This is a genomic window from Streptomyces sp. NPDC002896, assembly GCF_040295225.1.
In the GTDB taxonomy this organism is placed as follows: Bacteria; Actinomycetota; Actinomycetes; order Streptomycetales; family Streptomycetaceae; genus Streptomyces.
Genome location: NZ_JBEOVA010000015.1, coordinates 1 through 115343, shown reverse-complemented (window position 1 = coordinate 115343; position 115343 = coordinate 1). Strand labels below are relative to the sequence as shown.

General features: G+C 70.0%; 90 protein-coding genes, 1 tRNA gene and 1 rRNA gene (1 of these 92 running past the window's edge). 31 read left to right on the top strand and 61 right to left on the bottom strand.

Annotated features, from left to right (window positions below):
• On the top strand, positions 1 to 2140 hold the 3' portion of the coding sequence (locus ABT009_RS27070; RefSeq protein WP_351300122.1) for a DNA gyrase/topoisomerase IV subunit A. Its footprint begins 314 nt before the window's first position; the window shows 2140 of its 2454 coding nt (coding positions 315-2454); its start codon lies beyond the left edge, outside the window; it ends in the stop codon at positions 2138 to 2140.
• A gap of 9 nt (positions 2141 to 2149) precedes the next feature.
• Here ABT009_RS27070 and ABT009_RS27065 read toward each other — a convergent pair whose 3' ends face one another.
• Positions 2150 to 3289, bottom strand: a complete 1140-nt coding sequence (locus tag ABT009_RS27065) for a CobW family GTP-binding protein (protein ID WP_351300119.1) — start codon at positions 3287 to 3289, stop codon at positions 2150 to 2152.
• 312 nt (positions 3290 to 3601) lie between these two features.
• Between ABT009_RS27065 and ABT009_RS27060 the strand changes: the two genes are divergently transcribed.
• From ABT009_RS27060 to ABT009_RS27040, 5 genes are all read left to right on the top strand, one after another.
• Positions 3602 to 4102: a DUF6082 family protein gene (locus ABT009_RS27060; RefSeq protein WP_351300116.1), complete on the top strand. Its 501-nt coding sequence runs from the start codon at positions 3602 to 3604 to the stop codon at positions 4100 to 4102.
• 127 nt (positions 4103 to 4229) lie between these two features.
• Positions 4230 to 4466 carry a hypothetical protein gene (locus ABT009_RS27055; protein WP_351300113.1) on the top strand — a complete coding sequence of 79 codons (237 nt, stop codon included), beginning with the start codon at positions 4230 to 4232 and terminating at the stop codon, positions 4464 to 4466.
• A 116-nt stretch (positions 4467 to 4582) separates the two neighbouring features.
• Positions 4583 to 5533 (top strand): ferredoxin family protein, encoded by a 951-nt coding sequence (locus ABT009_RS27050; protein WP_351300110.1) that lies wholly within the window; start codon positions 4583 to 4585, stop codon positions 5531 to 5533.
• Positions 5534 to 5588: 55 nt separating this feature from the next.
• The gene (locus ABT009_RS27045; protein ID WP_351300107.1) at positions 5589 to 7337 is read left to right on the top strand and encodes an ATP-binding protein; all 1749 of its coding nucleotides are present in this window, start codon (positions 5589 to 5591) and stop codon (positions 7335 to 7337) included.
• Positions 7334 to 8014, top strand: a complete 681-nt coding sequence (locus tag ABT009_RS27040; RefSeq protein WP_351300104.1) for a response regulator — start codon at positions 7334 to 7336, stop codon at positions 8012 to 8014. The genes ABT009_RS27045 and ABT009_RS27040 overlap by 4 nt, the downstream gene beginning before the upstream one ends.
• Positions 8015 to 8093: 79 nt before the next feature.
• On the opposite strand, the gene ABT009_RS27035 is transcribed toward ABT009_RS27040, so the two are convergent.
• The 3 genes from ABT009_RS27035 to ABT009_RS27025 form a co-directional block, all read right to left on the bottom strand.
• Entirely contained in the window at positions 8094 to 9152 is a 1059-nt protein-coding gene (locus tag ABT009_RS27035) for an ABC transporter substrate-binding protein (protein WP_351300101.1), read from the bottom strand.
• A 61-nt stretch (positions 9153 to 9213) separates the two neighbouring features.
• The gene (locus ABT009_RS27030; RefSeq protein WP_351300098.1) at positions 9214 to 10086 is read right to left on the bottom strand and encodes an ABC transporter permease; all 873 of its coding nucleotides are present in this window, start codon (positions 10084 to 10086) and stop codon (positions 9214 to 9216) included.
• Positions 10076 to 10891, bottom strand: a complete 816-nt coding sequence (locus tag ABT009_RS27025; protein ID WP_351300095.1) for an ABC transporter ATP-binding protein — start codon at positions 10889 to 10891, stop codon at positions 10076 to 10078. Before ABT009_RS27025 ends, ABT009_RS27030 begins: the two co-directional genes overlap by 11 nt.
• A 160-nt stretch (positions 10892 to 11051) precedes the next feature.
• Here ABT009_RS27025 and ABT009_RS27020 point away from each other — a divergent pair, with 160 nt between their 5' ends.
• Positions 11052 to 11747 (top strand): response regulator, encoded by a 696-nt coding sequence (locus tag ABT009_RS27020; protein ID WP_351300092.1) that lies wholly within the window; start codon positions 11052 to 11054, stop codon positions 11745 to 11747.
• 79 nt (positions 11748 to 11826) lie between these two features.
• On the opposite strand, the gene ABT009_RS27015 is transcribed toward ABT009_RS27020, so the two are convergent.
• From ABT009_RS27015 to ABT009_RS26990, 6 genes are all read right to left on the bottom strand, one after another.
• Positions 11827 to 13419, bottom strand: coding sequence for a monocarboxylic acid transporter (locus ABT009_RS27015; RefSeq protein ID WP_351300089.1), 1593 nt, complete (start codon positions 13417 to 13419; stop codon positions 11827 to 11829).
• The gene (locus ABT009_RS27010; RefSeq protein WP_351300086.1) at positions 13416 to 13895 is read right to left on the bottom strand and encodes a DUF485 domain-containing protein; all 480 of its coding nucleotides are present in this window, start codon (positions 13893 to 13895) and stop codon (positions 13416 to 13418) included. The genes ABT009_RS27015 and ABT009_RS27010 overlap by 4 nt, the downstream gene beginning before the upstream one ends.
• A 95-nt stretch (positions 13896 to 13990) precedes the next feature.
• Positions 13991 to 14680: a response regulator transcription factor gene (locus ABT009_RS27005; RefSeq protein WP_351300084.1), complete on the bottom strand. Its 690-nt coding sequence runs from the start codon at positions 14678 to 14680 to the stop codon at positions 13991 to 13993.
• Complete coding sequence (locus ABT009_RS27000; protein ID WP_351300081.1) at positions 14677 to 15831, bottom strand: histidine kinase; 1155 nt, start codon at positions 15829 to 15831, stop codon at positions 14677 to 14679. Before ABT009_RS27000 ends, ABT009_RS27005 begins: the two co-directional genes overlap by 4 nt.
• A complete protein-coding gene (locus ABT009_RS26995) occupies positions 15828 to 16358 on the bottom strand; it encodes a DUF1453 domain-containing protein (RefSeq protein ID WP_351300078.1) in 531 nt (176 codons plus the stop codon). The genes ABT009_RS27000 and ABT009_RS26995 overlap by 4 nt, the downstream gene beginning before the upstream one ends.
• Before the next feature lie 239 nt (positions 16359 to 16597).
• Positions 16598 to 18721 carry a DNA gyrase/topoisomerase IV subunit B gene (locus ABT009_RS26990; protein ID WP_351300075.1) on the bottom strand — a complete coding sequence of 708 codons (2124 nt, stop codon included), beginning with the start codon at positions 18719 to 18721 and terminating at the stop codon, positions 16598 to 16600.
• Positions 18722 to 19160: 439 nt separating this feature from the next.
• On the opposite strand from ABT009_RS26990, the gene ABT009_RS26985 reads away from it, so the two are divergent.
• Entirely contained in the window at positions 19161 to 19391 is a 231-nt protein-coding gene (locus ABT009_RS26985) for a DUF7455 domain-containing protein (RefSeq protein ID WP_067274679.1), read from the top strand.
• A gap of 109 nt (positions 19392 to 19500) precedes the next feature.
• On the opposite strand, the gene ABT009_RS26980 is transcribed toward ABT009_RS26985, so the two are convergent.
• From ABT009_RS26980 to ABT009_RS26955, 6 genes are all read right to left on the bottom strand, one after another.
• Positions 19501 to 20331: a S1 family serine peptidase gene (locus tag ABT009_RS26980; RefSeq protein WP_351300071.1), complete on the bottom strand. Its 831-nt coding sequence runs from the start codon at positions 20329 to 20331 to the stop codon at positions 19501 to 19503.
• 175 nt (positions 20332 to 20506) lie between these two features.
• Positions 20507 to 22045, bottom strand: coding sequence for an RNA polymerase sigma factor (locus ABT009_RS26975; RefSeq protein ID WP_351300068.1), 1539 nt, complete (start codon positions 22043 to 22045; stop codon positions 20507 to 20509).
• 381 nt (positions 22046 to 22426) lie between these two features.
• Positions 22427 to 23314: a FadR/GntR family transcriptional regulator gene (locus ABT009_RS26970; protein ID WP_351300065.1), complete on the bottom strand. Its 888-nt coding sequence runs from the start codon at positions 23312 to 23314 to the stop codon at positions 22427 to 22429.
• A gap of 162 nt (positions 23315 to 23476) precedes the next feature.
• Entirely contained in the window at positions 23477 to 25414 is a 1938-nt protein-coding gene (locus ABT009_RS26965) for an ATP-binding cassette domain-containing protein (protein ID WP_351300062.1), read from the bottom strand.
• A gap of 373 nt (positions 25415 to 25787) precedes the next feature.
• Positions 25788 to 26546: an NUDIX hydrolase gene (locus ABT009_RS26960; protein ID WP_351300059.1), complete on the bottom strand. Its 759-nt coding sequence runs from the start codon at positions 26544 to 26546 to the stop codon at positions 25788 to 25790.
• A 327-nt stretch (positions 26547 to 26873) separates the two neighbouring features.
• A complete protein-coding gene (locus ABT009_RS26955; RefSeq protein ID WP_351300056.1) occupies positions 26874 to 28418 on the bottom strand; it encodes a DUF4192 domain-containing protein in 1545 nt (514 codons plus the stop codon).
• Positions 28419 to 28550: 132 nt separating this feature from the next.
• Between ABT009_RS26955 and ABT009_RS26950 the strand changes: the two genes are divergently transcribed.
• Complete coding sequence (locus tag ABT009_RS26950) at positions 28551 to 30713, top strand: RecQ family ATP-dependent DNA helicase (RefSeq protein WP_351300053.1); 2163 nt, start codon at positions 28551 to 28553, stop codon at positions 30711 to 30713.
• A 218-nt stretch (positions 30714 to 30931) separates the two neighbouring features.
• Positions 30932 to 31552, top strand: coding sequence for a hypothetical protein (locus ABT009_RS26945; protein ID WP_351300050.1), 621 nt, complete (start codon positions 30932 to 30934; stop codon positions 31550 to 31552).
• Between the two features lie 354 nt (positions 31553 to 31906).
• Here the strand turns inward: ABT009_RS26945 and ABT009_RS26940 are convergent, their stop codons facing one another.
• From ABT009_RS26940 to ABT009_RS26930, 3 genes are all read right to left on the bottom strand, one after another.
• Positions 31907 to 32566 carry a hypothetical protein gene (locus tag ABT009_RS26940; protein WP_351300047.1) on the bottom strand — a complete coding sequence of 220 codons (660 nt, stop codon included), beginning with the start codon at positions 32564 to 32566 and terminating at the stop codon, positions 31907 to 31909.
• A 68-nt stretch (positions 32567 to 32634) separates the two neighbouring features.
• Entirely contained in the window at positions 32635 to 33336 is a 702-nt protein-coding gene (gene rnhB, locus ABT009_RS26935; RefSeq protein WP_351300044.1) for a ribonuclease HII, read from the bottom strand.
• Positions 33337 to 33556: 220 nt separating this feature from the next.
• Positions 33557 to 34192 (bottom strand): TetR/AcrR family transcriptional regulator, encoded by a 636-nt coding sequence (locus ABT009_RS26930; RefSeq protein ID WP_351300041.1) that lies wholly within the window; start codon positions 34190 to 34192, stop codon positions 33557 to 33559.
• Positions 34193 to 34343: 151 nt separating this feature from the next.
• Between ABT009_RS26930 and ABT009_RS26925 the strand changes: the two genes are divergently transcribed.
• On the top strand, positions 34344 to 35900 hold the full coding sequence (locus ABT009_RS26925) for an MFS transporter (protein ID WP_351300038.1): 1557 nt from the start codon (positions 34344 to 34346) through the stop codon (positions 35898 to 35900).
• 165 nt (positions 35901 to 36065) lie between these two features.
• Here ABT009_RS26925 and ABT009_RS26920 read toward each other — a convergent pair whose 3' ends face one another.
• The 4 genes from ABT009_RS26920 to ABT009_RS26905 form a co-directional block, all read right to left on the bottom strand.
• Positions 36066 to 37523, bottom strand: coding sequence for a DUF4153 domain-containing protein (locus tag ABT009_RS26920; protein WP_351300356.1), 1458 nt, complete (start codon positions 37521 to 37523; stop codon positions 36066 to 36068).
• 456 nt (positions 37524 to 37979) lie between these two features.
• Positions 37980 to 38888, bottom strand: coding sequence for an ADP-ribosylglycohydrolase family protein (locus tag ABT009_RS26915; protein WP_351300035.1), 909 nt, complete (start codon positions 38886 to 38888; stop codon positions 37980 to 37982).
• Positions 38889 to 38900: 12 nt separating this feature from the next.
• Positions 38901 to 39560 (bottom strand): histidine phosphatase family protein, encoded by a 660-nt coding sequence (locus tag ABT009_RS26910; RefSeq protein ID WP_351300032.1) that lies wholly within the window; start codon positions 39558 to 39560, stop codon positions 38901 to 38903.
• Between the two features lie 111 nt (positions 39561 to 39671).
• Positions 39672 to 40277 (bottom strand): YdbC family protein, encoded by a 606-nt coding sequence (locus ABT009_RS26905; RefSeq protein WP_351300029.1) that lies wholly within the window; start codon positions 40275 to 40277, stop codon positions 39672 to 39674.
• A gap of 181 nt (positions 40278 to 40458) precedes the next feature.
• On the opposite strand from ABT009_RS26905, the gene ABT009_RS26900 reads away from it, so the two are divergent.
• Entirely contained in the window at positions 40459 to 40986 is a 528-nt protein-coding gene (locus tag ABT009_RS26900) for a TerD family protein (RefSeq protein WP_351300027.1), read from the top strand.
• A gap of 69 nt (positions 40987 to 41055) precedes the next feature.
• Here the strand turns inward: ABT009_RS26900 and ABT009_RS26895 are convergent, their stop codons facing one another.
• Positions 41056 to 43950, bottom strand: coding sequence for a vitamin B12-dependent ribonucleotide reductase (locus tag ABT009_RS26895; protein ID WP_351300024.1), 2895 nt, complete (start codon positions 43948 to 43950; stop codon positions 41056 to 41058).
• 161 nt (positions 43951 to 44111) lie between these two features.
• Positions 44112 to 44666 carry a transcriptional regulator NrdR gene (gene nrdR, locus ABT009_RS26890; RefSeq protein WP_351300021.1) on the bottom strand — a complete coding sequence of 185 codons (555 nt, stop codon included), beginning with the start codon at positions 44664 to 44666 and terminating at the stop codon, positions 44112 to 44114.
• 504 nt (positions 44667 to 45170) lie between these two features.
• Between nrdR and lexA the strand changes: the two genes are divergently transcribed.
• The gene (lexA, locus tag ABT009_RS26885; RefSeq protein ID WP_067274726.1) at positions 45171 to 45956 is read left to right on the top strand and encodes a transcriptional repressor LexA; all 786 of its coding nucleotides are present in this window, start codon (positions 45171 to 45173) and stop codon (positions 45954 to 45956) included.
• 98 nt (positions 45957 to 46054) lie between these two features.
• Here lexA and ABT009_RS26880 read toward each other — a convergent pair whose 3' ends face one another.
• The 4 genes from ABT009_RS26880 to ABT009_RS26865 form a co-directional block, all read right to left on the bottom strand.
• On the bottom strand, positions 46055 to 48064 hold the full coding sequence (locus ABT009_RS26880) for an ATP-dependent DNA helicase (RefSeq protein ID WP_351300017.1): 2010 nt from the start codon (positions 48062 to 48064) through the stop codon (positions 46055 to 46057).
• Between the two features lie 201 nt (positions 48065 to 48265).
• Positions 48266 to 49291 carry a GNAT family N-acetyltransferase gene (locus tag ABT009_RS26875; RefSeq protein ID WP_502989964.1) on the bottom strand — a complete coding sequence of 342 codons (1026 nt, stop codon included), beginning with the start codon at positions 49289 to 49291 and terminating at the stop codon, positions 48266 to 48268.
• 109 nt (positions 49292 to 49400) lie between these two features.
• Positions 49401 to 51461 (bottom strand): IucA/IucC family protein, encoded by a 2061-nt coding sequence (locus ABT009_RS26870; RefSeq protein WP_502989961.1) that lies wholly within the window; start codon positions 51459 to 51461, stop codon positions 49401 to 49403.
• A gap of 124 nt (positions 51462 to 51585) precedes the next feature.
• Positions 51586 to 52944, bottom strand: coding sequence for a diaminobutyrate--2-oxoglutarate transaminase family protein (locus ABT009_RS26865; protein WP_351300014.1), 1359 nt, complete (start codon positions 52942 to 52944; stop codon positions 51586 to 51588).
• 300 nt (positions 52945 to 53244) lie between these two features.
• On the opposite strand from ABT009_RS26865, the gene ABT009_RS26860 reads away from it, so the two are divergent.
• Positions 53245 to 54465, top strand: a complete 1221-nt coding sequence (locus ABT009_RS26860) for a trypsin-like serine peptidase (RefSeq protein WP_351300011.1) — start codon at positions 53245 to 53247, stop codon at positions 54463 to 54465.
• Between the two features lie 216 nt (positions 54466 to 54681).
• Positions 54682 to 55887, top strand: coding sequence for a trypsin-like serine peptidase (locus ABT009_RS26855; RefSeq protein ID WP_351300008.1), 1206 nt, complete (start codon positions 54682 to 54684; stop codon positions 55885 to 55887).
• Positions 55888 to 56026: 139 nt separating this feature from the next.
• Here ABT009_RS26855 and hflX read toward each other — a convergent pair whose 3' ends face one another.
• The 6 genes from hflX to miaA all read right to left on the bottom strand — a co-directional run bounded on the left by hflX (position 56027) and on the right by miaA (position 64384).
• Positions 56027 to 57550, bottom strand: coding sequence for a GTPase HflX (hflX, locus tag ABT009_RS26850; protein ID WP_351300005.1), 1524 nt, complete (start codon positions 57548 to 57550; stop codon positions 56027 to 56029).
• A 226-nt stretch (positions 57551 to 57776) separates the two neighbouring features.
• Entirely contained in the window at positions 57777 to 59324 is a 1548-nt protein-coding gene (locus ABT009_RS26845; protein ID WP_351300002.1) for a M1 family metallopeptidase, read from the bottom strand.
• Between the two features lie 86 nt (positions 59325 to 59410).
• Entirely contained in the window at positions 59411 to 61657 is a 2247-nt protein-coding gene (locus ABT009_RS26840) for a RelA/SpoT family protein (protein WP_351299999.1), read from the bottom strand.
• A 193-nt stretch (positions 61658 to 61850) separates the two neighbouring features.
• On the bottom strand, positions 61851 to 62765 hold the full coding sequence (dapF, locus tag ABT009_RS26835; protein ID WP_351299997.1) for a diaminopimelate epimerase: 915 nt from the start codon (positions 62763 to 62765) through the stop codon (positions 61851 to 61853).
• A gap of 66 nt (positions 62766 to 62831) precedes the next feature.
• Entirely contained in the window at positions 62832 to 63338 is a 507-nt protein-coding gene (locus tag ABT009_RS26830; RefSeq protein WP_351300347.1) for a hypothetical protein, read from the bottom strand.
• Positions 63339 to 63445: 107 nt separating this feature from the next.
• Positions 63446 to 64384 carry a tRNA (adenosine(37)-N6)-dimethylallyltransferase MiaA gene (gene miaA / locus ABT009_RS26825; RefSeq protein ID WP_351299994.1) on the bottom strand — a complete coding sequence of 313 codons (939 nt, stop codon included), beginning with the start codon at positions 64382 to 64384 and terminating at the stop codon, positions 63446 to 63448.
• 183 nt (positions 64385 to 64567) lie between these two features.
• Between miaA and ABT009_RS26820 the strand changes: the two genes are divergently transcribed.
• Together ABT009_RS26820 and ABT009_RS26815 are read left to right on the top strand one after the other, a co-directional pair.
• Positions 64568 to 64822: a hypothetical protein gene (locus tag ABT009_RS26820; RefSeq protein ID WP_351299991.1), complete on the top strand. Its 255-nt coding sequence runs from the start codon at positions 64568 to 64570 to the stop codon at positions 64820 to 64822.
• A gap of 24 nt (positions 64823 to 64846) precedes the next feature.
• Entirely contained in the window at positions 64847 to 65161 is a 315-nt protein-coding gene (locus tag ABT009_RS26815) for an antitoxin (RefSeq protein ID WP_351299988.1), read from the top strand.
• Between the two features lie 96 nt (positions 65162 to 65257).
• Here the strand turns inward: ABT009_RS26815 and ABT009_RS26810 are convergent, their stop codons facing one another.
• Positions 65258 to 65971, bottom strand: a complete 714-nt coding sequence (locus tag ABT009_RS26810; RefSeq protein WP_351299985.1) for a class III extradiol dioxygenase subunit B-like domain-containing protein — start codon at positions 65969 to 65971, stop codon at positions 65258 to 65260.
• A 25-nt stretch (positions 65972 to 65996) separates the two neighbouring features.
• Entirely contained in the window at positions 65997 to 67523 is a 1527-nt protein-coding gene (gene miaB / locus ABT009_RS26805; protein ID WP_351299982.1) for a tRNA (N6-isopentenyl adenosine(37)-C2)-methylthiotransferase MiaB, read from the bottom strand.
• Between the two features lie 144 nt (positions 67524 to 67667).
• Between miaB and ABT009_RS26800 the strand changes: the two genes are divergently transcribed.
• Positions 67668 to 68657 carry a TAXI family TRAP transporter solute-binding subunit gene (locus tag ABT009_RS26800; protein WP_351299979.1) on the top strand — a complete coding sequence of 330 codons (990 nt, stop codon included), beginning with the start codon at positions 67668 to 67670 and terminating at the stop codon, positions 68655 to 68657.
• A gap of 88 nt (positions 68658 to 68745) precedes the next feature.
• On the opposite strand, the gene ABT009_RS26795 is transcribed toward ABT009_RS26800, so the two are convergent.
• Complete coding sequence (locus ABT009_RS26795; protein ID WP_351299976.1) at positions 68746 to 70155, bottom strand: sensor histidine kinase; 1410 nt, start codon at positions 70153 to 70155, stop codon at positions 68746 to 68748.
• 9 nt (positions 70156 to 70164) lie between these two features.
• Positions 70165 to 70854 (bottom strand): response regulator transcription factor, encoded by a 690-nt coding sequence (locus ABT009_RS26790; protein ID WP_351299973.1) that lies wholly within the window; start codon positions 70852 to 70854, stop codon positions 70165 to 70167.
• Positions 70855 to 71126: 272 nt separating this feature from the next.
• Between ABT009_RS26790 and ABT009_RS26785 the strand changes: the two genes are divergently transcribed.
• From ABT009_RS26785 to ABT009_RS26750, 8 genes are all read left to right on the top strand, one after another.
• The gene (locus ABT009_RS26785) at positions 71127 to 71903 is read left to right on the top strand and encodes an amino acid ABC transporter ATP-binding protein (RefSeq protein WP_351299970.1); all 777 of its coding nucleotides are present in this window, start codon (positions 71127 to 71129) and stop codon (positions 71901 to 71903) included.
• A 53-nt stretch (positions 71904 to 71956) separates the two neighbouring features.
• Positions 71957 to 72874 carry a glutamate ABC transporter substrate-binding protein gene (locus tag ABT009_RS26780; protein WP_351299967.1) on the top strand — a complete coding sequence of 306 codons (918 nt, stop codon included), beginning with the start codon at positions 71957 to 71959 and terminating at the stop codon, positions 72872 to 72874.
• Positions 72875 to 73087: 213 nt separating this feature from the next.
• Entirely contained in the window at positions 73088 to 73735 is a 648-nt protein-coding gene (locus ABT009_RS26775; protein WP_351299964.1) for an amino acid ABC transporter permease, read from the top strand.
• Entirely contained in the window at positions 73732 to 74769 is a 1038-nt protein-coding gene (locus ABT009_RS26770; protein WP_351299961.1) for an amino acid ABC transporter permease, read from the top strand. Before ABT009_RS26775 ends, ABT009_RS26770 begins: the two co-directional genes overlap by 4 nt.
• A gap of 236 nt (positions 74770 to 75005) precedes the next feature.
• Positions 75006 to 76610, top strand: a complete 1605-nt coding sequence (locus tag ABT009_RS26765; RefSeq protein ID WP_351299958.1) for an FAD-dependent monooxygenase — start codon at positions 75006 to 75008, stop codon at positions 76608 to 76610.
• A gap of 21 nt (positions 76611 to 76631) precedes the next feature.
• On the top strand, positions 76632 to 76769 hold the full coding sequence (locus tag ABT009_RS26760; RefSeq protein ID WP_351299955.1) for a putative leader peptide: 138 nt from the start codon (positions 76632 to 76634) through the stop codon (positions 76767 to 76769).
• A 79-nt stretch (positions 76770 to 76848) separates the two neighbouring features.
• Positions 76849 to 77427 (top strand): cupin domain-containing protein, encoded by a 579-nt coding sequence (locus tag ABT009_RS26755; protein WP_351299952.1) that lies wholly within the window; start codon positions 76849 to 76851, stop codon positions 77425 to 77427.
• Positions 77424 to 77837: a rhodanese-like domain-containing protein gene (locus tag ABT009_RS26750; RefSeq protein WP_351299949.1), complete on the top strand. Its 414-nt coding sequence runs from the start codon at positions 77424 to 77426 to the stop codon at positions 77835 to 77837. Before ABT009_RS26755 ends, ABT009_RS26750 begins: the two co-directional genes overlap by 4 nt.
• A 71-nt stretch (positions 77838 to 77908) precedes the next feature.
• Here the strand turns inward: ABT009_RS26750 and ABT009_RS26745 are convergent, their stop codons facing one another.
• From ABT009_RS26745 to ABT009_RS26720, 6 genes are all read right to left on the bottom strand, one after another.
• Positions 77909 to 80440: an FtsX-like permease family protein gene (locus tag ABT009_RS26745; protein WP_351299946.1), complete on the bottom strand. Its 2532-nt coding sequence runs from the start codon at positions 80438 to 80440 to the stop codon at positions 77909 to 77911.
• Complete coding sequence (locus ABT009_RS26740) at positions 80437 to 81156, bottom strand: ArsR/SmtB family transcription factor (RefSeq protein WP_351299943.1); 720 nt, start codon at positions 81154 to 81156, stop codon at positions 80437 to 80439. The genes ABT009_RS26745 and ABT009_RS26740 overlap by 4 nt, the downstream gene beginning before the upstream one ends.
• Positions 81157 to 81758: 602 nt before the next feature.
• On the bottom strand, positions 81759 to 82508 hold the full coding sequence (recX, locus tag ABT009_RS26735) for a recombination regulator RecX (RefSeq protein WP_351299940.1): 750 nt from the start codon (positions 82506 to 82508) through the stop codon (positions 81759 to 81761).
• A gap of 3 nt (positions 82509 to 82511) precedes the next feature.
• Positions 82512 to 83636, bottom strand: coding sequence for a recombinase RecA (gene recA, locus ABT009_RS26730; RefSeq protein WP_351299937.1), 1125 nt, complete (start codon positions 83634 to 83636; stop codon positions 82512 to 82514).
• Positions 83637 to 84624: 988 nt separating this feature from the next.
• On the bottom strand, positions 84625 to 85944 hold the full coding sequence (locus ABT009_RS26725) for an AI-2E family transporter (protein ID WP_502989960.1): 1320 nt from the start codon (positions 85942 to 85944) through the stop codon (positions 84625 to 84627).
• Positions 85945 to 86045: 101 nt separating this feature from the next.
• The gene (locus tag ABT009_RS26720; protein ID WP_351299935.1) at positions 86046 to 86240 is read right to left on the bottom strand and encodes a DUF3046 domain-containing protein; all 195 of its coding nucleotides are present in this window, start codon (positions 86238 to 86240) and stop codon (positions 86046 to 86048) included.
• Positions 86241 to 86319: 79 nt separating this feature from the next.
• Between ABT009_RS26720 and ABT009_RS26715 the strand changes: the two genes are divergently transcribed.
• On the top strand, positions 86320 to 87282 hold the full coding sequence (locus tag ABT009_RS26715; protein WP_351299932.1) for a hypothetical protein: 963 nt from the start codon (positions 86320 to 86322) through the stop codon (positions 87280 to 87282).
• Positions 87283 to 87418: 136 nt separating this feature from the next.
• Here the strand turns inward: ABT009_RS26715 and ABT009_RS26710 are convergent, their stop codons facing one another.
• The 3 genes from ABT009_RS26710 to ABT009_RS26700 are packed head-to-tail and all read right to left on the bottom strand — an operon-like array spanning position 87419 to position 89417.
• On the bottom strand, positions 87419 to 87727 hold the full coding sequence (locus ABT009_RS26710; RefSeq protein WP_351299928.1) for an AzlD domain-containing protein: 309 nt from the start codon (positions 87725 to 87727) through the stop codon (positions 87419 to 87421).
• Positions 87724 to 88554: an AzlC family ABC transporter permease gene (locus ABT009_RS26705; RefSeq protein ID WP_502989959.1), complete on the bottom strand. Its 831-nt coding sequence runs from the start codon at positions 88552 to 88554 to the stop codon at positions 87724 to 87726. Before ABT009_RS26705 ends, ABT009_RS26710 begins: the two co-directional genes overlap by 4 nt.
• Entirely contained in the window at positions 88518 to 89417 is a 900-nt protein-coding gene (locus tag ABT009_RS26700; protein ID WP_351299925.1) for an AraC family transcriptional regulator, read from the bottom strand. Before ABT009_RS26700 ends, ABT009_RS26705 begins: the two co-directional genes overlap by 37 nt.
• Positions 89418 to 89564: 147 nt before the next feature.
• On the opposite strand from ABT009_RS26700, the gene ABT009_RS26695 reads away from it, so the two are divergent.
• From ABT009_RS26695 to ABT009_RS26685, 3 genes are all read left to right on the top strand, one after another.
• A complete protein-coding gene (locus tag ABT009_RS26695; protein ID WP_351299922.1) occupies positions 89565 to 94307 on the top strand; it encodes an ATP-dependent helicase in 4743 nt (1580 codons plus the stop codon).
• A 203-nt stretch (positions 94308 to 94510) separates the two neighbouring features.
• Positions 94511 to 95308: a DNA-formamidopyrimidine glycosylase family protein gene (locus ABT009_RS26690; protein ID WP_351299920.1), complete on the top strand. Its 798-nt coding sequence runs from the start codon at positions 94511 to 94513 to the stop codon at positions 95306 to 95308.
• A gap of 118 nt (positions 95309 to 95426) precedes the next feature.
• On the top strand, positions 95427 to 96191 hold the full coding sequence (locus ABT009_RS26685; RefSeq protein ID WP_351299917.1) for an SDR family NAD(P)-dependent oxidoreductase: 765 nt from the start codon (positions 95427 to 95429) through the stop codon (positions 96189 to 96191).
• Positions 96192 to 96395: 204 nt separating this feature from the next.
• Here ABT009_RS26685 and ABT009_RS26680 read toward each other — a convergent pair whose 3' ends face one another.
• From ABT009_RS26680 to ABT009_RS26635, 10 genes are all read right to left on the bottom strand, one after another.
• Entirely contained in the window at positions 96396 to 96680 is a 285-nt protein-coding gene (locus ABT009_RS26680; protein WP_351299914.1) for a hypothetical protein, read from the bottom strand.
• Positions 96681 to 96775: 95 nt separating this feature from the next.
• A complete protein-coding gene (locus tag ABT009_RS26675; protein WP_351299911.1) occupies positions 96776 to 97264 on the bottom strand; it encodes a Dps family protein in 489 nt (162 codons plus the stop codon).
• 220 nt (positions 97265 to 97484) lie between these two features.
• On the bottom strand, positions 97485 to 97859 hold the full coding sequence (locus ABT009_RS26670) for a helix-turn-helix domain-containing protein (RefSeq protein WP_351299908.1): 375 nt from the start codon (positions 97857 to 97859) through the stop codon (positions 97485 to 97487).
• A gap of 109 nt (positions 97860 to 97968) precedes the next feature.
• Positions 97969 to 98493 carry a CinA family protein gene (locus ABT009_RS26665; RefSeq protein WP_351299905.1) on the bottom strand — a complete coding sequence of 175 codons (525 nt, stop codon included), beginning with the start codon at positions 98491 to 98493 and terminating at the stop codon, positions 97969 to 97971.
• Positions 98490 to 99362, bottom strand: a complete 873-nt coding sequence (gene pgsA, locus ABT009_RS26660; RefSeq protein WP_351299902.1) for a CDP-diacylglycerol--glycerol-3-phosphate 3-phosphatidyltransferase — start codon at positions 99360 to 99362, stop codon at positions 98490 to 98492. The genes ABT009_RS26665 and pgsA overlap by 4 nt, the downstream gene beginning before the upstream one ends.
• A complete protein-coding gene (gene rimO, locus ABT009_RS26655) occupies positions 99359 to 100843 on the bottom strand; it encodes a 30S ribosomal protein S12 methylthiotransferase RimO (RefSeq protein ID WP_351299899.1) in 1485 nt (494 codons plus the stop codon). The genes pgsA and rimO overlap by 4 nt, the downstream gene beginning before the upstream one ends.
• 106 nt (positions 100844 to 100949) lie before the next feature.
• Positions 100950 to 101792: a helix-turn-helix domain-containing protein gene (locus ABT009_RS26650; RefSeq protein WP_351299896.1), complete on the bottom strand. Its 843-nt coding sequence runs from the start codon at positions 101790 to 101792 to the stop codon at positions 100950 to 100952.
• 212 nt (positions 101793 to 102004) lie between these two features.
• The gene (locus ABT009_RS26645; protein WP_351299893.1) at positions 102005 to 104788 is read right to left on the bottom strand and encodes a DNA translocase FtsK; all 2784 of its coding nucleotides are present in this window, start codon (positions 104786 to 104788) and stop codon (positions 102005 to 102007) included.
• Between the two features lie 125 nt (positions 104789 to 104913).
• Entirely contained in the window at positions 104914 to 105597 is a 684-nt protein-coding gene (locus tag ABT009_RS26640; protein WP_067274821.1) for a response regulator, read from the bottom strand.
• 244 nt (positions 105598 to 105841) lie between these two features.
• Positions 105842 to 111325: a HAMP domain-containing protein gene (locus ABT009_RS26635; RefSeq protein WP_351299890.1), complete on the bottom strand. Its 5484-nt coding sequence runs from the start codon at positions 111323 to 111325 to the stop codon at positions 105842 to 105844.
• A gap of 261 nt (positions 111326 to 111586) precedes the next feature.
• On the opposite strand from ABT009_RS26635, the gene ABT009_RS26630 reads away from it, so the two are divergent.
• Positions 111587 to 114256, top strand: a complete 2670-nt coding sequence (locus ABT009_RS26630) for a SpoIIE family protein phosphatase (RefSeq protein WP_351299887.1) — start codon at positions 111587 to 111589, stop codon at positions 114254 to 114256.
• Positions 114257 to 114311: 55 nt separating this feature from the next.
• Here ABT009_RS26630 and ABT009_RS26625 read toward each other — a convergent pair.
• The 3 genes from ABT009_RS26625 to rrf form a co-directional block, all read right to left on the bottom strand.
• Positions 114312 to 114387: transfer RNA gene (locus tag ABT009_RS26625), tRNA-Thr, on the bottom strand.
• 84 nt (positions 114388 to 114471) lie between these two features.
• A complete protein-coding gene (locus tag ABT009_RS26620) occupies positions 114472 to 115152 on the bottom strand; it encodes a DegT/DnrJ/EryC1/StrS family aminotransferase (protein ID WP_351299884.1) in 681 nt (226 codons plus the stop codon).
• A 98-nt stretch (positions 115153 to 115250) separates the two neighbouring features.
• Positions 115251 to 115343: ribosomal RNA gene (rrf, locus tag ABT009_RS26615) — 5S ribosomal RNA — on the bottom strand; the annotation flags it as partial.

The following is a 115343-nucleotide window of genomic DNA, read 5'->3' as shown; positions in this document are numbered from 1 at the left end:
CTTCTCGATGCGCGTGCCGCTGGTCGACGGCCACGGCAACTTCGGCTCGCTGGGCAACGACGACCCGCCGGCCGCCATGCGGTACACGGAGTGCCGGATGGCCGACGCCACGTCGCTGATGACGGAGTCCATCGACGAGGACACGGTCGACTTCCAGCCGAACTACGACGGCCAGGAGCAGGAGCCGGTCGCCCTGCCCGCCGCGTATCCGAACCTGCTGGTGAACGGCTCGTCCGGAATCGCGGTCGGCATGGCGACGAACATGCCGCCGCACAACCTCGGCGAGGTCATCGCCGCCGCCCGCCATCTGATCAGGTATCCGGGCGCCGACCTCGACACGCTCATGAAGTACGTCCCGGGCCCCGACCTGCCCACGGGCGGCCGCATCGTCGGCATCTCCGGGATCAGGGACGCGTACGAGACGGGCCGCGGCACGTTCAAGATCCGCGCCACGGTGTCCGTGGAGACCGTGACTGCGCGCCGCAAGGGCCTCGTCGTGACCGAGCTGCCGTTCACCGTCGGCCCGGAGAAGGTGATCGCCAAGATCAAGGACCTGGTCGGCTCGAAGAGGCTGCAGGGCATCGCCGACGTCAAGGACCTCACGGACCGTGCGCACGGCCTGCGCCTGGTGATCGAGATCAAGAACGGCTTCGTGCCGGAGGCGGTCCTGGAGCAGCTGTACAAGCTGACGCCGATGGAGGAGTCCTTCGGCATCAACAACGTCGCGCTGGTCGACGGCCAGCCGCTCACGCTGGGCCTGAAGGAGCTGCTCGAGGTCTATCTCGACCACCGCTTCAACGTCGTGCGCCGCCGCAGCGAGTTCCGCCGCGGCAAGAAGCGCGACCGGCTGCACCTGGTCGACGGCCTGCTGGTCGCACTGATTGACATCGACGAGGTCATCCAGCTCATCCGCTCCAGCGAGAACTCCGCGCAGGCCAAGGAGCGCCTGATGAGGCGGTTCGCGCTGAGCGACGTCCAGACGCAGTACATCCTCGACACGCCGCTGCGCCGCCTCACCAAGTTCGACCGTATCGAGCTCGAGGCGGAGCGGGACCGGCTGAACGCGGAGATCGAGGAGCTGACCCGCATCCTCGAGTCGGACGCCGAGCTGCGCAAGCTCGTGTCGAACGAACTGGCCGCGGTGGCCAAGAAGTTCGGCACCGAACGGCGCACGGTGCTGCTGGAGTCGGCGGACGCCCCCGCGGCCGCGGTGCCGCTGCAGGTCGCCGACGACCCGTGCCGGGTTCTGCTGTCGTCGACGGGTCTCCTGGCGCGTACGCCCAACGGCAACCCCTTCGAGGACGGCGGCGGCAAGCGCGTCAAGCACGACGTGGTCGTGTCGTGCGTGCCGGCGACGGCACGCGGCGAGGTGGGCGCGGTCACGTCGTCCGGCCGGCTGCTGCGGGTGGCGGTGGTCGACCTGCCGCAGCTCCCGGAGTCGACCCCGTCGCCCAACCTCTCGGGCGGCGCCCCGCTGTCGGAGTTCCTGTCCCTGGAGGCCGACGAGCGGGTCGTGTGCCTGACGACCCTCGACGAGTCGTCTCCCGGCCTGGCTCTCGGCACCGAGCAGGGCGTCGTCAAGCGTGTCGTCCCGGACTACCCGTCGAACAAGGACGAGCTGGAGGTCATCACCCTCAAGGAGGGCGACCGGATCGTCGGCGCGGTCGAGCTGCATACGGGCGAGGAGGACCTGGTCTTCATCACGGACGACGCCCAGCTGCTGCGCTTCCAGGCATCGCAGGTCCGCCCGCAGGGCCGCCCGGCCGGCGGCATGGCGGGCATCAAGCTCGCCGAGGGCGCGAAGGTCATCTCGTTCACCGCGGTCGACCCCTCGGTGGACGCGGTGGTGTTCACGGTCGCGGGCTCGCGCGGCACGCTGGACGACTCGGTCCAGACAACGGCCAAGCTGACCCCCTTCGACCAGTACCCGCGCAAGGGCCGCGCGACGGCCGGCGTGCGCTGCCAGCGCTTCCTGAAGGGCGAGGACTGCCTGAGCTTCGCCTGGGCCGGCGCGACACCCGCCCGCGCGGCGCAGAAGAACGGCACGCCGACGGAACTGCCGGAGATCGACCCGCGCCGGGACGGCTCGGGTGTGTCGCTCGGCAAGCCGGTGGCGGTGGTGGCGGGCCCGCCGGCGTAAGGCGCGAGGTCAGCCGGCCTCTGCCTGCTCGGATTCCTGCAGGTAGTCGAGTTCCCGCAGGATCTCGGCTCCCTGCGGGGCCTCGGCTTCCTCTGGTTTCTGTACGTAGCGGAGGACGCCCCACATGCTGCGCTCGTCGGCGTGGGGGGCGTCCGGGCTGCCGAGGCAGTCGTCACGGATGGCGTCGAGCTCCTTGTGAAGAGCGGCGATGTCGATGCCGGAACCGATGAGGACAAGCTGGGTGAGCCGCGCCTCGCCGACCGCCCAGGGCTCCGGGTAGAACCGCAGAAACGGGCCGACGGCGTGCACGACGTACCGGTTGCGCACGTCTGCCGCGCCGAAGTCGACGTGGCCCTTGATGCGGTAGAGCCCTTCGGGCCGGCGTTCGAGGAACTCCATCAGCCGACGCGGGCTCAGCGGCACGTCGGAGGTGAAGGAGAGACTGTCGTAGGCGGCGTGCAGATGGCCGCTGTGATGGTGCCCGTCGTCCTGCGCACCGTCATGGTCATGCAGGTCATCGAAGGAGAGCTGCCCGATACGCTCCTCGGCGGGCTTGCGGTCGAAGAGCAGCTCCGGATCGATCCGCCCGTACGACGCGGGGACGACGGCCGCACGACCGGCGAGCCCGCGGACCAGCTCGATGGTCCGCTCCCGCTGCTCCTCCGGCACACGGTCGGCCTTGTTGACCACGACGAGGTCGGCGATGGCCAGATGCCGCTCGATCTCCGGATGCCGCTCCCGGGTGTTGCCGAACTCGGCGGCATCGACGACCTCGACCAGCCCGCCGTACACGACGCGCGGATTCTCGCTGGCGAGAAGCATGCGGACGAGTTCCTGCGGCTCGGCGAGGCCGCTCGCCTCGATGACGACGACATCGATACGGGCGGAGGGCCGGGTCAACTTGTCCAGGTACTGGTCGAGGTCGCTCGCATCCACGGCGCAGCACAGACAGCCGTTGCCGAGCGAGACGGTGGAGTCGCCGAGCGCTCCCGCCACAGCCATCGCGTCGATCTCGATCGCCCCGAAGTCATTGACGATCGCACCGATCCGACTGCCTCCGCTGCTGTGCAGGAGGTGGTTGAGCAGCGTGGTCTTCCCGGATCCCAGGAACCCCGCGAGTACGACGACCGGGACCTGCCGCTCACTCAACTGGCGACCTTTCTTGTGAAACGGGTGTTGTACGGCGGTTCTTGTTCGACGACAGAGACCGACCCAGAATATGTGCGCCCAGAACGGCGGCAAAGTGAACGATTGTTAGCAGTGCTTGCTGGGCACACACCAAGCACGGCGCCGGTTACGCACGACAAAACCTTACTTCCGTGCGCCTCCTCTACCGCCTCCCGCCGATCAGAGCCGCTCGGCACCCTGGGAGACGGCAAGCGCGACACCATCGCTCGCCGGTCCAATCCCGTCGACCCGCACCCGACGCCCGGCGGACGGTCGCCTGAATCGGGGGTTGACATGGCCACACAGAAGCTTGGGATACGGGGGTTGGGCCCCGCGGCAGCAGTGCTGGCACTCGCGGCTGCGGGGACTCTGGCGCGGCTGGCGGCGCAGCAGCGCAGATACGACGCCCTCAACCAGCAGCACCGGCTCAACTTCGAACTGCTCTGCAAGGCCATGAGCGATCCGGCTCTGGCTACCGTCCTGGACACGTATGACAGCGAGGTACCGGCAGACGTTCAACGCCAGTACCTGTTCGCCAACGCGATGTACATCAATTCCATCCACTCTCACCGGATCGGAGCCTTGAGCCGAGCGGAACTCTATGGACACCTTCGAGTGATGTGTCAGAACCGGGTGTTCCGCGACTACTGGGAGGCCACCCGCCACCATCGGGCGAGCCTCCCCGGATTCTCGGATGAGGCGGAGCTTGGCCAGATGATGGACAAGCTGATCCGGGACCAGGAGGACGCTGATACAGAGCAATGGTGGGTGGTGGGCGAACTCCCCAACGAGTAGGGCCATTTGGCCTAGTGCGTCACGCGTACCAGGCCAAGATCCGAGGGGTACTCTTTCCCCGTCCTTTCGGGCCTCAGCTGTCCCTGCCCGCACACCACTACAACTATTGCCAAGGACCGGGATCCTCTTGAAGATCGTGCGCCGCATCGGCGCTTCGCCCCGCGAGCGGGGTAGCGCGACTGGCCAGACGTGCCCTGACCTCTTCGAATTGAGCGACGGGAACTTCGCAGTCATCGGGACAGAGGCCACCGCCGCGCTCGAGAAGGAGCTGCCTCCGGACGCGTCTCGCGCCGAATACGAGCGCATCGTGATCGTGAGCCGCGAGACCCTGGTCCGTGCGAAGGCGGACATCCCCGACGCCTAGCCACCCTCAGACTTCCCGGGTCCGGCACCGACACGCGTTGGTGCCGGACCCGCAACGTTTTCGATCTCGGATGCCCCAAGATTCGCAGACCGGTGATTCAGGTTAGGCTCACCTACGTGAGTACCTGCGCGACCGCCTCCCAGGCCCTCGACGAGCCCCTCGTCGGGACCGCCGCCACGGCGCGGACATGGCTGCTGGTGGAGCAGCCGGGCCCCTGGGGTGCCAAGGCGCTCACATCCAGCCACCTAGACCCGGTGCTCGGCCGCGCCTTGGAGGCGGCGGCCCAAGGGACGGGCGTACGAGTAGCCCTCATCCGGCGCCCAGGACGCCACGCCGACTGCCACACGCCCACCCGCCGGCAGGTGTACGCAGCCCACACCGCCCCCGGCAACACCTGGCTGCGCAGCGCCACTACAGAATCCCCCGAGCAGTTGCTCCAGCTCGACTTCCAGGCCCTCGGCATGGGCGATCACCGCACCTTCGACCGCGTCCTCCAGGGCGGCGCCCACACCGGTTCCCCGCTCACCCTCGTCTGCACCAACGGCAAGCGCGACCGCTGCTGCGCCCTCCTTGGGCGGCCCCTCGCCGCCGAGCTTGAGGCGTCCGGGGTCGACGGCGTCTGGGAGGTCACCCACCTCGGCGGCCACCGGTTCTCCCCGACGCTCCTGGTGCTGCCGTACGGATACGCGTACGGCCGCGTCGCGGCTCACCATGTGAAGGAGATCCTCGAAGGGGTCCGGACGGGTCGCATCGTCACCCAAAGGTGTCGTGGGAACTCCGCTTGGGAGCGGCCGGGGCAGGCCGCCGAGCTGGCGGTGCGTACGTCGACGGGCGAAGACCGCGCCGACATGCTCACCGTCGAACGGACAGAGGGCACCGCTCCGCGCTGGGACGTGACCGTCGCTCACACGGACGGGCGCCAGTGGCGGGTCACCGTCGCGCAGGGGGCCTCCCTGCCGCCCCGCCCCGAGAGCTGCGGCTCTCCCCTGGGCTCACCGGCGAGGATGGACGTCGTTGCGGTGCGGGAGTTCCGTCCGGCGGCCCGCACGGCCTGCCTCACCCGCTGAGATAGGCGCCACAGGGGCTTAGGCGTAGCCCGCCCGCCCCCGTACCTTCGTACCCATGAGCCCGACCCCCGCCGCCCGACGACTGCGCCTCGGTCTGCCCCGGCGCGTCTTCTCCCAGGTGCTGCTGATGCAGCTGGCGATAGCCGCTGGTGTCGCCGTGCTCGCCACCGGGCTCTTCCTCGCCCCGCTCAGCGAGCAACTCGACGACCAGGCGATGCGGCGTGCGCTCGCCATCGCGCAGACCACGGCGGCGCAGCCGCAGATCGCCGAGGATCTGCAGTCGTCGCGGCCCACGCGCGACGGGCCCGTGCAGGTCGAGGCGGAGCGGATACGGCGGGCCAGCGGCGCCGAATACGTCGTGATCATGAACAAGCAAGGGATCCGCTGGTCGCACACCGATCTCGAGGAGATAGGAAAGCGGGTCTCGACCGACCCCAGTGCGGCGCTGGCCGGCCACGAGGTCATGCAGATCGACAGCGGCACGCTCGGCCGCTCGGCCCGCGGCAAAGTCCCCCTGCGCGACGCCGACGGCACGATCATCGGCGCGGTCTCCGTCGGCATCGAGTACGACAGCGTCCGGGCCCGGTTGATCAACGCCATACCGGGGCTGTTCGCGTACGCGGGCGGGGCCCTGGCCGTCGGTGCGCTCGCCGCGTACGTGATCTCCCGGCGGGTGCAGCGGCAGACCCGCGACCTGGCCTTCTCGGACATCTCCGCGCTGCTCGCCGAGCGCGAGGCGATGCTGCACGGCATACGCGAGGGCGTGGTCGCCCTGGACCGCGGTGGCCGGATCCGGCTGCTCAACGACGAGGCCCAGCGGCTCCTGGCGCTCGACGCGGAGGCGATCGGGCAGCCCCTGGACACGGCGCTCGGACCGGGGCGTACGACGGATGTGCTGGCCGGGCGCGTCACCGGCACCGATCTGCTGACGGTGCGCGGCCAGCGCGTACTCGTCGCGAACCGTATGCCCACCGATGACGGCGGCGCCGTCGCCACCCTGCGCGACCGCACCGAGCTCGAGCAGCTCGGTCGCGAGCTCGACTCCACCCGCGGCCTGATCGACGCCCTGCGCGCGCAGGACCACGAGCACGCCAACCGCATGCACACGCTCCTCGGGCTGCTGGAGCTGGAGATGTACGACGACGCGGTGGAGTTCGTCGGCGAGGTGGTCGGCGATCACCGCGCCACGGCCGAACAGGTCACCGAGAAGATCCACGATCCCCTGCTCGCTGCCCTGCTGGTTGGGAAGGCCACGGTCGCGGCGGAGCGCGGCGTGGCCTTGTGGATCTCGGACGACACCCTGCTCCCCGACCGGCTGATCGACCCCCGGGGACTGGTCACTGTCGTCGGCAATCTCGTCGACAACGCACTGGACGCCGTCGCAGGGACTCCGCACGCGCGCGTGGAGGTCACGTTGCGCGCCGAGGGGCGCACGGCGATCCTCCGCATCCGGGACACGGGGCCCGGGATTCCGGCGGAACAGCGCGAATTGATCTTCACCGAGGGATGGTCCACGAAGAAGCCCCCGGCCCACGGCAAACGGGGCATCGGCCTCGCCCTGGTACGCCGGCTCGCCGAACGGCAGGGCGGCAGGGCGGAGGTCGGCGAGGCGGTCGGCGGAGGCGCGGAGTTCACCGTGGTCCTTCCGGAGGCGCTCACGGAGCCCGGCATGGCACCGGAGGCGCTCACGGAGCCCGGCATCGCACCGGAATCCGCCACCGGCGCCAACGGCGCAACGGGCGCACCGGACGCCACGAGCAGTGCGGATGCCGCCCGTACGACCACGATGGAGGAGTCGCGATGATCGAGGTACTGGTCGTGGACGACGACACCCGGGTCGCGCGGGTCAATGCCGCGTACGTGGAGAAGGTCGCGGGCTTCCACGTCGCGGGCGAGGCGCACACCGGGGCCGAGGCGCTGCGGCTGGTGGACAGCCTCCCCCGGCTCGACCTGGTGCTTCTCGACCACTATCTGCCGGACGAGACAGGCCTGGCGGTGGTGCGCGAGATGCGGCGCCGCGGCCACCAGACCGACGTGATCATGGTGACCGCGGCCCGTGACGTCTCCACCGTCCAGGCCGCGATGCGGCTCGGCGCACTCCAGTACCTGGTCAAGCCCTTCGCCTTCGCGGGACTGCGCGCCAAGCTCGAGGCGTACGCCGAGCTGCGCCGCACTCTCGACTCCGGCGGCCAGGCCGAGCAGGCCGAGGTCGACCGGATCTTCGGCGCCCTGTCGGCCGGTTCGCAGGCGGAGCTGCCCAAGGGCCACTCCCGCAACACCGCGGAGCTCGTACGCCGGGCGCTGGAGAGCGCCGAGGCCCCGCTGTCGGCACAGGAGATCGCGGACCGGACGGGGCTGAGCCGGCAGACGGCCCAGCGCTATCTGAAGCTGCTGGAGCGCACCGGCCAGGCCAGGCTGACGCTGAAATACGGCGACGCGGGCCGCCCGCAGCACTGCTACGTCTGGGCGGCCCGCGTCTGAGGGTGCGGTGGCCGAGGGCGTGGGGGCCGCTGGGCGACCGCACGCACGGCTGTCGGAGGGGTCGGCCGTAGACCAGGGATCAGCCGGCGGCCTTCTCCACGAACTCGGTGGTGAACGTCTTGCTCAAATCGACCTTGGCGTTCTTGATGTTGGGGTTGAACGCCTTGAGGACACGCTCGACGGTCTCGGGACCGTTCTCGGGCATGACGCCATCGGTCGTGAACATCGGCAGTGTGCTCTTGATCGACTGGGCGTAGAGGTCCTTGTCCCCCTGCGCGTAGTCGGCCGGCATCTTGGCGGCGATCTCGTCGGCGCTGTGCGTGGACATCCACTTGAGGGTCTTCACGAAGGCGTTGGCGAGCTTCTGGACGGTGTCCTTGTGGCTGTTCACCCAGTCCGTCTGCATGTAGAGGCTGGACGACGGGTACGGTCCGCCGAGCGCCTCCTGCGAACCCTCCGGGGTGCGCATGTCGACGAGGATCTTGCCGAGCTTCTGGTCAAGGACCGTCGCCACGGTCGGGTCCGTGGTCATGCCGCCGTCGATGGAACCCTTCTTCAGCGGGGCGATGAAGGTCGGTCCGGCACCGACGGCGACCGGCGTGAACTCGCTGACCTGCACGCCGTTCTTCACCGCGAGGTACTTGGTGAGGAAGTCCGTCGAGGAGCCGAGGCTGGTGATGCCGAGCTTCTTGCCCTTGAAGTCCTTGGGGGACTTGATGTCAGCCGCGGCCTTGTTGGAGACGATCTCCACCTCGCCGGGGGCCCGCGAGAACTGCACGACGGACTCGACGGCCTTGCCCTTGGTCTGCAGGTCGAGGGTGTGGTCGTAGAAGCCGACGGCGCCCTGGACCTGGCCGCTGACCAGCGCGGTCTCGGCCTGGACACCGGCCGGCTCGCTCAGCATCTCCACGTCGAGGCCCTCGTCCTTGAAGTAGCCGAGCCGCTGGGTGAGCATCGCGGGCAGGTAGATGACCTTGTCCAGGCCACCGACCATGATCTTGACGTGCTCACCCTTGCCGTCCCCCTTGCTACCGGAGTCGGCGGCCGAACCGGCCGCGTCGTCGGCGCAGGCGGTGAGCGAGGAGAGTGCGAGCAGGCCGGCCGCTGCCAACGCCGGGATTCTGACGGTCTTACGCATGTTCGGTCACGTCCTTGTGAGATGGCGGTACGAGAGAGGGGTGCGTACGGGGGACTGGCGTTCAGCTGTCGGAACTCGCGGGCTTCCACCGGAAGATGCGGCGCTCGGCGAAGGTCAGCAGCCCCTCGGCGAAGAGCGCCACGACCGCGAGGATCACCATCGCGGCGTAGACGCCGGCGGCGTTGAAGGTGCCCTGCGACTGCGCGACGAGCAGGCCGATGCCCTTGGTCGCCCCGATGTACTCGCCGACGATGGCGCCGATGAGGGCGAAGCCGAAGCTGACGTGGAGGCTGGTGAAGATCCACGACGTGGCGGACGGGACGACCACCTGAAGCGTCACCCGGCGATCGCTCGCCCCGAGGATGCGGGCGTTGGCGACCAGGTTCCGGTCGACCTCGCGGGCGCCCTGGAAGGCGTTGAAGAAGACCGGGAAGAACACCAGGACCACGGCGGAGGCGACCTTGGAGGCCGGGCCGAGCCCGAACCAGATCACGAAGATCGGTGCCAGCACGATGCGCGGGATGGAGTTGAGGACCTTGATGTAGGGGCCCAGCACATCGGCGAGGAACGTGATGCGTCCCAGCGTGATACCGAGCACCACACCGGCGATCACACCGATGACCCAGCCGAGCAGCGCCTCGTAGAGCGTGTACCAGATCTGCTCCCCCAGGGAGCCGAGGGCGGTGCCGTGCGTGACCCATTCCTGGATCTGGTCCCAGATCTTCGAGGGCATGGAGAAGTTGAACGGGTCGATGACCTTGGCGCGTGCGAGGACCTCCCACAGGCCGAGCACGGCGACCAGGAGCAGCACGCGGGCGACGGAGACGACCACCTTGCGTCTGCGGGCGGCGCGTGCCCGGGAGAGGCCGCCGGCCGTCTTGGCGGTCTCGGCGGACAGTGCGACGACGGCCTCGGGCATGATCTCAGGCGACATGGGCGGCACCCCTCTCACGGGTGATGCGGACCTCTTCGCCGAGCGACTCCCAGATCTCGCGGTAGATCTCGATGAAGTGCGGCTCCAGTCGGACCGACTCGACCTTGCGCGGCCTCGGCAGGTCGATATCGAAAACCTGCTTCACGGTGGCGGGGCCCGCCGTCATCACGACGACCTTGTCGGCGAGCGCGATGGACTCCTCCAGGTCGTGGGTGACGAAGACGACCGAGGCGCCCGTGCCCTCCCACAGTTCGAGGAGCTCGTCCGACATCAGGGCCCTGGTCTGCACGTCGAGCGCCGAGAACGGCTCGTCCATCAGCAGGATCTCGGGGTCGTTGACGAAGGTCGCGGCGAGTGCGACGCGCTTGCGCTGACCGCCGGAGAGCTGGTGCGGGTAGCGGTCCTCGAAGGCCGCGAGTCCGACCCGGGCCAGCCACTCGCGGGCCTTCTGCTTCGCCTCCGCCTTCGGTACGCCGCGGAAGCGCGGGCCTGCCATGACGTTCGACAGCACCGTGCGCCAAGGGAAGGTCGCGTCCTGCTGGAAGACGAATCCGACCTTGTCGCCGACGCCGCGGACCGGCTCGCCGGCCACCAGGACCTCGCCCTCACTGGGCACTTCAAGGCCGCTGACGAGGGTCAGGGTGGTCGACTTGCCACAGCCGGTGGGCCCCACGACGGCGACGAACTCGCCGCGACCGACGGTCAGATCCAGCTCCCTGACCGCGGTGTGCAGTCCTCCTGACGGAGTCCTGAAGACTTTGCTCGCGCCCCGCAGTTCGATCGCGGGGCTGGTGTCTGTGCTCATGGCCGGGACCGTAGAGACGCACCGGACACAGCATCAGTCTTCTGGGCGCAACCCCATCTTCTGCTTGCAAAGGACTGTTGTGCTCGTTTTGCTCGCGCTACAACAGCTGAGCCGAAACACGGGCTTAACAGCTCGCCTGGGCTTGAGGGAAAGAGGCCCGATGATCGACGTTCTGGTCGTGGACGACGACTTCCGTGTCGCCGAGATCAACGCCAAGTACGTGGGAAGGGTTCCCGGCTTCCGGGTCATGGCACGCGCCCACAGCGCCGCCCAGGCGCTGGCCACGGTGGAGCGCGAGCAGATCGACCTGATGCTGCTCGACCACTACCTGCCCGACCAGACGGGGCTCGAACTGGTCCACCGGATCCACGAACGCGGTTACGGCACCGACGTCATCATGATCACGGCGGCGAGCGACGTCGTCACCGTGCAGTCCGCGATGCGCCTCGGCGCGCTGCACTATCTGGTCAAGCCGTTCACCTTCGCCGCGCTGCGCGCCCGGCTCGACTCCTATGCCGCGCTTCGCCGCACCGTCGATCGGGTGGGCGGCCGGGGCGGCGTGGGCGGACAGGAGCAGATCGACCGGATCTTCGGCGCGCTGCGAACCGTGCCCGCCCCTTCGTCGCCTGGTCTGCCACGCGGTCACTCGGAGCCGACCACCGATCTGATCTGCAGTGTGCTGCACCGCGCCGACCATCCGCTGTCGGCCCACGAGGTGGCCGCCGAGACCGGGCTCAGCCGGGCCACCGCCCAGCGCTATCTGCGCCACCTCGAGCAGGCTGGGAGGCTGCGGCTTTCACTCAAGTACGGGGACACGGGGCGGCCCGAGCACCGGTACGCCTGGGTGACGCCCTGAGGCCTCCGACGCCCTGAGGCCTCCGCGGTACACCCGTAGGGCTCCGATACGACCGGGCGCCAGGGGTGGGCGAGCGCCGTCACACCGCCCCCGCTCCGGTGAGCGAGCGAACCTCCGTCTCCGCGTGCTTCGCCTCGTCCGGCAGCTCCGGCGACGTGACCGTGCCGAACCATCCTGCGAGGAAGCCGAGCGGGATTGACACCAGGCCGGGATTCTCCAGCGGGAAGTACTGCACGTCCACACCCGGGAAGATCGAGTCCGGGCTCCCCGAGACCACAGGGGACAGCGCCACAAGCACGAGTGCCGGCACCAGACCCCCGTAGACCGACCACACCGCACCACGCGTGGTGAAGCTCCGCCAGAACAACGAGTACAGCAGTACAGGCAGATTGGCGGAGGCCGCGACAGCGAAGGCCAGGCCCACCAGGAACGCCACATTGAGGTCGCGGGCGAGCAGGCTCAGGGCGATCGCAACGGCACCGATCCCGACCGCGGCAACGCGCGCCACCACCACCTCGCTGCGCCGCTTCCCGCCGGGACGGCGCAGTGACGCGTACAGGTCGTGGGCCACGGAAGCCGATGAGGCAAGCGTGGCACCGGCGACGACGGCGAGGATCGTGGCGAAGGCGACCGCAGTGACGACCGCGAACAGAACCGTTCCACCCGTGGAGTCCGCGCCGCCGCCGAGATCAAGCGCCAACAGCGGCACCGCGGTGTTCCCGGACGCGTTGGACGCGCGCACCGCATCGGATCCCACCAGCGCCGCCGCGCCGAAGCCGAGCACGATCGTCATCAGGTAGAAGCTGCCGATGAGGCCGATGGACCAGACGGCCGAGCGGCGTGCGGCCCGCGCGGTCGGCACGGTGTAGAAGCGGGACAGGATGTGCGGCAGCCCGGCCGTCCCCAGCACCAGTGCGAGCCCGAGGCTGATGAAGTCGAACCGCGCGGTCCAGTCGGCGCCGTACGTCAGCCCGGGCGCCAGGTAGGCATCGCCGTGCCCACTGCGCTCAGCCGCAGTGCGCAGCAGCGCGTTGAAGTCGCCGTGGAACCGCACCAGGACGAGCGTGGTCAACGCGATCGCGCCGCTCAGCAGCAGGACCGCCTTGACGATCTGGATCCAGGTGGTGGCTCGCATCCCTCCCATCGACACATAGATGACCATGAGTGCGCCGACGCCGATCACGGTCCAGGTCCGCGCCGCCCCGCTTGTACCCCCGAGCAGCAGCCCGACCAGGCTGCCCGCCCCCACCATCTGCGCCACCAGATACAGAACGCACACGGTCACCGAGGAGGTTCCCGCCGCGATACGGACCGGCCGCTCGCTCATCCGTGCGGCCACGACGTCCGCGAGTGTGAACCGCCCGCAGTTGCGGACCAGTTCGGCCACCAGGTAGAGCACCACGAGCCAGGCGACGAGAAAGCCCACCGAGTACAGCAGGCCGTCGTAGCCGAACAGCGCGATGAGGCCGGTGACTCCGAGGAACGAGGCCGCCGACATGTAGTCGCCCGCGATGGCGAAGCCGTTCTCCATCGGGCTGAACAGACGTCCGCCTGCGTAGAACTCCTCCGCCGAGCCCTGCCGGCTGCGGCTCACCCAGGTGGTGATCGCCAGTGTGACCGCCACGAACGCGCTGAAGAGCAACAGCGCCAGAGTCTGATGATCGTCCGTCAACGCTCGGTCTCCCGGGTCAGCTCCTGTGTGTTCCATCTGAGTTCGAGAGCCGCCCGGTCCCTGCGCAACCGGGCGTGCCGGGCGTATGCCCACGTGAGCAGGAACGTGGAGAGAAACTGGCCGAGGCCCGCGAGCATCGCGACGTTCACCGCGCCCGCGACGGGCCGCGCCATCAGGTCGGGCGCCGTCGTTGCGGCCACGAGGTACGCGACGTACCAGGTGAAGAAGACGGCGACCCCGGGGAAAACGAATCTCCGGTACCGGCTGCGCACCTCCTGGAAGGCCGGGCTGCGCTGCACCTCCAGGTAGATCTCGGCGGCGGTACCCGTCCGTCCCTCCGGCTGCCGGCGCGCGTGCGGAACAGCGGAAGCGCGCGCCCCCGCACCGTCCAACTCGTCCCAGCCGGAGGCGAGCGCGTCGTACCAGGGATCATCGGGCCGGACCCGCGCCGCCTCGCCGCCGTCGTACTTCTCCACCGAACTCTCCTTGTCCGCAGGCCTTTTCGGCCACGTGCCCAAGGATGGACAGAACGGGAAGTTCTCGAACTCTTCAATCCCGTCTCTTCACCCCATCAGGTGATTCGGAGCGCCGGCGACTCAGCGAGACCGTGCCGATAGGCATATCGCACGGCCTGAGCGCGATCCTTGAGTCCCGTCTTGGCGAACAGGTTGTTGATGTGTGTCTTCACCGTGGCGGTGGAGACATGCAGCTTGCGGGCGATCTGCTGGTTGGTCAGGCCATCGGCGATCAGTACGAGAACCTCGGTCTCACGGGCGGTGAGGCCGTCTGGAGACTCCGCCACAGAGATGGTGGCCTCGGGCTGGGACAATCGCTCCAGCAACCGCCGTTGGATCCTCGGCGAGAGTCCCGCGTGCCCCGAGCGCACGCTCTCCACGGCCCGCACGATCTCGTCGCCACCGGCGTCCTTGGTGAGATAGCCTCGCGCGCCCGCCTCGAGGGCCGGGAAGAGCGAATCGTCGTCCGCGAAGGTGGTGAGCACGACGACCTGGGTGCCGGGGTGTTCCGTACGAATGCGCCGGGTCGCCTCGACGCCGTCGCAGCGGGGCATGCGCAGATCCATCAGGACGACGTCCGGGGCCAGTTCGGCCACGAGGCGTACGGCTTCCTCGCCGTCACCGGCAGCCCCGACGACCTCGACGCCGGGCAGCAGCCCGAGCAGCATCACGATGCCTTCACGCACGATGGTCTGATCGTCGGCGACCACCACACGGGCGGGCGGCCTGCCGTCCTCCTGCGTCATATGGGCACCTTCAACGTCACCGCGAACCCCTCCTCGTACGGCCCGGCCTCCAGAGAGCCGCCGAGCAGCTCGGCACGCTCCCGCATGCCCAGCAGACCGTACCCGGCTCCGGTGTGTGCCAGTTCACCTGGACGTCCGCCCGAGTCCCTTACGTCCAGGGTCACTTCGTGCTTGCCGTAGTCGAGTCGTATGCGGATCTTGGCGCCTGGTGCGTGCTTGCGTGCGTTCGTCATGGCCTCCTGCGCGACTCGGCGGACCGCCTGCGAGGCCTCGGCCGGGAGGGGCCGACGTTCACCCGTCACAGTGACATCAGCACCGGTCTCAGCGCTGCCCACCAGCTCTCTCAGGGCCTCTTCCAAGGGGGACATCTCGCCACGCAGCGCGGAAAGCGCCTGTCGCGTCTCCGCAAGGCCGTCGCGAGCCATGCCCCGTGCCGCCACCACCCGTTCGAGTATCTGCTTCGGGTCCGCGCCACGTTCGATGAGCAGCCGAGCGGCCTCCAGGTGGACAAGCTGCGCCGAGAGGCTGTGCGCCAGGACATCGTGGATCTCCCTGGCGATGCGGGTGCGTTCCGCCAGCGCCGCGGACTCCGCCTCGGCCTCCCGGGCCGCCCGCTCCTGGGCGAGCAGCTGCTGGGCGTTGCCACGTGCCTCGGCGTCGAGACGCAGTACGTACCCGGCGAGGGCGATGCCCGTGGCGGTGGCCGCCGTGGTCAGCCAGACGTCGTTGTTGACCACGGCGTACGCGCCCAGCGCGACTGAAGTGACCGGCACCGCGGCCGCCAGGGGCAGCCGCTCCATGGCGCTGACGGCGCAGGCACACCACAGCACGAGCGCCGCAACCCGGAAGCCGGTGCTCTGGGCCAGAGTCGCGATGCCCAACAGGACAGTGAGCAGGCCCAGCGAGGGCAGCAGGCGATGCTGGAACGTGGTGCGGAAGAAAGCCCAGCCGGCCAGCCCGCAGAGAACGACGAGCACCACGGCGCCCGCCGCACCCCAGCCGTTGGCATGGCCGCTGTTGAAGGTCGTCCACAGCAGCAAGCCGAGGGCCAACGTGCGCGTGGTCCAGGCGATCAGCCGCCGTGCCCGCGAGACGCCGACACGGGAGAGGGCTTCCCGCGAGGGCCAGCGCGTCCACGCGTTGTACGTCACACGCGCTCCTTCCACTTCCACGACCGTGGGGACACGCCCTCACCGTGCGACGGGACCCCGACGACAGCTGTGCTCAGAGACTGAGAGCGCCAGACCAGGATTCCGGAGCGGACCAACAGAGTCACCGCGAGCGCAAGCATCAGTGCAGCAGTGCCCTGATGAACTCCGAGCAGGGCACCGGTGCCGAAGAGTCCCAGTCGAAGGCCTATGCCGGCCAGCCAGACGAGGACGCTGGCCTTGGTGCTCTTGCTCCACACGGCACCGTCCGGCGCCATCCACACGCGCGTGGTCCAGGCCCATCCTGCACCGGTGGCAAGACCGATCAGCAACTCGGCAGCGAGCAGGGCGGCCGACTCCGCCGGATGGTGAGCGTCGAACAGACCGGGCTCACGCAGCGATATGAAGATCAGTACGCCGGGCACGACCCACCAGCGCCTGTCCGCCGATATCTGCCGTGCCCGGAACTGACGCACGACCACGAGGATGACGACAGCAAGGATCACCAGGACATCGAACAGCCCGGACATCACGGCCTCCGTAGACGGGGAAGAGCGAGGATGAACGACGCCTTCGACGCTACGGAGAACGCGAGGTCAGAAGATCGGAGCCGAGGTGGATCCCGGGTGGAGTCTCGGGAAGGCGGTGGCTCCACCCCAGGGTGGAGTCACGCTGAAAAGACCCCTCCGGTGGCGCGCTTTGGGGCGCGCGTGCCCTTCAACGTGGGCACGGTGCCGTACACCCGCACGTCACCGTGCCCTGCACTGTCCTACGCGTCGATCCGTGACCGGTCCAGCGTCGCTGCCGAACCGGTGATGAACTCCTTGCGCGGCGCGACCTCGTTGCCCATCAGCAGATCGAAGACCTGCTCCGCCGACTCCAGATCGGAGAGGTTGATCCGGCGCAGCGTGCGGTGGCGCGGATCCATCGTCGTCTCGGCCAGCTGGTCTGCGTCCATCTCGCCGAGACCCTTGTACCGCTGGATCGAGTCCTTGTACCGGACGCCCTTGCTCTGGAACTCCAGGAGCTTGTCGCGAAGTTCGCGGTCCGAGTACGTGTAGACGTACTTGTCCTGGCCCTTCTTCGGCTGGATGAGCTCGATGCGGTGCAGCGGCGGCACCGCGGCGAACACCCGGCCCGATTCGACCATGGGCCGCATGTAGCGGTGGAACAGCGTCAGAAGCAGGGTCCGGATGTGCGAGCCGTCCACATCGGCGTCGGTCATCATGATGATCTTGCCGTAGCGTGCTGCGTCGATGTCGAAGGTCCGGCCCGATCCCGCCCCTATGACCTGGATGATCGCACCGCACTCTGCGTTCTTCAGCATGTCCGAGATCGAGGACTTCTGAACGTTGAGGATCTTGCCGCGGATCGGCAGCAGCGCCTGGAACTCGGAGTTCCGCGCGAGCTTGGCCGTGCCGAGCGCGGAGTCACCCTCGACGATGAAGAGCTCGCTCCGCTCCACGTCGTCGCTGCGACAGTCGGCGAGCTTGGCGGGCAGCGACGAGGACTCCAGCGCCGTCTTCCGGCGCTGCGCCTCCTTGTGCTGGCGCGCCGCGATGCGCGTACGGGCCGCCGCGACGGCCTTCTCCAGGACCGCGCGGGCCTGCGCCTTCGCGTCCCGCTTGGTGGACGTCAGGAACTCCTTGAGCTCCTTGGCCACGACGTTCGCGACGATACGGTTGGCAGCCGAGGTGCCCAGGACCTCCTTGGTCTGACCCTCGAACTGGGGTTCCGCGAGGCGCACGGTCACGACGGCGGTGAGCCCTTCGAGGGCGTCGTCCTTGACGATGTCGTCCTCGGCCACGCGCAGCAGCTTCTGGGCCCGCAGCACCTCGTTCACGGTCTTGGTCACAGAGCGTTCGAAGCCGGTGAGGTGGGTGCCGCCCTTGGGGGTGGCGATGATGTTGACGAAGGACCTGACCGTGGTCTCGTACCCGGTGCCCCACCGCAGCGCGACGTCCACGCCGAGCTCACGGGTGACCTCGGTGGGCGTCATGTGGCCCCGGTCGTCAAGGACCGGCACGGTCTCCTTGAACGTGCCCTGCCCGGAGAGCCGGAGGACGTCGCAGACCGGCTTGTCCGGCGCCAGGAACTCGCAGAACTCGCTGATTCCGCCGTCGAAGCGGAAGGACTCCTCGCCCTTGCTGCCGTCCTCCCCCAGGCCGTACTCGTCGCGGACCACGATCGTCAGGCCCGGGACCAGGAAAGCGGTCTGCCGGGCGCGCTGGTGCAGCGTCTCCAGGGAGAGCTTGGCGTCCTTGAGGAAGATCTGGCGGTCGGCCCAGTAACGCACGCGCGTGCCGGTCCGGGCCCTCGGGATCTTCTTGACCTTGCGCAGGCGCGCCGCCGTGTCGAAGGACGCGTTCGGGCCCTCGCCCTTGAACGCACCCGGAACGCCGCGCCGGAAGCTGATGGCATGCGTGCTTCCGGCCCGGTCCACCTCCACGTCCAGTCGAGAGGACAGCGCGTTCACCACGGAGGCACCCACGCCGTGCAGACCGCCCGAGGCGGCGTACGAGCCGCCGCCGAACTTGCCGCCCGCGTGGAGCTTGGTCATCACGACCTCGACGCCGGAGAGACCCGTCTTGGGCTCCACGTCGACGGGGATGCCCCGGCCGTTGTCCCGCACCTCCACGGACGCGTCGTCGTGGAGGATCACCTCGATGTGGTCGCAGTACCCGCCCAGGGCCTCGTCGACGGAGTTGTCGATGATCTCCCAGAGGCAGTGCATGAGGCCGCGGCTGTCGGTCGAGCCGATGTACATGCCAGGGCGCTTGCGGACGGCTTCGAGCCCCTCGAGGACGAGAAGGTGCCGCGCGGTGTAGTTGGAACCGTCCCGGTCTGCTCCGGTCAGCAGCGCTGTGGACGGCACGGACGTCTCGGCGGTCACGCGGTTCGCTCCTCGCTGAATTTCTGGTGGGCCCCTTGTGGGGGAGGGGCCGGCTTCGGTCGCCGGTCAGAGGGTACCGAGGCCTGATAGAGCCGTTGTAACGCCACCCTAGACCGAGTTCAGGGTAGTCCAGAGTCGCATGCCTGTTCGATCCTTCGATGGAGTGAAGCGCACATCACGTTCCCTTCGAGGCATGAACCATTTAGCCTCGGGGCACGTCCTCATGAACAACCGGCAACCCAGCCGGGAGGGCGGACCTGAAAAGACAGCGCGAAACCGTACGACGCAAATACATGCAATACGGCACATTCGCCGCCAACCGGCAGCAGACAGCCGCCTCGCAAAGATTTTTCGAGGAAAAGCCACGAGCGGGAACGTTTTGGGGCTGGTTGGATGTTGACCCTGGTACGACAGCTCGTCGAGCTAGAGAAGAGGCGACGTGACTACTGTTCTGACCCCCGCGAGCCCACTGACGGCCGCTGATCGCTGCGACCGCTGCGGCGCCCAGGCATACCTGCGCGTCGTCCTGCTCAGCGGCGGTGAGCTGCTCTTCTGTGCCCACCACGGGCGCAAGTTCGAGCCGGAACTCAAGAAGATCGCCGCTGAGATACAGGACGAGACCGAGCGGCTGACGACCGCTCCGGCGTCCGCCACCGAAGAGGAACGCTGACACCTCGCATCCACGACGAGCCAGTTCCGGCATCAGGCCGGTGACCGGGCGGCTGCCTGCGCATTCAGGGCAGCCGCCCGGTCTGGTACGTGGACGGAGGCACTCGCGGTCAGCCACCCAGGCCGAGCGGCCTGATCACGGCTGACACCCGCGTGTAGACCCCAGGGCTGCCCGCCCATCCGCAGCCGCTCCCCCAGGAGACGAGGCCGACCAGCCGCCCTTTGGCGACCAGCGGACCGCCGCTGTCCCCCTGGCAGGCGTCCCGGCCGCCTGCGCGCTCCCCCGCGCACAGCATGGATGCGGCGACATAGGTCCCTTCCCTCGTTCCCGGGTACGCCTTCTTGCAGAGCGCGTCCGGCAGCACCCTCACCTGCGCGGCGCGCAGCGTGCGTGAGTACTGGCCGGCGCCCGTGGTGTCACCCCAGCCGTAGACAGTGGCCCTGGTTTCCGGTGCGTACGCCGGGTCCCCCTGCCGTGCCATGGGGATCACGTAGCTCTGGGGAAGCGGGGTGGCCAGCGTGAGGAGCGCCGCGTCTCCGGCGTTCGTGACGCTGCTGTGCTCGGGGTTGATCGAGACGCGACGTACCGGGATCTCCCGGCCGTTCTTGGCGCGGAGATCGTTGCGTCCCGCGATGACCTTCAGATCGTCCATGCGGCTCGCCGGCCCGCCGAGGACTTCCTCGCTCATGCAGTGGGCCGCGGTGAGCACGGTCGACCGCCCGACGAGTACTCCCCCGCAGAACTGCCCCGCGCGCGTACCCCCGAATCGGTCACGGCTGGACAGCGCCACCACCCACGGGCTGTCGGCCACATCGACCGGGGTACCTCCGACGACTATGCCGTCAGCCGCGGCGGGTGTCGGCGCAGCCAGCGGCAGTACGGCCGCCGCGGCTGCCATGGCCAGCCCGCCCCTCAGGGCCTTGGCAAGGGGAGAACGCATACACGCTCCTTACTCTGAGTTGCAACGGCACACCCAGGGTGATCCAGGACCGCATGGCTCGCACGTGCGCGCAGCATCGCGCCATGGCGCAGCAGGAGGTCACACAAGGACGCAATGAAAAGGCCCGGACGCCTCACAGGGGAGGCGTCCGGGCCTTTCTGGGTCGACGTGGCGACTAGTCGAGGTAGTCGCGCAGCACCTGGGAGCGCGAGGGGTGGCGCAGCTTCGACATCGTCTTGGACTCGATCTGGCGGATGCGCTCACGCGTGACGCCGTAGACCTTGCCGATCTCGTCGAGGGTCTTCGGCTGACCGTCGGTGAGGCCGAAACGCATGGACACGACGCCCGCCTCACGCTCGGAGAGCGTGTCCAGCACGGAGTGCAGCTGCTCCTGGAGGAGCGTGAAGCTGACCGCGTCCGCCGGGACGACCGCCTCGGAGTCCTCAATGAGGTCACCGAACTCGCTGTCGCCGTCCTCGCCCAGGGGGGTGTGCAGGGAGATGGGCTCGCGGCCGTACTTCTGGACCTCGATGACCTTCTCGGGGGTCATGTCGAGCTCCTTGGCCAGCTCCTCCGGGGTGGGCTCGCGGCCCAGGTCCTGGAGCATCTGGCGCTGCACGCGCGCGAGCTTGTTGATGACCTCGACCATGTGCACCGGGATACGGATGGTGCGGGCCTGGTCGGCCATGGCGCGGGTGATCGCCTGACGGATCCACCAGGTGGCGTACGTGGAGAACTTGTAGCCCTTGGTGTAGTCGAACTTCTCGACCGCGCGGATCAGACCGAGGTTGCCCTCCTGGATGAGGTCCAGGAAGAGCATGCCGCGACCCGTGTACCGCTTGGCGAGCGAGACGACCAGGCGGAGGTTGGCCTCCAGCAGGTGGTTCTTGGCGCGGCGGCCGTCCTCGGCGATGATCTCCAGCTCGCGCTTGAGCTTCGGCGCCAGCTTGTCGGCGTTGGCCAGCTTGTCCTCGGCGAACAGACCGGCCTCGATGCGCTTGGCGAGCTCCACCTCCTGCTCGGCGTTGAGGAGGGGGACCTTGCCGATCTGCTTCAGGTAGTCCTTGACGGGGTCGGCGGTGGCGCCGGCGGCCGCCACCTGCTGCGCGGGAGCGTCGTCCTCGTCCTCGTCGGACAGGACGAAGCCCTGTGCGCCGTCCTCGGCGGGCTCATCGGCGCCGGGCTTGGCCGCGCCTGCGGTCTCCTCGACGAGCTCGTCGTCCAGGATCTCCTCGTCATCGCCCTTGGTGGTCTTCTTGGCCGTCGTCTTCTTCGCGACGGTCTTCTTGGCAACCGCCTTCTTGGCCGTGGCCTTCTTGACCGTGGGCTTCTGGGCGGTCGCAGCCTCTTCAGCGGTGGCGTCGGCGGCCGGCGCCTCCGGGGCGGCGGCGGTGGCCTTCTTGACCGTGGCCGTCTTGGCCGCCACCGTCTTGGTTGCGGTGCGCTTGGCCGGACTCTTCGCTGCGACGCTCTTGCGGGTGCGCTTGGGCTCGGCGGCACTGACCATCAGCGTCACACCCTCTTCCTCGAGGATCTGGTTGAGGCTGCGCAGTACGTTCTTCCACTGAGTGGCCGGAATCTGGTCAGCTTCGAAGGCCCGACGCACGTCATCGCCGGCGATCTGCCCATCAGCCTTTCCCCGCTCGATGAGCGCCATGACAGAGACGGACTCGGTGATCTCCGGCGGGAGCGTACGGGATGTGCTGGCCGACACGAACAACCTCTCGGAACGTTGGAAAACGGCTTACGGCCCCGTCCCGTGTGGACCGGAGCCGACGACCGCCGACTTGGGGATGAGCCGACGGGCGCGGGCGGGGGCCGGGGAGATGAACAGCGCCGTCAACGGCGGCTGTATTCCCTCCTCGACTGTCACCTCTTAGGTCATCGCGTTGTTCCCAGGAGCGTTACGCCCAATCTGCGTGGCCCGAGTCACACCACGTAAGCACTCAAAAGCACCTAGATACGGTCAAATACGATCACGTCTCGGGGCCGGCTCGATCACCTTTGCCTTGCATGTGCCCACAAACGGGCCCGGCGGCGCCTCCACCCTCGCGTCGCCGGGCCAGGCACTGGCCTGCGGTCGCCAGTCCTGCTGTCAGTGCTCGCGAGGGGCCGGCACCACGCGCTCGACCTCTGGATGGACGGTGAGCAGTTGGCGCATGGCCGCCTCGGCGCCCGCTCCGTCGCCGGCGGGGAGCGTCTCGACGATGCGGGAGTGGAGCGCGAGGGACGCCTCGTTCGGGCGGTCACAGGCCGTGACCGGGCCCCCGGAGACCTGGAGGGCCGCCGAGACGATGCCGGACAGGTGCTCCAGCATGCGGTTGCCAGCGACCTGGATGAGCAGCGAGTGGAACTCCGCGTCGGCGCGGGAGAACGTGACGGCGTCCCCCTGCCCCAGGGCGTGCCCCATGATCTCGACCATGTCGGACAGGCGCTGCTGGACGTCCTCACGTCCGTGCCCGGCGGCGAGACGGGCGGCGAGCGGCTCGATCGTCCAGCGCAGTTCGCTCAGCTCACGCCGCTGGTCGTCCCGCTGCGGCCCGAAGGCCCGCCACTCGATGATGTCCGGGTCCAGGAGATTCCAGTCGCTGACCGGGCGCACGCGCGTCCCCACGTTGGGCCGGGCGCTGACGAGGCCCTTGGCCTCGAGTACGCGCAGCGACTCGCGGACGACGGTGCGGGAGACCTCGAACCGCTGGCCGATCTCCTCGGGGACCAGCGGGCGGTCCGCGCCCAGGTCGCCGGAGACGATCATCTGACCCAGCTGTTGTACGAGTTGGCCGTGCAGCCCGCGGCCGCGACTGCCGGCGGCGCGCCGGCCCACACGGCCCAGCTCCGAGTCGCCGCCTTCCCAGGCGGGGGCGCCGACGCGGTTGGCGGCAGGGGCCTCGGCGTAGGGGTAGCGGTCGAGTTCGCCCGGGCCGGCGAGGCCGGAGTCGGCGGGACGGGCGGCGGTCATCATGGTGTGCGCAAGGGTACTCACGGATCTTTTGTCGGCGCGGTCCCCAACTCCCTTGAGGGCTTTGGTGAAAAGCACACGAAAGGGTGATCGCTTACCCTGCCGCAATTGACGCCTTATCGGACAGAAATGAGCGTTCTACGGGAAGTTGCGGGCACCACGGAAACGAGATCGCGCCGACGATGGTCAGCGGACCCGGCTGCGCAGCGCCGTGAGCCCATAAGCACACAGCAGGGCGGTCAAACACAACGTCAGCGCACCGCCCACCGGTTGAATGATCATCCGCACGCCCGCGGCCAGGTATCTCTCGGCCCCGAACGGCCACTGACCGAAGGCGAGATCACGCAGCCGTCCCGGGAATCCGGCCGCGGAGCGCGCGGAGGGCCTTTCCAGGGCCTTCTGTACGAGCGGTACGACAACAACCGGCACGGAGACGACTGCCGCGAGTCCGGCGGTCGTGGAACGGAAGATTCCAGCGGCCAGCACACCGGCCCAGGCGCATCCCGCGACGACACCGAACCAACTGGCGCTCAGCGACAGCCAGTCCACAGGAACCCTGGTCAGTTCCGGTCCGTATACGAGTTGCAGCAGGGCGGCGTCACAGCCGACGGTCAGAAACGCCAGCAGCAGTGCGGTGGCCGCTGCCACGCCCAGCTTGGCGCAGAGAAGCCCCAGGCGCCGGGGGACGGTGCCGCGGTCCGTGGCGAGGGCGGGATGGCGGAACTCGTCGCCGAAGGCGAAAGCGCCCAGGAGTCCGGCGCCGAGGGCGGTCGGCGGCAGCGGGAGCTCCTGGGGCCACGCTGCGAGCACGCGTGACTGCGATGTGTGTCCTGATCTGGCGAGGAACAGGGAGACGAACGCCGAGACGGCGAGTACGACGGCAGCCGTGACATAGCCCGTGCCGACTCCGGCCGCTCGGTACAGCTCGTAGCGCAGGGGCCGGAGCGGGCCGCGGGCAGGGCGGACGGTGATGGGAGGCGGGAGCTGCGGCGGCGGATCAGACTCTGTACGTGTGGCGGGATGGCGGCGGTTGTCCAGGCGTGGGGCCGGGGTCTCGTGCCGTTGGGCCGGAGTGTCCTGCCGTTGAGCAGGGGCGTCCTGCGGTTGACACGGCGCCTCATGCCGTTGAGCCGAGGCCTCCTGTCGTGGGTCTGGAGCAGGTGGGGCTTCGGGGAGGTCGGACTCGGATTCCAAGGGAGGAGCGTGGTGGGGGCGAGCGGTGTGCTCAGGCGACGTGGTGATGGGCTTCGGCCCCATGTCGCCGACTTCGTCGGCGAGTTGGTGGACAAGAATGCCGTGACGGTAGGCGATCTCGCCGACGTCCGCGCAAGTGCTTCCGTACACGGAAAGCCGGTTGCCGTCCTCCTTGATCACCTCGATGGAACGCTGCCCGGCCCGTGCCTCCTTGGTGAGCAACAGGCCGAGCCTGGCCGCGTAGGGTGTACGGACGGCGACGCGCGGCCGAAGCCGGGTGCGGGCGAACTCCGCAACCCCCTGGTCGGCGACGACTCTGCCCGCATCCAGGGTCACTACGCGGTCGGACGTCTGCGCGGCCCCCTTGGGATCGTCCGTACTGAACAGGACGGTGCCCCCCTTGGCCGCGTGCGCGCGCAGAGTCCCGTGCAGCCAACGGCCCTCACGGGCGGACAGACCCTCGGCCGGGACGTCCAGAACCAGGGTGTGCGGGTCCGCCAGCAGGGCACAGGCCAGACCGAGGCGGCGGTCCAGTCCCCGGGAGAGTGTGTCGAGCCGCTCGCCGCGGAGGCTTACCAACCCCACCGCCTCGAGCACTTCGTCGGCGCGCTGCGCGGGCACCCCTGCGGCCGCGCAGAGCATCCGCAGATGACCGCGGACCGTACGCGCCGGATGGCCCAGGACCTCGCCCAGAAGGACGCCCACTTCTCGGGAGGGATGGGGCATGCAGTGCAGGCGGCGGTTTCTGAAGTAAGTGACTCCGCGGCCCGGTTGGAGTTCGAGCATCAGCCTCAGCGTTGTCGTCTTGCCCGAGGCCGGGCCACCGAGGAGCGCCGTGACATGGCCGGGGAGCGCCTCGAAGGTCACGTCGTCGACTGCAGGCGGCAGCTTCTTTCGCGGATTGCTGGTCAGTCCGATGGCCTGGATCATCGCTTCCCTCACCGGAGGTGCGACCGCTCGGCGGCCGGAGCTCGGCGGCCTGGACTCGTCCGCCGGTTCAGGACGGACGGGACCGCGGATACGGCAGCAAGATAGCGCGACATTCCCGTCTTTTCGGGCAGGGGTCTACGCGGGTGTCAGCCGTGGTTGCTCGGCAGTCCGGCGCACTGGCCACCGTGCACTCCTTATCGGAATGTCCGATGACCCGCCGGATCGAGGGCCGTTGGCGTGGCGGTGCGGAGAGACACGGGGTAGCCGGGAAGCAGTCCGGTCCAACCCGTTGGCCGCCCGTGACGGACACGCCCCGCTCGGCGATGACACGCGACGACCCCAACCGACCCGGCGGTACCGGATGGTGGTGCGGTCAGACTTCCGGGCGCAGCATCGGCGGGTTCAGCAGCGTCGCTCCACCCGCGCGGAACAACTGCGCCGGGCGACCGCCCTGGCGGGTCGTGGTACCGCCGGTGGGCACCAGAAAGCCGACGGTGCCGGTCACCTTGCGATGGAAGTTGCGAGGGTCGAGGGCGACTCCCCACACCGCCTCGTACACCCGGCGCAGCTCGCCTACGGTGAACTCCGCCGGACAGAAGGCGGTGGCGAGTGACGAGTACTCGATCTTCGACCTGGCACGCTCCACACCGTCCGCCAGGATCTGTGCGTGATCGAAGGCGAGCGGGGCCGCCTGCTCACCCTCGCGACCGTAGCCACCTTGGTTGAGCAGCGCCTCGACGGGTGCCCAACGCGCGCTGTACGCGTCCCCACCGGCCCGGGGAGCAGGCAGGTCCGGGGCGAGCACAAGGTGGGCGACACTGACCACACGCATCCGCGGATCACGCTTCGGGTCACCGTAAGTGGCGAGCTGCTCGAGATGGGCGCCGTTGCTCTGCGCCGGGGCGGCAGGGTCGTGCGCGCACAGCCCCGTCTCCTCAGCCAGCTCCCGAGCCGCCGCCGCCGCGAGGTCTTCGTCCGCCCTCACGAATCCACCGGGTAGCGCCCACCGCCCCTGGAACGGGGGTTCACCCCGCCGCACCACCAGCGCGCACAGCGAGTGACGGCGCACGGTCAGTACGACCAGGTCGACAGTGACGGCGAAAGGCGGAAAGGCTGACGGGTCGTAGGGCATGCCGCGATCATAGTCGTCTCACTGACGATAAACACTCCCTTCTACGGTGCTTCCAGGACTGATCCACTGCGCTCCGATGACGCTCCATGACGTGTTGTCCGTGCTGGTCCGGCGGACCCGGCCTGAGCCGCTGAGCGCTGCCGGGGGGCACACAGCGTCACCGGTCCCGGCGGAGCCTCGGATCGCCGCCCAGGCCTTGGCGGCGGGCGCAGGGATCATGCGCTTTCGTGATCACTCGGTTCTGTGATCACTCGGTTCCGTCACGGACCCCGCGCCGGGCGCGCCGGTTCCGTGTCGACGCAGTTTGTGATCACGCGGATGCGTTGCTCATTGGTCGGTGCGCGCCGTACGCCGGCCGACGCGTCGCCGGGCAGCGGGGCGGGTGCTCGACTGGCCGGCGCGTTTGCCCTTCGCTCCGGGGCCGCCTCCTTGACCTGACCTGCGGCGCCGCTGGTCCGGGCCAACGGGCACAGCGGGACGGCCCATGCCCGAGGGCTGCGCGCGGAGCGTTGCGAGCGGCGCGTGGGCGGCGGGCGTGCAGGACGACGGGACCTGGTCCGGGTCCGGGTCCGGTGCCGCAGCCTCCCGCTCGGCTCGCTCGCTGCGCAGGCAGCGGCGGATGGACTCCGGGTCCAGGCCTTCGTTGCAGGCCCGGTGCAGCAGGACGGCGAACGTATAACCCGGGTCTGCGCCGAGGGCCATGGCCAGCGCCTCCCTGCCTTCCAGCTCGTCCCCGAGCGACCAGGCGACCCAGCCTGCGAGCGTCAGTGGGGCCGCGGCGTGCTCGCCGTAGGCACCGACGCAGCGGCGCGCCAGCGCCCTCCAGAGACGCAGAGCCGCAGGGGCCTCGTCGCCCTCCATCCACTCGGCTGCCTGATCACGCGTCGTCCGGTCCTGCAGCCCGAGGATCAGCGCCGCCGCCTCGTCGTGTGCGATCAGCTCGTCATCCCTGAGATCGGCTCGGTGCGTGCCGCCGGCCGGCGGGGTGTCGGCGAGTCGCCCGATGATCCGGCGGGCGAGCTCGAGGGTCTCCGCCGCGACGCTCGCACCCTCCGCTTCGTCCAGCATCCGCGGGACGAGCGTCATGACTGCCGCGTCGAGGGCCTGCTCCTGTTCGTCAACTGTTGCTTGGGTTCCCCAGGGAATGAGCCTGGCCCTCAGCTCACGCAGCGTGCCGCGGACCTGCATGCCCGCGTAGGTGGCGGCAGCCGCCAGGACCGAGGTGCCGGGAAGCCCGAGCGAGACGCCTTCCGGAGGACAGCAGCGATCTCCCGGGCAGCAGTAGGACCATGAGCGACCGCCGGAGATGCACAGCGCCTCGACCACGGGGACGTCGAGACCGCCGCAGGCCGTGCGCAGCAACTGCGCGAGCGGCCGCAGACGTTCCATGATCTGCTGCCCGGATTCGACCCCTGCGGGGTCCCGACAGAGGAAGACGACCATGCCCTCGGGTCGGGCGCCGCGCCGCTCGCTGCCCGTCACGAGACACTGGGCCAACTGCTGTGCGACGGACGGCCAGTCCTCCTCGCGCTCGGGGATACCGAGCCGCGCACGGGCGCCGAAACGCCCGCGCCCGTTCCGGTCGTGCACCGTGACGAGCACGATGCTGTCCTCCGGCCGGTATCCGAGCAAGTACGGCAGGGCATCGGCCAGTTCCGACGCGGTGCGCAGAGTGATCTGCTGGTCAGCGGCCAGATCCGGGGAATCGCCGCGTCCGGAAGGAGCGGACCGGCCATGCCCGGAAGGTGCAGGTCCGCCGCGTCCGGAAGGAACCGACCCGCCGTGCCCGGAAGGAGTCGCCATGGCGTTTCCGGAAGGGGTCGTGATGTCGCCAGGTTCGGCGGCGTCTGTGGAGTCGTGGTGATTCGTCATGCGCCGACCTTCCCGCGGATTTCAATCTTCCGGTTCCCTTGTGGATAACTCCAGTCAGGAACACGACAGAGGTTGTCCACAGCCCCGCGGACCCATTCGCGCGATGTCCGACCCATCGGGTTGCATGGGGGCATGAGCAACGAAGAACTGCGTACGGCGGCTGATGCCGTTCTCGCCCGTCTCGTCGGTGACCGGACGGGAGACGCCCGGCTGCGCGAGGATCAGTGGCGGGCGATCGAGGCCCTCGTCGCCGACAAACGCAGGGCTCTGGTCGTGCAGCGCACCGGCTGGGGCAAGTCCGCCGTGTACTTCGTCGCGACCGCCCTGCTGCGTCGGCAGGGCAGCGGCCCCACCGTCATCGTTTCCCCGCTGCTGGCTCTCATGCGCAACCAGGTCGAGGCGGCCGGGCGCGCAGGCATCCACGCTCGCACCATCAACTCGTCGAACCCGGAGGAGTGGGACGCCATCCAGGCCGAAGTGGCCTCGGGCGAGGTCGACGTTCTGCTCGTGAGTCCGGAGCGCCTCAACAACCCCGATTTCCGCGATCATGTCCTGCCCAAGCTGTCGGCGGCCACCGGCCTGCTGGTGGTCGACGAGGCGCACTGCATCTCCGACTGGGGACACGACTTCCGGCCCGACTACCGACGGCTGCGCACCATGCTCAGCGATCTTCCGACGGGAGTCCCCGTGCTGGCCACCACCGCGACGGCCAACGCGCGCGTGACGGCCGATGTCGCCGAACAGCTCGGCACCGGCGGCAGTGGGGACGCGCTGGTGCTGCGCGGACCGCTCGACCGGGAGAGCCTGAGCCTGAGTGTGCTGAGACTGCCCGACGCCGCGCACCGGCTGGCCTGGCTCGCCGAGCATCTCAGCGACCTGCCGGGTTCGGGGATCATCTACACACTGACCGTCGCGGCGGCCGAGGAGGTCACGGCCTTCCTGCGCCAGAGCGGTCACACGGTTGCGTCGTACACCGGGAAGACGGAGAACGCCGACCGGCAGCAGGCGGAGGACGATCTTCTCGCCAACCGCGTGAAGGCGCTGGTGGCCACGTCCGCGCTGGGCATGGGCTTCGACAAACCCGACCTCGGATTCGTGGTCCACCTGGGTTCGCCCTCCTCCCCCATCGCCTACTACCAGCAGGTCGGGCGCGCCGGCCGCGGCGTCGAGCATGCAGAGGTGCTGCTGCTTCCGGGCAAGGAGGACGAGGCCATCTGGAAGTACTTCGCGTCGGTCGCGTTCCCGCCCGAGGAGCAGGTGCGGCGCACGCTCGACGCCCTGTCGCACGCGGGCCGGCCGCTGTCGCTTCCCGCTCTCGAACCGCTCGTGGAGCTGCGCCGGTCCCGTCTTGAAACGATGCTCAAGGTCCTCGACGTGGACGGTGCGGTACGGCGGGTCAAGGGCGGCTGGATCACAACCGGAGCGCCCTGGACGTATGACGCCGAGCGCTATGCGTGGGTCGCCAAGCAGCGGGAGGCCGAGCAGCAGGCGATGCGCGAGTACGCCACGACGACCGGGTGCCGGATGGAGTTCCTGAGAAGGCAGCTGGACGACGAGGAAGCAGCTCCGTGCGGCCGCTGCGACACCTGCGCCGGCGCTCGGTTCAGCGACGTCGCGTCTCCGGCAGCGCTGGCCGCGGCGCGCGGTGAACTCGGGCGAGCGGGCGCCGAGGTGGAGCCCAGGAAGATGTGGCCGACCGGTCTCGAAGCAGTGGGCATCAGTCTCAAGGGACGCATCCCAGCAAGCGAACAGGCCGCCGTCGGCCGGGCTCTGGGGCGGCTTTCGGACATCGGCTGGGGCAATCGGCTGCGACCCATGCTCGCTCCCCGCGCTCAGGACGGACCGGTGCCGGACGATGTGGCGAACGCCGTGGTGGGCGTGCTGGCGGACTGGGCGAAGGGGCCCGGCGGTTGGGCGTCCGGTGCGCCCGACGCCCAGGCCCGTCCGGTCGGCCTCGTCACCATGGCGTCGCGCACGCGGCCGCAGTTGATCCAGTCGCTCGCCGTACGGATCGCGGAGGTCGGCCGCCTTCCCCTGCTGGGTTCCGTGGACTACTCGCCCGCGGCCGACACCCTGCACGCGTCGCGCAGCAACAGCGCGCAGCGGCTGAAGGCGCTGAACGGTGCCCTCACCGTGTCCCCTGCACTGGCTGCGGCACTCGCTGAGGCTCGGGGCCCTGTCCTGCTCATCGACGATGTGACAGAGACCGGTTGGACACTGGCGACGGCCGCCCGGCTCCTTCGCCGAGCAGGTGCCGAGGGCGTTTTGCCGCTCGTCCTTGCCGTACAGGGATGACCGTGGCATCGTTTCGCAGCCCTGGCCAGGGATATAAAAAGCGAATCACCGCATTTCGATCAGCGGTCTCAATTGCTCGTTGCCGCAAGGCACTGCGCCGGGAAGAATTGGAATCGCTCCCGCACAGCCCTCTCTGCTCTGAAGGGGCTCTCCGCGGTGCGCTCCCCCAAGCCCGACCCCACCCCGCCCCGTGTGGGCATGTAGCCGAAGGGAGGATCGTGACCTTCGGATTCGCTCCGTCCAGTCCTGCTGCGGCGTCTGCCGCGATGGCCGTCGACTCCGCCAGCCGACTTGCCCGGATGCTGGAGCCCGCCGAATGGGCATCGGCAGGCATACCGCTGTTGCGCAATCCACGTGAGGTCGTCAGTGGCCTGCACGCCCGGCATCGGCCGACGCCCGCGACCGCGGTGGTGGCCGTGCTGGACCCGGATGAGCGGCTCAGGGCGAGCGCCTCCTTCAGCCGGCGCGCATCCGCGACGGACGGCTGGGTGTTCCGCAATGCGCTGCTGTCACAGCTGCGCCGCGTCATTCCGCATGATCTCCGCCTACGCACGCCTGTCCGCACCGCCGTACTGCTCTACTGCCGCGAGGGCGATGCCCCTTGGACGGAGGAGGACGGGGCCTGGATGTGGGGGCTGCGCGACGCGTGCACGCTGCATGGGCTGCGATGCGGCGCGTACATCACGTTGACGCGTGACGGCTGGCAGGTGCTGGGCGAGGGTCGCGGCGGCCGTCGGCCCAACGCCGCCTCGGAACCGACGGCGTTCGCCGAGGAGCCACCGGCACCGCGCACAGGTGGGGCAGCGTCCGATGTACTCCGCCGGGCAGCGGCACGCTGAGGCAACACCACACCGAGGGCACCGTGAAGCCGCCCTCTGACCGCAGGGGAGCAACGCCGTCATCGTCATCGTCACCACCTGAGCCGTACTGGGCCCAGAGACAGCTGAGATGGAGGCGGCGGCCTGCGGGGAACCGCCGATTCCCCGCCCGCCACAGCCGCAAGTCGGGCTGCCGACTGCCCGCGGCCACGACACATGCTTGGACGGCGCGTGCCTGTCACGGCGCGGTCCTGCCGCGTCGACCCTCCGCCACGGCCGCCCAAGGCCGAAGCCGGACGGAAACCGCGCGATCAAAGTCACCGTGCCAGGACATCCCGCAGGGGCGCCCGCCGCGGTTCCGAGCGGGTGCCGGGGTCAGACCCCGGCACCCAGCACCGAGTTGATGCGCTGCGGATCACCGCAGACGACGAGCAGGGCACCGGCCCGGCCATGCGCCAGCGGCAGGACCGCAGCAGCGGCCTCGTCGGCGCCGCCGTTGACGGCGACGATCACGACCGGGCGGGACGCGACCCGGCCGGCGGCCGAGGCCTCGGCGTAGAAGACGTCGTCTCCCGCGTCGTGCTGGGCCCAGTAGGCGGCCTCGCCGAAGGACAGCTCGTGGGCGGCCCACGGATGCGGCTCACCCGTGGTGATCACCAGGATGTCCCCGGGCGCACGGCCCGACTCCAGCAACAGGTCGACGGCTTCCTCCGCAGCGTCCAGCGCGCCCTCGACCGAGGCCGGGATCAGCTGGATCTGCGGCGTACCGGACGCCGTGGAAGGCGCAGGAGCCGACGGAGTGGACGGCGACGACGCCGGGGCGGACGGCCCCGGCTTGACGGCGGCCGAATCGCGCGACGAGCGTTGCGCCGGCGGCATCGGCCGGACAGGACCCGGGCGACCGGGGCGCGGCGCAGCCGCGGGGCGCGGGCCGGGTACAGGGCGGGGGGTCGGCGCGGTACGGCTGCTGGCCGAAGAGGCGCGGGGACCCTGGGCACTCTCGTGAATCTGAGGCTCCTCGGGAATGAGAGGCATGGGCTGATGTTTATCAAACGCCGTTGCGGCTCGCGTCGGCGGGTGGCACATAAGTGCGAACGGAATCGTCAGAAATCGAAGCCGAGCTGCCCTTCGATCTCCGGAACGCTTCCTTCCGCCCAGGTGCGGGCCTTCTTGAGGTGCCGCCACCGGGGCAACGCATCAAGATACGCCCACGAAAGCCGGTGGTAGGGGGTGGGGCCCCATTCATCCAGCGCAGCCCTGTGGACCGGGGACGGATACCCGACATTGGCCGCAAAGTCGAAGTCTGCATGGTCGATGCCCAGTTCGGCCATCATTTTGTCGCGCCGAACTTTGGCGATCACGGATGCGGCAGCGACTGCCACACAGGACTGGTCGCCCTTGATCACCGTGCGGACCCTCCAGGGAGCGCCGAGATAGTCGTGCTTACCGTCGAGAATGACCGCGTCGGGCCGGACCGGCAGCGCCTCGAGGGCGCGTCCTGCCGCCAGCCGCAGCGCCGCCGTCATCCCCAGGTCGTCGATCTCCTCCGGAGAGGCGTGACCGAGAGCGTGGGCCGTGACCCAGGAAAGCAGTTCAGCGGCGAGCTCGGTGCGCCGTTTGGGAGTGAGCAGCTTGGAGTCGGTCAGCCCCTCGGGCGGGCGACGCAGTCCGGTGACCGCCGCACAGACGGTGACCGGCCCGGCCCATGCACCCCGCCCGACTTCGTCGACACCGGCGACGATCTTCGCTCCGATGGTGGCTCTCAGGGAGCGCTCGACACGGTGGGTGGGTGGTTCGTAGGGCATGGCGCACAAAGCGTACGCCGCCCGGAGTGCCGCGCAACACCCAGGTCTGGGAAACGGCGCGACCCGGGTGCTGACACGGCAGGCCGCCTCCGCCGCGGCCCGCCAGAAACGGGCCGCAGCCTCCGTGCGCAGAGGCCCCCCACAGCCGACCGTCGACCGCCGACGGCGGCAACGCGCTGCTCGGCAAAGACTCCGACCGACCACCGACCGCCGAGCCGCGTCACCGGCCGTCCGGGCGCAGCAGCGGCATCATCAGCCGGTCGATCATCTCCTCGATATCCCGCTCCCCCCATTCGCTTCCGCGAATCTTGGAGCGGTACATCATCATCGCCGGGATGACATCGCACGCGTAGTCGTCGGCCGCTCCGGAGCGAACCTCACCCCGCTCAATTCCGCGGCGCAACACCTCTTCGATGAGGCCGACCGTCGGTCGGACGACACCTTCCAGGATCAGGCCGTGAAACCGCTCGGCGGCGACCGCATCGCATTCGTGAATCACTGAACGCAAAGCAAATCCGGGCGGCGAGTACATCGCCTCGCGCAACTGACGGCACAGTTCCAGCAGGTCCTCGCGGACACTTCCGCAGTCCGGCGCAGCACCCAAAGTCGACAGTGCCGCCTGGAGGGCGTCCGCGACCAGGTCCTCCTTGGATGGCCAGCGGCGATAGACGGCCGCCTTTCCGGTCTGCGCGGCCGCGGCGACCCCCTCCATCGTGAGCCCGTTCCAGCCGACTGTACTGAGCTGGTCCAGGGCGGCCTCGAGGATCGCCCGCTCCAGCACGGGCCCGCGCCGACGCGGGGATGCCGCCGGGGAGGCCGTCTGAGCGGGGGCGGCCGTCCAGCGCGAAGTAACCATGTCCAACTCTCCGATGTGCGGGTGCAGCAGCCTACGCAAGCAAGCGCCTGGGAAGCATCTTCAGTGAACGCTTGCGTTCACTGTTGGGGAGTCACTACCGTTGACGCGACAGTGAACGCGATCGTTCACTAACGTTCTTGTGGGGGACCCATTGACAACCTCTCAGTTAGTCCAGGACCAGAAGCCAGGGGCGGCTCGCCGGGAGGGGCGCCCCGGCATAGCCCTGACCGTCATCGCGGCCTGCCAACTCATGGTGGTACTCGACGCGACGATTGTGAATATCGCGCTCCCACACATCCAGGATGCGCTCAAGTTCTCGACGACCGACCTCACCTGGGTCGTCAGCGCGTACACACTGACCTTCGGCGGGCTGCTGCTCCTCGGCGGCCGCGCGGGCGACATCCTCGGCCGGCGCCGGGTCTTCATGACCGGCATCCTCGTCTTCACCCTCGCCTCCCTGCTCGGCGGCCTTGCCCAGGAACCCTGGCAACTGCTGGCCGCGCGCGCCCTGCAGGGCGCGGGTGGCGCGATCGCCTCGCCCACCTCCCTCGCCCTGATCACCACAACGTTCCCCGAAGGGCCCGAGCGGAACCGCGCGTTCGGCGTCTTCGCGGCGGTCTCCGCGGGCGGCGGCGCCATCGGCCTGCTGGCGGGCGGCATGCTCACCGAGTGGCTCGACTGGCGCTGGGTGCTCTTCGTCAACGTGCCCATCGGTGTGCTGATCGCCGTCCTGGCCCCGATGTTCATCAACGAGTCCGAGCGCCATCCGGGGCGCTTCGACATCGCGGGCGCGCTGACGTCGACAGCCGGCATGGCCTCCCTCGTGTACGGGTTCATCCGGGCTGCCGAGGAGGGCTGGCGCGACAGCCTCACGCTGGGGTCCTTCGGAGCGGCGGTGGTGCTGCTCGTGGCCTTCGCGGTCATCGAGAGCCGGGCCAAGGAACCGATCACTCCGCTGAAGATGTTCGCGGACCGCAACCGTTCCGGCACGTATGTGATCATGCTGAGCCTGGCCGCAGCGATGTTCGGCATGTTCTTCTTCATCGTGCTCTTCGTGCAGAACGTGCTGGGGTACACGCCGATCGAGGCGGGTCTCGCCTTCCTGCCGGTGACGGTCGCGATCGTGACGGGCGCGGGCCTGTCGCAGCGCCTGCTGCCGGTGCTCGGCCCCAAGCCGTTCATGATGACCGGCTCGGCGCTCGTCGTGCTCGGGCTCGGCTGGCAGACGTTCATCAGCCCTGACAGCTCGTATGTCGGCGGGGTGCTCGGCCCGATGCTGATCTTCGGTTTCGGCATGGGGCTGAACTTCGTGACGCTGACGCTCACCGCGGTCTCCGGCGTCGCCCAGCACGAGGCGGGTGCGGCATCGGGTCTGCTCAACGCGACCCAGCAGGTGGGCGGTTCGCTGGGCCTGTCCATCCTGACCACGGTGTTCGGTACGGCGAGCAGGGACGAGGTGAAGGTCCAGCTCCCGGACTTCATGGCGAACGGCACGGCGGAACAGAAGGCCGCGTTCGCCAAGTCCGGTCAGCTGCCCCCGCCGTGGGGCCACGAGGTGCTCGCCCACGGCATCTCGACCGCCTTCATCCCCGCCGCCGCGATGGCCGTACTGGCGCTGCTCACGGCGACGCTGCTGATCCGGGTGCGAAAGAGCGACCTGGAAGCGCTGGCCGGTACGGCCGGGTCGGCAGGGCCCTCGGGAGGCTGACCGGCGGCAGCCTTGAGGCAGCCCCCACTCGGACGAGGAACGTGGTGCCGGGCCGTCCATGACGACGTGACCGGCCCGGCACCTGCGGCTCCTTGGGTACGGCGGGCTCCTCCGCGGCGGACTCCTCTGCGCTACAGCGGATGCCTCAGCCGTACAGCCTGTTCCTCAGCGGTACATGAGGTCCTGTCGCACCTTGTTGCAGGTTTCCCAGTCATCGGTCAACGGCCGGTCGTCGAGTACCCGCCGGGCGTGTGCCTCACCCCAGCTCGTCGCGTACCAGGGTCCTTCGTCGTCCCGGAGGTCCTTGGCAATATCCTGCAGCGCGCAGGAGCGAAGCGGTTCCTTGAGCCGGTCGAGGGCCGGTACGGCGTCGGCGGACAGGTCCCGCGCATACACGAGGTCGAACTTGCCGGTGTCCTCATAGCGCTGGACGTTCTGCTCCGCGATCAGGCCGTCGGGAGACAGCAGCCCGAAGGCGAGCACACCCGCCGCGGCGCTCGCCGCGACGACCCGCGGGAGCCACCGAGCGCCCCACACTCCGGCCGCCATGATCAGCACGATGACAAGGCCGAGCCAGAGTTCTACGGCCACCACCGAGAGCCTCAGCCGCGTCAGTCCATACGCCTCCACGTACATGTCCATGCGCCGCACCGCCGACGCCACGACAACGAGCGTGAGAACACAGAGAGTTCCCAGCACCCCTCGCACCAGCCCTCGATCGCCCGGTGCCCTGCGCGGAGCCCAGCGCAGCGCGAACACGATGACGAGCAGCGTGAGCAGGGTGGCGATCAGCAGCTGCCAGAACCCCTGCCGCGCATACGCCGAGTACGTCAGGCCCGTCTTCTTGAGTACGGAGTCGTATCCGCCGAAGAGCACGGCGAGCTGCACGGCGTTGAAGGCCACGAACAGCACGTTGAGCACGATCAGCGGCAGCGCCCACTCGACGCGGCCGCGAGGCCGGCCGGGGGCGACCTCGATCCGGTCCCACTGAAGGGGTGCGGCGGCCGTGTGGGCGGCCGCCAGCGCGCCCACCACACCGAGGGCGAGGAGCAGCAGGCGCCAGGGCCCGTCCGCGACCGACGCGTCGGGCATCAGATCGCCCAGCACGTCCGCGAAGGCGGCGTCGGCCGAGGCGAAGAGGGCACCGAAGACCAGGAGCAGAACCGCGGTCACGGCGACGGCGCGCACCACCGAGCCGAGATTGCCTCGTGAGCCGCCCGTCCGGTCGCGCAGGCCGCGCCACCCCCAGGAAAGACCCGTGAGGAGTGAGGCGAGGACCCCGAACGGGCCCAGGAACACGCCGGGCCAGGTGCGCGAGCCGTGCAGCGCGAGCGAACCCAGCGCCACGGCGGAGACGACGGCCAGGAAGGACGGCCAGCCGGCGTCGCGCAAGGCGGGCACGAGCAGCAGGGCCAGGCCGCCGACGGCCCACGCCAGGGTCCATGGGCGCGGCCGGCGGCCAGCGGCCTGGGCGGCGAAATACGCGCCGACCGCGGCCGGGATCGCGACGATCAGCAGGTTGAGCGCCAGACCGTCGCCCAGCAGAAGCATGCTGAGTACGCCGGTGGCGAGTACCGACCAGAGCGTCGCTGCACGGATACGCGCGGGAGGCTCGCCGTGCAGAGGCTCGAGCCATGGGCCGCCGCCGGGGAGCGGGGCGTCCCAGTCCGAGGCGTCGGCATCGATCACGTCATCGGATCTGTTCGATTCCTTCGCTTCACTCGATTCGATCGTGCTGGGCTCGTCATTCGAATCGTCCGCGCTGAATGCGTCTCCATCCGCTCGCTCCGCTTCATCAGCCGGCCGCCCTTGACGCGTCGGCTCCGGCTGGGACGGTCTGTCGGACACGGGACCCCCTCCCGACCGGTCGCGAAGGCCCACGCGCGCGTGGCGCTGTCAGTCGGCGACCGGTGTCTCGTTCGGCGCACGCCCGACATGATCAACAGGCGGCATGGCCGAAAGGCTAGCCGCGCAGGGGACGGAAGGAGTGGCGCCCTCAGCACTGTGGCATGACCGTGACAGTTTGCCCTGGGGCGGCGTCATCACCGACGAAAGAACAGGCGCCCAGCAGCCAGACCCTCAGGCCGTCCCGCCCGTCCCCCAGGCCGGCAAGGCCTCCGTCCGGTTCAGCCATTCGGCCGGCGGCGCCCCCGCCTTGCCCCCGGCGATCACGCCGCCGACGATGGCGCAGGTCGTGTCGACGTCGCCGCCCGCCTGGGCGGTGTTCCAGAACGCGTTCTCGTAGTCGCCGAGGCCGCGTGCCGCCGACCAGAGCGCGAACGGCACCGTGTCGTGGGCCGATGTACGGCGCCCGCAGCCCAGCACCGCGGCGACCGTCGCCGTGTCGCCGTAGTCGAGCATGTCCCGGGCGCGCCGGAGGCCCGCCCCGACGGCGCTGCGCGGCACCAGGGCGATGACGCCGTCGAGCAGCGACTCGGGCGTGGGAGGGCCCGAAGGGTCCGCCGCCAGCGCTGCCGCGGCAGCGACCGCCATGGCACCCACGACAGCCTCGCGGTGCTGGTGCGTGGGGTAGGCCGAGATCTCCGCCTGGTGCGTCGCCTGCTCGGGGTCGTCCGCGTACCAGGCGCCGAGGGGAGCGATCCGCATCGCGGCGCCGTTGCCCCAGGAACCCTGTCCCTTGAACAGCGCGGCGGCGAGCTCGCGCCAGTCGCCGCCCTCCCGGATCTGGCGCAGCAACCGGTTCACCGCGGGCCCGTAGCCGCGGTCGAAGTCATGGTGCTCCGCGAACGACCGGGCCAGCGCGTCCTGGTCGATCCGGTGGTGCGCTGCCAGGACGGCCACCACGGAGCAGGCCATCTCGGTGTCGTCGGTCCACTGCCATGGGCCGGACGGCAGCTCGCGGTGCTTGAGCAGCGGATAGTTCGCGGGCACGAAGAACTGCGAGCCCAGCGCGTCTCCGACGGCGAGTCCGCGCAGGCTGGCCAGAGCGCGGTCCAGGCGCCCGTCGGGAGAGGAGTCAGCGGTCATCTCGAAGCCACTTTATCCGGTGACGCCGTACGGCTCCGGATCACGCCAGCGTTCGAACGGCCGGTCGAGCGTGTACTTGCCGTTCTCACCGAGGACGAGCATCCGCGTCTCGCCGTTCCCCGGGTTCGACAGGCACTCGAACTCGGCCACCGACCAGTGGAACCAACGCATGCAGAACAGCCGCATCGTCAGTCCGTGCGTGACCAGCAGCACGTTCGGGGGATGGTCCGGCGCCTCGAAGCTGCGGAACAGGCTCTCCAGGAACGCCCCCACCCGGTCGTAGACATCGGCGCCCGACTCACCCTGGGCGAAGCGGTAGAAGAAGTGCCCGTAGGCGTCGCGATAGGCCTGCTGCAGCCGTACGTCGTCACGGTCCTGCCAGTTGCCCCAGTCCTGCTCGCGCAGTCGCGGTTCCTCGCGGATCCGCACCAGTTCGGGGTTCAGCCTGAAGGCGCTGAGGGTCTCATGGGTACGGCGGTACGGCGACACGTACACGCTGACGCGTTCCCGCCCGAACAGTTCCCGCAGCCCCTCGCCGGTCGCCTCCGCCTGGCGCCGGCCCGTCTCGGTGAGCGCGAGTGCGTGGTCCGGTTCGCGCTCGTACACCGTGTCGTCGGCATTGCCCACCGACTCCCCGTGGCGGACGAGGACGATGCGCCGTGGTCGTGCCATGGTCAAACCCTAGATCGGTGTCCGGCGGTCGAGCATATGTACGCACCATCCGGCGTACGTGACATCACACACTCCGGAACGAGCACCCGGAACGATCACCACACATCTGCATCACACGGTCCACGAGGGCTCCAGTTCCACGATGTCTCCGGCCAGGGCCGCCACATCCGCGTCCGTCTGTGCCCGCAGGGCGAGCCGTTCGACGCGTTCGGCACGGTACTTTCCGTGCTCCGCGGCCGACTGCCACATCGACAGCACCAGGAACTCGTAATCGGGCGCCTCTCCGAACAGGCCGCGCACCATGCCCGGAGAGCCGGCCATGGCGGGGTTCCACACCTTCTCCTGCATCAGCGCGAAATTCTCGACGCGGTCCGCATGGACGCGGCAGTGCGCGACACGCACCACATCGGCGTCCGTGAAGCGCGGTTCGAAGCCGGTCTTCACATCGAACCGGTGGTCGAAGAGCTTGACTTGGGCGTCCTTGAAGGTGCCCGACTGGGCGGCGGCGAGCCGGTCGTGGGAGCGGGCCATGAACGAGTCGTAGAAGGTCCGGCTCTCCCAGAAGGCGAAGACATGGGCCACCCCGGGCCGCAAGCGGCTCCACCCCCCGCCCTGCCCACGGAAACCCGGCTCCCCCGGAAGCCCCGCCCATTTCCGCTGCCCCCGTTCAAAACCGCGGCGGTCCACCACGGTGCAGCGAATCCACTTGACCAGCACCGCGCCATCGTAAGGCCAGGGAGCATGACGCAGGTCTCCCTCGGTCGGAGGATCCCTCCAACAACCATGAGTTCTCCGGCTGTTGGCCACCGCACCCTGCACGCGGGGGAACCATACTGGGCAGCAGACCGAACAGACGAACACATACCGCAGCAGCCCGAATCCGGGGAGGGCAGGTTTCTTGGCCAGTCTCAACAAGGGACTCAGGAAGGTCGAAATACGGCTCCGGTGGGACCCCAGTCCACTGGGCCGGCCGCCGCACGACCTCGACGTCGTCGCCGCGACGTACACGGCGGACGAGCCGTACGGAAAACCGTCGTACGTCGTGCACTTCGGCAGCCGGTCGCCCGACGGCACCATCACGCTCAGCCGGGACAGCCGCACCGGTCAGGGCTTCGGCTCCGACGAGGTGATGGTCCTGGAGCTCGAGCGGCTGGCGGCCCGGTACGCGCGCGTGGTGGTCGGTGTGGTCATCCAGCAGCGCAACGGCGAGAGGACCTTCCAGGACATCGCCAACCCGCGTGTGGTGATCGCCGAAGGCCATACGGAGCTGGCGGCGGACGACTTCGCGCGGGTCGCTGACTCCACCGCGGCCACCGTCGCGGAGTTCACCCGCGACGCCTCCGGGGAGTGGGAGCTCCATGAGGCGCTGCGCGGCTTCGACGGGGACCCGGAGTCCTTCGCCGCCGTCATGGGCAGCCGTTCCTGATCCCCCGCCGAACGCCGTGAGGGGCGGCGCGGCCGGTAGCCGCACCGCCCCTCACGGGCTTTGGGTCAATCAGCTGCAGCCGCTGGTCGAGCCGCAGCCCTCGCAGATGTAGCAGGAGCCGGCGCGCTGCATCTTGGTGCCGCAGGAGAAGCACAGCGGGGCGTCGGCCTGGATGCCCAGCTGCATCTCCACCAGCTCGGCGCTGGTGTGCGCCTGCTTCGGGGCGGGCTTGGCCTCCTCCTCCTTGGGCGCTGCGGCCACGGCCTTCAGCTCCTGCGCCCGCGGCGCGGACTGGGCCAGGCCCTCGACGTCCACCTCGTCATCGGCCGGCTCGTACGAACCGGTCTCCAGGTGGCGCTGGCGCTCCTCGGCCGAGTGGATGCCGAGCGCCGAGCGGGTCTCGAAGGGCAGGAAGTCCAGCGCCAGGCGACGGAAGATGTAGTCGACGATCGACTGCGCCATCCGCACGTCCGGGTCGTCCGTCATGCCGGCCGGCTCGAAGCGCATGTTGGTGAACTTCGAGACGTACGTCTCCAGCGGCACGCCGTACTGCAGACCGACCGAGACAGCGATGGAGAAGGCGTCCATCATGCCCGCGAGGGTGGAGCCCTGCTTGGACATCTTCAGGAAGACCTCGCCGAGACCGTCGTCGGGGTAGGAGTTGGCGGTCATGTAGCCCTCGGCGCCACCGACCGTGAAGGACGTGGTGATGCCGGGACGGCCCTTCGGCAGACGCTTGCGGACCGGGCGATACTCGACGACCTTCTCGACCGCGGCCCGGATGGTCTCCTCGGCCTTCTCGGTGACCTCGGCCTTCTCCTTCTCCTTGGTCTTCGCGGAGAGGGGCTGGCCGACCTTGCAGTTGTCGCGGTAGATCGCGAGCGCCTTGACGCCCATCTTCCACGCTTCGAAGTAGACCTCTTCGACGTCCTCGACGGTGGCGCTCTCGGGGAGGTTGACCGTCTTGGAGAGGGCGCCGGAGATCCACGGCTGGATGGCGGCCATCATGCGGACGTGACCCATCGCGGAGATGGAGCGCTCGCCCATGGCGCAGTCGAAGACCTCGTAGTGCTCGTGCTTGAGGCCCGGGGCGTCGATCACATTGCCGTGGTCGGCGATGTGGGCGACGATCGCCTCGATCTGCTCCTCCTGGTAGCCCAGGCGGCGCAGGGCCTGCGGCACGGTGCCGTTGACGATCTGCATCGAGCCGCCGCCGACGAGCTTCTTGAACTTGACCAGCGCGAGGTCGGGCTCGAGGCCGGTGGTGTCGCAGGACATCGCGAGACCGATGGTGCCGGTCGGGGCGATGACGGAGGCCTGCGAGTTGCGGAAGCCGTTCTTCTCGCCGAGGCGGACCACGTCCTGCCAGGCCTCCGTGGCGGCGGCCCAGATCGGCGTGTCCAGGTCGTCCATGCGGATGGCCGTGTCGTTGGCGTCGGCGTGCTGCTTCATGACGCGCAGGTGCGGCTGCGCGTTGCGGGCGTAGCCGTCGTACGGGCCAACGACCGCGGCGAGCTCGGCGGACCGCTTGTACGAGGTGCCGGTCATCAGGGAGGTGATGGCACCGGCCAGGGCGCGACCGCCGTTGGAGTCGTACGCGTGGCCGGTCGCCATCAGCAGGGCGCCGAGGTTGGCGTAGCCGATGCCGAGCTGGCGGAAGGCGCGGGTGTTCTCACCGATCTTCTGGGTCGGGAAGTCCGCGAAGCAGATGGAGATGTCCATCGCGGTGATGACGAGCTCGACGACCTTGGCGAAGCGCTCGACGTCGAAGGACTGGTGGCCCTTGCCGTCGTCCTTCAGGAACTTCATCAGGTTCAGCGACGCGAGGTTGCAAGACGTGTTGTCCAGGTGCATGTACTCGCTGCACGGGTTCGAGCCGTTGATCCGGCCGGACTCGGGGCACGTGTGCCACTGGTTGATGGTGTCGTCGTACTGGATGCCCGGGTCGGCGCAGGCCCAGGCGGCCTCGGCCATCTTGCGGAAGAGCGCCTTGGCGTCGACCTCCTCGATGACCTCGCCGGTCATGCGGGACGTCAGGCCGAACTTGCCGCCCTCCTCGACCGCCTTCATGAACGTGTCGTTCACGCGGACCGAGTTGTTGGCGTTCTGGTACTGGACGGACGTGATGTCGTCGCCGCCCAGGTCCATGTCGAAGCCCGCGTCGCGCAGTGCGCGGATCTTCTCCTCTTCCTTCACCTTGGTCTCGATGAAGTCCTCGATGTCCGGGTGGTCGACGTCGAGGATGACCATCTTGGCCGCCCGGCGCGTCGCGCCACCGGACTTGATCGTTCCGGCGGAGGCGTCGGCGCCGCGCATGAAGGAGACCGGGCCGGAGGCGTTGCCGCCGGAGGACAGCAGCTCCTTGGAGGAGCGGATACGGGAGAGGTTCAGGCCGGCACCGGAGCCGCCCTTGAAGATCATGCCCTCTTCCTTGTACCAGTCGAGGATCGACTCCATGGAGTCGTCGACGGACAGGATGAAGCACGCGGAGACCTGCTGCGGCTGCGGGGTTCCGACGTTGAACCAGACGGGACTGTTGAAGCTGAAGATCTGGTGCAGGAGGGCGTACGCCAGCTCGTGCTCGAAGATCTCGGCGTCGGCGGGCGAGGCGAAGTACTTGTAGTCTTCGCCGGCCTTCCGGTACGTCTTCACGATGCGGTCGATGAGCTGCTTGAGGCTCACCTCGCGCTGCGGGGTGCCGACGGCACCTCGGAAGTACTTGCTGGTGACGATGTTGACCGCGTTCACCGACCAGAAGTCGGGGAACTCGACGCCACGCTGCTCGAAGTTGACCGAGCCGTCGCGCCAGTTGGTCATGACGACGTCACGGCGCTCCCAGACCACCTCGTCGTACGGATGCACGCCGGGGGTCGTGTGGATGCGCTCGATACGCAGCCCCTTGGTCGCCTTGGCACCCTTGGCGCGGGAACCTCGTGCTGCCGGGCCGCTCGCCGTCTCTGTCATGCCGCCTCCCTGTATCGGGCTAAAACGCCCTGAAGTGCCTCGTTCTTCCCGTGGCACGGTGTCTGTCTTGATATTGCGAGCGCCGCTCTTGCCGCCCGCAACAGGTCTTTGATGGCCGCCGATCGCCGGCCGGGCCGGTCCGCCCGGTCCGGGCCTGCCGGTCAGTCGGCGGCAGCGGCGGGCACGGGGACTTCGGCAGTCTCTCCGGACCCGCGGTCGTGTGCTTCGCGTCCTGCGCCCGCGCACTGCGCGTCGGCTGCGGGCTGCTGTGCCGGGTTCTCCCTCAGCTCCGTGATGGCGGCCTCGAAGTCCTCGAGCGAGTCGAACGCCCGGTACACGGACGCGAAGCGCAGGAAGGCGACAAGGTCGAGCTCCTGCAGCGGGCCGAGGATGGCCAGCCCCACGTCGTGGGTGGTCAGCTCGGCGCTGCCGGTGGCGCGCACGGCCTCCTCGACCCGCTGGCCGAGTTGGGCGAGAGCGTCCTCGGTGACAGGCCGTCCCTGGCATGCCTTGCGCACGCCGTTGATGACCTTGGTACGGCTGAAGGGCTCCGTCACCCCGCTGCGCTTGATCACCATCAGCGAGCAGGTCTCCACGGTCGTGAACCGCCGGGAGCAGTCGGGGCACTGGCGGCGCCTGCGGATCGACGTACCGTCGTCGGTCGTACGACTGTCGACGACCCGGCTGTCGGGGTGCCTGCAGAAGGGGCAGTGCATGACTTCCAACCCTCCTTCACAGCAGACTCAATAGCCCCAAAAGGCGTCACACGCCCCTCGAAGCAGCCCCAAGCATAGGCGATGCCGGAGGGCCCGAAGGACCGGGGGACCACAACTTCTGGGCTACGACTGCAATCCAACCACTAGATCTGGGGTTTGGCCGCACTTTCGTGCAGCATCGCGTGTCGCATGGCGAAGTCATGAGGGATTTCCGCACGTCACACCGCACGCCGCAGCCGCGCCGCATGGAATCCGGGTCGGTGCCGGGTCGTCCGGGACCCGGATGGCAGACTGGAGCCCCCCACAAGGGGCTCTCGATCCCGGCGGTGAATCGTAGCGGATTGAACCCAAATGCCTGACACGCCGAGCGACAGCCATACACCCGGACTCATGATCAAGCGAGGCAATCCGCGATATTTCACTCGAACGTGTGTTTGGCGCAACCTTTCGAAAGCAACTACCGTTGTCCAGCTAGGGAGAACATCTCGAGAGGGGCCGACCGACGTGACCACCACCGCAGACAGTGCCACCATCACTGCCCAGGATCGCTCCCAGGGCCGACTCGAGCCGGTGCATGCCATGAACGACGCAATCGCAAACCAGGAGGGGCCGAAGCCCGCCCGCTCCCTGCCGGGCCGACCTCCAGGCATCCGGGCTGACAGCTCCGGACTCACCGACCGGCAGCGGCGGGTCATCGAGGTCATCAGGGACTCCGTGCAGCGGCGTGGTTACCCACCGTCCATGCGGGAGATCGGGCAGGCGGTCGGCCTCTCCAGCACCTCCTCGGTGGCTCACCAGCTGATGGCTCTGGAACGCAAGGGCTTCCTGCGGCGCGACCCGCACCGCCCGCGCGCATACGAGGTCCGCGGCGCCGACCAGCCGACGGTCCAGCCCACCGACACGGCAGGCAAGCCGGCCGCGTCGTACGTTCCGCTGGTCGGCCGCATCGCCGCCGGTGGCCCGATCCTCGCGGAGGAGTCGGTCGAGGACGTGTTCCCGCTGCCCCGGCAGCTCGTGGGCGACGGCGAGCTGTTCGTCCTGAAGGTCGTCGGCGACTCCATGATCGAGGCCGCCATCTGTGACGGAGACTGGGTGACGGTGCGCCGCCAGCCGGTCGCCGAGAACGGCGACATCGTCGCGGCAATGCTCGACGGCGAGGCGACGGTCAAGCGCTTCAAGCGCGAGGACGGCCATGTGTGGCTGCTCCCGCACAACTCCGCGTACCAGCCGATCCCCGGTGACGAGGCGACGATCCTCGGCAAGGTGGTGGCGGTGCTGCGGCGGGTGTGACACTCCGCCCCTGACCGGGCCCCGGGACCAACTGCGCCGGTCCCGGGGCCCTGTATTTTGCTGCTATTTGCTGCCGACCGGCGCCACGCGCCGCGGCCTTAGTCGGCCTCCGTCTCGGCAGCCGCGGCGGCCTTGGCTGTCGCGTCGATCGCTGCCAGCGAGCGGCGGACCTGGTTGCGCTCCGTCGTGTACCAGAAGTCGGGCAGGGACGCCTTCAGATAGCTGCCGTACCGGGCCGTGGCCAACCTCGGATCCAGTACGGCGACCACTCCGCGGTCCCCCGACGCCCGGACGAGACGTCCCGCGCCCTGGGCCATCAGCAGCGCCGCATGGGTGGCCGCGACGGCCATGAAGCCATTGCCGCCGTTCTCCTCGACGGCCTTCTGGCGGGCGCTCATCAGCGGATCATCAGGGCGGGGGAAGGGGATCTTGTCCATGACCACCAGCTGACAGCTGGATCCCGGGACGTCGACTCCCTGCCAGAGCGACAGCGTGCCGAACAGGCAGGTCTTCGGATCGGCCGCAAAGTTCTTGATCAGCTCGCCGAGGGTCTCCTCCCCCTGCAGCAGTATCGGGAACTCCGGAATACGGGCCCGCAGCGCCTCGGCCGCGGACTGGGCGCCGCGCATGGACGAGAACAGGCCGAGCGTGCGCCCGCCCGCCGCCTGGATCAGCTCGGTGAGCTCGTCGAGCATGTCGCCGCGCTCGCCGTCCCTGGCCGGGCGGGACAGATGCTTGGCGACGTAGAGGATGCCCTGTTTGCGGTACTCGAACGGCGAACCGACGTCGATGCCCTTCCATACGGGCAGATCCTCGCCCTCGCCGCCCGGCGTCCCCGCGATGCCTTCGGGGGCGAGGCCCAGCGAGGCCCCCACGCCGTTGAAATCGCCGCCCAGCTTCAGCGTCGCCGAGGTCAGGACCACGGAGCGGTCCGTGAAGAGCTTCTCGCGGAGCAGGCCTGAAACGGACATGGGGGCGACGCGCAGCGAGGCACCGAAGCGGTCATGGCGCTCGTACCACACGACGTCCCACTCGGAACCGTTGGTGATCCGCTCCGCCACGTCGTGCACGGTCTCGACGGATGCCAGGGCCTGCTTGCGCACCGCGTCCTCGTCCTGGACGGACTTGTCACGGGTGGTGCCGAGGGCCGAGATGACGGTGCGGGCGGCGTCGCGCAGGGCCATCAGCGCATAGCCGAGGTCCTCGGGGATCTCCTCCAGGCGGCCCGGCAGGGCCAGCTCCATCAGCCGCTCGAAGCCCTCGGCGGCGGTCTGCAGCTGATCGGCCGCCTTCTCGTTCACCAGCTTGGCCGCTCGGCGCACCGCACGGTTGACCTGGCCCGGCGTGAGCTCGCCGGTCGCCACCCCGGTGACCCGGGAGACCAGCTCATGGGCCTCGTCGACGATCAGCACCTCGTGCTGCGGAAGGACCGGGGCGCCCTCGATGGCGTCGATGGCGAGGAGCGCGTGGTTGGTGACGACGACCTCGGCGAGCTTGGCGCGCTCGCGTGCCATCTCGGCGAAGCACTCGGCCCCGTACGCGCACTTCGATGCGCCAAGACACTCCCGGGAGGACACGGAGATCTGGGCCCAGGCCCGGTCCGAGACACCCGGGCTGAGATCGTCGCGGTCGCCGGTCTCCGTCTCGTCCGCCCAGTCCCGCAGTCTCAGCAGGTCCTGGCCGAGCTTGCTGGTGGGCGCGGCCGCCTCGAACTGGTCGAAGAGGCCCTCCTCCTCGTCCTGCGGCATGCCCTCGTGTAGGCGGTGCAGGCAGAGGTAGTTGGAGCGGCCCTTGAGCATGGCGAACTCGGGGCGGCGACGCAGCAGCGGATGCAGCGCATCGACCGTACGCGGAAGGTCCCGCTCCACGAGCTGGCGCTGGAGCGCCAAGGTGGCCGTCGCCACGACGACCCGGTCCCCGTGCGCCAGCGCGGGCACCAGATAGCCCAGCGACTTACCGGTGCCGGTGCCCGCCTGGACGAGCAGATGGGAGCCGTCGTCGACCGCCTGGGCGACGGCTTCGGCCATGGCCACCTGGCCAGGCCGCTCCGTGCCACCGACTGCGGTGACTGCGGCGTGCAGGAGCTCGGGGAGTGAGGGCTTCGTCATAGGGCCTCCACCCTACGGCGCTCCACTGACAGTCCGGCGATCAAGGCTGATCAAGCCTGGTGGAGGGGGTTGCACACCATCCGGTGCACGGCGGCATGCGGGCGCTGGTACAGCGCGAACCGCTCTCCGGGAGCTGGGCTGGCGGGCGGATTCGGCACGAGGACTCCTCGGGAGGGAACCTGGTCGCGGGCGACTTCGTTACTAAGAGTGACCGGGGTGGAGCAGATGGCGCAGGACCCGGTCGCGAACCATGAGTGCGGCCCGCTTGCCGGGAAGTTCGATCTCCGCGGAGAAGCGGAAGCCGGCGCTCAGAAACGCGGAGACGGAGGGGGTGTTGCGCAGATCCGGTTCGGCGATCACGCGAGTGCACCGGGGGCGGTGGTCGAGTACGAGATCGGCGACGGCTCGGAGGAGCGTCGTGCCGAGCCCCCGTCCGCGGTGGGCGACACCACCGATGAGGAGGTGGATTCCGGTGTCGTGCGGGCGGGCGGGGTAGTGGCGGGCGACCGGGTCGAGGTCCGCGCGGTAGATCTCCCAGTAGCTGATGGGGGCGCCGTCGAGCACACCGAGACACGGCACGCTGCGCCCGTCGCCTTCGAGCTGGGGACGCAGATGAGCCTCGGTCACGGCGTCGGGGCCGTCCAGCTCCCAGAACGCGGCCACGGCCGGGTCGTTCATCCAGCGGCTGATGAGCGGCAGATCGCGTTCGACGCGTACCGGGACGAGCCTGAAGACGCCCGCGGGTGTGCTGGTCGGGCCCCATTCGGCGAGGTTGTCGAGCAGATCGTCGTCGGCGAAGGCCGCGAGGTCCGCCGGCATTCGATCCACCAAGAGCTGGGTCTCGGCATGCGTGTCGGTGTCGGCATACGTGTCGGTGAACGTGTCCGCATGCCTGTCGGCGTGCGCCTCGGCAAGCGTCGAGGCGCCGGTGGCCGTCGGGGGTCCCGGCTGCCGGTGCCCGTCGTTTGCGGTGCCGTCTGCCGTCCCGGTGGGCTCGGGGGCTTGGTCGCTTTCCGACGCCTCGGTTTCGGGGGCCTCGGTGAAGAGGGCGATGAGCTCGTCCGGCAGGCGCAGGTCCAGTGTGTCTGTGCTGTTCGCGTCATCCGAGCCGGGTTCCGTGCCGGTGCCGGTACCCGTGCCGGTCTCCGCATCGGTACCCGCGCCGGGCTCCGTACCGGTGCCCGTGCCCGTGCCGGTCTCGGTCCCGTCGGCTGGACCTGTCTCCATGCCGGCCCATGGGCCGGTCTCGGTGGCGGTGGGGACACCGGCGTCGGTGCTCGCATCGGTGGGAGCCACGGCGCTGCTCCTCTCTCGGAGTGTGGGTGGGGCATGTACCTCAGGAATGAAGGGGGTTGGCGATCGCGACGTAGACGGACTGGGTGTCGACGGGACCGACGAGTTCGTCGAGACCGTGCACACGGGTGAGCAGGTTGGCCTTGCAGCGCAGCACAGGCGAGTCGAGGAGCTGTTCGGGAAGCGGCGTGCGCAGACCCTTGGGCCCCGTGCCGACGTCGCGAAGGAACTGGCGGAACGCGGCGAGCAGCAGTTGTTCGTCGGCGAGGCGCTGGGAGCCGAAGGCGCCGATGAGGCCGAGGACGTTGTTGATGGCCAGGTAGTAGGCGAAGCGCTCGTTCGTGACCGCGTCGGAGACGAACGTGTCGCTGAGTTCGCCGATGCCGGGGAGACGCTTGTCGAGTTCGTCGCGCCGGGACTCGCGGAAGTAGTACCCCTGGTTGTCCCGGTAGCGGCCGCCGATGGGCCAGCCGTCGGGGTCCAGCAGCAGGAGCGTGTTCTGCTGATGGGCCTCCAGGGCGATGCCTGCCTCACTGTCGAGCCACAGCACGGGACGTACGACCTGCTGCAGATAGCGCAGGAACCACTCGGCGGCGACGGCTCCCCTGGGACGGCCCGTACGTCCCGCGAGCCTGGTCACGAGCTCGGTGAGCCGGGACCGCATGGGGGTGCGGTCCTGTCCGGCGGGCTGAACCGGAGGCCGCGGCGAGACGAGTCCGGCGATGCAGGAGACGTCGTCACCCGGGCCGAAGGGGTTGTGCCGGATCATGACGTCGAGCCCGGGCACGGGTTCTCCGTCGGGCCCGTCGACGGCGAGCCAGGCCGGGTCGCGCACGATGTCGAAGCCCGGGTGCGCCTGCTGCCACTGCTCCGCGAGGCCGCTGCGCAGCAGACGGTGGACCTCGACTCCGCGGTGGAGCTCCTTGCGGAGGTTCTCCCGGCGGGAGTTGGTGATGCGCAGACCCAGCGACAGCTTGAGCATCGCGGGTGCACCGGAGCGGTACACGGTGCGTACGGAGGAGGTGGGGTGCCACGGGGAGCCATGGGGACCGAGGTCCTTCAGGAGGCCGGCGTCGAGGAGCTCGGCGGTCTCCGCGCGGTGGGTGACCTCGCGGATCTGCCACGGATGCATCGGCAGGGCGGTGTATCCGTCGGGCAGCGGCAGTGCGTCACCGGCCAGGTATGCGGTGAGCTGCGCGGCGGGGACGGCGCGGCCCCGCTCGGTCCATGCCGAGTCGGTGGCGAGGACGGACGGGGCCACAGCCATCCAGTGCAGCGGGAAGGCTCCCCTCAACTCCGGGGAGTACAGCCGAGACTCGGCCTCGGTCAGTCCTTCGCGGCTCTTCGGGGCCGGGTGCAGGGGGTGCCCGAGGAGCAGGGCCTGCTCGGCGGCCAGAAAGAGATCCGGTGCGTCGCCGGGACTCCTCCTGCGGTCGGCGACGAACATGGCGGTACGCCGCACGGAATCGGCGACGCGCGCCACGAGGTCGCCTCCGTCGCCGAGTTGTACGGTCGGCAGGTCCTGCTCGGCCGGAACATCCTCCACGGCCTGAGCGGCCGGCGCAGTACGGCCGCCCGCGCTCTCGGCATCGACGTCTTCGGTGTCCTCCGACTCGTCGGCTTCGTCAGCTCCCCTGTCGGACGCCGCCTCGGCCGCGATGCCCGCCGTCCCCCCCAGGCACTCGCGCGCAAGGAGCGCCGCGACCGTGACCGCGTCCACCGAGGGCGCACTGTCCGGGCCGTCTTCCAGGTACGGCAGGCCGAAGCGGTGCCAGCCGCAGGCCGACCAGTAGTGCACGGGCACGAGGAGTGCGGTGCAACTGGCCTCGAGCGGAATACGCAGAGTGCCCTGCTCCGGTGCGGCGAGGTTCTTCTCCCGTACCCAGCAGCGCAGCAGGTTCTCGACGGCCGCCCCCTGCGCGGCGATCCCTGGATCGTGGTGTTCCAGCAGATCGGCGGTTGCGCCGTGCAGGCGTTCGGCCGCCTGGCCGCCCTCCTGCTGCCGGGGGACGGAGCGGGGCTCCGCAAGCAGCGGCACCTGCGTGCCGCTTGCGCTGTGCAGGGGCAGGTGGGAGAGGCCTTCTGGTTCGGAGTTGGCGTTCAAGAGGGCTTCCTCGTGGGGTTGTTCGGGCTCGTACGGGGAGGGACCGAGGCGGCTCTGGTTGGTCTGTGACGTGTGGGATCCGCTCTGTTCGACGCGGCTCGGCTCTGGTCGATATCGACCGGCTCTAGTCGACGTGGTGACGGTGCACCGCCGCGGCCAGCGCGTCGGCGAGACGGTCGAGAACCGCGGAGGCCTGCTCGTCCGTGAGGGTGAGCGGGGGAAGAAGGCGTACGACGCTGGAGTGCCGGCCGCCGAGTTCCACGATGAGTCCGCGGCGCAGGCACTCGCGCTGGACGGTGGCGGCCAGTTCGGGCGCCGCAGGCGGCGGGCCGGGGGCCGCGGGGTCCTCGGCCGCGGGGTCGACGAGCTCGACGCCGATCATCAGTCCCCTGCCGCGCACGTCGCCCACGCACGCATACTCGGCGGCCAGTCCCTGGAGCTGGCCGAGCATACGGGCGCCCAACACCCCAGCACGTTCCGCGAGCCGGTTCTCCCGGACGTACGCCAACGTGGCCGCGCCCGCCGCCATGGCGAGCTGGTTGCCGCGGAAGGTGCCCGCGTGAGCGCCCGGCCCCCAGGCATCGAGGTCGTCCCGGTAGACCACGACGGCCAGCGGCAGGCTGCCGCCGATCGCCTTGGACAGCACCATCACGTCCGGCGTGATGCCGCTGTGTTCGACCGCCCAGAACATCCCGGTCCGCCCGACGCCGGTCTGCACCTCGTCGGCGATCAGCGGAATGGACCGGGCCGCGGTGATCTGGCGCATGTGCCGCAGCCAGTCGTCGGGGGCGGGGATCACGCCGCCCTCCCCCTGCACCGGTTCGAGGATCATGCCCGCGGGCTGGGGCACACCGGACTTGGGGTCGTCGAGGAGGTTCTCGGTCCAGCGCCCGGCGAGCTCGGCGCCGCGCGTGCCGCCGATACCGAACGGGCAGCGGTAGTCCTGCGGGTACGGAAGCCGGGCCACCCGTACGCCGGTCGCGCCGCCGGACGCGTCGAGTGCCCCCGCCGTCATCCCGTGGTACGCACCGGTGAAGGCCAGCACGTCGCTTCGCCCGGTCGCCGTACGCACCAGCTTCAGTGCGGCCTCGACCGCATCCGTGCCGGCCGGGCCGCAGAACTGGATGCGGGCCCGGTCGGCGAGGCGAGGCGGAAGCGTGCGGAACAGCTCGGTCGTGAAGGTGTCCTTGACCGGTGTGGCCAGGTCCAGGACGTGCAGGGGCGCACCGGAGTCGAGAACTTTTCTGATCGCCTCGAGCACGACCGGGTGGTTGTGTCCCAGCGCCAGCGTGCCGGCGCCGGAGAGGCAGTCGAGGTAGCGGCGGCCGTCCGCGCCCTCGATCGTCAGGCCGCGGGCCCGCACGGGCACGATCGGCAGGGCGCGAGCATAGGTGCGCGCGGCTGATTCGCGCGCCGACTGGCGGCGCAGGATCCCTTCGAATGCGACGGGCGCCGCCGCGGGCGCAGGCTCGGTCACGGCCACGACTGTCGGTCCTCCCGCTGTTCCCTGGCGAAATCCCGCCCGGTGCCGGGCGAGTTCCCGCTTCAGCTGGGCGGGTTCCCGCTGTGCGCAGGCGAGTTGACGGGGGCGACGCACACATGCGACTGCCCCGTAGGTTTCCAACGACGCCGAAGCCGGAGGATCACGGGTTGGGGGAAGATCCTTGCCGTGACGGAACCGTTGCCGTTCCGTCCGGCGTCCCCGACGGCACCGGCATAGTGTGTGGTGCCGTTCGGCCGGAGGGGCCGACCAGTTCGAAAGAAACCCAGGGGGAGTCACACCATGCGAGCCATCCGCCCGATCCCAGCCGCGCGTCGCGGAAGGAACTCGCGGCGCAGAACGTCGGTGGCGGGCGCGATAGCCCTCGGCGCCGTTCTGGCGCTGACCGCCACGGCGTGCGACGGCTCGGGCGACGACAACGCGGGCGGTGAGCCGTCGCCCTCCACCACCCAGGCGGGTGACGACAAGTTCGAGATTCCGCAGGACATCCAGGACCGGCTCAAGGAGCACGGGATCGACCTGGACAAGTGGAAGAACGGCGCCTGGAAGAACTGGGACAAGGACGACTGGCTGCGCGAGGCAGGCGACTTCATCAATCCGATCATCGAGGACCTCTGGGACCCGGACCGGATGCGCGACGCCGAGGAGCCGGGCAAGGAGGTCGACGACGATCTCTCCGGGGGCCAGGGCGTCACCGATCCGACGCCCGATCCCGTGAAGGCGCAGTCGGTGAAGACGCCCTACCACGACAACGCGGCCGAGGCGGGCAAGGTCTTCTTCGACGGCCCCGAGGGCTCGATGGTCTGTTCCGCGACCGTGGTCGAGGATCCTGCGCACCCCGGCAAGTCCAACCTCGTGTGGACCGCGGGCCACTGCGTGCACGCGGGCAAGGACGGCGGCTGGTACCGCAACATCGCCTTCGTCCCGTCGTACAACAACGACGGCAAGTCGCTCGAGGAGCTGCAGAACGCCACCAAGGAGGAGGTCGCTCCGTACGGCGTCTGGTGGGGTGACTGGGCGCAGACCTCCGACCAGTGGATCGAGCAGGGCGGGCCGACCGGCGGGCAGGGCGCGCCGTACGACTTCGCCGTCATCCATGTGACGCCCGAGAAGGGCGGCGAGGGCAAGTCCCTCGAGGAGACGGTGGGTTCGGCGCTTCCCGTGGACTTCGACGCGCCGGCCGCGAACGAGCTGAAGAGCCTGTCGGCGATCGGCTACCCTGCGGCGCCGCCCTACGACGGTCAGCGGCTGTACCAGTGCACGGACAAGCCGGGCCGGCTCTCGCTGTCCGGGTCCACGCCGACGATGTACCGCATCGGCTGCACCATGACCGGCGGTTCGTCCGGCGGCGGCTGGATCGCGCAGGGCTCGGACGGGAAGCCGGCGCTGGTGTCCAACACGTCGATCGGCCCGGTGACGGCGGGCTGGCTGGCGGGTCCGCGGCTGGGCAAGGAGGCCAAGGGCATCTATGACGCGGTGAGCGAGAAGTTCGCCGGGCAGTGACGCGTTCGCCGGGCCGGAAGCCGGCCCGGCGGCTGTAGCAGCGTCTGCGCAGTCGGCGGCGGGGTGTCGCACGAAAACCTTCACCGCCCCGCCGTCGTTCGTCCCCAACTCCACGGGCATAGTGGGGTGTCGCGATCGAGGGGTCCGAGAAGTCCTGCTTCCGCGCTGCTGACAAGTACATGACATATACAGGTTCCATCGGGGGTTCACAGCACCATGCGTTCCATACGTCCGCCTTTCGTACGCGGCCACGGACGGCGTACCGTCCTGGCCGCCACCGGGCTCGCGGCGGCTCTCGCGCTCACCGCCACCGCCTGCGGTCCGTCCGGCGACAAGGCGAGTGACAAGGCCGGCGCCACCACGTCCCAGGCAGCCGACACGGGCAGCGGTGACAGCGGGATTCCCGCCGACCTCGCCGACCGGCTCAAGGAGCACGGCATCGATGTCGACAAGTGGAAGAGCGGCGGCTGGCAGAACTGGGACAAGGACGACTGGCTGCGCGAGGCGAAGGACTTCGTCAACCCGGTCATCGAGGGGCTGTGGAAGCCCGAGCGGATGAAGTCCGCCAAGGACCCGAAGAAGACGATCTCCGCCAAGGACGCGTCGGCCGACCAGGGCGTCTCCGACCCCGCGCCCGCTCCGGTCGAGGCCGAGCGTGAGAAGACCCCGTACCACGAGAACGCCGCGCCGGTCGGCAAGGTGTTCTTCGACTCCCCCGAGGGCTCGATGGTCTGCTCGGGCACGGTCGTGAAGGACCCGCGCCACCCGGGCAAGTCCAACCTCGTGTGGACCGCGGGCCACTGCGTTCACGCGGGCGCGTCCGGCGGCTGGTACCGCAACATCGCCTTCGTGCCCGCCTACAACGACCTCGGCAAGTCCGAGTCCCAGCTGGCCAACGCCACGGCGCAGGAGATCGCCCCGTACGGCCAGTACTGGGCGGACTGGGCGGCCACGTCCAACGAGTGGATCGAGGGCGGCTCCGAGACGGGCGGCGCCGGTGCGGCGTACGACTACGCCGTGCTCCACGTGAAGCCGGAGACGGGCAGCAAGTCCCTCGAGGAGACCGTCGGTGCCGCCCTGGACGTGGACTTCTCGACGCCGTCCGCCGCGTCCGTGAGCGCGATGGGCGCGTGGGGCTATCCGGCCGCGCCGCCGTACAACGGCCTGATCATGCACAAGTGCATCGACCAGCCTGGGAGGCTTTCGCTGAGCCCGAGCCTGCCGACGATGTACCGCATCGGCTGCACCATGACGGGCGGTTCCTCCGGTGGCGGCTGGTTCCGCGTCGTGGGCGACAAGACGAAGCTCGTCTCGAACACGTCGATCGGCCCGGCCGACAACACCTGGCTCGCGGGACCGCAGCTGGGCAAGGGCGCCAAGCAGATCTTCGACATGATGAGCGAGAAGTACGGCGGCAAGTAACCGGAACTACCGGACGGCGCGCATCCGCGCACGCAGCCGACACGGCGAGGGCCCGCCCCCTGTGCAGGGGACGGGCCCTCGCCCTTTCGTCGGCTTGCCGGCCCTCAGCGGGTCCAGCAGTCCAGATAGGCCTGTCAGGTCAGTGCCCGGCCGCCCGGGCCCCCGGCAGCGCCAGCACATACGGTGCCAGCTCGGCCGCGAGCTCCTCGTGCACCCGCGCCTTGAGCAGCGTGCCCTCCGGGGTGTGGTCCTCGGAGATCACGTCGCCCTCGGCGTGTGCGCGCGAGACGAGTCGGCCCAGCGAGTACGGCACGAGCGCCTCGATCTCGACCTCGGGCCGCGGCAGAACGTCGTCGATGAGCGCGAGCAGCTCGTCGATGCCCTGGCCGGTGCGGGCCGACACGGCGATCGAGCGCTTCTCGATCCGCAGCAGCCGCTGGAGCACCAGCGGATCGGCCGCGTCCGCCTTGTTGATCACCACGATCTCGGGCACGTCGGTCGCGCCCACGTCGCGGACGACCTCGCGCACGGCGGCCAGCTGCTCCTCCGGCGCCGGGTGCGCGCCGTCCACCACGTGCAGGATCAGATCGGCGTCGCCGACCTCCTCCATCGTGGAGCGGAACGCCTCGACAAGGTGGTGCGGCAGATGCCGGACGAATCCGACGGTGTCGGCCAGCGTGTAGAGCCGGCCGCTCGGGGTCTCGGCCCTGCGCACGGTCGGGTCGAGGGTGGCGAACAGGGCGTTCTCCACCAGTACGCCCGCGCCCGTCAGCCGGTTGAGCAGCGAGGACTTGCCCGCGTTGGTGTATCCGGCGATGGCGACCGAGGGCACCTTGTTGCGCCGGCGCTCCTGGCGCTTGATCTCGCGGCCGGTCTTCATATCCGCGATCTCACGGCGCATCTTGGCCATCTTCTCGCGGATCCGACGCCGGTCCGTCTCGATCTTGGTCTCACCGGGACCACGGGTGGCCATGCCGCCGCCCGAGGAGCCGGAGCCACCGCCACCCATCTGCCGGGACAGCGACTGACCCCAGCCGCGCAGGCGCGGCAGCATGTACTGCATCTGCGCGAGCGAGACCTGCGCCTTGCCCTCTCGGGACTTGGCGTGCTGGGCGAAGATGTCGAGGATCAGGGCGGTACGGTCCACCACCTTGACCTTGACGACATCCTCGAGGTGGATCAGCTGGCCCGGGGTGAGCTCACCGTCACAGACCACGGTGTCGGCCCCGGTCTCCAGCACGATGTCGCGCAGTTCCTGGGCCTTGCCGGAGCCGATGTAGGTGGCCGGGTCGGGCTTGTCGCGGCGCTGGATGACGCCGTCGAGCACCAGCGCGCCGGCGGTCTCGGCCAGCGCGGCCAGCTCGGCGAGCGAGTTCTCCGCGTCGGTCACGGTCCCCGAGGTCCACACCCCGACGAGCACGACGCGCTCCAGGCGGAGCTGTCGGTACTCGACCTCGGTGACGTCCTCGAGCTCGGTGGAGAGACCGGCCACACGGCGCAGGGACGCGCGCTCGTGACGGTCGAACTGGTCTCCGTCCCGGTCTCCGTCGATCTCGTAGCTCCAGGCGACGTCCTCTTCCATCAGGGCATCGGCCCGAAGACCCTCGGGGTAGTTCTGAGCGAAGCGCTGCTCGTCCTGGGAAGGGGAAGAAGAGGAGGTCATTTGATCCTTACGTCGATACGAGAGTGAAAGGGTGACGGTCGTCAGCCGTCATCCAGGTCAACGATCGGGGCCGTCCCGGGATTCCCGCGTGGCAGCCGGGACATCTCCCGAGTTGCCGCCGAGCGCAGGTCCTCAGCGGCCGCGCCGCCGACGTGAAGATGGTCGCACGGCGCGGCCCGCGTCGTCATCCGGGTTATTCCGGGTTGTTCGCCGGGCTGCGTCCTGCTCATCCCGTGGGCCTGCCGAGGGGTTCGGTGCGCCAGTCCGGGTGCCCCGGCATCGGCGGCGTCTTCGTTCCGTACAGCCAGGGCCGGAGGAATCCCCGCAGGTCGCGCCCGGAGATGCGAGAGGCCAGGGAGACGAAGTCCGCCGTCGTCGCCGTCTCGTCACGGTACGTGGCCACCCACGCCCGCTCCAGCTGTTCGAAGGCCGTGCGCCCGATCTCCTGCCGCAGCGCGTAGAGCACGAGCGCGCTGCCGTCGTAGACGACGGGGCGGAAGATGCTGATCTTCTGGCCGGCATCCGGGGCCTTGGGTGCGGCGGGCGGTCCGCCGGACGTCCGCCAGGAGTCCGACTGGCGGTATGCCTCGCGCATCCGCTCGTCGAGCGACGGCCCCGACTTCTCCGCGGCATAGAGGGCCTCGTACCAGGTGGCGTGCCCTTCGTTGAGCCACAGGTCGGACCAGGTGCGCGGGCTCACGCTGTCGCCGAACCACTGGTGCGCGAGTTCGTGCACCATGATCGACTCGATCGACCAGTCGGGGTGGCCGCGGTCCGTGAAGAGCTCTCTCTCGAAGAGAGAGAGCGTCTGTGTCTCCAGTTCGAAGCCCGTCTGGGCCTCGGCGACCAGCAGACCGTACCTCTCGAAGGGGTAGCGGCCGACCTTCCGCTCCATCCAGGCGATCTGGTCCGGGGTCTTGCTGAGCCATGGCTCGAGCACCTTGCGGTCCTTGGTGGGCACGACGTCGCGTACGACCAGCCCGTGCGGGCCCGTCCGGTACAGGACCGTCGACCGGCCGAGGGACACCTGGGCGAGCTCGGTGGCCATGGGGTGCAGCGTCCGGTACGCCCACGTGGTGGTGGAGCCGGCACGCGTCCTGCCGACGGGCACCCCGTTGGCGACGGCGGTGACGTCCGACGGCGCGGTGATGCGGAACGTGAACAGCGCCTTGTCCGAGGGGTGGTCGTTGCACGGGAACACCCGGTGCGCGGCGTCCGCCTGGTTGGCCATGGCGAGGCCGTCCTTGGTACGGACCCAGCCGCCGTCCCCCTTGTCGGGCGGCACCGGATCGCTGGTGTGCCGCACGGTCACCCGCATCGCGCTGCCCCGCGCCAGCGGCCGGGACGGCGTGACGACGAGATCCTCGCCCGCCTTGGCGAAGCGGGCCGGCGCGCCGTTGACCTCGACCGACCGGACCGTGCCGTGTGAGAAGTCGAGGTTGAAGCGCCCGAGCCGGTCCGTCGCCCGGGCGGCGATCCTGGTGACGGCGTCGAGCGGCTTGCTGTTGTCGCCGCGATAGGTGAGGGAGATGTCGTACGACGCCACGTCGTAACCGGGGTTCCCGAGGTCCGGGAAGAGCCGGTCGCCGACGCCGAGCGCGGTGGGTCCCTCCGCCCGCGGTGAGCCGGAAGAGGGGGAGACGGGCAGGGGGGCGCTCGCGGCGACGAGGCCGGCGCAGGCCGCCGGGGCCAGCAGTACGGTCCCGATCCGGAACGTCCGGGACGTCCGGGAGGCCTTCGCTCGCGGCGCCGTGGTCCAAGGGGTGAACAGCATGGACCACCGCTACCAGCGCGCGCCGTCCGAGCCCGGACGGCGCGCGCCGTGCCCACCCGAACGGTGCCCTCCGCAAACGTGTGCGCCTACGGAGTGGCCGTGGCCGAGTACTGCGCGCGGCTCACGTCGTACACGCCGGGCACGTTGCGCATCGCGCGCATCAGCCCCGGCAGGTGGGCGGCGTCCGGCAGTTGGAGGGTGTAGGTGTGGCGTACGCGCTGCTGGCTGGGCGGCTCCACGGTCGCCGACACGATCGCCGCGCCCTCCAGGGCGATGACTTCGGTGAGGTCGGCCAGCAGATGCGGCCGCCCGAAGGATTCAGCAATCAGCGTGACCCGGCACTCCGCCGTGTCGCCCCAGCGCACTCCGACCTCCGTGCGCCCCAGTCCCTTCATCTGCGCCACGGCCGGACACTCCGCGCGGTGCACGGTGACGACTCCGCCGCGCACGGCGAAGGCTGTCACCGCGTCCGGTGGTACCGGGGTGCAGCAGCCCGCGAGCCGCACGGTCGCGCCCGCCTGGTCGACGACCGCGTTCGCCCCGGCGGGGCGTACGGCGGGCGTCGCGTCGGCGGCCGGGCGGGGTGCTGCCGCCCGGGCCTTCGCAGCTTGGGCCGCGGGCCGCAGCCGCCCGGTGGACAGTGCGGGAGGTGCCCCGGTGGGAGACGGGTGCGCGGCGAGCCAGCGGCTGATGGCGATCCGGGCGGCGGGCGTGCGGGCGTGGTCGAGCCACTCCCGCGACGGTCCGGACACCAGGTCCTGTCCCATGAGGAGCTGCACCGTGTCGCCGTCGCGCAGGACCGTACTGAGTGTCGCCAGACGGCCGTTGACGCGTGCCCCGATGCAGGCGTGCGCGTCCTCGCCGTACTGCGCGTACGCGGCGTCCACGCAGCTGGCGCCGGCGGGCAGTCCGAGCCTGCCCCCGTCGGGACGGAAGACGGCGATCTCGCCGTCCTGGGCGAGGTCCTCGCGGAGCGTCGACCAGAACGTGTCGGGGTCCGGGGCCGCCTGCTGCCACTCGAGGAGCCGGGAGAGCCAGCCGGGCCGGGTGGGGTCGACGCGCTCACCCTCGGGGCGCTCCCCGTCGGCCGCGTCCTCGGCTGCCGGGGCATAGGGGTTGCCGAGAGCGATGACGCCGGCCTCGGCTACCTGGTGCATCTGGTGCGTACGGATCAGGACTTCGGCGACCTCGACGGCCGCGGGGGTCCCGCCGGGCGCGTCCGCCCGTGCCTGGGGAAGCGCGACCGCGGTATGCAGCGACTGGTAGAGGTTGAACTTCGGTACGGCGATGAAGTCCTTGAACTCCGAGACGACCGGCGTCAAACACGTGTGCAGCTCGCCCAGCACGCCGTAGCAGTCGGCGACCTCGTTCACGAGCACGAGAAGCCGTCCGAAGTCCGCCCCGCGCAGCTCTCCGCGTTTGCGCCGGACCCGGTGCACGGACAGGAAGTGCCGCGGCCTGATGAGGACTTCCGCGCCGATGCCCGCGTCACGCAGCACGGACCGCACCTCTTCCGCGATGTCCGCCAGGGGGTCGTCATCCCGCGCGGCGTTGGCGGCCATGAGCTCGCGGGTCTGCTCGTACTCCTCGGGGTGGAGGATCGCGAAGACGAGGTCCTCGAGCTCCGTCTTGAGGGCCTGCACGCCGAGGCGTTCGGCGAGCGGAATGAGCACGTCGCGGGTCACCTTGGCGATCCGCACCTGTTTCTCGGGCCGCATGACGCCGAGCGTGCGGACGTTGTGCAGCCGGTCGGCGAGCTTGATCGACATGACGCGGACATCGCTGCCGGTCGCGACGAGCATCTTGCGGAAGGTCTCGGGCTCGGCCGCCGCTCCGTAGTCGACCTTCTCGAGCTTGGTGACTCCGTCGACCAGATAGCGCACTTCCTCGCCGAACTCCGCGCCGACCTGATCAAGCGTCACCTCCGTGTCCTCCACGGTGTCGTGGAGGAGGGACGCGGTGAGGGTCGTCGTCTCGGCGCCGAGTTCCGCGAGGATCAGTGTCACGGCGAGCGGATGCGTGATGTACGGCTCGCCGCTCTTGCGCATCTGTCCGCGGTGCGAGGACTCGGCGAGGACGTACGCCTTGCGCAGGGGCTCGATGTCCGCGTCCGGAAAGTGCGCGCGATGGGCCTCGACCACATGCCCGATGGCGTCGGGCAGCCGGTCCCGGGCGGCGGAGCCGAGGAGTGCGGCCCTGCCCAGTCTGCGCAGATCGATCCGGGGACGGCCGCGCCTGCGGTGCACCGAGGGCTCCCCCACTCTCGACGTCGCTCGAGCGGGGGGACCCCCACCGGCGCCCGGCGTCGGGTGGTCTGCGGCCTCCGCACTCATGGGCACCTCCGGCAGCGTCGACCGGCGAAGCGGAGGGGGCACCCCGGGCCTTCACCCCAGGGGAGGGCGATCGTTCCCCCGTCCGGGCCGGTGCTTGATGCTACCGAGCCCATCACGCGCTGCTGACCGGCTCTCGCCGAGCGTGAAACGGATCACCCATTCGAGCGAAGAATCATGGGTGCGCCGTGCAGGATCAGGGGCGTGCCGATGCGAGGCGCTCGTCCAGCCACTCGGCCTCGATCTCGCCTTCGGCGACGATCACGGCCGGTCCCGTCATCTCGATCTCGCCGTCCGCGCCCTCGGTGATCACCAGGCGCCCACCCGGCACGTCGACGACGTAGGTCGCCGGGGTCCCGGTGGCCGCCGGGTCGGCGCCGTCCCTGCGGGCCGCTGCGACGGCGACGGCGCATGCGCCGGTGCCGCACGAGCGGGTCTCGCCGGCGCCGCGCTCATGCACGCGCATCGCCACGTGCCGGGGGCCGCGGTCCACGACGAACTCGACGTTCACACCCTCCGGATAGGCGGATTCCGGAGTGAAGGGCGGCGGCGCCAGCAGGTCGCCCGCGTGGTCCAGCTCGTCCACGAAGGCCACGGCGTGCGGGTTGCCCATGTTCACGTTGCGCGCGGGCCAGCTGCGCTCGCCGACGCTCACTGTGACGTCGCGCTCGGGACCGTCCGGGAACACGGCCTTGCCCATGCCGACGGTGACGTCCGCCGCGGCGGAGCCGCTGTCGGACACAGCCTTGGCGATGTGCACGCTCTTCACGCCCCCGCGCGTGGCGACCGCCAGGTCCCCTTCGCCCACATACCCGGCTCGCTGGAGATAGCGCGCGAACACACGCACGCCGTTGCCGCACATCTCGGCGATCGAGCCGTCGCCGTTGCGGTAGTCCATGAACCACTCCGCCTGCGCCGCCATCTCCCTGGCCTCGGGGTGCGCGGCGGAACGCACGACGTGCAGCAGACCGTCGCCGCCGATGCCCGCCCGGCGGTCGCACAGCGCGGCGACGGCGGCCGGGGGCAGGTCGATGGCGTTCTCCGGGTCGGGAACGATCACAAAGTCGTTCTCGGTCCCGTGACCCTTGAGGAAGGCGATCCGCGAGCTCATTCCTCGATCGTAAGGGGTGGCTCGGACACTCCGGGGTGCCGGGACAGGCTGAGACCGGCCGCGGGCTCAGCGGAGGCGGGCCACGCGCCACACGGCGAGCGCGACGACGGCCACGACCACCACCGCGTATGCGGCGATCACCCGCCAGTCCGGGCGGCAGCCGGAACCCCGCTGGGGCAGTCCCGGCCACGTGGAGCCCACGCGGCGCGCGGCCATCATGGCCCAGCCCGCTGCGCAGGAGCTGATCAGCAGGCCGAGCATGGCGACGACGGCTCCGCCGTCGCCGAACTCGAAGGCCAGCGGGAAGGCGAACATCAGGGAGCCGACGGCGGCAAGGCTCACGATGGGCGCGAGCTGCCAGATCCGCAGTCGGCGCTGCGGGCGCAGCTCCACCTCGACCTCGGCCTGCGCGGCCAGTTCGTCCGCGTCGGGGCCGTCGGCGGTCACGCCGTCCGGCGTCAGGTCAGGGCCGTCGGAGCTCAGTCCGCTCTCGCCCTGCGCCGTGTCATGCCCGCCGCGACGTGCGGTGTCGTGTTCCCCACCGTGTGCGGTGTCGCGAGGGCCGGCCTCCATCGCCACGCGCCCTCCCAACTTCGGACTCTTTGGTCGATCGAAGGACGATGATGGCATGGCGTCAGGGGCCCGGACCGCGGCCGGAGCGTCCCGATGCCATCACGTGATCAGGCTGTAACCGGTCGTTCGACCAATGCCAGGGCCCGCTCCGGGAGTTCTGTGAGATCCGCCGCGGCACCGCTCAGCCAGTGCACACGCGGGTCGCGACGGAACCACGAGTCCTGTCGGCGCGCGAAGCGCTTGGTGGCGCGTACGGTCCCGGCGCGCGCCTCGTCCTCGGTGCACTCCCCCGCGAGCGCCGCGAGCACCTGCTGGTAGCCGAGTGCGCGGGACGCGGTACGGCCCTCGCGCAGGCCCTGCGCCTCCAGCGCGCGTACCTCGTCGACCAGACCCGCCTCCCACATGCGGTCCACGCGCGTGGCGATGCGCTCGTCGAGCTCGGAGCGCGGCACGTCGACGCCGATCTGGACGGTGTCGTAGACGGAGTCGTGGCCGGGGAGGTTGGCGGTGAAGGGCTTGCCGGTGATCTCGATGACCTCGAGGGCGCGCACGATGCGGCGGCCGTTGCTGGGCAGGATGGCCCGTGCGGCCTCGGGGTCGGCGGCGGCCAGCCGCGCGTGCAGCGCACCGGACCCGCGCAGCGCGAGCTCCTCGTCCAGCACGGCCCGTACGGCGGGGTCGGTGCCGGGGAACTCGAGGTTGTCGACCGCCCCGCGGACGTACAGCCCGGAGCCGCCGACGAGGACGGGCGTGCGCCCCTCGCCGAGCAGCCGGTCGATCTCCGCGCGCGCGAGTCGCTGGTACTCGGCGACGCTCGCGGTCTCGGTGACGTCCCAGATGTCCAGGAGGTGGTGCGGGATGCCGCCGCGCTCCTCGGTCGTCAGTTTGGCGGTACCGATGTCCATCCCCCGGTAGAGCTGCATGGAGTCGGCGTTGACGACCTCCCCTCCGAGCTGCTCGGCGAGGTGGACACCCAGATCGGACTTTCCTGCCGCGGTGGGCCCGACGACGGCGATGACCCGCGGCGCGGGAGCTGCACTTCTCACCGCCCCAGTTTCGCAAACCGCAGGCCGTTGCCCGAACGAGCTACGTGACGCCACGAATCCGGGGTCGTTGCCTGTTGCGAGGTTCCGGCCGCCGGTTTTCGAGAACCGGCGCCCCGGGCGGCGCAATGAGACGCACCGGGGCGGCGCGGGATTTCGCTCTCACGAGTAGGGTATGGAGTAGTTATGGGCGTTTTTGCACGGTTTCTCCGCAGGTCAAAGGGTACGGAGGAGGCGTCAACCGCCGAGGCGCCGGCCGAATTGCTGACGGCCGGATCCGGAGCGGAGGCGGAGGAGGCGAAGGGCTCGTCCGAGGCCGAGACCGAGGCGACACCGGCGGCGGACGCCGAGAAGAACACGGCGGAGAGCGTGGAGATCCCCAAGCAGCAGTCCGCGGAGGAAGCGGCCGACAACGAGGCCGGCGAGGGGGCCCGTAAATAGCGCTCCGCAAGGAAAGGTGAATCCATGGGCATCCTGGACACGTTGAAGACCAAGCTCGCCCCGGCCAGGGAAAAGGTTTCGGACTTCGCGCAGCACCACGAGGACAAGATCGACAGAGGTCTGGACAAAGCCGCGAAGATGGTCGACGACAAGACCAAGGGCAAGTACAGCGAGAAGATCCACACGGGCACGGACAAGGCGAAGGACGCCTGGGACCGACTTGCGCACAAGGAAGAAACGGGACACAAGGAAGCGGAGGGCGAGCGCGGTACCACTCCGGACCGCGGTGCCACTCCGCCCCCGCCGCCCCAGGATTCGCCACCCCCTCCGACTTCCTGAACGACAGCAGGGGCAGCACACCGGCGGACGGCCGTGGAGCAGTGGGCTCCCCGGCCGTCCGCCGTATGTCTGCGCCGCGACGGCCCGGACCGGCGGTTACGACCAGGCCGCGACCACGTACCCCACGCCGTACGGCGCGTCCTCGTAGAGCAGGCGGCCGGCGAGCCCGGCTTCTTCGGCCGCGCCCGCGAGTACCTGCCACGGGGCGCGGCCCGCCGCCTTCAGTTCGTGGGCAAGTTCCGCGTCCAGTGCCTTGAGCGCCGCCACGTCCGCGCTCCCCAGCGCACGCGCGACCTCCGCGTCGAATCCCGCGGCCCGCTCGTCGAAATATCCCGGGGCCTTGACCGTGCGGCAGGCGCTGGCGTCGCCCATCACGAGCAGCGCGACCCGGCCGGCCTGGACCGCGATCTCCCGTCCGACCGCGGCACACCGCTCCGGCGCGAGGGGTTCCCCGACACCGAGGCCCTCGACGGGGGCGTCCGACCAGGCCGTACGCTCCAGCAGCCAGGCCGCAACCGCGAGCGAGTACGGAAGCTCCCGCTCCGGGACCTCGCGCGCCGGACGTCCGAGGCGCACGTCGACGTCCACGCCGAAGCCGCGGAACGACCCCCGCGCCCCTTCGGGATGCACGCCGCGTCCGCTCTCTTCGGCGGGTCCCACGACGACCAGCAGGTCGGGACGAGCGGCGGCCAGCACCCCGAGGGCGTCCGTACACGCGGTGCGCGCGGCATCCAGCTCGGGAGCGGCGCCCGCGGCGACCTCGGGTACGAGCATCGGGGGGCAGGGGCAGACTGCGGCGGCAACGAGCATGATCGGCAGACTACTGCCGCCGCGCTCAGTGCGCGGAGCAGCCTCCCGTGGCGGTCGGCAGCGGCTCCGGCACGCCCACCTTCGGCAGTCCCAGCATCACGCCGGCCGGCTTGGCGGCGTCGGCCGCGTTGCGCTTCTCCCAGGCGTCGCCCGCGCGCGTGCGGCGCACGTTCAGCACCTGGCCCTCGGCGAGCAGGTGGTGCGGGGCCGCGTACGTGATCTCGACTGTGACCACGTCACCGGGGCGCACCTCCTCGTCGGGCTTGGTGAAGTGCGCCAGGCGGTTGTCGGGGGCGCGGCCGGAGAGGCGGTGCGTCGCGCCGTCCTTGCGGCCCTCGCCCTCGGCGACCATCAGCTCGAGCGTGCGGCCGACCTGCTTCTTGTTCTCCGCCCAGGAGATCTCCTCCTGGAGGGCGACCAGCCGCTCGTACCGCGCCTGCACGACCTCCTTCGAGATCTGCCCGTCCATGGTCGCGGCCGGCGTGCCCGGGCGCTTGGAGTACTGGAAGGTGAAGGCCTGCGCGAAGCGCGCCTCCCGGACGACGTGCAGGGTCTGCTCGAAGTCCTCCTCGGTCTCGCCGGGGAAGCCCACGATGATGTCGGTGGTGATCGCCGCGTGCGGGATGGCGGCCCGCACCTTCTCGATGATCCCCAGGTACCGCTCCTGCCGGTACGAGCGGCGCATCGCCTTCAGGACCGTGTCAGAGCCGGACTGCAGCGGCATGTGCAGCTGCGGCATGACGTTCGGCGTCTCGGCCATCGCGGCGATCACGTCGTCCGTGAAGTCGCGCGGGTGCGGCGAGGTGAAGCGGACCCGCTCCAGGCCCTCGATCTTCCCGCAGGCGCGCAGCAGCTTGCTGAAGGCCTCGCGGTCGCCTATGTCGGATCCGTAGGCGTTGACGTTCTGGCCGAGCAGCGTGATCTCGGAGACTCCCTCGGCGACCAGGGCCTCGATCTCGGCGAGGATGTCGCCGGTCCTGCGGTCCTTCTCCTTGCCGCGCAGCGCCGGGACGATGCAGAAGGTACAGGTGTTGTTGCAGCCGACGGAGATGGAGACCCACGCGGCGTAGGCGCTCTCGCGGCGGGTCGGGAGCGTCGACGGGAACGCCTCCAGCGACTCGGCGATCTCGACCTGCGCCTCTTCCTGGATGCGGGCGCGCTCCAGCAGCACGGGCAGTTTGCCGATGTTGTGCGTGCCGAAGACGACGTCCACCCAGGGCGCCTTCTTCACGATGGTGTCGCGGTCCTTCTGCGCAAGACAGCCGCCGACCGCGATCTGCATGCCGGGGCGCTTGGTCTTCATGGGGGCGAGGCGGCCGAGGTTGCCGTACAGCCGGTTGTCGGCGTTCTCACGGACGGCACACGTGTTGAAGACGACGACGTCGGCCTCGCCCTCGGCCGTGCCCTCGGGCGCGCGTACGTAGCCGGCCTCCTCCAGCAGTCCGGACAGCCGCTCGGAGTCGTGGACGTTCATCTGGCACCCGTAGGTGCGGATCTCGTAGGTCTGCCTGTGCTGCACGTCCACTGCCTGGCTCCGGTCGCTGCTGCTCATGCCACAAGGGTAGGCGGTGACGGGGACATCCCCGGACGCCGGAGCCGGGGAGGGGTTCCGGCCGGGCCCGGAGGCCCTTCCGACCGAGCCGTCACCGCACCCGGGCCTGGTCATCACGGCGCGTGACCTGGCAGGATCGCCCGCATGTTCCAGCCACTCCCGCATATCGGCAAGCGCCGCGCGCTGCTGAGCGCAGCCGCGGCCTTCGTGTCCTTCGGGCTGCTGCTGTGGTGGCTGCTGCCGCTGGACGACGATTCGCCGAGCGGCCGTGTGACCTTCAGTACGGGTGTGAAGTCGGGGGTGTACCAGAAGTACGGATGGCTCCTGAAAGACGCCCTCGCCCGTGATCTACCGGATCTGCACGTGACGCTGCGCAAGAGCGAGGGATCGCAGGAGAACCTCAAGCGGGTGGCGACGGGCGAAGCGGACTTCACCATCGCGACGGCCGACGCCGTTCAGGCGTACCAGCAGGCGAAGAAGCCGGGCTACGGGAGGCTGCGCGGCTGTGCCCGGCTCTACGACGACTACGTGCAGCTCGTGGTACCGCGAGACTCCGACGTGCGCTCCGTCAAGGACCTCAAGAACAAGCGGGTGGCCGTGGGACAGGACGAATCGGGCGTACGTCTGATCGCGAATCAGGTCCTCAAGGCCGCGGGTCTCGACCCCGAGAGGGACATCGAGCCGCGCGACATCGGAATCAACGACATGCCCACGGCGCTGAAGAGGGGCGAGATAGACGCCTTCTTCTGGTCGGGGGGCCTGCCGACGACATCCCTGGAGGAGCTCTCCGAGAGCTCCAAAGTCCGTTTCGTGGAGCTCGGGTACCTCGTCGACGACCTGCACAAGCTGAGCAGCGCCTCCCGCTATTACCGGGCCTCAGTGATGCCGGCCGAGACCTACACCCATCAGGACACCCCGGTGTCGACCCTGGCGGTCGCGAACCTGTTGGTCACAACGGACCGCACGGACCCGGAGCTGACGGAGGGGCTGACCCGCACGGTGATAGAGAACCGGGACGACATCGGCAGCAAGGTGCACGCGGCCCAGCTGGTGGACCTGCAGACGGCCCTGTATACGCACCCGCTCGCACTGCATGAGGGCGCCCTCCGCTACTACCGCTCGGTCAAGCCGTAGCGCACGAGCGTCCGGCGCGCTGCGGCGACCGCCGCGGCACCGCGCTGCCCGGGACAGCCCAAGGCCGAGGCCGGAGGCCCGGGAGGTCTCAGACCTCAGGCGGTTCCGACCGCGGCACCTTCACCGTCACCCGCAGCCCGTGCGGCTCATGGCGGTCGTACGCGATGGTGCCTCCGCACGCGGCCAGCAGGGCGCTGGAGATGGACAGGCCCAGGCCCGAGCCCTTGACGTTCTGGTGGCGGTTGCTGCGCCAGAAGCGGTCGCCGACGCGGGCCAGTTCCTCATCGGTGAGGCCGGGCCCGCGGTCCGCTATCACGATGGACGACGTCTCGCCGTTCGCAGCGACCGTAACGCTGACTTCCTCGCCCTCCGGGGTGAACTTCAGGGCGTTGTCGATCACCGCGTCCAGAGCGCTGGACAGCGCGACCGGATCGGCCCATGCCGTGACGGCCGGGCATTCCTCGCACAGCCGTACGCCCTTCTCGTCGGCGAGGGGGCGCCAGGCCGCGACGCGCTCCGCGGCCAGCGCGCCGATGTCGGCGAGCTGCAGATCGGCCGGGGCGTGTTCGGCCAGGGCCAGGTCGAGCAGGTCGTCGAGGACCTGGGCGAGACGCTTGCCCTCGGTGCGGACCGAGGCGATCTCCTCGTTGTCCTCGGGCAGTTCGAGGGCGAGCAGTTCGATGCGCAGCAGCAGCGCGGACAGAGGGTTGCGCAGCTGGTGAGAGGCGTCGGCCACGAAGGCGCGCTGCTGCTCGAGCACGTCCTCGACGTTGTCGGCCATCTCGTTGAACGACCGGGCCAGCCGCCTCAGTTCCGGCGGCCCGCCGGCCACGGCCACCCGTGACTTGAGGCTGCCGGTCGCGATGTCGTGCGTGGTGGCGTCGAGGATGCGTACAGGGTGCAGCACCCAGCCGGTCAGGCGCAGCGCCGCGGCAAGGGCCACCAGCATCGCGGCGGCTTCTCCGAGGGCGATCGGCAGCCAACCGCGCAGCGTCGCCGCTCGCATCTTGCCCGTGGGCGAGTCGGTCACGACGACGGCGACGACGTCGCCGTCGCGGATGACCGGCGAGGCGACGACCAGACGGCCGTCCTGCCAGGGCCACACCTGCTTGGGGTCGTGGTCGGGCCGCGAGAGCCGCGCCTCCTCGAACGCGGCGCGCACGTCGCCCGACTTGGGCAGGGACCAGTCGCGCGGGGCGTGTGCCATGGGATCGTCGTCGAGGTAGAAGACGCCCGCCCTGATCCGGTACACCTTCCAGTAGCGCTGGAGTTCCTTCTGGAGGGTCTGCCGCCGTTCGTCCTCGACCGTCTGCCCGGAGTCGGCGGGGCGTTCCGTGACGAACTGGGCGAGTGCGGCGAAGCGGGCCGTGTCGTCGATCCGGTCGATCACCACTCTCTGCTGCTGCGCGGCCGCCACGCTCACCGCGAGCGGGAATCCGAGCGCCAGCAGTACGCCCGCCATGAGGACGATGAGCAGCGGGAGGAGTCGAGCACGCACCCGGACCCGCTACGACGCCGGGGCGACGAGCCGGTAGCCCACGCCGCGCACGGTCTCGATGAGGGCCGGCATCCGCAGTTTGGAGCGGAGCGAGGCCACGTGCACCTCCAGCGTGCGGCCCGTTCCCTCCCAACTGGTGCGCCACACCTCGCTGATGATCTGCTCCCGGCGGAAGACGACCCCCGGCCGCTGCGCCAGGAGCGCCAGCAGATCGAACTCCTTGCGGGTCAGCTGTACGACGACACCGCTCACGCTGACCTGGCGGGTGGGCAGCTCGATGTGCACGGGCCCGAGCCGCACCTCCGTCTCGGCCGGTGCGCTGCCGTCGCCGGGCAGGGTGCGCCGGCTGACCGCGTGGATACGGGCGAGGAGTTCCCCGGTGTCGTACGGCTTCACGACGTAGTCGTCGGCGCCGAGGTTGAGGCCGTGTATGCGCGACCGCACGTCCGAGCGGGCCGTGACCATGATCACGGGGGTGCTGGTCAGCTTCCGGATCCTGCCGCACACCTCGTAGCCGTCCTGGTCGGGGAGGCCGAGGTCGAGGAGGACGACACCGAAGGGCTCGGCGTCGGCGGGCAGCAGTGCGCGGAGGGCCTCCTCGCCGCTGCGCGCGTGCACCACCTGGAAGCCGTGCCGGGTGAGGACCGCCGACAGGGCCGCGGCGACGTGGTTGTCGTCCTCGACGAGCAGCAGTCTCATACCGGCCCCCTCCGGTTCATCGGTTGTTCGGTCATGGCCTCTACACACGTGTGCGTACCCATGCATCCATTCGGATCTCCGAGGACCCGTCAAGCTGGGCCGGGCCGCTGGCCGGTTCTGTTATCCAGCCGGTACGCGCGCGTGGAGCGCTTTCACGCACAGTATCCGCTCGCTATCGGATCGTTATCCTCAATTCTCGCTCAGATGTAATGACGCTGGCTTTACGGCGTCATTACTGTCCTCCCAACCGACGAGGACGGAGCAAGAAGCCGATGACCGAAGTATCGGTGGCCAAGGACACCGCACCGGCGGCCGACGGACTGGTCGTGCTGAAGAACGTGAACAAGCACTTCGGTGCGCTGCATGTGCTCCAGGACATCGACCTGACCATCGCCCGCGGCGAGGTCGTCGTGGTGATCGGGCCCTCCGGATCCGGAAAGTCGACCCTGTGCCGCACCATCAACCGCCTGGAGACCATCGACTCGGGTGACATATCGATCGACGGACGGCCGCTGCCCCAGGAGGGCAGGGAGCTCGCGAGGCTCCGGGCCGACGTCGGCATGGTCTTCCAGTCCTTCAATCTCTTCGCGCACAAGACGGTCCTCGAGAACGTGATGCTGGGCCAGGTCAAGGTGCGCAAGGCCGACAAGAAGGCCGCCGAGGAGAAGGCGCGGGCCCTGCTCGACCGGGTCGGCGTGGGCACCCAGGCCGACAAGTACCCCGCGCAGCTCTCGGGTGGCCAGCAGCAGCGTGTCGCGATCGCGCGGGCGCTGGCGATGGACCCGAAGGTCATGCTCTTCGACGAGCCGACCTCGGCGCTCGACCCGGAGATGATCAACGAGGTGCTCGACGTCATGCAGCAGCTCGCCCGGGACGGGATGACGATGGTCGTCGTCACCCACGAGATGGGCTTCGCCCGGTCCGCGGCCAACCGCGTGGTCTTCATGGCCGACGGCCGGATCGTCGAAGAGGCCGCCCCGGAGCCGTTCTTCAGCAACCCGCGCAGCGACCGGGCCAAGGACTTCCTGTCGAAGATCCTTCACCACTGACGCACGGCCGACCCCGCGTTCCTTCTTTCCTGCCGATTCAAAGGATGTTCACCATGAAGCTCCGCAAGTCCGCCGCCGCCGCGGCGATCGCCGTGCTCGCGCTCACCGCCACCGCCTGCGGCGGCGACTCCGGTACGGCTGGTGACCAGCCCAAGGGCGGGTCCGGCAGCAGCGACCAGCCGAAGCTCCCCACGTACACCGTGGCCAAGGACGTGAAGATCGACTCGCCGACCCTCGAGCGCGCCCAGAAGGCTGGCAAGATCGTCTTCGGTGCCAAGAACGACCAGCCGTTCCTGGGCTTCGAGGACACCGACGGGACGCGCTCGGGCTTCGACATCGAGATCGCCAAGATGGTCGCGGCCGACCTCGGCTTCTCGGCCTCCCAGATCGAGTTCAAGACGGTCGACTCCGGCGTCCGCGAGACCACCATCTCCAAGGGCGACGTCGACCTCTACGTCGGCACGTACACGATCAACGACGAGCGCAAGAAGCAGGTCGGCTTCGCGGGCCCGTACTTCCTGGCCGGCGCCGACCTGCTCGTCCGCAAGGACGAGACGGCGATCACGGGCCCGGACAGCCTCAAGGGCAAGAAGGTCTGCTCGATCGTCGGCTCGACGCCGCTGCAGGAGATCAAGAAGGCGAAGTACGGCGCCGAGACCGTCGAGCTCGCCAAGTACTCGGAGTGCGTCCAGCAGCTGCTGAACAACGAGGTCGACGCGGTCACCACCGATGACGCGATCCTCAAGGGCTACGCCGCGCAGCGCCCGGAGAAGCTGAAGGTCGTCGGCAAGCCGTTCACCGAGGAGCCGTACGGCGTCGGCATGGCCAAGGACGACAAGGCCCTGCGCGACGCGGTCAACGACGCGCTCGAGGCGCACGAGAAGAACGGCGACTACAAGAAGGCGTACGACGCGACGCTGGGCCTGTCCGGCTCCGCGTACACCGAGCCGCCGGCCATCGAGCGCTACTGAGCCGCGGGCTCACGAAGCCCTGGGGCGCCCCGGAGTGGGCCGCGGGCCGGAAGCCCGCGGCCTCCCTCTGTGCCTTGAGGGCCTGGGAGGTGCCCCCTCCGCGCGCCTGCCTGATCCTTCGGCAGTGAACCGCGCGTCCCGTACGCACCACCGCCGGTGCGTACGGGGCGCGGTCCCCTCTGCCCGTCCGCTGCCGCCCACGAGGACTTTCCCGTGAACGTACTGCTCGACCATCTCCCGGAGTTCCGGGAGGGGTTCATAGGCACCGTCCTGCTGACCCTGGCCAGCGGGCTCCTCGCAATGGTGCTGGGTGTCGTCATAGCCGGTTTCCGGGTCTCACCCGTGCCCCCGCTCCGGTTCTTCGGCACCGCCTGGGTCACGCTGTTCCGCAACACCCCGCTGACCCTTCTCTTCCTGGTCGCCTGGTTCGTCGTCCCGGTGATCTTCGCCCCGGGCCTCAACCCGTGGACCAAGGCGCTGCTGGCGCTCAGCTTCTACACCTCGGCCTTCGTGTGCGAGGCCGTGCGCTCCGGCATCAACACGGTGCCGCTCGGCCAGGCCGAGGCCGCCCGGTCCATCGGCATGACCTTCTTCCAGACGCTGCGGATGATCGTCCTGCCGCAGGCCACCCGCACCGTGATCCCGCCGCTCAGCTCGATCTTCATCGCACTGACCAAGAACTCGGCGATCGCAGGCGCGTTCAGCGTCACCGAGCTGTTCGGGGTGCAGAAGCTGCTCAGCGACAAGGGCTTCGCCATCACCTGGATCTTCCTGTGGGTGGCTCTCGGCTACCTGGTCATCACCTTCACCATCAGCGGTCTCTTCCGGCTGCTCGAGCGGCGCATGGGGGTCGCACGATGAGTTCGAGCGTCCTGTACGACGCCCCGGGCCCCAAGGCCCGCGTCCGCAATGTCGTCTACACCGTCGTGGGTTCGGCGGCCGTCCTCGGCCTGATCGTCTTCGCGATCTACCGGCTGAACGTCAAGGGCGTGCTCGAGCCCGAGGTGTGGAACATCTTCAACAACGCCGGTGTGCGGACGAACATCCGCGACGGTGTGCTGAGCACGCTGAAGGTCTTCGCGCTGGCCGGTGTGCTGTCGCTCGTGCTCGGCCTGCTGCTGGCCGTCGCCCGGCTCTCCGACCACAAGCCCGTCAGCTGGCTGGCGACCGGCTTCATCGAGCTCTTCCGCGCCGTCCCGCTGCTGATCACGATCTACGCCCTGTGGGTGCTCTTCCTCAGCTACAAGGAAGACCTGGGTGTCGTCGGCGAGAACACCGCCTTCTGGGCCCTGGTCATCGGTCTCACCGTCTACAACGGCTGTGTGCAGGCGGAGGTCCTGAGGGCCGGTATCAACGCCGTCCCGCGCGGGCAGGTCGAGGCCGCGTACGCCCTGGGTCTGCGCAAGACCCAGGTGATGACCGTACTGCTGGTGCCGCAGGCCGTCCGGTCGATGCTCCCGACGATGATCAGCCAGCTGGTGGTGACCCTGAAGGACACCTCCCTCGGCTACATCATCACGTACGCGGAACTGCTCTACGCCGCCCGGATGATGGCGAACAACATCATCGTCAACGGTGAGAACCCGATCACCGCGGTCGTCATCGTCGTCGGCGCCATCTACATCGCGCTCTGCCTGGCCCTGTCGTCGCTCGCGACGTGGATCGAGCGGCGCGGGCGCCGTGCCAAGACCGGTATCGCGGTGGCCGCGGCCGCCGAGCCGGCCGAGGCGCCCGGTGTGCTGGATGCCGCGGAGGGCCCGCTGGCCCCGGTGGCCGCCGCGCCGGAGGCGCCCGGTGAGCCGGTCGCACCGGCCGACGAGGTGCCTGGTTCCGCTGCCGCGGACGGGCCTCGGGACACCGGCGACGGTGAGGGGCCGCCCCTCGGCAAGAGCTGAGCCGCCCGGATCGGAACACGGCGGCTCCGGCATCGGAACCCAGCGGCTCGATACAGGACCTGACAAGTCGTGAGCAAACGGAGGCAGTGGCATGATCGCCACTGCCTCCGTCACTTGACGCAAGCACCGGCAATGGGTTGCATACGTTCTGTGACCGCGCACCCCGCTCGAACTGCCAGTTTCCTTACGACACCCAGGGCTTCCCGCGAGGCTGCAGGGGCAGGGGGCGCCGCGTCGTGGACCCGGTGATCGTCGTCGGAGCGGGGCCCGTCGGGCTGACGCTCGCCCTGGCCCTCGCGCGTCACGAGGTCCCCTCGGTCGTACTCGACGAGGGGCCCGGCAAGGACGAACCGAGGGCCGCGCGGACGGTCGTGCTGCGCGAGGACACCGCCGATCTCGTGGAGCGGCTCGCCCGGGGCTCGTTCGCGGAGACCGGCGTCCGCTGGTCCGGTTGGCGGTCCCTGCGGCGCAGGCAGGTGATGCGGCAGATCACGTTCGGTGCCGAGGATCCCGCGCCGCTGCACCTGCCGCAGCATGTGCTGACCTCCGCCCTCCGTGCCGCCGTCGCCCGCGAGCCGCTCGTCAAGGTGACGGTGGAGAACCGGCTCGACTCCCTCGAGCAGGAGACCTCGGGAGTCACGGCGCACACCAAGGGGCCCAAGGGCACGTGGTGGCGCGGCAGTTATCTGGTCGGCTGCGACGGGCCGCGGTCGACGGTGCGCAAGCTCGTCGACATCCGCTTCGCCGGGCGCACGGCCGTCGAGCGGCATGCGGTCGCGGCGCTGCGTACGGAACTTCCCTGGCCGGGTGAGGCGTTGCTGCACCGGATGCCGCCGTGGCGGCCGGCGGGCAGCGAGGTGACCGCCCGCCCTCTGGCCGCGGGCGCGTGGCGCCTGGACTGGCTGCTCCCGCAGCGCAGCGAGCTGGTCACACCGGAGGCCCTCGTGGCACGCATCCGGGAGACCCTGGGGGGCTGGAACAGCGGCAGCACTCCGGCGTACGAGCTGCTCGACACCGGCGTCCACACGGTGCACCACCGCCTCGCGCGGCGGTGGCGCAGCGGCCGTGTGTTCCTCGCGGGGGATGCCGCGCATCTGCTCGGTGCGCTGGGCACGCAGGGTGTGGACGAGGGGTTGCGGGATGCGGACAACCTCGCGTGGAAGCTGGCGCTGGCCTGGCACCACGGGCTGCACGAGGCGCTGCTTGACAGCTACCAGACCGAGCGGCGCGCGGTCGTCGCCGCCCGGCTGCGCGCCGCCGACCAGTCGCTGCCGATACTGCGCGGCGGCGGGGGTCTGCGCGCCCATCTGCCGGGGACGGCGCGCGGCCACGACATACTGCTCACGGACGGTCATCTGGGCCGTGGCCCGCTGGGCGCGCCGGGATCGTATGCAGCCTCGCCGCTGGCGCCTGCGCCCTCCGATTCGGAGGTGACGTTGGACACGGCGCCCGGCATGCCTGTGACCGATGTGCGCGTCACCGCGGAGGACGGCTCCTTCGTACGGCTGCGGGAGCGGCTCGGCCGCAACGGGCTCCTCGTCCTGCTGGTCGCACCCGGCACGGGGGTGTGGGAGCGGCGGCACTGGATGACGGCCGGGATCATGCCCCGCCTGGCCGCCGCGGTCACGGCGCTGCCCCATCCGGCGGAACTCCTGGTCGCGGAGGGCTATCCGGGTGCGGCACCCCACACCGTGCTGCTGATCCGCCCCGACGGACACCTGGTCACGGCGCTGGGCGGGGTGCGCCCTGCCGAGTTGTACGCGGCGGCTGAGGCGGCGCTGGGCGGGTCCGCGGAGACCGAGGCCAGCGAGACAAACGGGGCGACGGCAGGACCGCGCTGAGCCCACTGTCACCGCGTCCACATGGTTTACGGTGAGTTGACCCTTCACGTCTCTCATGGTCTACTCCGAAACGTGACCGACACCGATGTGCGCCTGTGGCGGAGGGTCCATATGGACCTCGTCCGCTATGCGGGCTGCGTGTGTCGTCCGTCCTGCTGATTTTCGCTTTCCTTCTTCCGCGCGCCCCGCTGACGGGCTGCTGCGCGCTCCCACGCGAACGCTCACCAGGACGGTGCCCGTGTCTGTGTCCCAGCCCTTCTCCGCTGTCCCTGCTGTCTCTCCACAAGCCGATGCTGTCTCTGCACAGGCAGAAGCCCCCGACCAGGTCCCCACGCAGGCGGACCTTCTCGACTTCGTACGGCGTACGGCCGCCGACGCCGAACTGATCGCCTCGCTCCCGCTCGACCCGGAGGGGCGCACCTGGGTGCGTCTCGAGGGCCCTGGTGGCAGCGAGGCCTGGCTGATCGGCTGGCCGCCGGGGACCGGCACCGGCTGGCACGACCACGCCGAGTCGGTCGGGGCCTTCCTGACCGCATCGGGCGAGCTCAAGGAGAACTCGCTCGTCGCCCGGCTGCCCACGGACGGGTGGAAGACCCTCGAGCTCACCGACGGGGTGGACCGGGAGCGGCGGCTCCCGGCAGGCCAAGGCCGTGCCTTCGGCCGCCACCACGTGCACGAGGTGCTCAACGAGTCCATCGACCGGCACGCCGTCTCCGTCCACGCCTACTATCCGCCCCTGCCGCAGATCCGCCGCTACAGCCGTACGGGACAGGTGCTGCGCCTGGAGCAGGTCGAGCGCCCGGAGGACTGGCAGTGAGCGACGCGATCGAAAGGGCGGAAGGGCCCGTCGGCATCGATGAGTTGCTGGAGCGGGTGCGCAAGGGCTACGACCGGTTCGAGGCCCGGGAGGCGTACGACGCCGCCCAGGCGGGCGAGGCGCTGCTGGTCGACATCCGGTACGCGGCCCTGCGCGAGCGCGACGGGCTGATCCCCGGCGCTCTCGTCGTCGAACGGAACGAACTGGAGTGGCGGGTCGACCCGCAGGGCAGCCACCGCGTCCCCGAGGCCACGAGCCATGACCTGCGCGTGGTCGTGATCTGCAACGAGGGCTACGCCTCGAGCCTGGCGGCCGCGTCCCTGCACCAACTGGGGCTGCACCGGGCCACCGACCTGGTCGGCGGCTTCCAGGCGTGGAAGGCGGCGGGGCTGCCGGTGACGCGTGGCTGATCGGCTCATCGGGCATGCATAGCGATGGGGGCGCCTCCCTGTAAGGGGCGCCCCCAATTGCGTCCCGCCCCTTACTCCTTGGCGGTCGCCACCGTCACAGCCGGGACCCTGAGCGCCACCCGCCCCGGCAGGGAGGTGGCGACGAGGGACAGCAGTCCGGCGGCCCCGACCACCGTGACGTACACCAGCGGTGTGATCGCCGGAGCGGCACTGCCGGTCATGCCGACGCTGAACGCGGTCAGGACGGCGAGTGCGATGCCGCTGCCGAGCGCCGTGGCGAGCAGCAGCACGGACAGCGCCTCGGTGCGCAGCATCCGCAGCACCTGGCGGCGGGTCGCCCCCGCGAGGCGCAGCAGTGCGAACTCACGGACCCGCTCCGAGACCGACATGGCGAGCGTGTTGACCACGGCGATGGCGGTGAAGGCCAGGACGAGGCCCATGGCGAGGTAGTTGGCCTCGGCGTTCGCCTGCTGCCGCTCCGCCTGGAGCGAGTCGGCGACGGCAGGGGCGATAACCCGTACGCCCGGGAACTCACGGAGCGTAGTCGCCAGTTGTGTCTGTGTACGGGTGGTCGCGACGAGGACGGAGGTGGCGAGCGGGTTGTCCACATGGCGGGCGACCAGGTCGTGGTCGAAGGTGAGGTCTCCGAAGCCGAGGCCCTTGGCGTAGACGGCGGCGACGGTCAGGGTGACGGGCGTGCCGTCACCCAGCGTCAGCTTCAGCCTGCTGCCGGGCTTCAGGTGGAGTCGGCCGGCGGCGAGTTCACTGACGGCGACGGTCCGTTCGGTGAGCCGCTCGAGGCTGCCGGCGGTGACGTCCGGGTCCCAGGTACGGGTGAGGCCGGCCGGGGTGACGCCCTGGGCTGCGTACTTGTCGAGGCCGACCCTGACGGTCGTACGGACCACTTCGGTGGCGGTGTCGTGGTGGGCACGCAGTTGCCGTGCGGCCTCGGCCGGGACGCCCGGGCCGTCGGCGGCGAGAATCCAGTCGGCGCGGACGCCCTCGCGGGCCTGGGCGCGTGCCGCGTTGCCGAGGGTCGGCTGGACGAACAGGACCGTGCAGGTCATGCCGATCAGAAGGGTGAGGGGGGTGACGACGGAGGCCATGCGGGCCGCGTTGCCGCGAAGGTTGGCGGTGGCGACCCTGCTGCTCGGGCCCGAGAGCCGGAGGGGGCCGCCGAAGAGGGCCGCGGCCACCTTGACGAGGTGCGGCCCGAGCAGGGCGACGGAGGTGGACAGGAGCACGACGGCGAGGAACGTCACGGGAGTCGAGGCGGGCTCGGTGCGCAGACGGCTGAGCACGGCGACGAGGACGGTGCCGCCCGCGAGGAGTGCGAGGCCTGCCAGGATGCGTCCCCAGGCGGGTCGGGTGCGCTCGGCGGCGGCTTCGGCGAGCGCCTCGGTAGGGCGGATCCGGGCGATCCGGCGGGAGGCGACGCGGGCGGCGGCCCAGGAGCCGAAGAGCGTCGCGGCGACGGCGGCCAGCGGTGGGAAGACGCTGACCGTGTGCACAAGCGTGGCGGGGATGGCGCCCATGGCGACGAACCTGTCGTGCAGCCGGCTGCCCAGGGGAAGGCCTGCGAGTGCGCCGGCCGTTCCGGCGACGGCGCCGACGAGCAGGGCCTCGCGGCCGAGGAGCTTGCGGATCTGTCCGGACGTGGCGGCGATGGCGCGGAGCAGCGCGAGTTCGCGGTGGCGCTGCTGGACGGTGAGTGCGAAGGTCCCGACGACCACGAGAACCGCGACCAACAGTGAGGTGCCGCCCATCGCGCCACCCATGCTGACCAGCCTGGTGCGGGCGGCGGCAGCGTCCAGGAACTCGACGGGACCGCGGTCGTCGCCCGCGCTGACCTGCGCGGTGGTGCCGTGCAGCGCCGTCGTCACGGCCTGCCGCAACCGTGTCGTGTCCGTGCCCTTGGCGGGGATCACGCCGAACGCGGTGACCTGCCCGGGGTGCGCCGCGAGGCGGCGGGCCTCGGCCGTGGAGAAGAAGAGCGAAGTCTGGTGGCGTACGGCCGTGGCGGGGGCGGCGATTCCAGTGATCCGGTAGCTGCGCGGGGCCTGCGTCGACTGGACGGTGAGGCGGTCGCCGGGCTTGAGGTGGGCGCGCTCGGCGAGGTCGCGGTCGACGACGAGGTCGGTGGCGGCCTTGGGGGCGGTGCCGGTGGTGAGCGTGTACGGGGTCAGGCCGGCCGAGTCCCAGGCGTGGCCGTAGGCGGCCCCTTCGGCCCCTGTGCCACTCGGAGTCAACGGGCGGGCAAGGAAGGTAAGTTCGGAGATGACGCGGGCGACGCCGGGAGTGTCCGCGAGCCTCCGCTTCAGGTTCTCCGGGAGCCAGGCCCGCTCCGCGATCGGTTTGGCCTTGTGCTTGACCTTGGTCTTGCCCTTCTTGTGTTTGACGGTGGTCTGGTGGACTTTCTGGTCGGCGGACACCACGACGGGGGTTGCGGCATACCGTTCGGTGGGGATCGTGCCGTGCAGGCCCGTCTCGAGGAGGGTGCCGCAGGCGGTGATGAGGGCCGCCGCGCACATCAGGGCGAGTAAGGCGCCGAGGAAGCCGCCTTTGCGGGCGCGGACGGTTCGGAAGGCGTAGCGCAGCATCATGAGGGATCGGCCTCTTTCCTGTTGTCCGCGTCTGAGCCGAGCGCGCGGCTGGTGTCGTCCGGCTCCGTGGAAGCGGCCGGGAAGGCGAGGAAGCGGGTAAGCACGGTGCGTGCGCCGGGCGGGGTTTCGCCCTCGGCGCGCTTGTAGCGGTTGAGGAGAGCGATGTACTCCTCGAAGAACTCCCGGAGTTCGGGCAGGGTCAGCCGGATCGCGCTGCGCGAGTACGGGAAGGCGTCCGCCCAGGGGTCGTCGGGGGCCTCGCCCGCATCCCGCTGCAGCTGCTCGAAGAGCTCGAGGTCGGCGGCGTACGCGTGATGGTTCAGCTCGTCCATGACGTGCCGCATTTCGGGGGTCTGGCGGCTGCGCGGCGGGAAGCGGCGGTCGCCCGGGACGACCCGCCACCAGCGCTCACGGCCGTGGCCGGTCGAGTCGTCCGCTTCTTCCACGAAGCCGTACCGCGCGAGCTCGCGCAGGTGGTAGCTGGTGGCGCCGGTGTTCAGCCCGAGGGCCCGGGCGAGCATGGCGGACGTGGCGGGGCCGTGGACGGTGAGGTGCTGCAGCATGCGCTGTCGGCGGGGCTGCGCGAGCGCGTTCACCGCGGCGAGGTCGGAGAGCTCGATGGGGGCGTGCCCCGCTTCGGAGAGCTCGTTCGCTGCCGGGGTGTGCGCCGCCTCCGTGGGCTCCTTCGGGCCGGGTGCACCGGGTTCCTGTGGCATGCGTACACAGTCGTTTGTGCACAGGTGTCTGTGCACTGCAGTGGTCCGGCGTCTTCGTTGGGGGGTTAGCCCCACCCACCCTGTGGCGGGCGGAAACCGGCGAGGTGCGAGCGGATGTGCCGGGGGGCGTGGCCACACCTGCTCGGCGACGGGGAGAATGGGGCCGTCGACCTCTACGCATGAGTAGATTGCCCCGCGGACGAGCGGAAGTTGCGACGCCTGCCCAACGGGACGAGCGGCTGCCCGCAACGCGATGGGTGAAGACCCGCGACGTGGGCGTACGCTGCGAGGCCGTGCCTGGCGGAGCGGAACCGGACGTATGTGCCGAGTGCAGTGGGGCTGGTGCCGGATGCGGGTCCGGTCTGCCGTCCGCCGTCCTTCGCGAATCCTCTTGCTACGGCCTGGTGCCGTCGCCGGGCCCGGTTGGGGCGCCGTCGCTGGGCCCGGTGCCGGGCGCTGTCGCTTAGCCCGGTGCTGGGGCGCCGTCACCGGGCCCGGCCGGAGCCAGGCTGTGCCGCGTCCGGGCCCTGAGCGGGGTCGGCCTAAAAACCCCTCATCCTCGATGAGCTCCTGAGCACGATCGGCCTACAGCCCCTCGCGAGCTAGAACCCCTCGCCATCGAGGGACTCCGCGTCCTCGCCCTCCTCCTCCAACGCCTGCCGGACCACTCGCAGAGCCATGCCCTCGGAGTAGCCCTTGCGGGCGAGCATGCCCGCGAGGCGTCGCAGCCGTTTGTCGCGGTCGAGACCGCGCGTGGTGCGCAGCTTGCGGGCGACGAGCTCGCGTGCCGTGGCCTCCTCCTGCTCGGAGTCGAGCTGGGCGACGGCCTCCTCGATCAGCGTCGAGTCCACGCCCTTGGTCCGCAGCTCCTGCGCGAGTGCCCGCCGGGCCAGTCCCCGGCCGTGGTGCCGGGACTCCACCCAGGCGTCCGCGAACGCGCTGTCGTTGATCAGCCCGACCTCCTCGAACCGCGACAGCACCTCTTCCGCCACGTCGTCCGGGATCTCCCGCTTGCGCAGGGCGTCCGCCAGCTGCTTCCTCGTGCGCGGAGTCCCGGTGAGCAGGCGCAGGCAGATCGCCCGCGCCTGCTCAGCCGGGTCCCCAGGCGGCGCCCCGCTCTCGGCCCTCGACGAGGCTGGGGAGCCGCTGTCCTGAAAGCCGCTGTCCTGGTGACCGGATCGGCCGCGCCTTCGACGGCCGCCGCCACCGGGTCGGCCGTCACGGCGGCTGACTTCGCCGAAGCCGCCGCTCGGGCCGCCGCCACCAGGGCCGACGCCCCCGCGGCCCTGGTCCGCCGGTTCGTCCGGCCCTGCGGAATCGGCGTACTCCGGCCAGTCGGTCCTTCGGGTCACGGGTCAGCTCTTGGCCGCCGCGGCCTTGGACTTGGCGGCCTTGGCCGCCGGGGCGGGCACCGACTTCGGGGCCTCGTCCGCGGCTGCTGTGACCGCGGCGTCGGCGCCCGGCTCGGCCGTCGGCTCCTCCGGCTTCACGCCGACGCCCAGCTTCTCCTTGATCTTCTTCTCGATCTCGTTGGCGAGGTCGGGGTTGTCCTTCAGGAAGTTGCGCGCGTTCTCCTTGCCCTGGCCGAGCTGGTCGCCCTCGTACGTGTACCAGGCGCCCGCCTTGCGGACGAAGCCGTGCTCCACGCCCATGTCGATCAGACCGCCCTCGCGGCTGATGCCCTGGCCGTAGAGGATGTCGAACTCGGCCTGCTTGAAGGGCGGCGCGACCTTGTTCTTGACGACCTTGCAGCGGGTGCGGTTACCGACCGCCTCCGTGCCGTCCTTCAGGGTCTCGATGCGCCGGATGTCGATACGCACCGAGGCGTAGAACTTCAGCGCCCGGCCACCCGTCGTCGTCTCGGGGGAGCCGAACATCACGCCGATCTTCTCGCGGAGCTGGTTGATGAAGATCGCGGTGGTCTTCGACTGGTTGAGCGCGCTAGTGATCTTCCGGAGCGCCTGGCTCATCAGACGGGCCTGCAGACCCACGTGCGAGTCGCCCATCTCGCCCTCGATCTCCGCGCGGGGCACGAGGGCCGCGACGGAGTCGATGACGATCAGGTCGAGCGCGCCGGAGCGGACCAGCATGTCCACGATCTCCAGAGCCTGCTCGCCGTTGTCCGGCTGGGAGAGGATCAGGTTGTCGATGTCGACGCCGAGCTTGCGCGCGTACTCGGGGTCGAGGGCGTGCTCCGCGTCCACGAAGGCCACCTGGCCGCCGGCCTTCTGGGCATTCGCCACCGCGTGCAGCGTCAGGGTCGTCTTACCGGAGGACTCCGGGCCGTACACCTCCACCACGCGGCCACGCGGCAGGCCACCTACGCCGAGGGCCACGTCGAGCGCGGTCGACCCGGTGGGGATGACCTCGATGGGCTCGTTCGGCCGCTCGCCCATCCGCATCACGGCGCCCTTGCCGAATTGCCGTTCAATCTGCGCGAGCGCGGCGTCGAGCGCCTTCTCGCGGTCGGTTCCTGCCATGGGTTCCACCCGGTTTGCTTGAGTCGATCGCTTCACGTCAAAGACGCTAACGCCTGCCACTGACAATGCGCTCCGACGCCTGCCCGGCCTGTGGATAACTCGGGTGAATCCGCGGGAATCCGCCGGGATTTCGCCCCAGCGAGCACCGCCGGGCACTCCATAAGAATGGATGTTCGATTTTGGTGTCAAGCGCAGCCACGCTTTCACGGCGGCCGCACGGCACGCGAAGTTCCGAGCCCCGCACCCTTGGCGAGACTGGGTCACGGCAAGCCGGACCGGCCGAGCACGCGAGCGGGACCGGCCGAGCACCGCGAACCCGGACCGGCCGTGCACCGCGGGACCGGGCCGGCCGTGCACCGCGGGACCGGGCCGACTCGGGCATCTCGAGCCCGGAACAGCAGGGCACCGCGGGTCCCGCGGCGCCGCACACCATGCGAGCTCGCTGCGACTGCGCCTCAGCCACGACCGAGCACCGCGAGCCTCGCGCCCCGCTGCCGGCACAGCGGGCTCGGCCCAGCCCGGACTGGCTGGCCTGACCAGCGAGGCACGACGAGCCCACCGGCCGGGCACCACAAGCCCGGTCCAGCCGGGCGCCAAAACCCTGTCCAGCCGGCCCCGCGACTGTCGCGGCACGCCCGCCAGGGCGCAGCGCGCTCGGAGGGGCTCGGGGTGCGGCGAGCGCCGATCCGCGCCACTGCGCGCTACGGCTATGCCCCGGCCGCCGGGCGCGGCGAGTCCGAGCCGACCGACCGCACGGAGCGGGGTCGGAGCGACCGGTGCGGCTATGACCCGGGCGCCACGGGTACGGCCGACCGCGCGCAGCGGGCTCGTAGCGGCCGGTCACCGCGAAGGCGGCGTCGCCGTGCTCTCCGGGATCGAGCCGGGCCTGCCCGGCACGTCAAGCTCCCGAGCGGCTGGTCGCCACGAGTTCGGCGCCGTCCCCGGTGCTACGACCGCACCCCGCCCGTCACGCCACTCCCGCGCGCCGTCATTGCTCCGACTGCGGCGGCCCGCTCGCCGACGCAGTGCGCTGCTCCGGCTCCGCCAGGTCCGCTGCGGTCACGTCCTCAGTGCGACCCCTCGGCCCCAACGGCCCTCTCGGTCGCTGCAGAAACCGCCACACGCGCGTGGGGACCAGTTCCGAGCCGCGGCGCCGGTGGCCGTGCACGCGCGGGTCGTCCGTGACGGTGTACCGCTTCACATACGCCCCCAGGAAGGCCTGCAGCGTGGCCGCCGCCGGGATGGCGATCAGCGCACCGACCGCCCCGAGGAGCGCTGTGCCGGCGATGACCGAGCCGAAGGCGACGGCCGGGTGGATGTCCACGCTCTTCGCGGTGAGCTTGGGCTGCAGCAGGTAGTTCTCGAACTGCTGGTAGACCACCACGAAGACCAGCACCCACAGCGCGTACCAGGGATCGACGGTGAAGGCGATCAGCATCGGCAGGGCACCCGCGAGATACGTGCCGATGGTCGGGATGAACTGCGACACCAGGCCCACCCACACGGCGAGCGCGGGCGCGTAGGGCACTTCCAGGAACACGAGCAGGACGTAGTGCGCGATGCAGGAGATCATCGCCATCAGACCGCGCGAGTACAGATAACCCCCGGTCTTGTCGACGGCTATCTCCCACGCGCGCAGCACCTCGGCCTGCTTGGCGGGCGGCAGTACGGAGCACAGTGCGCGCCGCAGCCGTGGCCCGTCGGCGGCGAAGTAGAACGAGAACAGCAGGATGGTCAGCAGCTGGAAGAGGCCGCCCAGCACCTGAGCGGACACGTCAAGTACGCCGCTCGCGCCGTTCTGCACGTACTTCTGGAGCCAGTCCGAGTGGACCAGATTGTTCTGGATGTCGACTCGGCTCAGCTCGGTGTGGAAGGTCGAATTGATCCAGTTGATCACCGAGTCGAGATACTTCGGGAACTCCTCGACCATGCTCACTATCTGGCCGGCGAGCATCGAGCCGAGCAACGTGACGAAGCCGGCGCTCGCTATCAGTACAGCGAGGAAGACAAGACCGGTCGCCATGCCCCGGCGCATGCCGTGCGCGGCCATCCAGCTCACCGCGGGCTCCACGGCGAGTGCCAGGAAGAATGCGATCAGGACGTTGATCAGCAGCCCCGTCAGCTGGTGGAACGCCCACGTGCCCAGCTGGAAGCAGGCGACCAGAGCGAGGGCGAGCACCATGGCGCGCGGGAGCCACCGCGGCATGCTTGCGCCGCGCTCGGCCGCGGGCCCCGCCGTCTCGTGCGGGGGCGTGCCGAGCGCAGCTGTGTCCTGATCCGCCTGAGCGGTCTCGTCCGTCGATGCCACCGTGCCAGTGTCGCCCACGCCACCGACAGTCGGTTCCGGGCCCGTCCTCTTCTGGACTGTCAGCGCCCCTCCCCGGGGTCTCGTCAACGCTTCCCGGCCAGTCAGCGCCTGTCGGCCGGCACGTCCATCGCGCTGCAGACCGCGCGCCACACGTCCTTGGCCTCCCAGCCGGCGTCCAGGGCCTCGTGCACCGTGCACCCGCCGAGCTCGGACATCACATGGTCACGTGCGAAGGAGTCGGCGTACGCCTCACCGAAGTGCTCGACCATTCGCTGCCAGAAGACCGTCAACCGCATGCTTCCAGTATCCCGCCCCTGAGAGTGCAGCCGTGTCCGGGAGGCTTGCTGGTACCGCTTTCCGTCCTACGGTCGGAACATGGCCGAATCCGGAGCATCCCCACTCCCCCCGTCCACGTCACCGCTCTCTCCCCGCTCCCCGCACGCCGCACTCTCCCGTGCCGAGCAGTTCGTCTGGCTCACCGCGCGCGTGCTCGAGCAGCGGCGGTTCGCGTACCACTTCCTGAACGGCGGCGCCGACCCCGTCGAGACCGCCCTGGCCGCCTACCTCAATGAGGACGACGGGTACGGCCATGCGCTCGAACCCGATCTGCGCGGGCCGGTCAGCCAGCCTCTGCACACCGGGCACGCGCTGCGTGTGCTGGACTCGATCGGGCGTTGCGGTGGGCAGCGCGTGGAGCGCGTGTGCCGCTATCTGTCGTCGGTCTCGACACCGGAAGGTGCACTTCCGGCCATCCATCCCAGCCAGCGCGGCTATCCGTCGGCGCCGTTCGTGCCCGTGGTGGACGACCCTCCCAGCAGCCTTCTCGCCACCGGTCCCGTGGTGGGCCTGCTGCACCGCAACGAGGTGTGGCACGCGTGGCTGTTCCGGGCCACAGACTTCTGCTGGCAGGCGGTGGAGTCCCTGGAGAAGTCCCATCCGTACGAGGTCGAGGCGGCCATCGTCTTCCTCGACAGTGCACCGGACCGCCCGCGCGCGGAGGCGGCCGCCGACCGGCTCGGCCGGCTGGTGCGTGAGCAGGGCCTCGCCGTGCTGGACCCCGACCAGCTCGACGCCTACCCCGTCGCTACCGGCTACGCGCCGGGCGAACACCATTTCCCGTACGACTACGCGAGGGCTCCGGAGTCGCTGGCGCGCGCGTGGTTCACCGACGAGGAGATGGAGCGCTCGCTGGACTTCCTGGAGGGCGATCAGCAGGAGGACGGCGGCTGGCCCATCCGCTGGCGGCAGTGGGCGCCGGGGACGGCCCTCGAGTCGCGTCCCATCGTGACGATCGAGGCGCTGCTCACCCTGCGGGCGCACGGGCGCGCCATCGGCTGACGCCGGGCTCCTGGCCCTGCGGGTGCGCCGCGGAACATACGCGCACATGTGGCAGGCCACACACGCGCGTGCCGAGACTGTGCCGGCACGCGCGTACCGGCACAGTTCCCCCACACGCACGTGCCGGCAAGAAGCGTCAGCCCGTCATCACCCGCACCGCCGCCGTGACCACCACGGCCACCCCCACAACCAGCAGGAACGGCGCGCGCACCAGGAGCGCCAGGGCCGCGGCGGCGAGCCCGGCGGCCTTGGCGTCCAGCACCAGGGCCCGCCCGTCGGCGAACGTCTGCTGGGCGGTGAGCGCGGCGAGGAGCGCGACCGGCAGCAAGGCGGCGAGCCGTCTGACGACGGGACGCTCCAGCGCGCCGGCCGGCACCAGCAGGCCGATCAGTTTGACGGCATAGCAGCCCACCGCGGTCGCAGCGATGGCGATCCAGATGTTCAACGGTCTTCCTTCTCTGCTTCTGCGTTGTCCCTCTGTCCGTTGCGCCCTGCGCGGACGTTGTGTCCAGCGCCACCCCGGGAGCGGCCTGGCCTGTAGCCCTCCATGCAGAGGACGAGCGGTGCCGCCAGCGCCGCCACCAGGACCGGGACGCCCGCGGGCAGCACCGGCAGCAGACCGAGCCCGAGGACGACGGCGATGCCCGCGACGGCACGCTCCGTCGTCGTCCTGAGCATGGGTGCCAGCAGCGCGAGGAAGACCGCGGGCCCGGCGGCGTCGAGGCCCCAGGCGTCGGTGTCGCCGATGGCGTCGGCGCCCATGGCGCCGAGCAGTGTGGTGAGGTTCCACAGCACGTAGAGGGTGAGTCCGGTCACGGCAAAGCCGATGCGTGCCCCGCGTCGCGTGGGCTGCGCGAGCGAGACGGCCGTGGTCTCGTCGATGACCCACTGTGCGGCGAACGGGCGCACCGCGCGCGGGAGCGCGAGCAGCTGTGACAGACGCAGCCCGTAGAAGGCGTTGCGTACGCCGAGGAAGAAGGCCCCTGCGGCAGCGGTGAGCGGATTGCCCCCGGCCGCGAGTGCCCCGACCAGCGCGAACTGCGACGCTCCGGTGAACACGAGCAGGCTGAGCGCACATGTCTGCAGCAGGCTGAGGCCGCTGCCGGCCGAGGTCACTCCGAAGGCGAAGCCGGAGAGCCCGACGGCGACGCCGACGCCGAGTGCGTCCCGGACGACGGCCCGGTCGGACTTGACCGGCCCCTCCGCCCCGGACGCACCACCGTCGCCTGTGCCTGTTATGTCTGCGGGTGGGGATGCTGTCTGTTCTGCCACGCCTCGGACGGTACGAGGAGTGCCCTGCCCGGGTCTTGTACGTTCTTGCGCTCCCGCTGGTACGCCCCGGGCGGCACCCCGACGATGCGGGTGAAGTGCCGGTTGAGGTGCGGCTGGTCGGTGAAGCCGACGGCGACGGCCGCTTCGGCGGGCGGCGTTCCCGCGTCGAGAAGCCGCCGGGCGGCACGTACGCGGGCGTCGGTGAGCCAGGTGTGCGGCGGCATCCCGTAGGTGTCCCGGAAGGCGCGGAGGAGAGCGAAGGGGCTGGTGCCGAGGCTGTCGGCGAGCTGTTCCAGCGACGGGGGATCGGCCAGCCGGCCTTCCAGTTCGGCACGCGCGCGTGCGGCGAGGCGGCTCCCGGCACTGCGCACGGTCCGCTGCCGGAGCGGGCCGCCGTTGAGCCTGAGCAGTCGCGTCACCGCCACCCTCAGCAGGGTGTCGGCGGCCAGCGCGTTCCCTTCGTCGGCTGCGCGCAGTACCTGGTGGACCAGACGTGCCGCGTACGGGTCGTCGAGTACCGGCTCCACGAAGCCGGGGGTGCCGCGGATCGCGGTCGTCTCGGTGGCGATGGCGGCCACGAGGCCGGGGGCCGGATAGACCGCGCCGTACCGCCACCCTTCCGGGACGCCGGCGCGGCCGGTGTGCGGGGTGTCCGGATTGACGAGGGCGAGCGAACCGGGACCCGCGTACTGCTCGGCCCCGCCGTGGTGGAAGACCTCGACGCCGTCGGAGATGGCGGCGATCACGAAGTTCTCGTGCGTGTGCCGTACGAAGGTCTTGCGGATGTAGCGGGCACGGAGCAGGTCGACGCCGGGCAGCTCCTCGTACTGCCAGTGCCGTGCCCGCTCCTCTGAACCCGCCATGGGCTCCATTCTCCGCCACCCGCCGTGGGCCCGGAGCGGCCGGCGAGGGCCCCGGCGCCCCGGCCATCAGCGTGTTCGCGCAGCTCGATGCCACGGTATTCCCGCAGGTCCGAGCCGTTGTCAGTGGCGGGGTGCAGGATTGGGGGCATGGTCAGGTCTGCGCTCGACGCCTTCTCCCCCGCCACGCGCGGCTGGTTCACGGGGGCCTTCTCCGCGCCCACGGCCGCCCAGGCCGGGGCATGGGGCGCCATCGCGCATGGTTCGGACGTGCTGGTGGTGGCCCCGACCGGCTCCGGCAAGACGCTGGCCGCGTTCCTCGCCGCCCTGGACCAGCTGGCGTCCACCCCGCCGCCGGCCGATCCGAAGAAGCGCTGCCGCGTGCTGTACGTCTCCCCGCTCAAGGCGCTCGCCGTCGATGTGGAGCGGAATCTGCGCAGTCCGCTGACCGGTATCCGCCAGGAGGCGGTGCGTCTGGGGCTGCCCGAGCCGGAGGTGAAGGTCGGCATCCGCTCCGGCGACACCCCGCCCGCCGAGCGCAGGGCGCTGGCCACGCGCCCGCCGGACATTCTGATCACGACGCCGGAGTCGCTGTTCCTGATGCTCACGTCGGCGACGCGCGATGCGCTGACGGGTGTGGAGACGGTGATCCTGGACGAGGTGCATGCCGTCGCCGGCACCAAGCGCGGTGCGCATCTGGCGCTGTCCCTGGAGCGGCTCGACGAGCTGCTGCCGCGGCCGGCGCGGCGTATCGGCCTGTCGGCGACGGTGCGCCCGGTGGACGAGATCGCCCGTTATCTCTCGCCGCGGCGCAAGGTGGAGATCGTCCAGCCGGAGTCGGGCAAGGAGTTCGACCTTTCGGTGGTCGTCCCGGTCGAGGATCTGGGCGAGTTGGGCGGATCCCCTGTCGCGGACTCCGGTCAGGCGGCCGAGCGGCCGTCGATCTGGCCTCATGTCGAGGAGCGCATCGCCGATCTCGTGCAGTCCCATCGCTCGACGATCGTGTTCGCCAACTCGCGTCGCCTCGCGGAGCGGTTGTGCAACAGACTCAACGAAATCGCGTACGAGCGGGCCACGGGCGAACCCATGGAGGAGGCGCACGGGCCCGCCCAGCTGATGGGCGGCTCGGGCGCCGCCATGGGCGCCCCGCCGGTCATCGCCCGCGCGCACCACGGCTCGGTCTCCAAGGAGCAGCGCGCGCTCGTCGAGGAGGACCTGAAAGCGGGCCGCCTGCCTGCCGTCGTCGCCACGTCCAGCCTGGAGCTGGGCATCGACATGGGAGCGGTGGACCTCGTCGTCCAGGTCGAGTCGCCGCCGTCGGTGGCCTCCGGTCTTCAGCGCGTGGGCCGCGCGGGGCACCAGGTGGGCGCTGTCTCCACGGGCGTCGTCTTCCCGAAGTACCGGGGCGACCTGGTGCAGGCGGCCGTGGTCACCGAGCGCATGCGCACTGGCGCCATCGAGTCCCTGCGCGTCCCCGCCAACCCCCTGGACGTGCTGGCGCAGCAGCTCGTCGCCATGACGGCGATGGACACCTGGCAGGTCGACGACCTGCTCGCCATGGTCCGCCGCGCGGCGCCCTTCGCATCGCTGCCGGAGTCGGCCTTCACCGCGGTGCTCGACATGCTGGCGGGCCGCTATCCGTCGGACGCCTTCGCGGAACTGCGCCCGCGCGTGGTGTGGGACCGCGTCGCCGGCACGGTCTCGGGCCGCCCCGGCGCGCAGCGGCTGGCCGTCACGTCGGGTGGCACGATTCCGGACCGCGGGCTCTTCGGAGTGTTCCTAGCCGGGTCGGACCCGAAGAAGGGCGGCGGCCGGGTCGGCGAGCTCGACGAGGAGATGGTGTACGAGTCGCGGGTGGGCGATGTCTTCACGCTGGGCACCACGTCCTGGCGCATCGAGGACATCACCCGCGACCGCGTGCTGGTTTCCCCCGCACCCGGCGTCCCGGGCAGGCTGCCGTTCTGGAAGGGCGACCAGCTGGGGCGCCCCCTCGAACTGGGCCGTGCGGTGGGCGCGTTCCTGCGCGAGGTCGGTTCGCTGCCCAAGGACGATGCCCGCCTCCGGCTGGTGGCCGCCGGCCTCGACGCCTGGGCCGCGGACAACGTCCTGGCGTATCTGGACGAGCAGCGCCAGGCCTGCGGCCATGTGCCCGACGACCGCACGATCGTCGTCGAGCGGTTCCGCGACGAGCTGGGCGACTGGCGGGTCGTCGTCCACTCCCCCTTCGGCGCCCAGGTCCACGCCCCGTGGGCGCTGGCACTGGGCGCGCGGCTCGGCGAGCGGTACGGCATGGACGCGCAGGTCATGCATGCCGACGACGGCATCGTGCTGCGCCTGCCGGACGCCGACCTGATGGGCCTCGACCTGATCGACCAGGAGCCCATGAACGTCGGCACCGAGTACGACGCGGAGCAGGCGCCCGTGGGCGCGGCGGATGTCGCCTTCGACAAGGGCGAGGTCGACCAGATCGTCACCGACCAGGTGGGCGGCTCGGCCCTGTTCGCCTCGCGGTTCCGGGAGTGCGCGGCCCGCGCCCTGCTGCTGCCGCGCCGCAACCCCGGCAAGCGCACACCGCTGTGGCAGCAGCGCCAGCGGGCGGCTCAACTCATGCAGGTGGCAAGCGAGTTCGGCTCGTTCCCGATCATCCTCGAGGCGGTGCGCGAGTGCCTTCAGGACGTCTTCGACGTCCCGGGCCTCACGGAGCTGATGAGCGACATCGAGTCCCGCAAGGTCCGCCTCGTCGAGGTCACCACGCCCGAGCCGTCACCCTTCGCACGCTCGCTGCTGTTCGGATACGTCGCCCAGTTCCTGTACGAGGGCGACTCGCCGCTGGCCGAGCGGCGCGCCGCCGCGCTGTCGCTGGACTCGCGTCTCCTCGCGGAACTGCTGGGCCAGGCCGAGCTGCGCGAGCTCCTGGACGCCGATGTCCTGACCGAGCTGGAGCGGGAGCTGCAGTGGCTCACGGAGGACCGCCGCGCCAAGGACGTCGAGAGCGTCGCCGACCTGCTCCGTCTCCTCGGCCCGCTCACGGACGCCGAGCTCGCTGAGCGAGGCGCCGAGCCGCAGTGGGCGCAGGAGCTGGCCGGAGCCCGCCGCTCGATTCGCGTCCGCATCGCCGGAGCGGACCACTGGGCGGCGGTCGAGGACGCGGGACGCCTGCGTGACGCGCTGGGAACCGCACTTCCCGTAGGTGTCCCCGAGGCGTTCACCGAGCCGGTGAAGGATCCACTCGGCGATCTGCTCGCCCGGTACGCGCGCACGCACGGCCCGTTCACCTCGGCCGCCGCCGCGGCGCGCTTCGGCCTCGGAACCGCCGTCACCGAGGGCGCCCTGCAGCGCCTGGCCGCCAGCGGCCGTCTCGTACAGGGGGAGTTCCACCCGGCGGGCATCGGTCAGGAGTGGTGCGACGCGACGGTGCTGCGCCGACTGCGCCGCCGTTCCCTGGCGGCGCTGCGCCATGAGCTGGAGCCGGTGCCGCCTGCCGCGCTCGCCCAGTTCCTGCCGCAGTGGCAGCACCTCAGCGGGCACCGACTGCGCGGTGTGGACGGACTGGTGCGGGCCATCGAGCAACTACAGGGTGCGTCGGTGCCGGCGTCCGCCCTCGAGAAGCTGGTCCTGCCCTCCCGCGTCTCGGACTACACGCCATCGCTGCTCGACGAGTTGACGGCCGCGGGCGAAGTGGTGTGGGCGGGCGCCGGAGCCCTTCCAGGCAAGGACGGCTGGGTCTCCCTCTACCTGGCCGACTCAGCTCCCCTGCTGCTCCCGCCACCCCACCCCTTGGAGCTGACCGCTCTACACGAGTCCGTCCTGAACACCCTCTCCGGCGGGTACGGACTGTTCTTCCGCCAGATCACCGACCAGGTCCGGGCCACCACCCACCCGGACGCCACGGACCCCCAACTGGCCGACGCCGTCTGGGACCTGGCCTGGTCGGGCCGGCTCACCAACGACACGCTCGCCCCGATGCGCTCACTCCTCGGCTCGGGTCGCACCGCGGGCTCCACGGCGCATCGGGCCAAGCGCTCCATCCCCCGCGGCCGCTACGGCACCCTGACGGCCGCCGCCCGCCCCGCCTCCCGCTCCGGCCCGCCCACGGTGGCCGGGCGCTGGTCACTGCTCCCGGCGCGCGAGCCGGACCCGACGCTGCGCGCCCACGCCCTCGCACGCGTCCTCCTAGACCGGCACGGTGTGGTGACCCGGGGTGCGGTGGCCGCGGAAGGCGTGGAGGGCGGATTCTCGGCGACGTACCGGATCCTGTCGGCGTTCGAGGAGAGCGGTCAGGCGCGCCGCGGGTATGTCGTCGAGGGGCTCGGTGCCGCACAGTTCGCGATGGACGGCGCGGTGGACCGGCTGCGCGCCGCGGCCACCGCGCAGGAGCGCGGCGAGACCATACCCGGCCCGGACGCGGCGGTGTTCCCGGGCGACCCGAGCGCCTTCCCGGACGGCTACCGCGGCAGGCCGGCAGGCCCCGGATGGGCCCCCGACCGCTCGCGGTCGAGTGGCCCTCGCACCGTGGTGCTCGCGGCCGCTGACCCCGCCAACGCCTATGGCGCGGCCCTGTCCTGGCCCGAGCCGCCGGCGGGTGCGGGGCACAAGCCCGCACGCAAGGCCGGCTCCCTGGTCGTCCTGATCGACGGCGAACTGACCCTGTACATGGAGCGCGGCGGCAAGACCCTGCTGGCCTGGCCCACCGCCCCGGACGACCACGCCGCCGACGACCCGCGCCTGCGCGCGGCCGCGGAGTCCCTCGCGGCCGCGGCCCGGGCCGGTTCACTCGGCACGATCACGGTGGAGCGGATCAACGGCGGCTCGGCTCTGACATCCCCGCTCGCCGCCCTCCTGGAAGGAGCAGGCTTCCACGCGACGCCGCGCGGCCTGCGCATACGGGCCTGACGGCGGCCGGCCGCCGTGAGGCCCGTACTGCCCACGACCGCCGCACAGCCGTGCCACCCGCCCGCACTCCCCGACGGCCGCAGACAGCCCTGCCACCCGCACTCCCCGACCACCACGCACAGCCCTGACACTCGCCCGCGCCGCCCGTCGCCCGTCCCCCCGCCGCACCGACCCGTGCCACGCGCCCATGCCACCCTTGACCCATGCCCGAAGGAGACACCGTCTGGCAGACCGCTCATCAGCTGCACGCCGCCCTCGCAGACCATGTGCTGATCCGTTCCGACCTGCGCGTGCCCAAGTACGCTACGGCCGATCTCACGGGCCGTACGGTTCTGGACGTCACCCCGCGGGGGAAGCATCTGCTCACCCGTGTCGAGGGCGGGCTGACCCTGCACTCGCACCTCGGCATGGAGGGCTCGTGGCGGTTGTACGCCCCCGGTGAGCGGTGGCGGGGCGGTCCCGGGCACCAGATCCGGGCGATCCTCGGCACCACGGACAGCACGGCCGTCGGTTACCGCCTGCCCGTACTGGAACTGCTCCGCACCACCGACGAACACAAGGCCGTCGGCCATCTCGGCCCCGACCTGCTCGGCCCGGACTGGGATCCCGACCTCGCGCTGCGCAACCTGCTCCGCGACCCGGCCCGCGCCCTCGGTGAGGCACTCCTCGACCAGCGCAATCTCGCGGGCATCGGCAACGTCTACAAGAGCGAGCTCTGCTTCCTCCTCCGCGTCACGCCCTGGCTTCCCGTAGGCCAGCTCACCGACGACACCGCCGTGAAGCTGCCGGTGCTCGCCAAGAAACTCCTCGAAGCCAACCGCGACCGCCTGATCCGCTCCACCACGGGCCACCGCGACCAGCGGCTGTACGTCTACGGCCGTGCGCCGCGTCCCTGCCTGCGCTGCCGCACCCCCATCCGCTCCGCCGACCAGGGCGACGGAAGCCGGGAACGCCCCACCTACTGGTGCCCGAACTGCCAACGCGGGCCGACACCGCCGTAGGACCAGCGAAGGCCCGCACCCGGTTGCCTCACGAGGCAGCGACGTTACGAGTGCTTGACGATCCGCCGGAAAGCCTCACTAATTGACGGACCGTCAGACATCCTCGTACCGTCGCCTCATGCTCGTCAACGCGTACGACCTCACCGGACGCACCGCATTCGTCACCGGCGCCGCAAGCGGCATAGGGCGTGCCAGTGCCGTACTCCTCGCAGAGGCGGGGGCCGCCGTCCACTGCGCGGACCGCGACATGTCGGGCCTCGACGAGACAGCCGCCCTGATCAAGGACAGGGGCGGCACCGCCCACACGCACCCGCTCGATGTGACCGACCGACCGCAGCTCGCCCGAGCCGTCGCGGCCGCCGGCCGACTCGACGTCATGGCCGCCATCGCCGGGATCATGCATCGCAGCCCGGTCCTGGAGACGCGCGACGAGGACCTGGACCGCGTCCTGAGCGTCAATTTCAAGGGCGTGCTGTACGCGTGCCAGGAGGCGACCCGGTCCATGATCGCGACCGGCACGCGCGGCAGCATCGTCACCATGGCGTCGGGGGCCGTCGACACCGGCGGCCCCGGCCTGCTCTGCTACGGCGCAGCGAAGGCGGCGGTCGTCCAGCTCACCAAAACCCTCGCCACAGAGGTCGGGTCGCACGGCATCCGCGTCAACGCCGTGGCGCCGGGCTGGATCCGCACGCCCATGACGGACCGCGACGACACCGAGACCCAGGCCCGTACCGAGGGGCTCATGGCCCGCATGTCTCCGCTGGGCCGTGTCGGCGAACCGGAGGACATCGCCCATGCCGTCCTCCATCTGGCATCCGACGCCTCATCCTTCACCACTGGGCAGATTCTCCGCCCGAACGGCGGCGTCGCCATGCCCTGGTAGCCCGCATCTCGGCCCTCTGCCGCCAGACACCCGTTCCACCGCCGCCACGCTCGCGTTCCACATCTGCCCTGCCCTGCGGCCAGGCACCCGCTCCACGTCCACCCTCCCCAGCGGTCAGGCACGTCCACAATCGGAGGTAAGCGCCCATCCCTGGCAGCGCGCTCCACGCCCTGCCGGCCATGCCCTACTGACCGGCGGCAAGGTCTAAGCCGTACGAGAGCCGGGGTCACCCGACCCGGCGGGCCGGGGCCCTCGCCCCCGCGGCTGCCGACGCTTCATATGCGCGAGCAGGTGAACCGCTCCCACGACGCCCGTGGCCCGCTTTTTCGGCACGCAGTGCACCGGCAGCAGACTGAGTCCCCAGCCACCCACGGCCACGGCGGCTTCCAGCGCCCCGGCGTCCGGCGCAAGCGCGAGCCGTAGCACGGCCCACCACCACAGCGCGCCCAGCCCCACGGCCGACGCCCAGCGCACGATCCGCCCTGCCATGGCCGCCACCTCCAGCCGGCGCCGGCCGGCGCCGTGCATGCCGCCGGCCACCGGTGCCCGACGCCGGTGCCCGACGCCGCGCCTCAAGTGCCCCGTCAGCCGCCCAGCCGCTCTCCGCCGTTCTCCGCCTGGAACATCCAGTGGTGTTTCTCGAGATCCGCCGTGATGCCGATGAAGATGTCCTGGCTCACGGGATCTGCATCACCGGTGGCCCCGATCCGCTCCCGCATCCGTGCGATGACCGCGCCCAGCGCCTCCACGAGCGTGCCCACCGCCTCCGTGTCCTTGATCCAGCCATCCGGCACCGCACCGATTCCGCTGGTGCCCGCCACGGTCGCCGCACGCCCGTCGGGTGGTACTCCGATCGCTGAGGCCCGTTCCGCCACGGTGTCGGAGTGCAGGCGTGCCGTGTCCACGACGTCGTCGAGCTGTAGATGCACGGAGCGGAAACGGGGGCCGACCACGTTCCAGTGGATCTGCTTCGCGACGAGGGAAAGATCCACCAGGTCGACGAGTGCGCCCTGCAACGCCTCGGACACGGTCTTCAGATCCGCCTCGGACAAGGGGCTCTTCACGACGTACATCCGAAATCCTCCGCATCTCGCACATCTGGGCCATCTCGAATATTCCAACTGCCCTAACCATGACATAACCGGATAAATCGGGTCACATCAGAACGAGCCCCAGAACAAGCTCCAGGACAAACCCTGGACAAACCCCAGACACAGCGAAAAGCCCCGGCCGAGAGGCATCCGGGGCAAGTCCCGAACAGCCCCGGCCGGGGCTCTCACACAAGCATGAGCGTCACGCGGCGACGACGTCCACTGCCTCCGCTGGCGCCTTGATCGTCACCCGTTCCGGTGGCACACCAGTCACCGAGACGGAGTTGAGCATCGGGCGTACCGGCGCGCGCATCGGCTCGCTGGCTGCTGCCGATTCGGCCAGCTCCGCGAGTGCGAGCTCGTCGCTCACCTCGCGCATGAGCTCGGACATCCGTACGTCCAGCGCGTCGCAGATGGCGGAGAGCAGCTCGGAGGAAGCCTCCTTCTGCCCCCGCTCCACCTCGGAGAGATAGCCGAGCGAGACTCGGGCGGACGAGGAGACTTCGCGCAGAGTACGGCCCTGGCGTTGGCGCTGCCGACGCAGCACGTCACCCAGCAGGCGACGGAGCAGAATCATCGGTGGCTCCCTCCTCGGACCGTGTAGCCGCATCCTTCACGCCCCACCGTACCGCCTTGCACCGCGGCCGTGCGGGGAGCGATGTCGTGTTCACTCAGGGCTGCAAACATCAAGTCCCCCCGTTCTCTTCCGTATCCTGTGCCCGCGCATTCCCGGATTGTTCGCCGGCGAGCTGCTCGAGCAACATCGCCAGTACGCTCCGTACACTCTCCATACGGATTTCCGCACGGTCGCCGTTCAACCGTAGTGCGGCCACTTTGCCGCCGCCGACCGGTCCGCGGACCGCCACATAAACCGTACCGACGGATTTTCCGTCCTGCGGCTCAGGCCCGGCAACGCCGGTCGTCGCGATGCCCCAGTCCGCACCGAGCGCCTCGCGCACCCCGGCCGCCATCTGCAGGGCCACCTCAGGATCCACAGCGCCGCACTCGGCCAACCGGGCGCCGTCGACCCCGAGCAGCTTCTGCTTCAGATCCGTGGCGTACGCGGTCACCGAACCTCTGAACGCCTTGGAGGCCCCGGGTGTTCCCGTGACCTCCGCGGCCACCAGGCCGCCGGTGAGCGACTCGGCGATGGCGAGCGTCTCGCCTCTCACCGTCAGTAGCCGCACCACCTCGGCAGCCGCGGTCGTCACCGCTCGGACTCCTGGGCCGCCGACCGGTCATCCGCCGCCCGGCTTGCTGCCGCGCGCTCGCCCACGGCGCTGTCGGCAGGCCGGTCACCCGGAGAACGTTCGCCCGGGGAACGGTCGGCCTCGTTCGGAGAACCGTCGGCCGGGGAACGGTCGCTCACGGAGGACTCGGCCGCCCCCCGCTCTGCCGCATCCCCCTCTGCTGCATCCCCCTCTGCCGCCTTGCCGCGCCGCCGCAGCACCACGGCCTGCTTCACATAGTCCAGCCCGGTCACCACGGTGAGCGCGACGGCCACGGCCATCACCCAGAAGCGCAGTGTGGCGAGCGGCCCGGTCAGCGCCAGGATGTACATCCCGACGGCGACGCCCTGCGTCAGCGTCTTGAGCTTGCCGCCGCGGCTGGCCGGAATCACCCCGTACCGGATGACCCAGAACCGCAGCAGCGTGATCCCCAGCTCACGCCCGAGGATCACACCGGTGACCCACCAGGGCAGATCGCCGAGGGCCGAGAGGCAGATCAGAGCCGCGCCCATGATCGCCTTGTCCGCGATGGGGTCGGCGATCTTCCCGAAGTCGGTGACCAGGTTGTACGTCCGCGCCAGGTGGCCGTCGAACAGGTCGGTGATCATGGCGATGGCGAAGCTCGCCCAGGCGAGGGACCGCCACGCAGGGTCGTATCCGCCGCCGGCGAGCATGAGCATCACGAGGGCCGGCACCAGCAGCAGCCGGACCATGGTGAGGATGTTGGCGATGTTCCAGATGCTGGCCTGGTCGACGGCCGCGGCGCCCAGCTTTCCACCGCGCACCGGCTTCGTCCCCTGAGCGCCCGGTGCGCCGGAGCCGCCTGCCGCGGACGCCGGCACTCCGGTCATCTGCCCGCCTCCTCGGTACACGCGCGAGAGCCCTGCAGCGGCTCGGCGACCAGGTCGACGCCCTCGGTGCCGACCACCTTCGCCTCGACCATAAGTCCGACGCGCAGGCCTTCGCCGCTCGTGAACACCACCTGGCCATCGGTCTCGGGCGCCTGGTGCGCCGCCCGGCCGACCACACCCTCCTCGCCGTCGACGGACTCGACGAGCACCTCGAGGGTCTCGCCCATGCGCTCCTCGGCCCGCTGCGAGGTCAGCTCCTCCGCGAGCCGCGAAATGTGCGCGAGCCGCTCGGCGACGACGTCCTCGTCGAGCTTGTTCTCGTACGTCGCCGCTTCCGTGCCCTCCTCGTCGGAGTACCCGAAGACACCGATCGCATCCAGCCGCGCGCCCGTGAGGAACCGCTCCAGCTCCGCCAGATCGGCCTCGGTCTCGCCGGGGAAGCCCACGATGAAGTTGGACCGCGCACCGGCCGCCGGGGCCTTGGAGCGGATCTGGTCGAGCAGGTCCAGGAACCGGTCGGTGTCGCCGAAGCGCCGCATGGCGCGCAGCACACCGGGCGCGGAGTGCTGGAAGGAGAGATCGAAGTAAGGAGCGACCTTCTCCGTGGACGTGAGGACGTCGATCAGCCCGGGCCGCATCTCGGCGGGCTGGAGATAACTGACGCGGACACGCTCGATACCGTCCACGGCGGCGAGCTCGGGCAGCAGGGTCTCCAGGAGCCGGATGTCGCCGAGGTCCTTGCCGTACGAGGTGTTGTTCTCGGAGACCAGCATGATCTCCTTGACGCCCTGCTCGGCGAGCCAGCGCGTCTCGCCCAGCACGTCGGAGGGCCGCCGCGAGATGAACGAGCCGCGGAAGGACGGGATGGCGCAGAACGAGCAGCGCCGGTCGCAGCCGGAGGCGAGCTTCACCGAGGCGACGGGGCTCGCGCCGCCGAGCCGCCGCCGCAGGGGCGCCCGCGGCCCGGAGGCCGGAGCCACACCCTCCGGAAGGTCCGGGACGTCCACGGACTCGCCGTGCCCGGGAAGGGCCACACCAGGGGCGGACTGCCGCTCCGCCGGGCTGATCGGCAGCAGCTTGCGCCGGTCGCGCGGGGTGTGGGAGGCGTGGATGCCGCCGCTCAGGATGGTCTGGAGGCGGTCGGAGATGTCCGTGTAGTCGTCGAAGCCCAGCACGCCGTCCGCCTCGGGCAGCGCTTCGGCGAGCTCCTTGCCGTACCGCTCGGCCATGCAGCCGACCGCCACCACCGCCTGGGTGCGGCCGTGGTCCTTGAGGTCATTGGCCTCGAGAAGGGCGTCCACGGAGTCCTTCTTGGCGGCCTCCACGAAACCACAGGTGTTGACGACGGCGACGTCCGCTTCCGCGGCGTCCTCGACGAGCTCCCAGCCGTCCGCCTCCAAGCGGCCTGCGAGCTCCTCCGAGTCCACCTCGTTACGGGCGCAGCCAAGCGTGACTAGGGCGACGGTGCGGCGTTCGGGCATGGACCCCAGACTACTTCGTCCCGCCGACAGCCCCCGCCGGGAGGGTTACCTCAAGATCACCTGGTGGTCGCCCTCCGGCCGCCCTTCGCTCACCCGGCCTCGGGGCTCACCCCGCCTCGGGGTCGCCCTTCGTGTACGTGAGGCGCTCAACCTGACCGGTCTCGAACTTGTCTTCGATGGGCTTGCCGTTCACGGCCAGCTGGATCGCTCCTGCGTTGCCCAGTACGAGGTCGATCTGCTGCTTGTCCTCGAAGGTCTTCGTCTGCCCCTGCTCGAGTATGCCGTCGAACAGCAGCCGCCCGTTGACATCCTTGGCGGAGATCCAGCTGCGGCCGCCCGCCGCGCTCACGATGACCGTGACCTTGTCCGCGGGCGCCGCCGCGATCGCGCTGTCCGACGGGTCGGGCTTGGTCTCCTCGGTCTTGGTGGGGCTGGGCGTGGGCGTCGGCTTACTGCTGCCCGACGCCGACCCCTCGGCGACGTGCGTCGACCCGCCGTCGCTGTCCCCGCCGCTGAACATGGTGAATCCGACAAAGCCGATCACGGCGACGATCGCGGCGACCATGGCAGCCGTCCAGTTGGGGCGGCGCGGTTCGGGCCGGATGCGCTCGGCCTCGAACATCGGTGCGGCCGGGGTCGGCGAGGGCTGCCCGCCGTGCTCGGCGGCGAACTGTTCGAGGAGCGGGGCCGGATCGATGCCGACCGCACGCGCGAGTGTGCGAATGTGGCCGCGCGCGTACACGTCGCCACCGCAGCGGGTGAAGTCGTCCTGTTCGATCGCCTGAACGATCGGGATGCGCACCCGCGTGACGGTACTGACTTCTTCGACGGTCTGTCCGGCGTCGATGCGCGCCTGCTGGAGGATCCGGCCGATGGAGGGACGTTCGTCTGCGAACAGGCGGTCGTCTTCCGACGGACGGTCGTCTTCGGGGGAGTTGCCGATGGACACGGGGGCGCCTTTCGAGCGTGTAGCCACCTGCTGGAGGTTCAGTCTAGGGGGGGTACGAAAGGGTCGGGCAACCGGGCGGTCGCACTTTGTACGCCAACAGCATGGACCGACATGCCGATGGTGGGACATGGTGCCTTCCCTTCCTCAACTTGACGTATGCGGAAGGGAAACGGTTGCTTTCCGTCGTCCTGCGATTGACGTTTTCAGTCGCCCTACGGTTGAGCTTCCCCACGGATCACCGCGAGCACTCCGTCCAGCTCATCCGGCTTCACAAGAACGTCACGTGCCTTGGACCCCTCGCTGGGCCCGACGATGTTCCGCGACTCCATCAGGTCCATCAGCCGACCCGCCTTTGCAAAGCCGACGCGCAGCTTGCGCTGAAGCATGGAGGTGGACCCGAACTGCGTGGACACCACGAGTTCGGCGGCCTGGCACAGCAGGTCCAGGTCGTCGCCGATGTCCTCGTCGATCTCCTTCTTCTGCTTGCTGCCGACGGTGACGTCGTCGCGGAAGACCGGCGCCATCTGATCCTTGCAGTGCTGGACGACGACGGCGACCTCGTCCTCGGTCACGAAGGCGCCCTGCATACGGGTCGGCTTGTTCGCGCCCATCGGCAGGAACAGCCCGTCGCCCTTGCCGATGAGCTTCTCGGCGCCCGGCTGGTCGAGGATGACGCGGCTGTCGGCGAGCGAGGACGTGGCGAACGCGAGCCGGGACGGCACGTTCGCCTTGATCAGGCCGGTGACGACGTCGACCGACGGCCGCTGGGTCGCCAGCACCAGATGGATCCCGGCCGCGCGAGCCAGCTGCGTGATGCGCACGATCGCGTCCTCGACGTCCCGCGGCGCGACCATCATCAGGTCCGCGAGCTCGTCGACGATCACCAGCAGATACGGGTACGGCTGGAGCTCGCGCTCGCTGCCCTCGGGCAGCTTCACCTTGCCGTTACGGACGGCCTGGTTGAAGTCGTCGATGTGCCGGAACCCGTAGGCCGCGAGGTCGTCGTAGCGCAGGTCCATCTCGCGTACGACCCACTGCAGTGCCTCGGCGGCCCGCTTGGGGTTGGTGATGATCGGCGTGATCAGGTGCGGGATGCCCTCGTACGCGGTGAGCTCGACGCGCTTGGGGTCGACCAGGACCATGCGGACGTCCTCGGGCGTCGCACGCACCATGACCGAGGTGATGAGGCAGTTGATGCAGGACGACTTGCCGGAACCGGTCGCACCGGCCACCAGGACGTGCGGCATCTTCGCAAGGTTCGCCATCACATAGCCGCCCTCGACATCCTTGCCGAGTGCGACCAGCATCGGGTGGTCGTCCTCGGCGGCGTCCGCGAGGCGGAGCACGTCGCCGAGGTTGACCATCTCGCGGTCGGTGTTGGGGATCTCGATGCCGACGGCGGACTTGCCGGGGATCGGCGAGATGATCCGCACGTCCGGGCTGGCCACGGCGTACGCGATGTTCTTGGTCAGGGCAGTGATCCGCTCGACCTTCACGGCGGGGCCGAGCTCGACCTCGTAGCGGGTGACCGTCGGACCGCGGGTGAAGCCGGTGACGGCGGCATCGACCTTGAACTCGGTGAAGACGTTGGTGAGGGAGGCGACGACCGCGTCGTTGGCGGCGCTGCGCGCCTTCCCGGGCCCGCCGCGCTCCAGCAGGTCCAGCGAGGGCAGCGCGTACGTGATATCGCCGGAGAGCTGGAGCTGTTCGGCGCGGGGCGGCAGATCGCGCGGCGCCTCGGGAGCGGCCTTGGTCAGGTCGGGCACGGCGGACGAGTGTTCGACCTCCTGCGAAGTACTGTTCTGCGCCGCCTCCTTCACCGGGGCCTTGCCGGCGCCCCGTTCAGCATCCTTGGTACGTGCGTTCGGGACCGGAACGGACTGCTCCCGCTCGGCGCGGTCCGCCGCGACCCCCTGCGTGAGGTCGGCGACCAGCGGCGAGGGCGGCAGACCGTGCAGGACGGCGCCGTCGAGCGCGGCCGCCGCGGCCGCGGCCACATCGACGGCGTCCATGGGGCGGTCCAGCGCGGGCTGCACGGGGGCCCGGCGCGGCCTGCGCCGCCTGGTCGACAGGGCCTCAACCTCGGCCTGCTCCGGGTCGTAGGCCTCCGGGAGGGACGGCCCGCGCCGCCGGGAGCGGGCGGGCAGGGCCTGGCGCCACTGGTCGTCGTACCGTTCGTCGTCCTCGGTCGCGTACTCGTCATCGTCGGCCTCCGGCTGGATGACGCCGAGCTTCGTGCCGAGCAGACGCAGTCGCTGCGGGATGGCGTTGACGGGTGTGGCCGTGACGACGAGCAGTCCGAAGACCGTCAGCAGGATGAGCAGCGGGAGGGCGAGGACCTCGCCCATCGTGTAGATCAGCGGGGTGGACGCGGCCCAGCCGATGAGTCCGCCGGCGTCCCTTATCGCGGCGCTTCCGTCGCCGCGCCCCGGCGCGCCGCAGGCCATGTGGACCTGTCCCAGCACACCGACGACGAGCGCGGACAGGCCGATGACGATGCGCCCGTTCGCCTCGGGCTTCTCCGGATGGCGGATGAGGCGCACGGCGATGCCGGCGAGCAGTATCGGCACGAGCAGGTCGAGACGGCCGAAGGCCCCGGTCACCAGCAGCTCGACGAGGTCGCCGACCGGACCGCGCAGGTTCGACCAGGTGCCCGCAGCGACGATCAGCGCGATGCCGAGCAGGAGGAGCGCGAGGCCGTCCTTGCGGTGCGCCGGGTCGAGTCCCTTCGCGCCACGCCCTATGCCCCGGAACATCGCGCCCACGGCGTGCGCGACACCCAGCCACAGGGCGCGCGCGAGCCGGTACACGCCCCCGGTCGGATTGGGGGCCGGCTTCGGCGCCGGCTTCGCTGCCGCCTTCTTGGCAGGCGCCCTCTTCGCTGCCGCCTTCTTGGCGGGCGCCTTCTTCGCGGGGGCCTTCCTCGCCGCAGCCTTCGTCGGAGCTGCCGCCTTCTTCGCGGGCGACTTCTTGGCTGCGGACTGACGTGAGGCCATGGGTGTGAGATTACCGTCGGAGACCACAGGGGACACGTGTGCCCACCGCTTCACCCGTTCGTGTCGTCCGCGGTACGGCAGTGACCTGACGGGCCCTCAGGGGTTCAGTACGGGTCCTCGAGGGGTCAGTTCTGCGAAGGCAGCGACGGCGCGCCCGTCCCGGTGCCCGGCTCCAGGGCGTCCAGGGCCCTGCGCAGGCCGGTGAGTTTGCGTTCGAGATGGGCGGCTGTGGCCACCGCTGCCGCGTCCGCGGAGTCGTCGTCGAGCTGCTTCGACAGCGCCTCGGCCTGCTCCTCGACGGCCGCGAGCCGCGCGGAGAGCTCGGCCAGCAGACCGGCGGGCTCCTTTGCGTCGCCGACCGCGGACTTGCCGCCGCCCTCGAGCTGGAGCCGGAGCAGGGCCGCCTGCTCCCGCAGTTGGCAGTTCTTCATGTAGAGCTCGACGAACACCGAGACCTTGGCGCGGAGCACCCAGGGGTCGAACGGCTTGGAGATGTAGTCCACGGCGCCCGCCGCGTATCCCCGGAAGGTGTGGTGCGGGCCGTGGTTGATGGCGGTGAGGAAGATGATCGGGATGTCCCGGGTCCGTTCCCGCCGCTTGATGTGCGCAGCGGTTTCGAAACCGTCCATGCCTGGCATCTGGACGTCCAGCAGAATGACCGCGAAATCGTCCGTGAGCAGTGCTTTGAGCGCTTCCTCCCCGGACGATGCCCGCACCAGCGTCTGATCGAGCGCAGAGAGGATGGCCTCCAGCGCCAGCAGATTCTCCGGCCGGTCATCGACCAGGAGGATCTTGGCCTTCTGCACCATGGCCCGCCCTCCTCGTCCCGGCAGTGCACCGGGCGCCGCCCCAGGGGACGACTCCCTTGCGCCGTCCGCACTTGTGCCGGTCATGGTAGCCGCACCCTGCCCGTCGCCACACCCTGTCACCGCGATGTCACTGTGCACGTAGCAGAAACGCGGTGGGGGACCAGAAGGTTCCCCGATTCCCGTACTTCTACACGACTTCGGGCACAGTCAGTCAGCAAGTGGACAGCGCCTGTCCGCCACCCGGTCACTCCTCACGCATCCACTGCTCCATCACGGAGAGCAGATGGTCGGGATCGACCGGCTTCGTCACATAGTCGGAAGCCCCGGACTCGATGGCCTTCTCCCGGTCGCCCTTCATGGCCTTCGCGGTGAGCGCGATGATCGGCAACCCGGCGAACTGGGGCATCCTGCGGATCGCCGTCGTCGTCGCATATCCGTCCATCTCGGGCATCATGATGTCCATCAGAACGACAGTCACATCGTCGTGCTGCTCCAGGACTTCGATGCCCTCGCGGCCGTTCTCCGCGTACAGCACGGACAGCCCGTTCTGCTCCAGGACGCTGGTCAGGGCGAAGACGTTGCGGATGTCGTCGTCGACGATCAGCACCTTCTCGCCGTCGAACTGCAGGGCGCGGCGCTCCTGAGGGACCGGCTCCTGCCCGCCTGTCCAGCCGTCCTGCGCCGCCGACTGGCCCGGCAGGGCGGCCCGCTGGTCGGCGGCCGCCACAGCCCTGCGCCGGCGCCTGAACAGCGCGGCCGGCCCCGTCTGCGTGTCACGGTACGACTTGACCTCGGCGGGCGTCTCGGCCGCGGAGGCGGTCAGCTCGCGCACGGACGCCGCCGTGTCGCCCGGCTCGATCACCGGAGCGAGCTGCGGGTAGCCCTGCGGCGGGAGTTCGCTCGGGTACAGCGGCAGATAGAGCGTGAACGTGGAGCCGCGCCCCGGCTCGCTCTGGGCGTGGATCTCGCCGCCCAGCAGCCGCGCGATCTCCCGGCTGATGGACAGTCCGAGGCCCGTACCGCCGTACTTGCGGCTCGTCGTGCCGTCGGCCTGCTTGAATGCCTCGAAGATCACACGCATCTTGCTGGCCGCGATACCGATGCCGGTGTCGGCGACGGAGAACGCGATCAGGTCGGCGTCCGCGTCACGCAGCGAGCCGGCCTCGAGCAGCTGCTCCCTGATGGCCACGGGCACGTCGTTGCCCGCCGGACGGATCATCAGCTCGACGGCTCCCGAGTCGGTGAACTTCACCGCGTTGGACAGCAGGTTGCGCAGGACCTGCAGCAGCCGCTGCTCGTCCGTGTGCAGCGTCGCGGGCAGTTCTGGCGAGACGCGTACGGAGAAGTCGAGGCCCTTCTCCGCGGTGAGCGGCCGGAACGTGGCCTCGACATAGTCCACGAGCTGGACGAGTGCGATACGTGTCGGGGAGACGTCCATCTTGCCTGCCTCGACCTTCGACAGGTCGAGGATGTCGTTGATCAGCTGCAGCAGGTCCGACCCGGCGCCGTGGATGGTCTCGGCGAACTCGACCTGCTTCGGCGAGAGGTTGCCCTCGGCGTTGTCCGCGAGCAACTTGGCCAGGATCAGGAGGGAGTTGAGCGGCGTACGCAGCTCGTGCGACATGTTCGCCAGGAACTCGCTCTTGTAGCGCATCGAGACCGCGAGCTGCTCCGCGCGCTCCTCGAGGACCTGGCGCGCCTCCTCGATCTCGGTGTTCTTCACCTCGATGTCGCGGTTCTGACGGGCCAGCAGCTCGGCCTTCTCCTCCAGCTCGGCGTTGGAGGCCTGGAGGGCCTTCTGCCGCTGCTCCAGCTCGGCCGAGCGCTCCCGCAGCTGTTCGGTGAGCTCCTGCGACTGCTTGAGCAGTACCTCGGTCTTCGTGTTGACGCTGATGGTGTTGACGCTCGTCGCGATCATCTCGGCGATCTGGTTGAGGAAGTCCTTCTGGATCTGCGTGAACGGCTGGAAGGACGCCAGCTCGATCACACCGAGGACCGTGCCTTCGAAGAGCACCGGCAGCACGATGACATGAGCGGGCGGCGCGTCCCCCAGCCCGGAGGCGATCTTCAGATAACCCGGCGGGACGTTCTCCACGAGAATCGTCCGCTTCTCCTTGGCCGCGGTGCCGATCAGGGTCTCACCGGGCCGGAAGGACGTCGGCATGGAACCCATCGAATAGCCGTAACTGCCCAGCATGCGCAGCTCGTACGCATCCTCCTCGGTCGCTGCGCCCAAGTCCTTGCCGTCGTCCGTGGGCAACGCCACGAAGAACGCACCGTGCTGCGCGGAGACCACCGGCGTCAGCTCGCTCATGATCAGTGAAGCGACGTCCTCGAGGTCGCGACGGCCCTGCATCAGACCCGAGATACGGGCCAGGTTGCCCTTGAGCCAGTCCTGTTCCTTGTTGGCGAGGGTGGTGTCGCGCAGGTTCGCGATCATCGTGTTGATGTTGTCCTGCAGGACCTGGATCTCGCCCGCCGCGTCGACGTCGATCTTGAGGTTGAGGTCGCCGCGGGTCACCGCGGTGGCCACGGCCGCGATGGCACGCACCTGACGGGTCAGGTTGCCGGCCATCTCGTTCACGGACTCCGTGAGGTCGCGCCACGTTCCGTCGACGTCACGCACGCGTGCCTGGCCGCCCAACTGGCCTTCCGTGCCCACCTCGCGGGCGACCAGGGTGACCTGCTCGGCGAAGCTCGAGAGCTGGTCGACCATCGTGTTGATGGTGGTCTTCAGTTCGAGGATCTCGCCACGGGCGTCGATGTCGATCTTCTTGGTCAGGTCACCCTTGGCGATGGCGGTCGTCACCATCGCGATGTTGCGGACCTGGCCGGTCAGGTTGGACGCCATCGAGTTCACGGACTCGGTCAGGTCCTTCCACGTGCCGGACACGCCCGGCACGCGCGCCTGGCCGCCGAGGATGCCGTCCGTGCCCACCTCGCGGGCCACGCGCGTGACCTCGTCGGCGAACGAACTCAGCGTCTTCACCATCGTGTTGACGGTGTCCGCGAGCTGGGCGACCTCGCCGCTCGCCTCGACCGTGACGTTCTTGGTGAGGTCGCCGTTGGCGACCGCCGTGGTGACCTGGGAGATCTGGCGCACCTGGGTGGTCAGGTTGTTGGCCATCAGGTTGACGTTGTCGCTGAGGTCCTTCCAGATGCCCGTGACGCCGGGCACCCGGGCCTGGCCGCCGAGCTGGCCCTCGGTGCCCACCTCGCGGGCCACGCGGGTCACCTGCTCGGCGAAGTTGGACAGCTGGTCCACCATCGTGTTGACGGTGGTGACGAGTTCGAGGATCTCGCCCTTGGCGTCGACGGTGATCTTCTTCGACAGGTCGCCGCGGGCCACCGCGGTCGTGACCTCGGCGATGTTGCGCACCTGCATGGTCAGGTTGTTCGCCATGCCGTTCACGGACTGCGTGAGGTCCTTCCAGGTGCCGGAGACGCCCTTCACCTCGGCCTGGCCGCCGAGGATGCCCTCCGTACCCACCTCGCGCGCCACGCGCGTGACCTGCTCGGCGAAGTTCGACAGCTGGTCCACCATCGTGTTGAGGGTGTTCTTCAGCTCGAGGATCTCCCCGCGCGCGTCCACGTCGATCTTCTGCGAGAGGTCACCGCGGGCGACCGCGGTCGCGACCTGCGCGATGTTGCGGACCTGGGCGGTGAGGTTGCCGGCCATGCCGTTCACGGAGTCCGTCAGATCGCGCCAGACGCCTGCGACGCCCGGCACCTGGGCCTGACCGCCGAGGCGGCCCTCCGTACCCACTTCGCGGGCCACCCGGGTCACCTGGTCGGCGAACGCGGACAGCTGGTCCACCATCGTGTTGATGGTGCTCTTCAGCTCGAGGATCTCTCCGCGCGCGTCCACGTCGATCTTCTGCGACAGGTCGCCACGGGCCACCGCCGTGGTCACCTGCGCGATCCCCCGCACCTGCGAGGTGAGATTGCCGGCCATGAGGTTCACCGAATCGGTGAGGTCCTTCCACACACCGGCCACACCGGGCACCTGCGCCTGACCGCCCAGCCGGCCCTCGGTGCCCACCTCGCGGGCCATACGTGTGACCTGGTCGGCGAAGCTGGAGAGCTGGTCCACCATCGTGTTCACGGTGTTCTTCAGCTGGAGCATCTCGCCGGAGACGTCCACGGTGACCTTCTGCGAGAGGTCACCGTTCGCCACCGCCGTCGTCACCTGGGCGATGTTGCGGACCTGGCCCGTGAGGTTGCGGAACGCCGTGTTGACGGAGTCCGTCAGGTCCTTCCACGTACCGGCCGCGCCCTGCACCGTCGCCTGCCCGCCGAGCTCGCCCTCGACGCCGATCTCGCGCGCCACGCGCGTGACCTCGGAACCGAACCTGGAGAGCTGGTCGACCATCGTGTTCACGGTGTTCTTCAACTCGAGCATCTCGCCCGCGACATCGACGGTGACCTTCTGCGAGAGGTCACCGTTCGCCACCGCCGTCGTCACCGTGGCGATGTCCCGCACCTGAGTGGTGAGGTTGCGGAAGACCGTGTTCACCGAATCGGTGAGGTCCTTCCACGTGCCCGCCGCGCCCGGCACGTTGGCCTGGCCGCCGAGCCGCCCCTCCGCGCCGACCTCGTTCGCCACGCGCGTGACCTCGTCGGCGAACGTGCGCAGAGTCTCGGTCATCTGGTTGATGGTTTCGGCCAGTTGTGCGACCTCGCCGCGTGCACTGACCGTGACCTTCTGCGACAGGTCGCCGTTGGCGACGGCCGTGGTGACCTGAGCGATCCCCCGCACCTGCGCGGTGAGATTGCCGGCCATGAGGTTCACCGAATCGGTGAGGTCCTTCCACACACCCGCCACACCCGGCACCTGCGCCTGCCCGCCGAGCTCGCCCTCGGTACCCACCTCGCGCGCGACACGGGTCACCTCAGAGGAGAAGGACGACAGCTGGTCCACCATCGTGTTGACGGTGTTCTTCAGTTCGAGCATCTCGCCGGCGACATGGACGGTCACCTTCCGCGACAGATCGCCCTTTGCAACCGCGGTCGTCACGAGAGCAATGTCACGCACCTGCGCCGTCAGCCGGTACGCCATGGTGTTGACCGAATCCGTGAGATCCTTCCACGAACCCGACATACCGCGCACCCGGGCCTGCCCACCCAGCTTGCCCTCCGTGCCCACCTCGCTGGCCACGCGCGTGACCTCGTCGGTGAACGTGGACAGCTGGTCCACGAGGTTGTTGACGGTGCGCCCGACCTTCAGGAACTCACCGCGCAGCGGATGCCCACTGCCCTCAGGCCCCTGCGCACGCAGCTCCATGCGCTGCTGGAGGTCGCCCTCCGCCACCGCGGACAGCACCCGGCCGACCTCGGAGACCGGCCGTACGAGGTCGTCCACGAGCGCGTTCGACGCATCGATCGCCGCCGCCCAGGAGCCCTCGCAGGCGCCCACCTCCAGCCGCTCTGTGAGCTTTCCCTCACGGCCGACGACGCGCCGCACCCGGGAGAGCTCTCCCGTCAGATGGAGATTCCGGTCGGCGACTTCATTGAAAACCGCTGCAATCTCGGACATCACGCCGTCACCCGAGACCGTGAGCCGTTTGCGGAAGTTACCGTCCCGCATCGACTGGAGGGCCGCGAGCAACCTGTTGAGAGCCGCGGTGTCCACCGCGGTGGTCCCGTTGCGTGGTGTGCGCTGCTTGTTCAGGGACTGTCCGCCTTTCGCGCGCGTCTTAGCGCTCCGCGTCGCTGCGCCAGACTCCACTGTGTCCCTCCCGCAGGGGTCGACCTCTTGCCGGGCTGTCTCTTGAAGCTTGCCCAGTGTTTCACCATGGCGGAACCAGGCCATAACAGTTCGGCAGCTTCGCACACCGTCCGCACACCCTCCGGGCGGAAACACTGGCGACCGGCATCCGCATGGACGGTGAAGGTAAGTAACCTTGCATGCGGCTGTCCAACCACCCCGGTCCGCCCGGCCTGGGCTGGTGGCCGGAACGAACGGGCAAAACGGAGGGGCGGCCTCAGTATGACCACAGGAGACCTGGGCGTCGACACTCGAGCGAGGAGTTCTGTGATCACCGCGCGCGCGGCTGCCACCTTCGACCCCGTCGGGCGTTCTGTTGCGACTGCCCGCTCCTTCGTCCGCGACACCCTCCAGGGGTGGGGGTTCACCGACATCGTCGACGACGCGGTGGTCCTCACCAGCGAACTGGTCACCAATGCAGTGGTGCACGCCGGCACAGCAGCGGAGGTCCTCTGCCTTCGCACCGGCGATGGCGCACGCATCGAGGTCGCCGACCGCTATCCGGAGCGTGAGATTCCTCTCCAACAGTCGCTCGCGACGATGGGCAGCCCCGACCGTGAGGGCGGCAGGGGACTGCAGTTGTGCGCCGCGCTCGCCTCCCGCTGGGGCGTCGAGTACACCTCCACGTACAAGCAGGTGTGGTTCCAACTCGACCTTCCCGAACGACCGGTGGGCATCCGCACCGCAGGCCCATCGCTCCCCACCGACCTGCTGCCGCTGGCCGACGGCCGCGTACGGGTCGCCGTCATCCAGATCGACCGGGCCGGCGCCGTCACGGCCTGGAACGAAGACGCCGAGGAACTCTTCGGGTACGCCGCGGAGCAGGTCACCGGCAAGCCCCTCATGGACTTCGCAGCCTGGCCGCACACCCCCGGCACCAGCACCGGAATCGCCGAGGCCCTCCAACTCTCCCGCTGGGAGGGCAGTTACGGCATCCGCGCCGCCGACGGCCGCGTGACGCCCGTCTACGCCTCGCATCTACGGGTCCGCGACGCCGACGGCGAGCCCTCCACCGTCTGCCTTCTCGTACGCGACCACGAGCGCGCCGTCCTGCAGACCCCGCTGCGCGGCCCGGCCCACCCGGACCCCGCAAACCTGACCGACGGCCATCCCGCGGACCCTTTCGAGGTGTTCATCGGCTCCCCGGCGCCCGACGACCTGGACGGGCTCCTGCAGCGCACGGTGGAGCGCGCCCGGGACATGCTCGACGGCGACGCCGCATTCCTCCTGCTCGCCACCGACGACGAGACGGAGCTGGAGGTCCGCGCCTCCACGGGCCTGCCCTCGGCCCGCCAGCGCTTCGCCCGCGTCCCCGTCGAAGCGGGGCCCGGCCGCTACGGTTCGGCGCGCATGCCATCCGTCCACGAAGACCTCGCGGACGTCCCCGGCGCCGTGCCGCTCCTCAACGGCACGGGCATGCGCTCCGTCGTCACGGTCCCGCTGAAGGTCGAGGGGCGCCTCACGGGCTCCCTCGGCGTCGCGGCGGAGGCGCCCGACCGGTACTCCAACGAGGAGGCCCTGCGCCTCCAGTTCGCGGCCGACCGCATCGCGCTGGCCGTGGAGTCCGCCCGCCTGGGCGAGCTGGAGAGACTCCGCCGCGGCTCCCTGTCCTTCCTCGTGGAGGCCTCCGACCTCCTCGCGGGCACCCTGGACCGCGACCAGACCCTGGCGCTCATGGCCCAGATGACGGTCCCGACCCTGGCCACGTGGTGCGCGGTCTACACGATCGCCGACCAGTCATCCGAGCCGTACCTCTCGTACGTGCTGCACGAGGACGAGGAGCGCATCGACGGCCTCAAGGCGCTCCTGTCCCGGATCGCCCCGCCCGACCCGGTCCCGACACCGGGCGCCCGCGTGTGGAACACCCCCTCCGAGGCCGCCCACGAGGCGGCGCTGCGCACCTCGATGCGCAGCCTGGGCCTGGGCGAGCCGGCCAGCGTGAGCTCCGGCATCGGCACGACGCTGGCGACCGCGTCAGCCGTCGGCGGCGAGACCGTCGTTCTCCCTCTCGTGGCCCGCAACCGCGTCATCGGCATGCTGACGCTCGGCAAACCCTCCGACGAACACTTCCGCCAGGAGATCCTGGAACTCGCCGAGGACCTCTCCCGCAGGGCCGCCCTCGCCCTCGACAACGCCCGCCTGTACTCGGAGCGTACGGCGATCAGCCAGTCCCTCCAGCGCAGTCTGCTCCCCCCGGAGCTGCCCCATGTGCCGGGCGTCGAGGTCGAGGTCATCTACCGCGCGGCAGGCGAGGGCAACGAGGTCGGCGGCGACTTCTACGACCTCTTCCCCATCCGCGACGGCGCCTACGGTTTCGCGATCGGCGACGTCTGCGGTACGGGGCCGGAGGCGGCGGCCGTCACGGGCCTGGCCCGGCACGCCCTGCGCCTGCTGGCACGCGAGGGCTTCGGCGGACCGGCCGTCCTGGAGCGCCTCAACGCCGCGATCCTCGACGAGGGTGCCCGCAGCCGCTTCCTGACGCTCCTCTACGGCGAGTTGTGGCCCCAGGAGGACGGCTCGGCCCTCCTGAAGGTCGTCTGCGCCGGACATCCGCTGCCGCTCCGCCTCCGCCAGGACGGCACGGTGGAACCGGCCGCCGAACCGCAGCCGCTCCTAGGCGTCATGGACGATCTGGAACTCTACGAGCAGACGGTCGTACTCGATCCGGGCGACGTCCTGCTGTGCGTCACCGATGGCGTCACGGAGCGCCGCGAGGGCACGCGCATGCTCGGCGACGACGGCCTCACCGACGTTCTGACCACCTGCACGGGCCTCACGGCAGGCGCGGTTGCCGCCCGCATCATGCGCGCTGTGGAGCGCTTCGCGTCGGACGCGCCCTCGGACGACATGGCGATTCTGGCGATGCGGGTACCGGGTCTTCAGAAGGACTGAGGCCCGGTCGGGAACCAAAAAAGGCCTCCGCCCGATGGGCGGAGGCCTTTTGCTGTGGAGCCCCCAAACGGAATCGAACCGTTGACCTTCTCCTTACCATGGAGACGCTCTGCCGACTGAGCTATAGGGGCCGGTCGCCCTGCGCGGTTTCCCGCGCGGCAACGAAATAAATCATACCCCGAACTCATGTGTGGTCCGAACCGCCGTCCGTGGCTTCAGAAAGCGGGTTGCAGCAGTCCGCCGAGCGCATTGCAGGCCGAGACGATCCGGTGCATCTCGCGCCGCGAAAGTGAGGCGTCGACGGGCAGGGCCAGAGTCTCGTCGGCGGCCCGCTCGGTCTCCGGGAGACAGACGTCGCGCCGGAATCCGGGAATGCGGTGCAGGGGTGTCTTGACCGGCACTCGGCCGTCAACTCCCCTGGCCCGTATGGCCCGGGCGAAGGCGTCCCGGTCCGGCCGTCCATTTCCGGGAACTCGCACGACGTACTGCTGATACGTGTGCCGCTCGCTGCCAATGGGCGTTATCACTCCGCCGAGCCGCTGGTCGAGGTAGGCGGCATGCGCTCGCCGCTGCGCCACCCCGTCCTTCGGCGGCGCGTCCAACTCGCTGTGCTCCAGTACGAGTAGGCCGTGGCGACGCCCGATGCTCCGCAGAGCGTCGACGCCAGCCGGCCGCCCGAAGCGGTGTACTACGACCACTGCGGCCGTACGCGGCGTTATGACGGCCCCGACGGCAGCGGGATCAAGGCTGTACGTCACCGGGTCTATGTCGGCGAAGACAGGTGCGGCTCCGGCAAGGACCACAGCCTCGGCGACTTCGACGTTCCCGAACGCCGGCACCACGACCTCGTCACCGGCTCCGATGCCCGCGGCCCTCAGCAATCCAACTGTCCCCATGGGGCGATGCTGACCGCGCAACGTGAACGCAAGATGACGCAAAACAAAAAGGAGCTGGTCCCCCAACCGAAGTCGGGGGACCAGCTCACTCAAAGATTGTTCGGCGGCGTCCTACTCTCCCACAGGGTCCCCCCTGCAGTACCATCGGCGCTGTGAGGCTTAGCTTCCGGGTTCGGAATGTAACCGGGCGT

Excerpts from the sequence above, each read along its gene's own strand:
- ABT009_RS26855 (WP_351300008.1), top strand. The coding sequence starts at position 54,682 with ATGCGTTCCATACGTCCGCCTTTCGTACGCGGCCACGGACGGCGTACC.
- ABT009_RS26780 (WP_351299967.1), top strand. The coding sequence starts at position 71,957 with ATGAAGCTCCGCAAGTCCGCCGCCGCCGCGGCGATCGCCGTGCTCGCG.
- ABT009_RS26910 (WP_351300032.1), bottom strand. The coding sequence starts at position 39,560 with ATGGCACGACCACGGCGCATCGTCCTCGTCCGCCACGGGGAGTCGGTG.
- ABT009_RS27040 (WP_351300104.1), top strand. The coding sequence starts at position 7,334 with ATGATCGAGGTACTGGTCGTGGACGACGACACCCGGGTCGCGCGGGTC.
- dapF (WP_351299997.1), bottom strand. The coding sequence starts at position 62,765 with ATGAGCTCGCGGATCGCCTTCCTCAAGGGTCACGGGACCGAGAACGAC.
- ABT009_RS26800 (WP_351299979.1), top strand. The coding sequence starts at position 67,668 with ATGTTCCAGCCACTCCCGCATATCGGCAAGCGCCGCGCGCTGCTGAGC.
- ABT009_RS26700 (WP_351299925.1), bottom strand. The coding sequence starts at position 89,417 with ATGGCGGGTTCAGAGGAGCGGGCACGGCACTGGCAGTACGAGGAGCTG.
- ABT009_RS27005 (WP_351300084.1), bottom strand. The coding sequence starts at position 14,680 with ATGACGCAGGAGGACGGCAGGCCGCCCGCCCGTGTGGTGGTCGCCGAC.
- ABT009_RS26930 (WP_351300041.1), bottom strand. The coding sequence starts at position 34,192 with ATGGTTACTTCGCGCTGGACGGCCGCCCCCGCTCAGACGGCCTCCCCG.
- ABT009_RS26875 (WP_502989964.1), bottom strand. The coding sequence starts at position 49,291 with ATGGAGACAGGTCCAGCCGACGGGACCGAGACCGGCACGGGCACGGGC.
- ABT009_RS26760 (WP_351299955.1), top strand. The coding sequence starts at position 76,632 with ATGGTTTACGGTGAGTTGACCCTTCACGTCTCTCATGGTCTACTCCGA.
- ABT009_RS26880 (WP_351300017.1), bottom strand. The coding sequence starts at position 48,064 with ATGACGAAGCCCTCACTCCCCGAGCTCCTGCACGCCGCAGTCACCGCA.
- ABT009_RS26685 (WP_351299917.1), top strand. The coding sequence starts at position 95,427 with ATGCTCGTCAACGCGTACGACCTCACCGGACGCACCGCATTCGTCACC.
- ABT009_RS26770 (WP_351299961.1), top strand. The coding sequence starts at position 73,732 with ATGAGTTCGAGCGTCCTGTACGACGCCCCGGGCCCCAAGGCCCGCGTC.
- miaB (WP_351299982.1), bottom strand. The coding sequence starts at position 67,523 with ATGAGCAGCAGCGACCGGAGCCAGGCAGTGGACGTGCAGCACAGGCAG.
- ABT009_RS26830 (WP_351300347.1), bottom strand. The coding sequence starts at position 63,338 with ATGGAGGCCGGCCCTCGCGACACCGCACACGGTGGGGAACACGACACC.
- ABT009_RS27045 (WP_351300107.1), top strand. The coding sequence starts at position 5,589 with ATGAGCCCGACCCCCGCCGCCCGACGACTGCGCCTCGGTCTGCCCCGG.
- ABT009_RS26940 (WP_351300047.1), bottom strand. The coding sequence starts at position 32,566 with ATGCCTCTCATTCCCGAGGAGCCTCAGATTCACGAGAGTGCCCAGGGT.
- ABT009_RS26860 (WP_351300011.1), top strand. The coding sequence starts at position 53,245 with ATGCGAGCCATCCGCCCGATCCCAGCCGCGCGTCGCGGAAGGAACTCG.
- ABT009_RS26645 (WP_351299893.1), bottom strand. The coding sequence starts at position 104,788 with ATGGCCTCACGTCAGTCCGCAGCCAAGAAGTCGCCCGCGAAGAAGGCG.
- ABT009_RS26740 (WP_351299943.1), bottom strand. The coding sequence starts at position 81,156 with ATGCCACAGGAACCCGGTGCACCCGGCCCGAAGGAGCCCACGGAGGCG.
- ABT009_RS27035 (WP_351300101.1), bottom strand. The coding sequence starts at position 9,152 with ATGCGTAAGACCGTCAGAATCCCGGCGTTGGCAGCGGCCGGCCTGCTC.
- ABT009_RS26680 (WP_351299914.1), bottom strand. The coding sequence starts at position 96,680 with ATGGCAGGGCGGATCGTGCGCTGGGCGTCGGCCGTGGGGCTGGGCGCG.
- ABT009_RS26840 (WP_351299999.1), bottom strand. The coding sequence starts at position 61,657 with ATGAGTGCGGAGGCCGCAGACCACCCGACGCCGGGCGCCGGTGGGGGT.
- ABT009_RS26720 (WP_351299935.1), bottom strand. The coding sequence starts at position 86,240 with ATGCGGTTGACGGTCTTCTGGCAGCGAATGGTCGAGCACTTCGGTGAG.
- ABT009_RS26715 (WP_351299932.1), top strand. The coding sequence starts at position 86,320 with ATGGCCGAATCCGGAGCATCCCCACTCCCCCCGTCCACGTCACCGCTC.
- ABT009_RS26895 (WP_351300024.1), bottom strand. The coding sequence starts at position 43,950 with ATGACAGAGACGGCGAGCGGCCCGGCAGCACGAGGTTCCCGCGCCAAG.
- ABT009_RS26845 (WP_351300002.1), bottom strand. The coding sequence starts at position 59,324 with ATGCTGTTCACCCCTTGGACCACGGCGCCGCGAGCGAAGGCCTCCCGG.
- ABT009_RS26995 (WP_351300078.1), bottom strand. The coding sequence starts at position 16,358 with ATGTCCGGGCTGTTCGATGTCCTGGTGATCCTTGCTGTCGTCATCCTC.
- ABT009_RS26620 (WP_351299884.1), bottom strand. The coding sequence starts at position 115,152 with ATGGGGACAGTTGGATTGCTGAGGGCCGCGGGCATCGGAGCCGGTGAC.
- ABT009_RS27060 (WP_351300116.1), top strand. The coding sequence starts at position 3,602 with ATGGCCACACAGAAGCTTGGGATACGGGGGTTGGGCCCCGCGGCAGCA.
- ABT009_RS26980 (WP_351300071.1), bottom strand. The coding sequence starts at position 20,331 with ATGCGTTCTCCCCTTGCCAAGGCCCTGAGGGGCGGGCTGGCCATGGCA.
- ABT009_RS26815 (WP_351299988.1), top strand. The coding sequence starts at position 64,847 with ATGGGCATCCTGGACACGTTGAAGACCAAGCTCGCCCCGGCCAGGGAA.
- ABT009_RS26690 (WP_351299920.1), top strand. The coding sequence starts at position 94,511 with ATGCCCGAAGGAGACACCGTCTGGCAGACCGCTCATCAGCTGCACGCC.
- ABT009_RS26675 (WP_351299911.1), bottom strand. The coding sequence starts at position 97,264 with ATGTACGTCGTGAAGAGCCCCTTGTCCGAGGCGGATCTGAAGACCGTG.
- ABT009_RS26640 (WP_067274821.1), bottom strand. The coding sequence starts at position 105,597 with ATGGTGCAGAAGGCCAAGATCCTCCTGGTCGATGACCGGCCGGAGAAT.
- ABT009_RS26745 (WP_351299946.1), bottom strand. The coding sequence starts at position 80,440 with ATGATGCTGCGCTACGCCTTCCGAACCGTCCGCGCCCGCAAAGGCGGC.
- recA (WP_351299937.1), bottom strand. The coding sequence starts at position 83,636 with ATGGCAGGAACCGACCGCGAGAAGGCGCTCGACGCCGCGCTCGCGCAG.
- ABT009_RS26630 (WP_351299887.1), top strand. The coding sequence starts at position 111,587 with ATGACCACAGGAGACCTGGGCGTCGACACTCGAGCGAGGAGTTCTGTG.
- ABT009_RS26820 (WP_351299991.1), top strand. The coding sequence starts at position 64,568 with ATGGGCGTTTTTGCACGGTTTCTCCGCAGGTCAAAGGGTACGGAGGAG.
- ABT009_RS26810 (WP_351299985.1), bottom strand. The coding sequence starts at position 65,971 with ATGCTCGTTGCCGCCGCAGTCTGCCCCTGCCCCCCGATGCTCGTACCC.
- ABT009_RS26915 (WP_351300035.1), bottom strand. The coding sequence starts at position 38,888 with ATGACCGCTGACTCCTCTCCCGACGGGCGCCTGGACCGCGCTCTGGCC.
- ABT009_RS26950 (WP_351300053.1), top strand. The coding sequence starts at position 28,551 with ATGAGCAACGAAGAACTGCGTACGGCGGCTGATGCCGTTCTCGCCCGT.
- ABT009_RS26785 (WP_351299970.1), top strand. The coding sequence starts at position 71,127 with ATGACCGAAGTATCGGTGGCCAAGGACACCGCACCGGCGGCCGACGGA.
- ABT009_RS26670 (WP_351299908.1), bottom strand. The coding sequence starts at position 97,859 with ATGATTCTGCTCCGTCGCCTGCTGGGTGACGTGCTGCGTCGGCAGCGC.
- ABT009_RS26960 (WP_351300059.1), bottom strand. The coding sequence starts at position 26,546 with ATGCCCTACGACCCGTCAGCCTTTCCGCCTTTCGCCGTCACTGTCGAC.
- ABT009_RS27025 (WP_351300095.1), bottom strand. The coding sequence starts at position 10,891 with ATGAGCACAGACACCAGCCCCGCGATCGAACTGCGGGGCGCGAGCAAA.
- rnhB (WP_351300044.1), bottom strand. The coding sequence starts at position 33,336 with ATGCCCTACGAACCACCCACCCACCGTGTCGAGCGCTCCCTGAGAGCC.
- nrdR (WP_351300021.1), bottom strand. The coding sequence starts at position 44,666 with ATGCACTGCCCCTTCTGCAGGCACCCCGACAGCCGGGTCGTCGACAGT.
- ABT009_RS27020 (WP_351300092.1), top strand. The coding sequence starts at position 11,052 with ATGATCGACGTTCTGGTCGTGGACGACGACTTCCGTGTCGCCGAGATC.
- rimO (WP_351299899.1), bottom strand. The coding sequence starts at position 100,843 with ATGCCCGAACGCCGCACCGTCGCCCTAGTCACGCTTGGCTGCGCCCGT.
- pgsA (WP_351299902.1), bottom strand. The coding sequence starts at position 99,362 with ATGACCGGAGTGCCGGCGTCCGCGGCAGGCGGCTCCGGCGCACCGGGC.
- ABT009_RS27030 (WP_351300098.1), bottom strand. The coding sequence starts at position 10,086 with ATGTCGCCTGAGATCATGCCCGAGGCCGTCGTCGCACTGTCCGCCGAG.
- ABT009_RS26965 (WP_351300062.1), bottom strand. The coding sequence starts at position 25,414 with ATGATCCAGGCCATCGGACTGACCAGCAATCCGCGAAAGAAGCTGCCG.
- hflX (WP_351300005.1), bottom strand. The coding sequence starts at position 57,550 with ATGACCTCCTCTTCTTCCCCTTCCCAGGACGAGCAGCGCTTCGCTCAG.
- ABT009_RS26955 (WP_351300056.1), bottom strand. The coding sequence starts at position 28,418 with ATGACGAATCACCACGACTCCACAGACGCCGCCGAACCTGGCGACATC.
- ABT009_RS26790 (WP_351299973.1), bottom strand. The coding sequence starts at position 70,854 with ATGAGACTGCTGCTCGTCGAGGACGACAACCACGTCGCCGCGGCCCTG.
- ABT009_RS26695 (WP_351299922.1), top strand. The coding sequence starts at position 89,565 with ATGGTCAGGTCTGCGCTCGACGCCTTCTCCCCCGCCACGCGCGGCTGG.